Source organism: Thioclava pacifica DSM 10166 (genome assembly GCF_000714535.1).
GTDB lineage: Bacteria > Pseudomonadota > Alphaproteobacteria > Rhodobacterales > Rhodobacteraceae > Thioclava > Thioclava pacifica.
In genome coordinates, this window is the sequence record NZ_AUND01000012.1 from 501,655 (window position 1) to 610,132 (window position 108,478).

The following is a 108,478-nucleotide window of genomic DNA, read 5'->3' on the forward strand; positions in this document are numbered from 1 at the left end:
GACGCGCACACCAGACCGCGTGGCCAAGGCCGAGCGGCTTGTTCTGGCGCACATAGGCGATGGCGCCGGAATCCATGTTGGTTTTCTTCAGCTCTTCGAGAAGGTCTTTCTTGTCCTTCTTGCGCAGCGCGGTCTCAAGCTCGGGCGCGTCGTCGAAGTAATCCTCCAGCGCCGACTTGCCGCGCGAGGTCACGAAGATGAACTCCTTGATCCCGGCCGCGCGCGCCTCGTCGATGGCGTATTGGATGAGCGGGCGGTCCACCAGCGTCAGGATCTCTTTCGGGATCGACTTCGTGGCGGGGAGGAAGCGGGTTCCAAGGCCGGCAACCGGGAAGATCGCCTTCGTCACCTTGCGTTTCATTCGTCACCTTTATCTTTGCTGCGCCGAAGCGCTGTAATTGATGCCATTGTGGCGAGTCTTGCAGCGCGGAACAAGGAACCTGCCGCGCTGCCGCATAATCACGCGCTGTTTGTTGCGCATGTAAGGGGAAAATCGGCCCGAACGCCTCAGGTTCCCGCAAAATGGAAACTCTGCGTGATGCGAATCCGGCTCAGGCGAGACTCATTTCGCGCATCATCGACTCGATGCGGGGCACGTCGGAAGGGTTGTTGAGCTCCCAGAACTGGCGCCCGCGCGCCTCGACCTCGGTGCAAAGCACCGCGCGCCCGTTTTCGAGGAACCGCAGTTGTTCGAGCCCTTCGAGCGTCTCCAGCGGACCGATCGGCCAGGTCGCGTATTCGGCGAGCGTGTTCGGTCGGTAGGCGTAGACGCCGACATGATGGAAGACCGGGGTCGGATCATGCGGCAGGTAGCTCTCGGCGGTATAGGGGATCACTTCCTTGGAGAAATAGAGCCCACGATTGCCCGCGCCGAAGACCGCGGTGGTGCCGCCGACGCGACCGTGATGGCGATCCTCGCGCAGGCTGGCGAGCATCTCGCCCTCGCAGCGCAGAACCGGGGTGGCAAGCTCCGCCCAATCATTGCCGCGCAGCCCTGCCACCAGATCCTCGATGAACCAGGCGGGCGTCAGCGGTGCGTCGCCTTGCAGGTTCACGACGATCTCATAGCCGCCACCAAGCGCCTGCGCCGCCTCGGCACAGCGTTCGGTCCCGTTGCGGCAGCTTTCCGAAGTCATCACCACCTCGGCGCCGAAAGCCTCGCAGGCGGTGCGGATGCGGTCGTCATCGGTGGCCACGACCACACGGTCGACGCCTTGCACGTCCTGCGCGGCCTCCCAGCTACGCTGAATCAGGGTCTTTTTCTCGCCCGTGCAGCCGGTCAGCTCGACGAGCGGTTTGCCGGGATAGCGAGTCGAGGCGTAGCGGGCGGGGATGACGATGAGAACGGACATCATTTCACCAAAAGAACGCCGGGGGCGTAGGCGATGAAGAACGGGTTTTCGAAGCCCGGCTTGCCATAGGTGAAGGGCGTGTGATCGTCGAAGCGGACCATCTCGCCACCCGCGCCGCGCAGCACCGCATCGCCGGCTGCCGTGTCCCATTCCATCGTGCGCCCGAGCCGCGGATAGAGATCGGCCTCCCCGGTCGCCACGAGGCAGAATTTCAGCGACGAACCGGCCGAGCGCATATCCTTCACCGCGTATTTGCCGATGTAATCGTCGGTCGCCTGGTCGCGATGCGATTTCGACGCGACCACCATCAGCCCGCGATTGTCCGGCATCGAGACGGTGATCGGCTTGTGCGGGCCCATCGCCTGTTTCGGGAAGTTCGGGCCTTCCTCCTCGACCGCGCGCCCATCGGCGAGCGTGTAGAAGAGCCGCCCCTTCGCGGGCGCATAGACTACGCCGCGCACCGGCTTGCCGTCCTCGACATAGGCGATGTTCACGGTGAAATCGCCGCGGCGCTGGACGAATTCCTTGGTGCCGTCGAGCGGATCGACGATGAGGAAGGTCGACACGTCCTGATCGTGGCTTGCCGCCTGCTCCTCGGTCACAAGTGCGACATCGGGAAAGGCCTCGCGCAGGCCGGCCGAGATGAGCGCATCGGCGGCCTCGTCGGCCTCGGTCACGGGCGAGTTGTCGGATTTGGATTTCACTTCGAAATCAGGGGAATTGTAGATCTCCATGATCTTGTCGCCCGCTTCGAGAGCAAGCCGGCGCATCACCTGCATCAGATGCTCAAAATCCATGATCACTCCGTTCCGCCAAATTCTGGCCTGATTGCTATGATTTATCTCCCCCCTTATGATGCGGCGACAAGGCTTGGGCAAGGTTTGCCCGATAGGCTGGCGGCGCGCCGCACCCGATTGGCAGGAAAATGTTCAAAGCAGATCGCAGCAATTCCACGCTTGGATCGACCTTCAGCCTGCTGGAGCTCATCTATCACGCCACTGTTCGCAAGCTGCGCCAATCGCATGGCAATGCGCTGGTGGGCCTTTTGCTGAACATGGTGCAGACGATCCTGCTGATCCTGACCTTTTACATCATGTTCGGCGTGCTCGGTCTGCGCGGCAATTCGGTGCGCGGCGATTTCCTGCTCTACGTCATGAGCGGGATCTTCCTGTTCCTGACCCATACCAAGACCATTGGCGCCGTGTTCGGGGCAGAGGGGCCGACCTCGGCGATGATGAAACACGCGCCGATGACCACGGCGATCTCGATCTCGGCGGCGGCGCTGAGCACCCTCTATATCCAGATGCTCTCGATGATCACGGTGCTCTTCATCTACCACGCGGCGTTTCACCCGATCGAGATCTACGATTGGGTCGGCGCCTTGGCGATGATGCTGCTGTCATGGTTCGTGGGGCTTGCGATCGGGCTCGTCTTCCTTGCTGCGAAACCCTGGGCACCGGATGTGGTGGGCGTGATCCAGCAGATCTACAGCCGCGCGAACATGATCGCTTCGGGCAAGATGTTTCTCGCCAACAACCTGCCGCACAAGATGCTCGTGCTGTTCGACTGGAACCCGCTGTTCCACACGATTGACCAGGCGCGCGGCTATACCTTCATCAATTACAACCCGCATTTCTCGAATTGGCACTACCCGCTCTATGTCGGGCTGGCGCTCTTGATGATCGGGTTGATGGGCGAATTCTACACGCGGCAATACGCCTCGCTGAGCTGGGGCGCGCGGCGATAGTAGGGTGAGGCCATGAAACGTCTGGTCCTGATCCTACCGCTTGTCCTCATGGCTCTCGCCGCGCCCGCCTCGGCCGAGAGTTTCCCCTTCTATGCCAATGTGACGGGTGTCGCGGCCAATGATGTGCTCAACATCCGTGCCGAGCCCTCGGCTTCGGCACCGATCGTCGGGGTCATCCCGCCCGGCACCACGCTGATCGAGATCACGGGCGCCTCGCAGGATGGCAAATGGCGGCGTCTGAATGCAGGCGAGCAGTCGGGCTGGGTCTCGGCGCGCTATCTCGATCCCGAGCCGATGCCGCCGTGGTGGACCGAGCGCGTGCCGCTCTTCTGCTACGGCAACGAGCCGTTCTGGAGCGTCATCTACGAACCCGGCCTGCTGACCCTCGAGATCCCCGGTGAGGAACCGCACAGCCTTGGGATCGAATGGAGTGGCGCGCCGCAGAGCGGAGCGTTCGAAACGATCGGCTGGAAGATCCGGGGCGACGGGGCCGAGGGCTTCACGGTTCTGCGCAGCCGCGAATGCTCGGATGGGATGAGCGATCGGCAATATGCGATCGGGATCGATTTCTTCCTGCGCACGCCCGAAGAAGACCTCGTGTTCACCGGATGCTGCGCGTTGAACTGATCAGGGCTTGCGGATCGTCTCGCCGGGTTCGAGCACCGGCTCCAGCTCGATCACCTCGCCGCCGATCATGCCGCTTTGCGACCGCCCCGCGATGATCTGCGCGGCCTTCTTGCCGATCTCGCCGCGACAGGCATCCATCGTGGCGAGCTGCACCGAGAGCCCCTCGAGAAGCTCGAGCCCGTTGAACCCGGCCAGCCCGATCTTGCCCGGAACGTCGATCCCGTTGTCACGGCACCACAGCAGGCCACCCGCGCCGATCATGTCGTTCGAGTAATAGAGGAAATCGAGATCCGGCGTGCGCTTCAGCATCGCCTCGGTCATTTCGCGCCCCTTCGCCAGCGCCGAGCCGCCCGCGTAGAACTCGGTATCCGCGAGTTCGATCCCGGCCTTCGCGAGCCCTTCCTTGAAGCCTTCGAGCCGTTTGCGGGCACGGTGATCCTCCGGCATCTTCGTGCCGAGGAAGCCGATCTTGCGATAGCCCGCGGCGATAATCGCCTCTGCCATGTGCAGGCCGGCACGGCGATGCGAGATGCCGACGACCGAATCCACACCCTCGCCATCGACATCCATGATTTCGACAACCGGAATGCCCGCGTTTTCCAGCATCGCACGGGCAGCCGGCGTGTGCTCGAGCCCAGCGATGATCACGCCCGAGGGCCGCCAGGAGAGCATCTCGTAGAGAACCTGCTCTTCCTTCTCGGGCGAATAGTTGGTCACGCCCACGACCGGCTGGAGCCCGGTATCCTCAAGTTCGTCGGAGATCGACGAGAGCACTTTCGGAAAGACGAGATTCGAGAGCGAGGGAATGATCACCGCCACGAGGTTCACTCGCTGCGAGGCCAATGCGCCCGCGATCTTGTTGGGCACATAGCCCAGCGTCTTGGCTGCGTGGAGCACTTTCTCGCGCGTCGCATCGGAGACATCGCCGCGATTGCGCAGCACGCGGCTGACCGTCATTTCCGAAACGCCCGAGGCTTCGGAAACGTCGCGCAGCGTCAGGGGACGGCGGGAGTCATTGGGACGGGACACGGCGGAGATCCTTCATTTTCATTCTTGTTAGCGCCAAACATTTCCCTTGCGCAAGCGGATGATGCTCCATATGTTAGCGATAACGGCATCCGGGCCAGACTCCAAACAATCCGGCGGCCGGCCAAACTGGACCCGCGTGTAGACTCCGATCGCGGTGACAGGTTTCAAAAAGGGGATGCGGTGGGCCAATACGCATCCCCTTTTCATTTACTGCGCTCCCGACTTGCACAGACGTTGCTTTGACGGCATCAAAGGCGCTGCGTGGTCCCGTGGCTCAACTGGATAGAGCAGCCCCCTCCTAAGGGGCAGGTTGCAGGTTCGAATCCTGCCGGGATCACCAGTGAAAACGAAAAAGGCCCGCGAATTGCGGGCCTTTCGTGTTTCTGGCGGTCCGATCAGATCTCGGTCCAGGCCTTGTCCTCGCCGCCCAGACCGCCGACGAGAACGCGGGTTGGCAGGCCGATCCGGTCGAGCTGGGTGAAGAAGGGTTTCGGGTCGAGCTCTTCGACGTTTTTCATCGTCTTTGCGTCCCAGTCGCCTTGGGCGATCAGGATCGCCGCCGCGACCGGCGGCACGCCCGCAGTGTAGGAGATGCCCTGCGAGCCGACCTCCTCATAAGCCTCTTTGTGATCGGCGACGTTGTAGACGAAATACTCCACGTCCTTGCCGTCCTTGGTGCCCTTCACAAGATCGCCGATGCAGGTCTTGCCCGTGTAGTTCGGCGCGAGCGAGGCAGGGTCGGGCAACACGGCCTTCACCACTTTCAGCGGCACGACTTCCAACCCCTCGGCGGTTTTCACCGGTTGCTCGGACAGAAGGCCGAGGTTTTTCAGAACGGTGAAGACGTTGATGTAGTGATCGCCGAAGCCCATCCAGAAGCGCACATCGGCCTGCGGATAGTTGGTCGCCAGCGAATGCACCTCGTCATGGCCCGACTGATAGGCCTGCGACGGGCCGACGACGGGCAGGTCCCATTTGTGGCCAGAGGCGAACATCGACGTCTCTTTCCACTGCTGGTCTTCCCAGTAATAGACGGTGCCGGTGAATTCGCGGAAGTTGATCTCGGGATCGAAATTGGTCGCGAAATACTTGCCGTGATTGCCCGCATTGATGTCGACGATGTCGATCGACTTCACCTCATCCATCTGGTCGATCGCGAAACGGGCATAGGCGTTCACCACGCCCGGATCGAAGCCCGCGCCGAGGATCGCGGTCACGCCCTTCTCGGTGCACAGTTCACGCTTCTTCCACTCGTAATTGGCGTACCAAGGCGGCGTTTCGCAGATCTTGTCAGGCTCTTCATGGATCGCGGTGTCGATATAGGCAGCACCCGTCTCGATGCAGGCGTCGAGCACATACATGTTCACGAAGGCAGAACCGACATTGATCACGATCTGCGCGCCCGTCTTGCGGATCAAATCCGCAACGGCGGCCGTGTCGCGCGCGTTCACCTGGTGCGCCTCGAACGTGCCCTCGATTTTCATCGCGCCCTTCTCATGCACGCTCTCGATGATCGCGTCGCATTTCGATTTGGTGCGCGAGGCGATGTGCAGATCGCCCAGGATGTCGTTATTCTGCGCGCATTTATGCGCCACGACCTGGGCGACGCCGCCCGCTCCGATGATGAGCACGTTCTTTTTCACTTCGGCTGTCTCCTTTTCGACAGGACAGGGGAAGGGGGCGCGAAAGGCCCTCAGGACAATGAGGCGCGGTAGTCCTCATAGGTGAACTCGCGAATCCGGTCGATGCTACCATCTTCGCGGCGGATGGCGATGGCGGGCATGGCCACGCCGTTGAACCAGTTCTTCTTGACCATCGTGTAACCGGCGGCATCCGCGATCGAGATCCGGTCACCGATCTGAAGCGGCTTGTCGAAGCGCGCCTCGCCGAAGATGTCGCCCGCGAGGCAGGTCTTGCCCGCGATCTGGTATTCGTGTTCGCCGTGTTGCGGCAGTTTCGCGGTCTCGCGATAGATCAGCAAGTCGAGCATATGCGCCTCGATGCTGCTGTCGACGATGGCGATCTTCTTGCCGTTGTCGAGGATGTCGAGCACCGTCACCTCGAGAGAGGCCGTCTGCGTGATCGAGGCTTCTCCGGGCTCCAGATAGACTTGTACGCCGAAATCATCCGAGAACTTCTTCAACCGGTCGGCCAGATCGTCGAGCGGGTAATCGGCGCCGGTGAAATGGATGCCGCCGCCGAGGCTCACCCAGTTCAGTCGTTTCAGGATATCGCCGAACTCCGCCTCGATCCGCGACAGCTGATGATCGAAGAGCGCGAAATCCGAATTTTCGCAATTGTAGTGGATCATCACGCCCGAGATGCGATCCATCGCCGCTTCCAGCCGCTCGGTATCCCATTCGCCCAGCCGCGAGAAGGGCCGCGCCGGGTCCGCCAGATCGAAACCCGAGGTCGAAAACCGCGGGTTCAGACGCAGACCACGCTCGATATGCGCGGCCTTCTCGCCAAAGCGATCGAGCTGGCTCAGCGAGTTGAAGATGATCTTGTCGGCATAGCCGATCGCCTCGTCGATCTCGTCATCCGACCAGGCGACCGAATAGGCATGGGTTTCCTTGCCGAATTTCTCGCGCCCCAGATGCAGCTCGAAGAGCGAGCTCGACGTGGTGCCGTCCATGTAAGGCTTCATGATGTCGAAGGCCGACCAGGTCGCGAAACATTTCAGCGCCAGCAGGGCTTTCGCGCCGGAGCGCTCGCGCAGACGTTCGATCTTGCGCATGTTATCGCGCAGACGTGCTTCGTCGATCAGGTAGAAGGGCGTGTCGGACATGGCTCCCCCGCAGGTCAACAGACCCTGCGATATAGGGCGCATGTAACACTGACGCAACCGGATCAGTCGACGCGGATCGCGTCCTTCGCGACGCTAAGCGCATAGCCCTTGCGGGAAATGTTGCGCACGAGAAGCTCGCTGACGAGCTGATTTCCGAGGCTGTCACGCAGCCGCTTGATCCGGGTCGCGCCCGCCGCCTCGTCGCAATCGGCCTCGTTGCGGCCGGAGATCATCGCCTCGATCTGCGCGCCGGTCAGGATATCGTCATCCATCCGGGCCTCGGCCAGAACCGAGAGCGTTTCGATCGCGGCCGGGGTCAGGCTGAAGGCCATGTCGTTGAGCATCACCGCGTTCTCGCTGCGCAGGATGCGCAAGGACTGCACCTCGATCCCGGCGCGGCGAATCTCGGTCATGCGCTTGTTCAGCCCGATCAACAGCAGCAGGAAGATGATCGCGGCCAGCAGAAGCGCGGCGGCGAAGATCAGCAGGATGAAGATGATCACCCGGTAATTCGCCAGCACGTCCGAGAACGCCGTGCCCGATTGCGCGAGCACCTCCAGCAGCTTGATCTCCGCCTGCGAGGTCAGGTTGTCGTTTTGCACGAAGATCTGTTCGACGCGGGCGTTGAACGCATCCGCGTCGGGGAGTTTGGCAAACAGGAAGCCCGCCGTGATCGCGAGGATCGCGACCACCGCCACGACCCCGGCCAGGACCGCGCGTGAACCCAGCCGCAGGCTGTCAGTAACGGAGGAAGTATTTTCCGGCACTGGCTTTCCTTTTCTCCAAACCTTCGGGCCCGAATGTGGAGAGGACCGTCAGCAAGGTCCAGCCCGCAGCCTCGAGCCTCGGCGCCAATTCGCGCGCCGCGGCCTTTTTCGAACAGGCCGAGTCCGAGACCTGCGCGACGCCATATTGCAGCTGCAACGGGTTGTCGCGCTTGGCCTTGTAATCGGCATAGCACTGGGCCTGAGCGGCCGAGGCAGAGGCGAGAAACGCCAATATGAGGAATGCGTGTTTCATGCCGCTCACGCTGCGCCCAAAGCCGCTGTTATTCAATAGCCGAAGGGGGTTGCGGGTTCTGTTATCGGATATCAACCGCCCGTTATTGCCTGACTCCACCGCCTCGCCGCACGGTCCTCCCATCGACTTATCGCGGCCCTGGGGGGCTGCCCGACCGGAGGACCGAAAGATGAGCTTCAAGTCAAAAGCGACTGCGCTTTTCACCGCCACCACCGTCGCGCTGGGCACGATGGCTGCAAGCACCACGCCTGCCGCCGCGCTTGGCGACAAGGACCGTGACACGCTCGCCATTTTGCTCGGGATCGGCGCTGCGGCACTGATCATCGACTCGATGAACGATGACCAGAAGAAACGGCGCACGCAACCCGCGCCGGCCTACATGCCGCGCGAGACCTGGAAGCAGCGTCAGGCTCGGCTCGAGCGCGAGCGTATCGAGCGTGAACGCCGCGAGGCGGAGGCGCGCCGTGCCCGCGAACGGGAACGCGAGCGTGACCGCTATGGCCGCGACCGCATCCATCTGCCCGCCTCCTGCGTGCAGAAGGTGAAGACGCGCAATGGCTGGGGTGAGGTCGTCTCGGCCGATTGCCTCGACCGCCACACGCGCTCCCGCCTTCCGCGCAATTGCGCTTTCACCATCAAGACCGGACGCCACGACACCGAGACCGTCTATGGGCGCAACTGTCTCGAGGATCAGGGTATCCGGCTGTCGCGGCGCTGAACATAAGGCAGACGTCATCAAGAACGTCGAGCAGCGGGCGGAGACCACGGGTCTCCGCCCTTTTCACATTGTGCCTTGGGGTGATCTCAAGAATGCGGCGCTTGATCGCTGCGCCGATCCGGTGCATCCCCGAACGATGGTACAGATCCCCGATTTTTCTTTCGAAGAAGCCGCCCTTGCCCGTGGTCTGACCCGTATCGCGGGCGTTGACGAGGTCGGTCGCGGCCCGCTCTGCGGTCCGGTCACCGCCGCGGCCGTCGTGCTCGATCCCGCGCGCATCCCCGACGGCCTGAACGACTCAAAGAAGCTCTCCGCGAAGCGCCGCGCCGATCTGGCCGGGCAGATCATGGAAAGCGCGGATTGGTGCGTCGCGCATGCCAGCGTCGAGGAGATCGACGAGATCAACATCTACCACGCGGCGCATCTTGCGATGTGCCGGGCGGTCGCGGGGCTTGCGCAGAAGCCCGATCACGTGCTGGTCGATGGCAACCGAGTGCCGCGTGATCTGGGCCTTTCAGCCGAGCCGATCGTGAAGGGCGATGCGCGTTCTCTGTCGATCGCGGCAGCCTCGATCCTGGCGAAAGAGGCGCGAGATTTGCTCATGGTGGATTTGGCGCAACAGTATCCCGGCTACGGCTGGGAACGGAATGCGGGCTACCCCACGAAGGACCATTTGCAGGCCCTTCTAGATTTAGGGGTTACCCCCGTTCATAGACGAAGCTTCAAGCCTGTCCACAATATCTTGTGCCAAGCAAAAAGTGTAACCCCTTGATTCAAAAAAGAAATTGACGGCGAATCACCTTTGACTCATCTTTGAAGCCATAGATCGGCACAAGCCGGCATCCCCCGAGGCGGGCAGTTAAGAGGCAAAAAAGATGGCAAAGACGAAGTCCCCGGCGGCGCAGCAGGCGCTGCCCCTGAACCAAATTCTTGCAGGCGATTGCATCGAGATGATGAATTCGCTGCCCGAGAACAGCATTGACCTGATCTTTGCCGATCCGCCCTACAATCTTCAGCTGCGCGGCGACCTGCATCGCCCTGACAACTCCAAGGTCGATGCGGTCGATGACGCTTGGGACCAGTTCGGCTCCTTCTCGCATTATGACAGCTTCACCCGCGACTGGCTCGCCGCCGCGCGCCGTATTCTCAAGCCCAACGGGGCGATCTGGGTGATCGGCTCCTATCACAACGTCTTCCGCATGGGGGCCGAGCTTCAGAACCAGGGCTTCTGGATCCTCAACGACGTGGTGTGGCGCAAATCGAACCCGATGCCGAATTTCCGCGGCAAGCGCCTGACCAACGCGCATGAAACGCTGATCTGGGCGTCGAAGTCGGAAGGCGCGAAATACACCTTCAATTACGAGGCGCTGAAATCGCTCAATGAGGGCGTACAGATGCGTTCCGACTGGGTGATCCCGATCTGCAATGGCGGCGAACGCCTGAAGGATTCGAACGGTGACAAGGCCCATCCGACGCAAAAGCCCGAGGCGCTGCTGCATCGCATCCTGATCGGCACCACCAACCCGGGCGACGTAATCCTCGACCCGTTCTTCGGTACCGGCACCACGGGCGCCGTGGCGAAGATGCTCGGCCGTGACTTCATCGGTATCGAGCGCGAGGCTGCCTACCGCGAAGTGGCGCTCAAGCGCCTCGCCAAGATCCGCAAATTCGACAAGGAAGCCCTCGAGGTTTCGACCTCCAAACGTGCCGAACCGCGCGTGCCCTTCGGCCAGCTGGTCGAGCGCGGCATGCTGCGCCCGGGCGAAGAGCTCTTCTCGATGAACGGCCGTCACAAGGCCAAGGTGCGCGCCGATGGCACGTTGATCGGCGACGATGTTAAAGGCTCGATCCATCAGGTTGGCGCTCATCTCGAAGGCGCACCGTCCTGCAACGGCTGGACCTACTGGACCTTCAAGCGCGATGGCAAACAGGTCCCAATCGACCTGCTGCGCCAGCAGATCCGCGCCGAGATGAACTGAGGCCAGCCCTCCGCGATATTCAAAAGTTACCGCCGGTGTCCGAGGGCCGTCCTGGGACACAGCCTTGCCCCGCCGTGCCTAACGGCGGGGTCTTTTCGTTTACCGCGACCGGGGCGAGGATGCGGCCTCCGGCGCTGGATCGCAACAAGCACCGAAGGGAGGCGGTGGGCTCTGCCCCCGTCGCCGGACGGCGACAATTAACAGGAAAAGAGGGGGCTCTGCCCCCGTCGCCGGACGGCGACAATTGACAGGGAAAGAGGGGGCTCTGCCCCCGTCTCCTGCGGAGACTCCCCCGGGATATTTGATGCAATTGGAAAGCAGGCAGTTTGCGCTGCGACTACGTCATTTATCTTGGGGGCATGGCCGCAAGTCAGAGGGGCAGCGCCCGTTTTCGGTCTCAGCTTTCTTCGAGACGGGCGCGCAGCTCGCGCAGGACGGGCAAGGTCGCGCGGACCTTGTCAGGCCCCAGATCGCGCACGATGCCACCGATGATCGGCATCAGAGAGGCGAGTGCGGCATCGCGGGCGCGCCGTCCCGAGGGCGAGAGCGACACCCATTTGCGTCGCGCATCGTCCCAGTCGGGGCGGATATGCACATGGCCGGCCCATTCGAGCTTGGCCAGCGTGTTCGTCATCGCGCCGCGCGTGACGTGGAGTGCCTCGGCCAACTGGGCGGGCGTGCGCTCCTCGTTGATATGTGCCAGCAGGTTCAGCACCGAGAAATGCGAGATTTCCATCCCCTTGGGCAGGGCGCGGCTGACAACGTTGCGCGCGAGCTGATCGGCCATGAAGACCTCGGCGAAGAGCGTCGCCGCGAGCGGATCGGTCTCGGGGCTGCTCACGGTCCGTCGAAGCTCCGGTCATGAAAGAGCGAGCGCAGGCGGGTGCGCACTGCGCCGACCTGGGAGAGGTCGAGATCGACAAGCGTCACTCCGGGCTCGGTGCCGCCATCGGCCAGCACTTCACCCCAGGGCGCGACGGCCATCGAATGACCCCAGGTCCGGCGTGGCTTGTCGCCATGGGTGGCATGGCTGCCGCATTGCGCCGGCGCCAGCACGAAGCAGGTGTTCTCGATCGCGCGGGCGCGCACCAGCACCTCCCAATGCGCTTCGCCGGTCGTGTCGTTGAAGGCGGCGGGGATCGTGAGGATCTGCGCACCGCCCTGCGCCAGCGCGCGATAGAGATGCGGGAAGCGCAGGTCATAGCAGACCGACATGCCGATCTGGGCATATTTCGTGGGGGCGAGGACCGCTTCGCGCCCCGGGCGGTAACCCTCGGATTCGCGGTAGCGCTCGGTCTCGGACACGTCCACGTCGAACATGTGGATCTTGTCGTAGCGTGCCTTCACATCCCCCTTGCGCCCGATCAGGAAGGAGCGATTGGCAAAGCGTCCGTCATCATCCTCGGTCTTCAGGCAGAGCGAGCCGATCAGGACATAGACGCCGAGCTTTTCGGCTTCGGCACGGATCGCGGCGAGGGTCGGGTCGTGGCATTCGTGCTCGAGGACGCTGCGTTGATAGGCGCGATCCGACGAGATCAGGTTCGTGCATTCGGGCGTGGCAATGAATTGCGCGCCCGCGGCGGCGGCCTCGCGGATGAACTCGAGCGTCACCGGCAGGTTCTTTGCCGGATCGTCGGTCACCGAAAGCTGAATGAGTGCCGCCTTCATTGCCTCACCCTGCCAGCATCGGATCGAGCTTGCCCGCATGTTCGAGCGCATGCAGCTCGTCGCAGCCGCCGATACCTTCGCCGCCGATGAAGATCTGCGGCACGGTGCGGCGGCCATTGGCGCGCTGCATCATCTCGGCGCGCAGCTGCGGCTCGCGGCCGACATCGGTTTCCTCATAGGCGATGCCCTTCTTGTCCAGAAGGCGCTTGGCCATGATGCAGAAGGGGCAGGTGCGGGTGACGTAGATTTCGACGCGTTTCATTCTCAATTCCCTATGGTCTGCGAGACTATAGGGATTTAGGGCGGCTTCGCAACGCGCGCCAGTGTCACAATGCAGACCCGGGTTGCACCAGCCTCCAGTGCGGCGTCTGTCGCGGCGCAAAGCGTGGCGCCCGAGGTCATCACATCGTCGACGATCAGGAGCGCGCGGCCTGCGAGTCTCCCGGAATGACGTGGGTTGATCCGGATCGCGCCGTCGAGATTGGCAAGCCTTTCCTCGCGGCTCTTTCCTTTTTGGCTCGCAGTGGGGCGGGCGCGCAGAAAGAGATCGGCGCAATGGTCCAGTCCGCCACGCCTTGCGAGCGCGCGGGAGAGTTCGGCGGCCTGATTGAAGCGTCGCTTGAGCAGCCGCAGCCGGTGCAGCGGGATCGGTGCGATCAGCATATCCGGGCTCAGGAGTGGGCTGGCCGCGCTGGCCAACCAATCGGCAAGCGGCGGGACCAGATCGAGCCGGTCTCCATGTTTGAGAGCGAGCACCAGATCGCGTCCCGTACCTGAATAATGCATGACCGTGCGCCCCTGCGTCCAAGGACGGGGATGGATCAGGCAATCGTCGCAGAGGATGCGTTCGCCCTCTGCCTGGCCGGGAAGCGGCGTGCCGCAGGCGTCGCAGACCGTGCCGCGCGCGAAGTCCGTCTGGGACCAGCAGGAAGCGCATAGGCCGAACTCGGAGCCGACCGCCTCGCCGCAGGCAATGCAGCGCGGCGGGAAGAGCGCGCGCAATCCGACGCGCCCAGCCGCTAGCATCCGGCCCCGAACAGAGTTAAGGATTGCCCCCGACATGGATACGCCGCCCCTTCTTACCGACCGCGAGGCCCTGATCCGCCATCGCCAACGCGCCACTCGCGCGCCCGAGCTGTTCTTGCACGAGGACGCGGCGGCCGAGCTCGATGAAAGGCTGCAAGAGGTTAACAGAACCTTTACAGCGCCTGCCCTGATCGCGGCTTTCCCCGATCCGTGGCGTGAAATCCTGCCCGATGCGAAAGTGGTCTCGGACGATGAGGTGCTCGACCTGGAAGAGGGCGCGCATGATCTGGTCGTCCACGCGATGTGTCTGCACTGGGCGAATGATCCCGTCGGGCAGATGGTGCAGGCGGCGCGTGCGCTCAAGCCAGATGGGCTTTTCCTTGGTGTGATGTTCGGTGGGCAGACCCTGACGGAGCTGCGAGCGGCGCTGGCGCAGGCGGAGGCCGCGATCACCGGCGGGCTGAGCCCGCGCGTGTTGCCGATGGGCGAGATCCGCGATCTCGGCGCGCTGATCCAGCGGGCGGGGTTTGCGCTGCCGGTGGCCGACGCGGTGACGCGCAAGGTGACCTACGAGACACCTTTGCGGCTTCTGTCGGATTTGCGGGCGATGGGCGAGACCAATGCGCTGGCCTCACGCAACCGCCGTTTCCTGCGGCGCGACGTTCTGGCCGAGGCGCTGCGGCTCTATTTCGAGACTTACCAGGAACCCGATGAGCGGGTGCGCGCGACCTTCGAGATGGTTTGGCTCACCGGATGGAAACCACATCCGACCCAGCCAAAACCGTTGCGCCCCGGCTCGGCTGCGCAGCGGCTCGCCGATGCGCTGGGCACGATGGAATTGCCGGCAGGACAGAAACCCGGTCAGCCCTGATCAGCCCAGAGCGGTCAGGAACGCGTTCGACCACCAATGCACATCCTGACGGGTCAGGCCGTCGAGCAACGCGCGATGTCGCTCGCGCCGTTCGCCGCGCGACATCATCAGGGCGGTCAGCATCGAGGTCGCCATCTGTTCGGTGTCATGCGGATTGACCAGCAGAGCGTCGGTCATCTGTTCGGCGGCGCCCGCGAATTGGGACAGGATCAGCACGCCGGGGTCGTCGGAGTTCTGGGCTGCCACGAATTCCTTCGCTACGAGGTTCATCCCGTCCATCAGCGGTGTGACCAGCGCGACCTGAGAGGCGCGATAAAGACCGGCCAGAACCTCGCGCGGCACGGGCCGGTTGATGAAGCGGATCGGAGCCCATTGGATATCCGCGAATTGCCCGTTGATACGACCCGAGAGATGCTCGGTCTCCTCGCGAATGTCGTCATAGGCCTGCACGCCTTCGCGGGTCGGCGGCGAGATTTGCAGCAGCGAGACATGACGATGCCATTCCTCATGCCGGTCCAGAAACTCGCCAAAGGCGCGAAACCGATGCGGCACGCCCTTGGAATAATCGAGCCGGTCGACGCCGATCATCAGGCTGCGGTCGGGCTTGAGAATGCCCGAGGGCAGTTTCTCGATTTCGCGCGCGGCCAGCTCGGTGAATTCGGCGGTGTCGATGCCGATCGGAAAGGCCGCAATTCGACACTGTCTCGGCGCAAGATGGATGAATCCGTTGCCCAGATCGCTCCCTTCACCGATCTCGACCATGGAGGCGAGGCAGGCGCGCACGTCACGCTCGGCCTGCAAGCCGACGAGGTCGTAGTTCGATAGCCACTGGCAGACCTCGCGCCCGTTGGGCAGAGCCTGCATCGAGATCGGGCCGGGGAAGGGCGTGTGCAGGAAGAAGCCGATCGGGTTCTGAATGCCGAGAACGCGCAGCTCGTAGGCGAGGGGCAGCAGGTGGAAATCATGCACCCAGATCCGGTCGTCGGGCTGGATCATCGGCGCGATCAGCTTCGCGATCCGCCGATTCACCTGCTTGTAGGTGTTCAGATAGTCTTGATGGATCTCCATCAGGTCGGTGCGGCCATGAAAGAGCGGCCAGAGGACCGAGTTCGAATAGCCCGCGTAATAGTTCTCCTGCTCTTCCTCGGTCAGGTCGAAGCAGAAACGCTTGAACGGCCCACCTTCGATCTCGCGCAGGCAGGTGTCGGGCTTCTCTGCGATCTCGCCGGAAGTGCCGATCCAGATCCCGCCGGTTTCGCTCAGCACATCGCCGAGTGCGACCACGAGCCCGCCCGAGGGGTTCGCCCCGGTCGGGATCCGGTTCGACAGACAAATCAGACGGCCCATGCTTACACCTCCACGGCAGCGGCGAGCCAATCGCGCAGGTTGCGCGGCTCTGCCAAGTGATAACGCGCGGCGCTTTCCCCGTCACCGATCTTGATGCCGTAGCCATCGTGTGCCTCGGCCCAGGCGAGCGCGGGTTCGTCAGTGGTGTCATCTCCGGCATAGACGGGAGCACGACCGGCAAACTGCGGAAGCTGTGTCAAAAGCGCGAGCGCGCCATCCTTTGAAAATCCGTCAGGGCGCAGTTCCACTGCCATCTTCGCGGGTTGGATCGCGAAGGCCGGGAAGCGTTCGGCGAGGGTCTCGGCAAAGCGCTCCACCTCGTCCTGCCGGGACGGATCGGAGCGGAAATGGAGCGCGCCGCCATGGCTCTTTTCCTCGTATAAAAGACCCTGTTCCTGCGCAAAACCGGCCAGTTCGGCCTGGAGCTCCGCCAGATCGGCCGGGCTTTCCTCGAGCGGGGGCGTCATGCCGCGCGCCTCGGCGCCATGGCTTCCGACCATCAACCCGTCATAGCCTTGGAGGAACCGCTCCAACTCGTGCAGCGAGCGGCCGGAGACGACAGCAAGCGCACCGTTGAGCTGCTCGGAAAGATGGGCGAGCACTTGCGGCAGATTTTCGGGGATCACCACCGCATCCGGCCGTGGTGCGATTTCCACAAGACATCCGTCGAAATCGAGAAACAGCGCGTCCCCGTCGGGATCGAGCGCGGGCGGGGCCGGTTTCTTGCCGGTCAAGTCATCCATTGCCATGTGTAGAACGTAAGTGATCCTGTCCCGGTTGAATAGGCCGCATTGGCACTGATCGGGAAACCCGTTAAGTCGGGTTTAGGTTCCGCTGAAAAAGACGACAGGACAGTGACAAGATGACGAAAGACGCAAATCCGCGCCTCGCCCATGCCCCCGCCGATCATCCCCCCGTTCCGGAGGCGAAGATCGGCCTGCTCGTCGCCAATCTCGGCACGCCCGACGCCACCGATTACTGGTCGATGCGCCGCTATCTCAACGAGTTCCTCTCGGACAAGCGCGTGATCGACTACCCGGCGTGGAAATGGCAGCCGCTGCTGCAACTCATCATCCTGTCGAAGCGCCCGTTCACCTCGGGCGCCAATTACAAGATGATCTGGAACAACGAGGCCGACGAGAGCCCGCTGATGACGATCACCAAGCAGCAGGTCGCGAAGCTGCGCGATGCGGTCTCGGCGCGCTATGGCCAAGAAGTCATCGTCGATTACTGCATGCGCTACGGTAACCCTTCCACGCAGTCGGTCGTGGACAAGATGGTCAAGCAGGGCTGCGAAAAGATCCTGTTCCTGCCGCTTTACCCGCAATATGCAGGCGCGACCTCGGCCACTGCGAATGACCAGTTCTTCCGTGCGCTGATGAAGCAGAAGCGTCAGCCGGCTGCGCGTGTGGCCCCGGAATATTTCGACAAGCCGTCCTATATCGAGGCGCTCGCGCAATCGGTGGAGCGGGTCTATTCCACGCTCGACGAGAAGCCCGACGTGCTCGTGGCCTCTTATCACGGGATGCCGCGCCGCTACCTGATGGAAGGCGACCCCTACCATTGCCAGTGCCAGAAGACCTCGCGCCTGCTGCGTGAACGGCTCGGCTGGGACAAGGACGGGATCGACACCACCTTCCAGTCGGTCTTCGGCACCGAAGTCTGGCTCAAGCCTTACACGGTCGAGCACGTCGCCGAGCTCGCCAAGCAGGGCAAGAAGAACATCGCCGTCATCTCGCCCGCCTTTAGCGCCGATTGCATCGAGACGCTCGAAGAGATCAATGGCGAGATCCGCGAGGCCTTCGAGGAGGCCGGTGGCGAGAAATTCACCTACATTCCCTGCCTCAACGATGACGACCTGCATATCGATGCGCTGATGGAAGTTGTCGGGGAAAACCTCGCCGGCTGGATCGCTTGACGCTTGAAATGACGTAACGTCTCGGGTCTGCTGACGCCTGAAAGGCTTCGCAGGTTCGGGACGTGACGGCAGCTAGGGATTCAGGCGAGAGGGGCGGGATCATACGCCGGATCGTGGCGCAGATCACTGGATTAGCGATCGCGCTTTTCGCGCGCTTCATCACCTCGCCGCGTGTCTATTATGCCGCCCCGCCCCATCCCGACCGGCAAACCGTCTATTTCGCCAATCACCGCTCGAATGCCGATACGGTCCTGATCTGGACGGTCCTCGGGGCCGCGACGCGAGCGCGCACGCGCCCTGTTGCAGCCGCCGATTACTGGCTGAAATCGCCACTGAGGAAATTCATCGGGCTCGATGTGTTCAACGTCATCCCGATCGAGCGCCTGCGCGAGAATCGCAGCGAGAACCCGGTCGAGAAGATGCTCGCCGCGCTCGAAACCGGGGTGTCGCTGATCATCTTCCCCGAAGGTCGACGCAACGAGAGCGAGGCGCCTTTGCTGGACATGCGCCCCGGCATCTATCACCTCGGGCAAGCGCGCCCCGAGCTTGAGTTTGTCCCTGTCTGGATCGAGAACCTCAACGGCGTTCTGCCGCGTGGCTCGATCATTCCGGTGCCGCTCTTGTGCACCCTGGCTTTCGGCGCGGCGCTGAGGGTCGATCCGGACGAGGGCCGCGATGCTTTCATGGCGCGTGCCCGAGCGGCGCTCCTTGCGCTTGCCCCCGAGGAGGTGCGCGATGGATCCTGACCTGCTCCGCATCTTCGGTGGACTTTTCCTCGCACTGCTCGCCGCGACACTGGGCGGGCAGGTGTTGCGCTGGCAATTCTCGCGCGGCGGCAGCACGGCAATGATCGAGAGGCTCAATGCCCGCATCCGCGGCTGGTGGGTGATGATCGTGCTGCTCGGGGTCACCTTCGTACTCGGCAAGGGCGCGGTGGTGCTGCTCTTCGCGTTCGCCTCCTTCAGCGCCCTGCGCGAGTTTCTCACGCTTACCCGCCGCAGCCGTGCCGATCACTCCACGCTTGTTGCGAGTTTCTTCGTCGTGTTGCCGATCCAGTATGTCGCGGTCTGGCGGGACTGGTATGGGTTCTATGCGATCTTCATCCCGGTCTATGCCTTTCTCGGCCTCCCGATCCTTTCGGTGATCCGCGCGCGCACCGATCATTACCTCACCCGCGTCGCGCAGACCCAATGGGCGCTGATGATCGCGGTTTTCTGCATGAGCCACGTGCCCGCGCTTCTGGTGCTGCGGATTCCCGGATACGAGGATCGCTCGCTGATGCTGATCGTGTTCCTGCTGATCGTCGTTCAATCGGGCGATCTGCTGCAATTCGTCTGGGGAAGGCTGCTGGGGCGCCGCAAGATCGCGCCGGAAGTGTCGCGCTCGAAGACATGGGAGGGGTTTGCGGGCGGCGTGCTGAGTGCGAGTCTGATCGGGGCGGCGCTTTACTGGATCACGCCGTTCACGCCCATTCAGGCCTGGGCGATGGCCCTTGTGACCGCTGCGATGGGGAGTTTCGGCAGGCTGGTGATGTCTGCGATCAAGCGTGAGCGTGGCGTGCGCGAATGGGGTCACCTGATCGAGGGGCAGGGCGGCGTGCTTGACCGTCTCGACTCCGTCGTCTTCGCGGCGCCGGTCTTTTTCCACCTCACGCGGTTCTTCTGGCAATCCGCCGGGGGCTGAGACAGCTGGGCGGCGATTGCAAAGCGCATCATGCCGCGCTTCGATCTCGATAAAACTCGACCCTATTCAGGCCCAGAACTTACGTTTCGATGCGCTCTGCACGCGTTTGGATCGGCGAGAACATGCCGAAATGCTTCGCTTTTCTGAAAACTTTTGCAATATGCGACATCCCGCCTCACGGACTCGTGAGGGCGGCGTGCCTATCTTCTGCGCGGGGGCAAGGGGTGCCGCAAGGTATCCCGGCGCCGCGGCAACGTCCGGGGTGCGCACTGAGCAGAAAGGACGAAGATGAAGAAGACACTGGTACTGGCCACCGTGGTGGCCCTCTCTTCCAGCGCGGTCTGGGCGGGTCATGCGAACCCTTGGGCGACCGAGGAAGATGATTTGCTAATGCAGTATCACGAGGAAAATCTCGCACAGTCGATCGACACGCCCGGCGAGGATGAGATGCTCGGCGTCATGGTGCGAGAGGCCCATGGCAAGCTCGACGGGCTTGCTGGCGGGTCGAATGGCGGCGCCGGCGATGGCTCGGGCGATGGCTCGGGTGGCGGCTCGAAAGGCGGCGGCAAGGGCGGCAATCGCTGAACTCTGAAAGCCAGAAAGAAATGACCCCCGGAGCGTGTGGCCCCGGGGGTTTTTCATTGCAAGCTTTCGTGCGGGTCAGATCAGCAGAACCTGCGTGCCGACCTTAGCCAGACCGAACAGCTCCTGGATATGTTCGTTGTAAAGGCCGATACAGCCGTTCGAGCTCTTGCGGCCGATCTTGCGCGTGTCGTGGGTGCCGTGGATGCGATAATATTTCCACGACAGGTAAAGCGCATGCGTGCCCAGCGGGTTGTCGGGGCCCGGCGGCACGTAGTCGGGCCATTCGGGATTGCGCTTCTTCATCGACGGGGTCGGCGCCCAGCTCGGCCCCTCGACCTTGCGGATGACCTCGGTGCGCCCGCGTCGGGTCAGCTCTTCCGAGACCGGAACGGAGGTCGGGTAGAGCCGGTAGATCGATTGATCCTCTGACCAGTAATGCAACGCGCGCGAGCCGGTATCGACGAGGATCGCCCCATTGCGCAGGCTCGAGAAGTAGGGCTGCCATTCGCGGTTCAGGAAGCCCGAGATGTTGCGGCGCTGGTTTGTGTAACCGTCCGTTTCATATTGCACGATGCCGGCATCGGGGGTCTGGGCGCGCGCAGGCAGAGCCAGCCCTGCGCCGAGGCAGGCTGCACCGCCAAGAAAGGTGCGGCGGTCGAAGGTGGTGCGTTTGATGGACATGTCGCGCTCCGAAAACACGGATTTACAATCGTCGTAAATATAGTGTGAGCGAGTGGCCCCTGCAAATCAAAGATCCCGCGGTGTGCTTGCGCCGCTACAGAGGGGTTTGCGCCTGCAGAAGCAAGCGTGTAAAGCAGTCGGATAGGTCAACAAAGGGCTGACAAAAGATGTTGCGCGCCACCGCTTTCGTGTTTTCCGCCGTTCTTGCTCTGGCTGCCTGCCAGCCGACGAACCAGCAAGCACCGCTTGGCGCCGATGGGCTCCCGCTTCCCAAAGTCTACAATATTACCGCGCGCGAAGCTGCCGTGATCCCGCAACGCGTTCTGGAATCCGTCAACTCTCTGCGCTCCGTGCGCGGGCTCGCGCCGCTGACGTTGAACGCCGCGCTGACCACCGCCGCGCTGGCCCATTCTAAGGACATGGCGGCGCAGAACCGTCCCTGGCATTGGGGTTCCGACGGCTCCTCGCCGCGTGACCGCGTGGCGCGCGCCGGCTATCCGGGCACCTATGAGGGCGAGAACCTCTCGGAGACCTACGAGACCGAGATGGAAACCCTCTCGAGCTGGATGTCGAACGAAGTGACGCGCGACGTGATCCTTGATCCGCGCGCGACCCAGATGGGCTTCAGCTGGTATCAGGAACCTTCGGGCAAGATCTGGTGGACGATGGTGACCGGCAGCTGAGCCTGCCCCATCCGATTTCCACGAAAAAGGGCCCCGCTTGGGGCCCTTCGCATGTCAGGGGAAGATGAAGATCGGGGTGCCGTCTTGCACCATCGCGTAGATCTCCCGGATCTCCTTGTCCTTCACGGCGATGCAACCTGCCGTCCAGTCCTTGCCACGACCCTTGTTCTTGCCGTCGCGCCCGTGGATGAAGATGTCGCCGCCCGCTTTCTTGCCCTGCGATTGCGCAAAGGCGACCTGCTGCGGATTCGGATAGCTGATCCCGATCGAGAGGTAATAGGCCGAATTCGGGTTGCGGCGGTTGATGTAATAGAAGCCTTCGGGCGTCTTGCCGTCGCCTTCGAACTGCTTCGGCCCGATCGGATCGCCGCCGAGCCCGATCTTGTATTTCTTCAGAACCTCATCGCCATGCAGCAGATACATCATCCGGTTGGCCTTGAAGACCTGGATCTGCGTAACGACGGGGCCGTCATAGGTGATGAATTTCCCTGAATCGCCGCAGGCGGCGAGGGTAGCTAGGGCGCATCCGCCCAGGAGGAGGGTTCGACGGTTCATGATAAGCCTGTTCACGGGTCACTGCTCTTTTGGCCCTTTTTACCCGATTTCAGGCGTGCCTTCTAGCGGGTGAAGAGCGCCGCAAGCTCGACATGCGCGGAAAAGCGAAACTGATCGACCACGAGCAATTTCTCGAGCGTGAAGCCCGCTTTGATCAGGGTCTCGGCGTCGCGCGCGAAGGTGACCGGGTTGCAGGAGACGTGGATCAGACGCGGCAGCGGTGAGGTGGCGATCTCCGCGATCTGGGCCTGCGCACCCGCGCGGGGCGGGTCGATCACCACGGCGTCGAACGTCGCCAGTTCATCGGGCAGAAGCGGCCTGCGGAAAAGATCGCGCGTCTCGCTCGTGATCCGGTGCAGGCCCTGCGCCTGCCGCCAGCCCTGATCGAGCGCGTCGATCATCGCCGCCGACCCTTCGACAGCATGAACCTCAGCCTGTTCGGCCAGTGGCAGCGCGAAGGTGCCACAGCCCGCGAAGAGATCGGCCACGCGCTGAGCCGAACCCACCGCAGCTTTGGCAAAGGCCACAAGCGCGGCCTCCCCATGATGGGTCGCTTGCAGGAAAGCGCCGGGCGGGGGCACGACCTGCGCCTTGCCGAAGCGCTGAATGGTCGGACGGCGGGCAGCGATGATTTCATCGTTCCAGCTGAGACGGGCGAGATCATGCTCACGTGCAAGACCTGACAAAGTCTCGAATTGTGCTGGATCAGGGTCTTTTCCACCCGACGCGGCGATCTCCAGCCCCGCCTCCGACAGCGTCACGGCGAAGGCAATTTCGCCTTTGCGCGAGCCCGCCAGCGCCGTCGCCTCGTTCAGAAGCGGCACGACCGCGAGCAGTTCCGGACGCAGGATCAGGCAATGCGGGATCTCGACCACCGTATCGGAGGCGCGTGCGTGAAACCCGACAAGCGTGCCCTTTTTCGTGCGTCGCCCCGAAAAGGTCGCCCGACGACGCGAGTGCAGCGGTGATGTCGAGATAGTCATCTCGGGCACGGACAGCCCGCGCGCGCTCAGTGCTTGGCGCACGACGTCCATCTTCCATTCGGCGGTGAAGCCTTCCGAGGCGTGCTGCATCACGCAGCCCCCGCACGACCGATAATGCGGGCAAGGCGCCTTCACGCGTTCGGACGAAGGGGTAACGACCTTCGGCTGGGCAATGCGCCCGTCCTCCACCTCTCCCTCGACCACTTCGCCGGGCAGAGCCATTGCTACATGCACGGTCCCCTCGGGGCCATGCGCCACGCCATCAGCGTGCAGGGACAGACGTTCTATCTCGTAATTCATGCGATCCATCTACTCTCGTCGAACGCGCCCGAAAAGACCCTATTCTGCTGCATCCTCGGCCTCATCGCAGAGGAGAAAACCGCCAGATTGGCGTGCCCAATACCGCGCATAGAGCCCGTTTGCCGTAAGCAGCTCCTCGTGGCTTCCCTGTTCCACGATCCGGCCCTCGTCCAGAACTACGATCCGGTCCATCTCGGCAATCGTGCTGAGCCGGTGCGCGATCGCCAGCACGGTCTTGCCCGCCATAACCCGGTGAAGCGCGCGCTGGATCTGTGCCTCGACCTCCGAGTCGAGCGCCGAGGTCGCCTCGTCCAGCACAAGAATCGGGGCATCCTTCAGGAAGGCCCGGGCCAGCGCGATCCGCTGCCGCTGTCCGCCCGACAGCTTCACGCCACGCTCGCCCAGCTTCGCCTCGTAGCCGCGATTGCCCTCGTGATCGACCAGCTCGCGAATGAACCCATCCGCCTCGGCCTGTTCGGCCGCTGCGATCAGCTCCGCCTCGCTGGCATCGGGGCGTCCATACAGGATGTTCTCGCGCGCCGAACGATTGAACATCGCAGTCTCCTGAGTGACCATCGCGATCTGCCGCCTCAGGCTCTCCTGGGTGACGCGGCGAATGTCTGTCCCGTCGATCAGGATGGCACCTTTTTCGGCGTCGTAGAGCCTTAAAAGAAGCGAAACGAGGGTCGATTTCCCGGCGCCTGACGCGCCAACGATACCGATCCGCTCACCCGCCTGGATCGTCAGGTCGATCCCCTCGACGCCGCCGCTTTGCCGCCCATAGGCGAAATCGACATGGTCGAAGCGGATTTCACCCGCCACGCGCCCCAGCTCGGTTGCGTCAGGTGCATCGGTCAGCCCGTAGCCGCGCGCGAGCGTCCGCATCCCGTCCTCGACCTCGCCGATATGGGTCCAGAGCCCCATCAGCGCGGTCGACACCCAACCCGACATCTGTGCCAGCCGGATCGCGATGGCCCCGGAGGCCGCGATATCGCCCGCGCTTGCCGCGCCTTGCGACCAGAGCAGGATTGCGCCGCCGACCAGCATCACCGGCAGCACGCCGGAATAGGCCATCTGCACCGTGCGATAGGTGGCCGAGATGCGCCCGAAAGACACTGTTGCGGCCCGAAACCGTTCCATCGCGCCCAAGGCGGCGCGATCTTCATGTTCCGCATGGGCGAAGAGTTTGACCGTCTTGATATTGGTGATCGTGTCGACGACCTGCCCCGTCACCATCGCCCGTGCCGAGGCCCGGGCCTTGGAGTGACCGCGCACTTTCGGCAGGAAGGCCCGGATCAGAAAGCCCAGTCCGATCGCCCAGAGCACAAGCCCGAGCGCGCCCCAGCGGTCGATCCCGAGAAGGAGCAGGACAGAACCCAGCACCGAGGCCGCGGCGAAAAGCGCGGTATTGATCGTCTCGGCCACGGTATCGGTCACGGCGCGTGCGGTCTGCATCTGCTTCTGCGCGATGCGGCCTGCGAAATCGTTGTCGAAGAAGGTCACGTCCTGACCCATCGTCCAGCGATGCAGCCTCGAGAGGACCAGCGGCAGGATATTCGGAAGGATCAAGAGATTGGTGGTCGCCGAGGAGGCGGCGAAGGCCAGCGGGCGCAGGATCAGGTAGAAGCCGATGAAGAGCGCAAGCAGCCCCGCATTCTCGGCCAGCACCTGATCCGGGGCCGAGGCCAGCGCCGCGTCGATCACGCGCCCCAGAAGCCAGGCGGAAACGACCTCCATCGAGCCCGCCAGCACCGAGGCGAGGCCCGCCACCGTCATCACCTTGCCCGCGCCCGAGAGGCACCAGCGCAGGAATGCGCCCAGCGTATGCGGTGGGGGGCCAGAGGCTTTGGAGAAGGGGTCGATCATCAGCGGCTCGCTTTCATCCCCAGCATATAGACCAGCGCCTCAGCCGAGCAACGCCTCGCGGCTCAACGTGAAGCCCGAAGCTATCCAGCGGGTTTCGAGCTCGCGCAGGCGATCGCCCAGTGCCTTCCCCTGATAGGCGGGCATCAGATCTGTGGCCGAGACGGGAAATTGCTGTTTTGCGCCGAAACAGACCCTGTTTTGCCAGTTCTCCGGCATCTCCTGACCCATGACGGCATGGCGCAAAAGGAGCGCATCAGCCCCGGTCTCGGCGCCGAAGCGATACCCCAAGACCTCAGGGGCATCGCCACTTGCCAGAGCTTCGCGCAATGTCTCGAGCCGCCGGGAATCCTTGTTCGACAGGCGCAGGCGCTCCGCAACGTTTTCGCCACCCAAGGCGGCGAGGCGGCGGATCGCGTCCGCGGGTCGGTCTTCGAGATGCACAAGCGGAGCGAGCGCCGTCGCATCGGCGCCGGGCAACACCGCTGTGAGAGCCCCGCTCTGCGCCATTGCCGCCACCGCGTGAGAGGGGTCGGGCGCGGCCAGCAGCTTGCGCATCTCAGCCCCCACGCGTTCGCGCGAAAGCGTCTCTATTCCAGCGATATTCGCGGCGCAGGCGGCGAGGCCGTCGCCATCGAGATCGCGGCCATACCAGGCGGTGAAACGGAAGAAGCGCAGGATCCGCAGGTAATCCTCACGGATACGCTCCTCGGCCTCGCCGACAAAGCGGACATGGCGCGCGTCGAGATCGGCCAGCCCGGTGCCGAGCGGGTCGATGACCTCCCCATCGGCGCGGGCATAAAGCGCATTCATCGTGAAATCGCGGCGCGCGGCATCCTCGGCGATGTTATCCGAGAAGGCGACCGTCGCGTGGCGGCCATGCGTCTCTACATCGCGGCGAAAGGTGGTGATCTCATGCGGGTAATGCTCGGAGACGACGGTGATCGTGCCGTGGTCGATCCCGGTGGGCACGGGCTTCAGATCGGCTGCTTTCGCTAGCTCGATCACCCGTTCGGGCAGCGCATCGGTAGCGATGTCGATATCATGGACAGGCTGGTCGATCGCGCCGTTGCGCACGCAGCCACCCACGAGATAGGCCTGATGCCCCCCCGTCTCGAGCATCGCCAGCACGCGTTGGGTATGCGTGGCCTCGATCCAGTCTCCGGTCAGTTTCATTGCGCCATCCGGTCCGCCAATGCCCGCAATATACGCGCGGTGGCGCCCCAGATGTAATAGGGCCCGTAGGGGGCCACGAAATAGCTGCGCCGTGCGCCGCGCCAGCGTCGGGATTCGACGCGGAATTTCGTTGGATTCGAGACATGGGAGAGCGGCACAGTGAAGGCCTCTGCCACTTCGCCTGCCTCGGGGGTGATCTCGAACGGGGTGTGGATCCGGGCAAGGACCGGGGTCACGAGGAAAGAGGTCACCGTTTCATGCGGATCGAGCGTCCCGAGGATTTCGACATTGCCGCTGGGCAAGCCGATTTCTTCGCGCGCCTCGCGTAGCGCCGCGCCCACCGGGCCATCGTCCTGAGGGTCCACCTTGCCGCCGGGAAAGGCGATCTGGCCGGGGTGGTGGCGTAGATGCGAGCTGCGCTTCGTCAGGTGCAGCCGGGGCTCGCCCTCGAAACAGTCGAAGGCGACCAGCACGCCAGCGGGGCGGAGAATGCGATCCGCTGGCAGGACAGTACCGGGGTTCAGGTCGTAGTCGGATGAAGGCCGCCCCGGTCTTGCCAAGGCGGCCAGAACCGGGGCGAGCGGATCACTCATCCGATGCCTCGCGCGGTGTTCCATCCGGGTTTTTCTGGGCTTCGAAGCCGAGCGTCAGCGGATCGAACTCGTAATGCGCGCCGCAGAACTGGCAATCGGCGGTGACCCTGCCGTCATCGGTGGTCATGTGACCGATATCGCGCGCCGAGTAGATCGAGAGCGACTGGCGCACGCGATCGGCCGAGCAGGTGCAGCCGAATTCAACCCGCTGCGGATCGAAGACACGCGGGGCTTCCTCGTGGAACAGACGCACCAACAGCTCTGTCGGCTGTACGGTCGGGCCGATCAGCTCCATGTCCTCGACCGTGTCGAGCAGGATATTGGCACGCGCCCAGTTCTCGCCCTCTTCGCCATCGAGAATATCGTCAGCGGTCAGAAGGCCCATATCGCCCGAGCCGTCTTTCGCCGCGAAAGGAGAGGCGGGCGGCATGTGCTGGAGCATGACGCCACCGGCGCGCCAACTCTCGCCCTGACCGGGCAGGATCGACCGCCCGAAGGAGAGCGAGAAGCGGGTCGGCAACTGCTCGGACTGCGCGAAATAGGCCTCGGCGCATGCGCGTAGTGACCCTTCGCTGAGCGGCGTGATGCCCTGATAGGGCGTGGTGCCCTTCCCTTGGTCGATCAGGATCGCGAAATAGCCCTTCCCGATCTGCTCGAACGGATCCGCCTTGGGATCGAGCCGCTCGGGGTCGAAGCTCGCCCAGGCGCGGATGCGCGCGGGTGCGCCCTCTTTCTCGGGGGCATAGTAATCGGTGGCGATAATGCGGATCGGACCGTTGCCGCGCACCTGAAGCGAGAGCTTCCAGCGCAGCTTGATCGTCTGGCCGATCAGCGCTGTCAGCAACGCGGCCTCGGCGACGAGCATCTCGACGGCGCGGGGGTATTCATGTTGCGACAGGACGTTGTCGAGCACGCCATCGAGGCGCGCGACGCGACCGCGGATATCCGAGCGGTCGAGCTGGAACGGCAGTACGGTGTCGTCCCATGCGATTTGGGATAGCTTGGACATGGTGCTCCTGAGGGGCTCCTAGGGGGTTTTCGGGCAGCGCGGAGCCTGCCATACAGCCCCAATATAGGCGTCGCAACCACAGACCCAAGGGTGAGCCAATGATCGCACGGTTCGGAGAGCGGGTGAAACAAGGCCAGAGCTACACGCTGCGGCCCGGTGCCTATGCGGTGTTGATCCGCGACGGGCGCGTGCTGGTGACGTTCCAGGAAACGCCGGTGCCTGAGTTTCAGCTACCCGGTGGCGGCATCGACCCCGGTGAGGGGCAGATCAACGCCCTGCATCGCGAGGTCTACGAGGAGACCGGCTGGTCGATCGGCAATTTGCGGCGGCTCGGGGCCTATCGACGCTTCACCTACATGCCCGAATACGACCTCTGGGCGGAGAAACTCTGCTCGATCTGGATGGCGCGTCCGGTGCTCTGTCGAGGCGCGCCAAGCGAGCCCGGTCATAGTGCCTATTGGCTGGATCCGGGCGAAGCCATTGAACTTCTTGCCAATGACGGCGACCGGGCCTTCCTGATGCGCGTTTTGCAACAATTCTGAGGCGTGCGGCGCAATCTGCGGTTGCGAAACGCTAAACCTATGCGATTGCACAACAATTTGTCACGCGGCGTAAACAAAACTCTAGCCGTAGTGCCGACTTATGTGTAATAAAACATCAATAATAAGTTAAGTTCACCTTTTGGTGAGCGGGACTGGACGTTCAATAAGTCCAGCCTAAGAGGCGGAGCGAGTATTATGGTAAAGTCGATTGACTTTGCCCTGCGCGATGGCGCGGGCACGGTGATCTATGGGTCTGTTTCCGGTGATAGTGCCGGAGAGTTCATTCAGGTTGGGGCCGACGAGGACATCTCGCTCAATCTGCGCAAGGCAAACATCCTCAAATATGAGAAACTTGACGGCGATCTGGTCGTGACGCTGGCCGATGGCCGCACGATCACGCTGCATGGGTTCTTCATGGCGCCCGAAGGGCAGGAGAACACGTTGCTGATTTCGGCCGATGGTCAAATCCAGCAGGTGACTCTGGAGGATATGGGCAATGGCGTTCTTTTTGCCTCTTATGGCGAGCCGGAGGTGACGGGCGACAAGTGGAGCCCCAATGATCGCCTGGCCTTCCTTGAGGGCGATGAGATCCTCGCGCCCGTTGCCGAAGACGAGACGACCGGCATGGCGGCCTTTGCGCCTGCGCTCATGACGGGGCTCGGTGGCGGTGGCCTGGCGGCGGCGGGGCTGGCCGGTGCGGCGCTTCTGGGCGGCTCGGGTGGTTCGAATGGCGGTGCGTCGATCGCGCCTACCGTTGACGATCCCCAGAGCGAGGCAACGCTGAGCACACAGACCGAAACGCAGGAAGCTGTGGTTTCGGGCACTGGTGAGCCGGGTTCGATCGTGGCCGTGACAATCGGCGATCAGAGCCAGAGCGTCGAGATCGGTCCGGGTGGCACCTGGGAGGTGATCTTTAGCGACGAAACGCTGCCCTCCGACGGCGATCACGAGGCTGTTGTCGAGGTGACTGCGCCGGATGGGAGCGAATATACGCTCGATGGTCCGGGCTTCCTGATCGACATGACGCCGCCGGATGTGGCGATCACCGAAGGTGCGGGCTCGACCGGCGATGTCGAGAACCTGCTCGAATATGCGGATGGGATCACCGTCTCGGGCGGTGGCGAGCCGGGGGCGGCAATCACTGTCGAGGTCATGGGCCAGACCCAATCGACCACCGTCGGTTCGGATGGCAGCTGGTCGGTCACCTTCGCGCAGGATCAGCTTCCGGGCGGCACGTACGAGGCCGCGATGACTGTCACGGCAACCGATGCGCTGGGCAATGTCACGACCCTGAGCGACACCCTCGCGGTCGATACCGAACCGCATCCGATCAGCTTCGACACGGTCGCGGGCGATGACGTGATCAACCTCGTCGAACAACAGGCCGGTGTGACGATCACCGGACAATCCACGCCGGGTGCGCAGATGGTGATCTCGCTGGGCGGAGTGGAGCTGCCGGCGACGGTCGATGCGAGCGGCCAATGGTCGGTGACCTTCTCGCCGGCGCAGATTGGTACCGGTGAGCGCGAACTGACGTTCACCGCGACGACGACTGATGCGGCGGGCAATGTCTCGACGCAGAGCCATGCGGTTCAGCTCGACACCGTCGGTCAGGTCGCCTTCTCGAGCGATCCGATCACCGCTGATGACGTGGTCAATGCGCAAGAGGCAGGCCGCATCACACTGAGCGGCACGTCCGAGCCCGGCACGCAATCGGTGACGGTCAGCTTCGCAGGTCAGACCCTGCCGGCCACGGTCGGCGCGGATGGCAGCTGGAGCGTGGACGTGACCGGCGCGGCTCTGTCCACAGGCACTTACGAGGCGCGGGTCAGCGCTGTCGATGCGGCGGGCAACACGGTCTCGGCGACCCGTTCGGTGAGCGTCGATCTGGAAACCAATGTCGCAGTCGATATCGGGCAGGCGGGCGGTGATGATCTGCTCAACGCGGTCGAGGCGACTTCCGGACTCACGATCACCGGCAGCGCCGAGTCGGGCGCGACCGTTCAGGTGAATTTCGAGGGCACCACGCGGACGGTTCAGGCCGATGCGTCGGGCAACTGGAGCGCCAGCTTCAGTGCTGCCGAAGTGCCCGCGGGCACCTATGACGCGACGGTCAGCGTTCTTGCCACCGACCTCGCGGGGAATACCGCGCAGGCGAGCCATGTGCTCCGTGTCGATACCGAGGTGCAGAACCTGACCCATGCCACCCCGACCCCGAATGCGATCCTCGCGGATGGGATCGTCAATGCGACGGAAGCGGCGGGCGGGCTCGTGGTGAGCGGCACCGTTGAGGCGGGCAGCGCGGTTACCGTGCAGCTTGGCTCGGGCGTCACCATCGCAGCGACCGTAACCGGTACGAGCTGGAGCGCGACAATCCCCGCCTCCGCCTTGCCGAATGAGGAAATGCAAGAGGTGCTCAGCGTTCGCGCCACCGATGCAAGCGGCAACGCGGCACTCCAGCAAAGTGTCATCACCTTCGACCCGCTTGTACGCGATTTCACGATTTCCGCGAGTGTCGCTGGCGACGGGATCGTCAATGCCGAGGAGGCCGAGCGCGGCTTTGCGATTTCGGGCACGGTCGAGCCGGGCGCGACGGTGCAGGTGGTGCTGGCCAATGGCGTGACGCAAACATTGGTGGCAGGTGCCGACGGGCAATGGAGTGCGCAGTTCAGCGGTGCCGACCTGCCGGGCAGCGAAGGCACGATGACTTATCAGGTCTTCGCTACGGACGTGGTGGGCAACGTCTCGCAAACCGATGGCAGCTTCACCTATGACCTCGTTGCGCCGGAGTCTCCCGATATCATCGGCTTCTCGCGGGTCGAAACCGGGCTCGTGGGGTTGCTCATCGAGAATGCCGACGATCCGCTGGACTTTGCGGCGGTCGATGCTGGCGGTGCGGTCTCCGAAGTGTCCCTCGACGGCGCGCCGGTCGTGCGCAGCGCCTACACCTCCTATGATTTCCAGAGCACGGTGCCCAATGGCTCTTATCTGGTGGTCTCGGATACCGATGCGGCGGGCAACGAGGCGGCGACGCTGCTCGTGGTCGACAATAACGCGGCGGTCACGGTGGATCTCAACCGGGCGGGCCTATCTGACTTCGACTTCGCCGAGATTGACCTGAGCTTCGCGCCCGAGGCCGAACTCACGATCACCGAGGCGCAGATCAAGGCGCTTACCGGGCCGGACAATACGATCGCGATCGAGGGCAATGACAACGACCACGTCACCGCTCTGGGGGCGCTCGATACCGGTCTGACCACCACGGTCGATGGGCATGACATGAGCATCTACACGCTCGGCGATACGACCCTGCTGATCGATGACGAAATCACCAATGTGACGATCTGACGGGGGCGGAGAGGATGCGCCGGACACAGCCAGTTCACCATCGCCGTCGCGGTCTTCGCGGGGCAATGGTGCTTGCCGGAACGGTGGCGCTGTCGGGTTGTCTGGCCGACGGTACGCCTTTCCCGACGCGCAATGCGGTCGATCCGGCCTCTGCGCCGCTCGCGGCCGGTATCGCGCGCAAACCCGGGACGGATGCGCAAAGCTCTGAGCTGATCGCCGATCTCGCGGCGCGCCGGTCTATTCTGCCTGCGACCGGACCCTATGCAGAGGTTGCGCAGGCGGTGCTGGATCATTCCGCAGGCGCCGCGCAGGCCGAATTGCGGGTCGCGCGGTTGACCGCGCAGGCGAAGTCGAAGAACTGGCTGCCCCAGATCGGGCCGAGCGTGAGCCTGTCGAGCCTCGGCGATCTCGTGACTCAGCTGGTGATGGAGCAGGTGATCTTCGACAACGGCGCGAAGAAGGCCGAACGCGATTTCGCCGCCGCCGATGTCGAGGTGGCTGCGGTCGAGCTCTCTCAGGAGATGAACGACACCGTCTATGACGGGCTGAAATTCTACATTTCGGGGCTGAAGGCCGAGGCGCAGGCCGAAGTCGCGAGCGCCAACGCCCGGCAGCTTTCCGAGTTCGAACGTATCTTGCGCGAACGTGCGAAGGGCGGGCTGTCGGATCTCTCCGAGGTCGGGTTCGTTGCGCAGAAACGCCATGAGGCCGAGGCCGAAGCGCAGGCCGACCGGCAGGCGGCGCAGGCGGCACGGACGCAGCTCGCGACGATGAGCGATCAACCGATGCAGCACCTGACCGGCCTGTCCAACGTGGCGCTGCCGGTGGCCGCGCCCGAGCCACTCGCGGTCAAGCGCGCCGAAGGCGAAGCGGCGCGGGCCGAAGCGGAAGCACAGCTCGCCAAGGCTGGTCACCTTCCGGGCCTCGCGCTGCGCGCAGGCGCTGGCGAAGGCAAACCGACACTTGGCGTGAATATGGGTATGACTCAGATGCTGGGCTTTGGCCGGGGCGATACGCTCGCAGCGATCGAGGCTGGGGCCGAGGCGGGACAGGCACGCGTTGCGAAGGCGCGGCAGGACAGCGCCCGCAGCCTGTCGGCACTTCAGGTCAGGCTCACGGATTTACGCGCCCGCGAGATGCGAGATGCCGCCCTTGTCGAGGAGGCCGAGTCGGGGCTCGCGCTCTTCAAACGGCAATACAAGATGGGCCGCCGCCGGCTGATGGAGCTGGTCGGCAATTACGAAAGCTACGCCGCGATGAAACGTGCGCAGGTGGGGCTTCGCTACGAGATCGCGCTGACCGAGCTGGAGATCGCGCGGGTGCAGGGGCTTCTGGTCGATGGAAGCCGGATATGAGGAGGTGGCAGGCGGGTGACTGATCGCGTCATCGCGTTCGACATCAATGCCGCCCGCGTGAGCGGGGCGGCCGATGGAGTCATGCCGCGTCCCGCCATCTCGCCCAGCGGCCCCAGCCCCGATCAGCGCCTCGTCCGGGCGAAGGCCCGAGCCGAACTGGCCAGCGCCTATGCCGGGCTTCTGGGCGCGGAACTGCCCGCCTCAGATGTGCTTGAACAGATGCTGCTCGCGATCGGAGAGGCGACCGAAAGTGGCGCCACGATCAAACCCGAGAGTATCGCCGCGGTACTGCGGGTCGCTGGCATGACGGCCTCGGTCGAGTCGATCGACGCGCTTACCCCCGGCCAGTGGCCAGCACTTGCGCAGATGGCGAACGGGCAGATGGTGCTCGTCGCCGCGCAGGAGGGCGAGAGCCTTTTCATCTATGACAAGACCTGCCCCGATCAGCGTGCGGAGGTGCCGCTGCGCGAGTTCTCTCCGCATTTTTCCGGCCGGATCATCCGCGCGCGTACCTCGCTGCGCCAGCTTGAGGAACGCCATATCGGCGAGGACACGAAAGGCCATTGGTTCTGGGGGGCGTTCCGCACGCAACGCCGCGCCTTTGCCGAGGTCGCACTTGGCTCGCTCTTCGCCAACATCCTCGCGGTGGCGGTCGCGCTGTTCTCGCTCCAGGTCTATGACCGGGTGATCCCGCATCAATCCGAAAGCACGCTCTGGGTACTTGCGCTTGGCGCGGGGCTCGCGCTGGTGCTGGAGATGGGGCTGAAACTCGCGCGCTCCGGCCTGATGGATCTCGCCGGGCGGCGGATCGAACTCTCGGTGCAGGGCCTTCTGATGGATCGCCTTCTGGGGATGAAGGCTGCGCCCGAGAAACGCGCGCCCAGCCAGCTTTTCGCCGCGATGCGCGAGTTCTCCTCGGTGCGCGAGTTCTTCACCGCCTCGACCATCGGCACGCTGGCCGATATCCCCTTCCTCTTCGTCTTCCTGATCCTCGTCGCCTCGATCGGTGGCCCGCTGGTCTTCGTGCTGATCGCAGGGGCGGTGCTCATGGTGGTGCCGGGAATGTTCCTGCAAAAGAAGATGGTCGCGTTGAGCCAGTCGACGCAAGGCGCCTCGAGCCGCGCGAGCCGCCTGTTGCACGAAGCGATCTACGAACATGAAACCGTCGCCACCACGCGCGGCGCTGACCGGATCAAGCGGATCTGGGAGGAGCTGACGACGCTCTCGGCAGTGAAAAGCTCTGAGCAGCGCAAGCTCGCCTCGGCGCTGACCTACTGGGCGCAGATGATCCAGCAGGGCACCTATATCACCGCGGTCGTTATCGGCGCCTACATGGTGTTCGCAGGCGAATTCACCGTCGGCTCGATCATCGCCATCGGTATCCTGACCTCGCGCACGCTCGCGCCGCTGACGCAACTGGCGGGCACGCTGGCGCGCTGGTCGAACGTGAAATCGGCTCTGGTTGGGCTCGATGCGATCGCTGGGGCCGAGCAGGTCCAGAGCGCGGGCCGCCGCTACTTGCGCGCCGAGACGCTGCGCGGTGCGTTCGAGCTGCGCCATCTCGAATTCCGTTATGACCCGGAGGCCGCACCCACCGTCGAGATCGCGGGGCTCGCGATCCCGCAAGGGCAGCGCGTGGCGGTGCTGGGCGCAAATGGCTCGGGGAAATCGACCCTGCTCAAGCTTCTTGCAGGGCTTTACGAGCCGCAAAACGGCCGGCTGCTACTCGACGGGATCGATATCGGTCAGATCCACCCGCGCGATCTGCGGCGCAGCGTGGGCTATCTTAGTCAGGACGTGCGGCTTTTCGCGGGGACCCTCCGCGATAATCTCAACCTCACCCAGCTCGAACGAGACGACGAACGGCTCTATGCCGCGCTCGATTTCGCAGGCCTCGGGCCGTTCCTGCGCAACCATCCGCGCGGCCTCGACCTGCCGATCCGCGATGGCGGCGAGGGGCTTTCAGTCGGCCAGCGCCAGTCGATCGGCTGGGCGCGGCTTTGGTTGCAGGATCCGCAGGTGGTGATCCTCGATGAGCCGACCGCCGCCCTCGACACCACGCTGGAGACCACGCTGGTCAGTCGCCTCGATGGCTGGTTGGGTGATCGCACCGCGATCATCGCCACCCATCGCGTACCGATATTGTCGCTCACCGGCCGCACGCTGATCCTGCAAAACGGCCGTCTGGCGGTCGACGGTCCACGCGATGCGGTGCTCGCCCATCTCAATCAAGCGAAGGGGGCGCAGGCATGACGACGATCGACCACGCAGCCCTTCAGGACAGCTCGCGCAGACTGTCGCTCACGATCTGGATCGTCGTTGCGGCGATCGTGATCTTCCTGCTTTGGGCCTCGATGGCTTGGGTCGATCAGATCGTACGTGGCCCCGGCGAAATCACCTCCTCGGCCAAGCCGCAGATCATCCAGAACCTCGAAGGCGGGATCCTTGCGGAGCTTTACGTCGGCGAGGGTGATGTGGTCGAGCCGGGGCAGGTCATCGCGCGGCTGCAATCGACGCAATATCAGACCCAGGTCGACGATCTCGAAGATCAGATCGCGGCGCTGGAGATAAAACGTGCACGGCTCGAGGCGGAGATGTCGGGGCGCGACACGTTTGAGGTAACCGAAGCACAGCGTCGGCTGGTGCCGGAGATCGTGGCCTCGGAAAGCGCGCTTCTCAAGGCGCGTCTGGCCGATGTGTCGGCGCGTGCGAAAGGGGCGAAGAACGTGATGGCCCAGGCACGCGAGGAGCTCGATCTGGTCGAGCGGATGTACAAGAAGGACGTGGCGCCGCTGATAGAGGTGACGCGGGCGCGCAAGACCTTTTCAGATGCCGAGCGCGCCTGGCGTGAGATCGATACGAAGGCTGCATTGGAGCGGGCCGCCGAACATTCCGACGTTCTGGGCAAGCTCGCCACGCTGCGCCAACAGCTCAAGCTGGCCGAGGATCAGCTCGACCGGACCGTGCTTACCGCGCCGATGCGCGGGGTGGTCAACAAGTTGCCGGTGGCGACGATCGGCGGAGTGGTAAGGCCTGGCGAAGAGATCGCTCAGATCATCCCGCTCGACGAGGCGCTGGTGCTCGAAGCGCGCATAGCGCCGCGTGACATCGCCCATGTTCAGCCCGGACAAGAGGCGACGATCAAGCTCTCGGCCTACGATTACACGATTTATGGCAGCCTGCATGGTACGGTCACGCTGGTCTCGGCCGATACGTTCAAGGACGAGCGCAAACCCGATGGCGATCCCCATTACAAGGTGACGATCTCGGTCGATCTTGCGGATCTGCCCGCGCGTCAGAAACAGCTCGAGATCCGGCCCGGGATGCAGGCGGTGGTGGAGCTGCACACGGGTGAGAAGACAGTGCTGCAATATCTGCTCAAACCGCTCTACAAATCGCGTGAGGCTCTGCGCGAGCCCTGAACGCGGCCCGGGCCACGGAACTCGAATATCGCGGCCGATACATCGTCGGTGATGTCGCCGGCGGTGTAAGCCTCGATCTCCCACAAGATCGCGTCGAGAAAGTCGGGGCCCCTCAGTCCTGCGAATTTTCGGATGAGCGTCGCGAGAGCGGTCTCGTCGATCATGATGCCGTCGGGGTCGGTCGCCTCGGTGATCCCGTCCGAGATCAGGAGCAGCCGGTCGCCGGGTGCGAGACGGGTGCTGACCGATACATACTGCGCGCCGGGGATCAGCCCGATCGGCAAACCGCCTTGGCCCAGAAACTCGACCCGTCCGTCCCGGCGTTGCACCACCGGGTAGGGATGGCCCGCCTGCACCAGTTCGATCTGTCCCGTCGCAAGGTCGATATCGGCATAGACCAGCGTCAGGTAGCTCTCGGTCTGCATCTCCTCGAGCACGAGATCGTTCATCATCTGCGCTACCTCCGCGGGCGGACGGCTGGCGAAACTGTCGCGCCCGGTGGGGATCAAGGCGATGTTCTGCGCGGGCCATGTCCCCGACAGGTATCCCGCCACCCGCGCCATCATCAGCGCCGAGGTTATCCCGTGACCCGAGACATCGATTCCATACAGGCCAACACGTGTCTCGTTGATCGGGAAGAAGCCGACGAGATCCCCGCCCACATGGCCGGTCGGGCGCAACATGAGCGAGGCCGCGCCCGCGCCGAAGTCGCGATGGCGGTCGCGCACGAGGCTTTGCTGCAGCTTGCGCGCTTCTTGCAGGTCGCGCTCGATCACGTCCTGCGCGGCGCGCAAGAGGTTGTTCTTCGCGCTGAGCTCTTCCTGCATCGAGAGGATGCGGCTGCCCGCGCTGAGCCTTGCGCGCAGCTCCTCTCCGTTCACAGGTTTGGACAGAAAATCATCCGCGCCGCTTTCGAGTCCGCGCGTGACATCGGTCTTTTCCGCCTTCGAGGTGAGCAGGATGAAATAGCCGTAGCTGCGCCGATCCATGGCGCGAAAGGCCTGACAGAACTCCGGTCCGGTCATGCCCGTCATCATCCAGTCGGAGATCACGATGTCGGGCTCTGTCCGGGCGCAGATCACCATTGCCTCTTCCGCGCTGCCGGCTTCGGTGACGCGATAGCCGGAGCGTGACAGCTGCGCCGAGAGGATGCGGCGTTGCATGCGGCTGTCATCGACCACGAGGACATGGCGCGGCGCCCCCGGCTTGGGGGGCGCGGGATCAAGAGGGGGCGCGTCGTAGCTCGCAGCCATATGTGTCATCCGTTGCCGCACGCTGCTATAAGGCTAGGAATGCGCTAAGAATTCGTGAAAATTTCTTGCCCGATCGCCTTTAAGTCTTTCGCAAGCTTTCGCCGCTACGGTCGATCCCCGGTGAAGGTAACTCGGTGGCCGGAGGGTTGGATGATTGATTGGGAACGCGTGCGCGAATTGCGCGGAGAGATCGGCGCGGATGGGTTCGCGGAAGTGGTCGAGCTTTTCCTCGACGAAGTCGAAGCGGTCGTGATGACGCTTGGGTCGCGCCCTGCCCGGCTGGAGGAGGATCTGCATTTCCTCAAAGGCTCGGCCTGGAACATCGGCTTTCGTGACTTCGGTGGCATGTGCCAACAAGGCGAACGTCTCGCCGCAGCCGGAGACGGCGGCCGGGTCGATGTCGCCGCGATCCTCGATTGCTACGGGGAGTCGAAGGCGGTGTTCATGGGACGGTTGACGGAGTTCACCGCCGCCGCGTGATCGCCCTCAGATCAGGAATTCTGCGAGGGTCTCGTCTTCGGTGATGTCACGCCAGACGAAGCCTTCGGCATCAAGCTTGGCGAAAAGCTTGGTGAAGTTCTCCGCCCGCTTGGTCTCGATCCCGATCAGGACCGAGCCGAAATTGCGCGCAGATTTCTTCAGGTATTCGAACCGCGCGATATCGTCATCGGGGCCGAGCATCTCGAGAAAGTCGCGCAATGCGCCGGGGCGCTGGGGCAGGCGCAGGATGAAGTATTTCTTCAGACCGGAATAGCGCTGCGCGCGCTCGCGCACTTCCGGCAGGCGTTCGAAGTCGAAATTGCCGCCAGAGGTGATGCAGACCACGCGCTTGCCGCGGATCTCTTCGGCCAGCTCGGGCAGGATGTCGATCGACATCGCGCCGGCAGGCTCGAGCACGATCCCCTCGACATTGAGCATCTCCAGCATGGTGATGCAGATCCGGTCCTCGGGGGCGAGATGGATCATTTCGGGTGTCACCCAGCCAAGTTCGGCGAAGGGCCGCGCGCCGATCCGGGCCACGGCGGCCCCGTCGACAAAACTGTTCACCTGATCGAGCGTGACCGGATGGCCCGCGGCCACGGCAGCCGTCAGGCTCGCCCCGCCCAGGGGCTCAACAAAGCGAAACTTCGTCGCAGGGGCGGTCGCACGCAAATATCCCGTCACCCCGGCGGCGAGACCGCCCCCGCCCACAGGCAGGATCACCAGGTCGGGGGCCTCGCTCATCTGATCGAGTATCTCGACTCCGACCGAGGCCTGCCCTTCAATCACCGATGCGTCGTCGAAGGGGGCGAGAAAATGCGCCCCGGCTTTCGTACAGAACGCCTGCGCGGCGGCCAGCGTGTCGTCGAAATAGTCACCCGTCAGCACGATCTCGATCGCATCGCCGCCGAAGGTGTTGGTCTTGTCGATTTTCTGCTGCGGCGTCGTGACCGGCATGAAGATCGTGCCCTTCACCCCGAAATGGCGGCAGGCGAAAGCCACACCCTGCGCGTGATTTCCCGCACTGGCGCAGACGAAGTGGCTGGCCTCCGGGTCGCTCTCGCGCAGCTTGCGCATCGCGGTAAACGCGCCCCGCAGCTTGTAGCTGCGCACTGGCGTCAGGTCCTCGCGCTTGAGCCAGATCTCCGCGCCAAACCGCGCCGAGAGATGGTCGTTGCGCTGAAGTGGCGTGGGCTCGAAGAGCGCACGCAGGGCACGGGTGGCAGCGAGGGCGGACAGGGCAAATTCACTCATGTCAAAGCCATGCCCAAGCCGGGGCCATCTTGCAAGGGATAAGGTGATTCGGCGGTTCTTCGCGCAAGCCCGAGTCTCGTTCGGCAACGACCTGCGCATTCCGCAAATTCGCCTCGTTTTGGCCCCAATTGCGGTTTAACCATGGTGGGAGTTTGACTGAATTCGATGCCACGGGAGGGCGGGATGAGCCTCAAGAAATACTCGATCGTCGCAATGGTCGCCGCGAGCTTCGTGCTTGCGCCGGTTGCGACGAGCCACTTCACCGGCGCCGATATCGCCATGGCCAAGAACGGCAATGGCGGCGGTAACGGTGGTGGAAATGGCGGCGGCAATGGCGGCGGAAACGGTGGCGGTAACGGGAATGCCGGCGGCAATTCCGGTTCGGCAGGCAAGTCGGCTTCGGCTGGTGGTGCATCGAACCGCGGCAATTCCGGTTCGGTGAAGGCGACTGGCGGCCCGGCCAAGTTCCTCGACGACCTCTTCAGCGGCGGCAAGTCGCAGAAGGCGCAACGCACCGCTTCGCGTTCGAGCACCCAGACCAAGGCAACCAAACGCTCCACCACGCCGACCGAATACGCTGTCTCGGATTCGCCGCGCCCGAATGGCAAGCCGGCGCTGAGTGAGGGCGAGCTGCGCAATCACGGCGCGCTGGCCTCCGAGCTCAAGGGGCTGAACGCGGCTCACGCCAGCCCGACGGCGCTTGCCAACGCTTCGCCCAACAGCCAGGTCGGGCGCATCGCGACCTACCAGGCGGCCGTGGTCGCGGCTGATGCGCTCGGTGAAGAGCTGACGGCTGCGCAGGCAACGCTCGCCGGTCTTGAAGCACAGGACGTTGCAACGCCCGAGGAAATTCAGGCACAGATCGATGCGCTCGATCCCGAGGCCGACGATTACCAGGACCAGCTCGACACGCTCAACGGCCAGATGGAGACCGCGCAAACCTATGCGGACGATCTGGCCGCAGCCCAACAGGCGGTGACCGATCTCGAGGGCGAAATCGCGACGGCAGATCAAGCCGAGCAGGACGCGCTCTCGGCAGCGGCGAACGGCCGCACGCTCTCGCCCGAGGCGATGGCTTATCTGCACGAGCTGCTTGACCTTCCGCCGCCGGAACCGGAGGTCACCGACCCGCCGGCCGATGAGCCGGTCGCCGGAACGACTGACACGGGCACGGAAGAGCCGGTGGACACGACCTCGGAGACCTGAGCCGCGCTCGGATGAAATCGGAAAGGGCCGTCCTGAGGGGCGGCCCTTGTTCATTGGAAAAAAAGCTTCTATTCCGTCGCGGAACAAGAAAACCGGGAGATGCCGCATGTCCGCGCCCAAGAAAGTCGTGCTTGCCTATTCGGGCGGCCTCGATACCTCGATCATCCTGAAATGGCTGCAGACCGAATATGGTTGCGAGGTCATCACCTACACCGCCGATCTCGGTCAGGGTGAGGAGCTGGAACCGGCGCGCCGCAAGGCCGAGATGCTGGGTATCAAGCCGGAGAACATCCACATTCTCGACGCGCGCGAGGAGTTCGTCCGCGATTTCGTCTTCCCGATGTTCCGCGCCAATGCGGTCTATGAGGGGCTTTACCTGCTGGGCACCTCGATCGCGCGCCCGCTGATCTCCAAGCATCTCGTCGAGATCGCGCATCAGCACGGCGCGGATGCGGTGGCGCATGGCGCGACCGGTAAGGGCAACGATCAGGTGCGCTTCGAGCTCTCGGCCTATGCGCTCGACCCCTCGATCAAGGTGATCGCGCCCTGGCGGGAATGGGGCCTGTCCTCGCGCACCAAGCTTCTGGAATTCGCCGAGGCGAACCAGATCCCGATCGCCAAGGACAAGCGCGGCGAAGCGCCCTTCTCGGTCGATGCGAACCTGCTGCACACCTCGTCGGAGGGTAAGGTTCTCGAAGACCCGGCCGATATGGCGCCCGACTATGTCTACCAGCGCACCGACGACCCGGTAACGCAGGCCCCGAACGAGCCCGAATATATCGAGATCGGCTTCGAGAAGGGCGACGCGGTGTCGATCAACGGCGAGGCGATGAGCCCGGCGACGATCCTCACCAAGCTGAATGAATACGGGAAGAAGCACGGCATTGGCCGTCTCGATTTCGTCGAAAACCGCTTCGTCGGCATGAAGTCGCGCGGCGTCTACGAGACCCCCGGCGGTACGATCCTGCTGGAGGCCCACCGTGGCATCGAGCAGATCACGCTCGATAGCGGCGCGGGCCACCTGAAGGACTCGATCATGCCGCGCTATGCCGAGCTGATCTATAACGGCTTCTGGTTCTCGCCCGAGCGCGAGGCGCTGCAGGCGCTGATCGACAAGACGCAGGAATATGTGACCGGCACGGTGAAGCTGATGCTCTTCAAGGGCGCGGCCCGGACCGTGGCGCGCTGGTCGGAGTACTCGCTTTATTCCGAGGCCCACGTGACCTTCGAAGAAGACGCGGGCGCCTATGACCAGAAGGATGCGGCGGGCTTCATCCAGCTCAACGCGCTGCGCCTGAAGCTGATCGCGACCCGCAATGCGCGCGTGAAGAAATGAGCTTTTCGCAGCCCAAGGCCGCCATCGTCACCGTCTCCGACCGCGCGTCGCGCGGCGAATACGAGGACAAGGGCGGTCCGGGCTGCGAGGACTACCTGCGCGGCGTGGTCACCTCGCCGCTCGAGATCGAGCGCCACATCATCCCCGATGGGCGCGAGTCGGTGGCTGAAAAGCTGCGCGAACTCGTCGCCGCCGAGGCCGACCTGATCCTGATCACCGGCGGCACTGGCCCTGCGCCACGTGACGAGACACCCGAAGGCTGCATGGATGTGATCGAGAAGGAGCTTGCGGGCTTCGGCGAGGAAATGCGCCGCGCTTCGCTGCTCGAAGTGCCCACCGCCATCCTGTCGCGCCAATCTGCGGGGATCGCGGGCAAGTCGCTGATCATCATGGTGCCCGGCAAACCCTCGGCCATCGCGACCTGCCTCGACGCGGTCTTCGCCGCCGTGCCCTATTGCCTCGACCTGATCGGCGCAGCCTATATCGAGACCGATCCCGCGCGGATCAAGGCGTTTCGTCCGAAGAAGAAGTAAGAGGGGGCTCTGCCCCCGCCTGCCTGACGGCAGTCTCCCCCGGGATATTTCGAGCAGTTGGAAGGAAGTCCGTCTTTGATTTCCAACTGCTTCAAATATCCCGGGGTGAATTCGCGAATGCGAAGAGGGGCAGCGCCCCTTACCGCTTCACCGCCGCAATGGCGTAGTTCACCGAGAGATCGCGCTCCGAGAGCGACCAGCGCCAGCTGAGCGGGTTGAAGACCATGCCGCGCCGGTCGATCGGGTCGAGCTGCGCGTTTTTCGTCAGCTCGTAAAGCTCATCGGGGGTAATGAATTTCGACCATTCATGCGTGCCCTTGGGCAGCCAGCGCATCACATGCTCGGCGCCGATGATCGCGACCATGTAGCTTTTGGGATTGCGGTTCAGGGTCGAGCAGATCATCAGCCCGCCGGGTTTCATCAGGCTTTCAATCGTGTTCACGAAGCCCTGCGGGTCGGACACATGCTCGATGATTTCCATCGCGAGGACGACGTCGAACTGCTCGCCGCTCGCTGCCAGATCCTCGGCGGCGCAATGGCGGTAGTCGATCTCGAGACCCGATTGTTCGGCATGAAGCTTGGCGACCGGGATGTTGCCCCCGGCGGCATCGGCGCCTACGACCGTCGCCCCGAGCCGCGCCATCGGTTCGGCCAGCAACCCGCCGCCGCAGCCGATATCGAGCAGGCGCAGGCCCTCGAACGGGCGGGGCGCTTTCAGGTCGCGGCCGAACTGCGTCGCGATCTGCGTGGTGATGTAGTCGAGCCGGCAGGGGTTGAGCATATGCAGCGGCTTGAACTTGCCATTCGGGTCCCACCATTCCGCCGCCATCGCCTCGAACTTGGCGACTTCGCTGGGGTCGATGCTGTTTGCCGGATCTGCCATCTCTCTCCTCGCGCTCAATTGCGATCCGCCCATGGCGGGCGCTTCGTTTGATCTATATAGTTCAGCCATGGACAGAACTGCAGGGCAAAAGCGCGCATCGGGCGCCCATCTCTATCCGCCGATCGAACCGTTCGATCAGCGCCGGATCGATGTGGGCGATGGCCATGTGCTCTATGTCGAGCAATCGGGCCATCCCGAGGGCCAGCCGGTCGTGGTCTGTCATGGTGGCCCGGGCGGTGGCTGCTCGCCCACGATGCGGCGGTTCTTCGATCCGCGCCATTATCGGATCATCCTTTTCGATCAACGCGGCTGCGGGCTATCGCGCCCCCATGCGAGCGTGACGGCCAACACGACCTGGCACCTGATCGCCGATATGGAGCAGATCCGGCAGGAGCTGGGCATCGAGCAATGGATGGTCTTCGGCGGCAGCTGGGGCGCGACGCTCGCGCTCTTGTATGCCGAGGCCCATCCCGACCGGGTCGAGGCACTGATTCTTAGAGGCGTGTTCCTGGCGACGCGGGCCGAGCTCGATTGGTTCTATGGCGGTGGCGCGGGGCAGTTCTATCCCGATCTCTGGGCAAACTTCCGGCGTCCGATCCCGGAAGACGAGCAGCACGATCTGATCGGGGCCTATCACAAGCGGCTCTTCTCGGGTGATTACATGGCCGAGGCGCGCTATGGCCGCCATTGGGCGATGTGGGAAAATGCGCTGGCCTCGGTGGCCTTCGACGGCCCGCCCGGCGAGGCCTCCTCGGATTACGCGCGGGCCTTCGCGCGGCTAGAGAACCACTATTTCCAGAACGGTGCTTTCCTCGAGGAAGACGACCAGATTCTGCGCGATCGGCACCTGATCGAGCATATTCCGACGAAGATCGTGCAGGGGCGGCTCGACATGATCTGCCCGCCGATTTCGGCCCATCGGCTGGCGCAAGGCTGGGCGCGTGCGCATCTACAGCTCGTGCCGATGTCGGGCCATGCGCTGAGCGAACCGGGAATCACTGCCGGACTTGTCCGCGCGATGGATGAGCTTAGATCCTGATCCGTAAGGATTTCGATCGGAGCCCGAGACATGACGCTGACCTATTTTCTGCTTTTCCTTGCGGCCTCGGCCGCTGCGGCGGCGACGGGCATCATCTTCAAGCCCGGCGAATGGTATGTGGGTTTGAAGAAACCGGGCTTCACTCCGCCGAATTGGGTGTTCCCGGTGGCCTGGACCTATCTCTACGTCTCGGTCGCCTATGCGGCGGCGCGCGTGGCGGGTGTCGAGGGGAGCCAGATCGCGCTGGCGCTGTTCGCTGTGCAGATCGCGCTCAACACACTCTGGACACCAGTGTTCTTCGGGGCGCATCGACTCGGGATGGGAATGACGGTACTCGTCTGTCTTTGGGCTGCGGTCGTGGCGATGATGCTGGCCTTCTTCCGGTTCGATCTGATTGCGGGGCTTCTGGTGATCCCCTATCTCGCGTGGCTGAGCCTCGCCTCTGCGCTCAACTTCCGGGTCTGGCGCGACAACCGGTCCTGAAGTTTAGCTTGCGGAATCCGCTGCGCAGGACTATATCGCCATCAACAGCGGCGCGCCGGGGTCCAAACCTGACGCCCACCGGAAACGTGTGACGGGCCGCAAGGGCCCGTTTTTTGTTTTGTAGGATCGGAAAGAAAGACATGACCGACCTGATCGCCAAGACCGCCATCGACCGGCGTCTGGCCGAGATCGTGACCCCCGTGATCGAGGGGCTGGGCTTCGAGCTCGTGCGGCTGCGGCTGCAGGGCGGCAAGACGGCTACGCTACAGATCATGGCCGACCGTCCCGAAGGCGGGATCGTCGTGGATGATTGCGCCGCGATCTCGACCGCCGTTTCGGCCGCGCTCGACGTGGAAGACCCGATCGAGGACAAATATACGCTCGAAGTTTCCTCGCCTGGCATCGACCGTCCGCTGACGCGGCTCAAGGATTTCGATGCCTGGGAAGGCTATGAGGCGAAGATCGAGACCACCGAGCCGATCGACGGGCGCAAGCGCTTCAAGGGCATCCTGCGCGGCACCGAGGGCGACGAAGCCCTGATCGAGATCGAAGACCAGGGGGAAGAGGTCGTGATTGGCCTCAATTTCGACCTGCTCGCCGATGCGAAGCTCGTGCTGACCGACGACCTGATCACCGAGATGCTGCGCCAGAAGAAAGTGGCCGAGGGCATCGACGAAACCGATTTTGACGAGATTGACGAATCCCCCGAGGAGGAGACCTGAGATGGCCATTACCGCAGCCAACCAGCTTGAGCTTCTGCAGACCGCCGAAGCCGTGGCCCGCGAGAAGATGATCGACCCGGATCTGGTGATCCAGGCGATGGAAGAAAGCCTCGCGCGCGCCGCGAAGTCGCGTTACGGCGCCGAGATGGACATCCGCGTCTCGATCGACCGCAAGACCGGCAAGGCCACGTTCACCCGCGTGCGTACCGTTGTTGATGACAAAGAGCTGGAGAACTACCAGGCCGAGCTGACCGTCGAGCAGGCGAAGCAATACCTCGAAGACCCGCAGATCGGCGACACGATCGTGGACGAGGTTCCCCCGGTCGATCTGGGTCGTATCGCCGCGCAATCGGCCAAGCAGGTCATCCTGCAGAAGGTCCGCGAAGCCGAGCGTGATCGCCAGTACGAAGAGTTCAAGGACCGCGTCGGCACGATCATCAACGGCGTCGTCAAGCGCGAGGAATACGGCAATATCATCGTCGATATCGGCCGTGGCGAAGCGATCCTGCGCCGCAACGAAAAGATCGGCCGCGAGAGCTATCGCCCGAACGACCGCATCCGCGCCTATGTCAAGGACGTGCGCCGCGAGACCCGTGGCCCGCAGGTCTTCCTGTCGCGCACCGCGCCGGAATTCATGGCCGAGCTGTTCAAGATGGAAGTGCCGGAAATCTACGATGGCATCATCGAGATCAAGGCCGTGGCCCGCGACCCGGGCTCGCGCGCGAAGATCGGCGTCATCAGCCATGACAACTCGATCGACCCGGTTGGCGCCTGTGTCGGTATGCGCGGTTCGCGCGTGCAGGCCGTCGTCGGCGAGCTTCAGGGCGAGAAGATCGACATCATTCCGTGGAACGAAGATCAGGCGACCTTCCTCGTGAACGCGCTGCAGCCGGCCGAAGTGTCGAAAGTGGTGATCGACGAGGAAGCACAGAAGATCGAAGTCGTGGTCCCGGACGAGCAACTGTCGCTCGCGATCGGCCGCCGCGGTCAGAACGTGCGTCTGGCCTCGCAGCTGACCGGGCTCGACATCGACATCCTGACCGAGGCCGAGGAATCGGCGCGCCGTCAGGCCGAGTTCGCCGAGCGTACCAAGCTCTTCGTCGATGCGCTCGATATCGACGAGTTCTTCGCGCAGCTTCTGGTCGCGGAAGGCTTCACCTCGCTCGAGGAAGTGGCCTATGTCGACATGGATGAACTGCTTTCGATCGAAGGCGTGGACGAAGGTACGGCTGAAGAGCTGCAAGCCCGTGCCCGTGACGTGATCGAGGAGCAGAACCGCAAGGCGCTTGAAGCCGCGAAGGAGATGGGCGTCGAACAGTCGCTCTTTGATTTCGAGGGGCTGACCCCGCAGATGATCGAGGCGCTGGCCAAGGACGGCATCAAGACGCTGGAAGACTTCGCGACCTGCGCCGACTGGGAACTGGCCGGCGGCTGGACCACGGTCGACGGTCAGCGCGTGAAGGACGATGGCCTGCTCGAGAAATTCGATGTCAGCCTCGAAGAGGCGCAGAACCTGATCATGACCGCGCGCATCATGCTGGGCTGGGTGGACCCGTCCGAGCTTGAGGTCGAGGACGAGGGTGACGCGGAAGACACCGAGGAGGAGGCCGGGGCGTAAGCCTCGGACTCGACCGGAGAGGAAACAAGATGAGTCGCGGCGGCAAGCCGAAAGAGCAGAGCGATCCCGAACGGCGCTGCATCGTCACCGGCGAAGTTCAGCCGAAGGCTGGGCTGATCCGGTTCGTGCTCGGGCCGGACGGGATGATCTATCCGGACGTGGCAGGGAAACTGCCCGGCCGGGGGATCTGGATCACCTCTGACCGGACTGCCATCGAGACGGCAATGAAGAAGGGTCTGTTCGCGCGCGCTGCCAAGGCTCCCGCGAAAACCCCTGAAAATCTGCTGGAAATGGTCGAAAAGGCCCTTGCCAGCCGCGTTGTCGATCTTATTTCTCTGGAGCGAAAAGCCGGCAAGGCAGTTGTCGGCTTCGAAAAGGTCAAGGGCTGGCTGGCCGAAGGACGCGCGAAAGTGCTGCTTCAGGCAAGCGACGGCTCGGACAGGGGCAAAGGCAAGCTGTGGACGCCCGAAGGCGGGCGCTGGTTCGGCTGCCTCACCTCTCAGGAATTGGGTTTGGCATTCGGACGCGATCGTGCGATACACGGCGCGCTTGCAGCTGGTGGCCTCACCCCACGCGTGATTGAAGACGCATCGAGGCTTGCGGGATTGCGCAAGCAGGACGGCGGCAAGACCGCCATGAAGGATACGAAGACGGCATGAGCGATACTGACGGCAAAAAGACTCTCGGACTGGGCGGCGGGCGCCCCGGGCAGGTGAAGCAGAGCTTCTCGCACGGGCGCACGAAGAACGTCGTGGTCGAGACGAAAGGCAAGAAGCGGGTGCTGAACAAGCCGGCGGCCGGCGCCGGCAAGGCTGCGGGCGGCAAGCCGGCTGGCGGCGATCCGTCGAAACGTCCCGCCGGGATCTCGGATGCCGAGATGGAGCGCCGTCTGAAGGCTCTCCAGGCTGCCAAGGCACGCGAAGTCGAAGAGGCCGCGGCCCGCGCCGCCGAGGAGAAGGCGCGCGAGGAAGAGCGTGAGCGCCGCCGCGCCGAGGCCGAAGCCAAGGAACGCGAAGAGCGCGAGCGTGAAGCTGCGCTGAAAGCGAAGGAAGAAGAGGACGAGCGCAAGAAGCGCGAGGCCGAACTTCGCGACAAGAAGAAAGAAGAGATCCGCAAGGCGGGTCCGAAGAAAGACGTGCCGGTCGATCAGGCCGCCGTCGAAGCCGCGGCCGCGCGCGCCGAGACCAAAGGCGTCTCCGCCTCGGGTCCGCGCAAGACCGACCGCGAGCGCGACACCCGTGCGCCCGAGCGTGATACCCGTGGCGGCAAAGGCCGTGACGATGGCAACCGTCGCTCCGGCAAGCTCTCGCTGAGCGATGCGCTTTCGGGTGGCGAAGGCCGCCAGCGCTCGCTCGCCGCGATGAAACGCAAGCAGGAACGCGCCCGCCAGAAGGCGATGGGCGGCTCCAGCCGCGCTGAGAAACAGAGCCGCGAAGTGCAGTTGCCCGAAACCATCATGGTCTCGGAACTGGCAAACCGCATGGCCGAGCGTGGCGCGGACGTGGTTAAGACGTTGATGAAAATGGGTATGATGGTCACGGCCAACCAGACCATCGACGCCGACACCGCCGAACTCGTGATCGAGGAATTCGGCCACAAGGCCGTGCGCGTCTCGGATTCGGATGTGGAACAGGTGATCGACACCGTGAAGGACAAGGCTGAAGACCTCCAGCCGCGCCCGCCGATCGTGACGATCATGGGTCACGTCGACCACGGCAAGACCTCGCTTCTCGACGCGATCCGCAACGCCAACGTCGTCTCGGGCGAAGCTGGTGGCATCACGCAGCATATCGGGGCCTATCAGGTCACCACCGAGAGCGGCGCCGTGCTGACCTTCCTCGACACGCCCGGCCACGCGGCCTTCACTTCGATGCGTGCGCGCGGCGCCAACGTGACGGATATCGTCGTGCTGGTGGTGGCGGCGGACGACTCGGTGATGCCGCAGACGATCGAAGCCATCAACCACGCCAAAGCGGCGAAGGTGCCGATGATCGTGGCGATCAACAAATGCGACAAGCCCGATGCGAACCCGCAGAAGGTTCGCACCGAGCTGCTCCAGTACGAAGTTGTCGTCGAAGAGATGTCGGGCGACGTGCAGGACGTGGAAGTATCGGCCAAGACCGGCAAGGGGCTCGATCAACTGCTCGAAGCGATCGCGCTTCAAGCCGAGATCCTCGAGCTTCAGGCCAACCCCGATCGCGCCGCGCAAGGCGCTGTGATCGAGGCCAAGCTCGATGTGGGCCGTGGTCCGGTCGCGACGGTTCTCGTGCAGCACGGCACGCTCAAGCGCGGCGATATCTTCGTCGTGGGCGAGCAGTGGGGTAAGGTCCGCGCACTGATCAACGACAAGGGTGACCGCGTCGAAGAGGCGGGGCCGTCGGTTCCGGTCGAGGTGCTTGGTCTGAACGGCACGCCCGAAGCGGGTGACGTGCTCAACGTGGTTGAGACCGAGGCTCAGGCCCGCGAGATCGCCGATTACCGTGAGCAGGCCGCCAAGGACAAACGTGCTGCCGCTGGTGCCGCGACGACGCTCGAACAGCTGATGGCGAAGGCCAAGGCAGACGAGAGCGTGTCCGAGCTTCAGGTCATTGTGAAGGCCGATGTGCAGGGCTCGACCGAGGCGATCGTTCAGGCGCTCGAGAAGGTCGGCAACGACGAGGTCCGCGTGCGCGTGATCCATTCGGGCGTCGGTGCTATCACCGAATCCGATATCACGCTGGCCGAGGCCTCTAACGCTCCGGTTATCGGCTTCAACGTGCGTGCCAATGCGCCCGCCCGTAACGCCGCGAACCAGAAGGGCGTCGAGATCCGTTACTACTCGATCATCTACGATCTGGTGGACGACATCAAAGCCGCCGCTTCGGGCCTTCTGTCGGCCGAGATCCGCGAGAACTTCATCGGCTATGCCGAGATCAAGGAAGTCTTCAAGGTCACCGGCGTCGGCAAGGTCGCGGGCTGTCTCGTCACCGAGGGTGTTGCCCGCCGTTCGGCTGGTGTGCGCCTGCTGCGCGACAACGTGGTCATCCACGAAGGCACGCTCAAGACGCTCAAGCGCTTCAAGGACGAGGTCAAGGAAGTGCAGTCGGGCCAGGAATGTGGCATGGCCTTCGAGAATTACGACGATATCCGTCCGGCGGATGTCATCGAAATCTTCGAACGCGAAGAGATCGAGCGCTCGCTCTGATCCGATGCACGAGAGAAATGGAAACGGGGGCCTTCGGGCCCCCGTTTTGCGTTTGGCAGCAGAATTCGGTTCGGTCGCAAGACGCCTTGTGCAGATCAGGCGCTGACGGGACGACCCGCGAAGAGCGTATCGCCCACGCGTACGAGGATACGCCCACATTCCAGCTGGCGTTCGAAAACACCCTGGATAGAGACGCTGCTGCCGATGAGAATGGTTCTGAGCATCGGTTCTCCTCCCTATGAAGGGAGATTAAACGCGAAACTCTTTACGGAACGCAAACAAAATAACCCTATTTGTTTCGATTTTGCGAACATTTCGAGCGGATTTTAAACTGAATCGGGGCCTGGAGCGATCAGAGCCAGTCGCGCAGGATCGGAATCAGCGGGATATCGGCAGGCGGCATCGGGTAATCACGCAGCTCGTGCGCCCGCGCCCAGGCCAGCGTCTGACCCTCGCGCGGGACCAGCGTGCCCTCCCATTTGCGACAGGCAAAGAGCGGCATCAGCAGGTGAAAATCGTCATAGGCATGGCTCGCGAAGGTCAGCGGCGCAAGGCAGCTTTCATGGGTGCGGATGCCCAGCTCTTCTTCCAGTTCGCGGATCAGCGCGGCCTCGGGGGTCTCCCCGGGTTCAACCTTGCCTCCAGGAAACTCCCAGAGCCCCGCCATCGACTTGCCTTCCGGACGCTGTGCGAGAAGCACGCGCCCGTCCACGTCGATCAGCGCGACCGCCGAGACCAGAACCATCTTCACGAACGGTAATCCGCGTTGATGTCGATGTAGCGATGGGTGAGATCGCAGGTCCAGACCGATTTCGACGCACGCCCCAGCCCGAGATCGACGCCGATCACCAACTCCGGATTCTTCATGTAGGCGCTCGCCTTTTCTTCGGAATAATCCGGCACGCGCCAGCCCTTTTCGGCGAGCACCATGTCACCGAAGGAGATCGTCAGCTTGTCGCGATCAGCCTTGGCTCCGGATTTGCCGACAGCGGCCACGACGCGACCCCAGTTGGCGTCCTCGCCGGCGATCGCGGTCTTCACCAGCGGCGAGTTCGCCACCGCCATCGCGACCTTGTGAGCATCCTCGGCCGAGGCGGCGCGGGTCACGCGGATCTCGACGAATTTGGTGGCGCCTTCGCCATCCTTCACGACCTGATGGGCGAGATCCATCATTACTGCCCGCAGGCCGGCCTCGAAATCCTTCGCGACCTGGCTGCGCAAATCGGAAATCTCGGAAGCGTCCGACTGGCCGGTGGCGGCCACGATCAGCGCATCCGAAGTCGAGGTGTCGCTATCGACCGTGATCGCGTTGAACGTGTCCTCTACCTGCCGGGAGAGCATCTTTTGTAGGCGTGCAGGCGTGATCTTCGCATCGGTGAAGATATAGACGAGCATGGTCGCCATGTTCGGCGCGATCATTCCCGAGCCTTTGGCGATCCCGGCAATCTTGATCTCGCCGCCCTCGCCCTGAACCGTCGCGCAGGCGCCCTTGGGATAGGTGTCGGTGGTCATGATCGCGCGGGCGGCGTCTTCGATCCCCGCCGGCGACAGGCGCTCGGCCAGCGTGTCGATCGCGAGGATGATCTTCTCGTAGGGCAGGGGTTCACCGATCACCCCGGTCGAGGAAGAGAACACGCGGCTCGGGGGAAGATCGAGCGCCTTGGCGACGCCTTGCGTCACCAGATCCACGGCCTTCTGGCCAAGCTTGCCGGTGAAGGCATTCGCATTGCCCGAGTTGACGATGATCGCGGCCCCTGAATCCTTCGGCACGCGCATTTTCAGCTTTTCCTGACAATCGAGAACGCAAGCCGCCCGGGTCGAGGAGGTAGTGAACACGCCCGCGACTGAAGATCCCGGCGCGACCTTGGCCAGCATCACATCGGTGCGGCCTGCATATTTCACCCCCGCCGCGGCGGAGGCAAACTCGACACCGGCGATCTGCGGCAGATCGGGGAAGGCCTCAGGTGCGAGCGGCGAGACCATCACCGTCTTTGTCTTGATCGGGGCGGGCGCAGCGGCGGTGAGATCGGACTTCAGCGCCTTGATCTTGGCGCGCAGCTTCTTGACCTTGGTCTTCAGCTCTTTGTCGTCCTTCGATTTCTTCTTCGCCATCGCGCCCGCCTCTCGTCGATCAGTTGCTCCCGAGGATGGACTGATCCTTGAGTACCGCCGGATCAATCCCGTCGGTCATCTTCTCGATTTTCGCGCCGTCCACAACATCCTTCACGCGCTTTTCCACGGCAGCCTGACGGATATCGCCCTCGAGCTCGTCCCGAACATCGGCGAGCTTGGGCGCATCGACCATCTTCGTGCCGATCAGCTTGATCACGTGCCAGCCATATTGGGTCTGGATCGGGCCGACGATCTCGCCGTCCTTCATGCCCGCCACCGCATCCGCGAAGGGCTTCACCATCGCGTCGAGCTTGAACCAGCCCAGATCACCGCCATTGGCCGCCGTGCCGTCGAAGGAATTCTTCTTGGCTTCTTCCGCGAAATCGGCGCCGTTATCGATCTCGGTCTTGATCTTCTCGGCCTCTTCCTTGGTTTTCACGATGATATGGGCGGCGTGATATTCCTTGGTCGGTGCGGCCTTCGCGTATTTCGCGTCATATTCCTTCTGAACGGCCTCATCGGTCACCGCCTTGTCCGCGGTGTAGTTGAGCATCGCACCCGACAGATAGGCGCGTTTCTGTACTTCGAGCGCGATCTTGTCGCGTTGGGTGATGCGCTTTTCCTCGAGCTGGGCCAGCGCGGTCTGCTGGATCAGCTGCTCCAGAATGCCGTTGAACAGCTTTTCGTCACCGAGCGATTTGTATTGCGCGGGCAGGCCGTCGCGCACCGTCTGCATCATCCCGAGCGTGATATCCTGGCCGTTTACGGTGGCTACAACGGTATCGGCGGTCAGGTCCGTGCGCGGCTTGGCAGTGGTCTCGGCCTTGGCCGCATCGGCCGGTGCAGGCGTCTTCGCCTCTTCGGCCATTGCGGTCCCCGAGACCATCGCGAGAACCGCAACACTTGCGAGAAGTTGGGTCAGTTTCGGCATCCTTGCCACTCCCTTTTGGCCGCGTCTTCCGGCGGCGTTGACACTCTGGCAGTCGCCCCTTACATCGCCAAGGGTCTGTAAGAGCCGTTTCGGCCTTGTTTCGCTCGCTCTTCTAGGCAGCCAAACCCTTCGCAGCAAGGCGTCGGGAATAACGATCTGGTCAGCTACCCTCGGAGATTACATGCTCGGCATCGGAACACTCGCGAAGAAGGTCTTCGGTTCATCGAACGACCGCAAGGTGAAATCGGTGCGCCCGCTGGTGGCGAAGATCAACGCACTGGAAGAAGAGTTTGCGCCGCTCACAGATGAGCAGCTGATTGAAAAGACGCGCGAGTTTCAGCGTCGCGTGCAGGAAGAGGGCGAGAGCCTCGACAAGATCCTGCCCGAAGCTTTCGCCAACTGCCGCGAAGCCGCGAAACGCGCGCTTGGCCTGCGCGCCTTCGATGTGCAGCTCATCGGCGGCATCTTCCTTCATCAGGGCAATATCGCCGAGATGAAGACGGGCGAAGGGAAAACCCTCGTCGCGACTTTCCCGGCCTATCTGAACGCGCTTGCGGGTAAGGGCGTGCATGTCGTCACGGTGAACGACTATCTGGCCCGTCGCGACTCGGAATGGATGGGCAAGGTTTACAATGCGCTCGGCATGAGCTGTGGCGTGGTCGTGCCGTACCAGCCGGAGCCCGACAAGAAACTCGCCTATGCGGCCGACGTGACCTACGCGACCAATAACGAGCTGGGCTTCGATTATCTGCGCGACAACATGAAGACTTCGGTCGATCAGATGATGCAGCGCGGCCATTTCTTCGCGATCATCGACGAGGTGGACTCGATCCTGATCGATGAAGCCCGGACGCCGCTGATCATCTCGGGTCCGTCGGATGACCGTTCGGAGCTTTATGTCACGCTCGACAAGTTCATCCCTCAGCTGAGCGAAGAGCATTACACCGTCGACGAAAAGCAGCGCACCGCGACCTTTACCGAAGAGGGCAACGAATTCCTCGAGCAAATCCTGCACGAGGCGGGCGTTCTGCCCGAAGGTCAGTCGCTCTACGATCCCGAGAGCACCACGATCGTTCACCACGTGAACCAGGCGCTTCGGGCTCACAAGCTGTTCTTCAAGGATCAGAACTACGTCGTCATGGGCGGTGATGTCGTGCTGATCGACGAATTCACCGGCCGCATGATGAAGGGCCGCCGCCTGTCGGAAGGCCTGCATCAGGCGATCGAGGCGAAAGAGGGCGTCGAGATCCAGCCCGAGAACGTCACGCTGGCCTCGGTCACCTTCCAGAACTACTTCCGCCTCTACAACAAGCTTGGCGGGATGACCGGCACCGCGGCCACGGAGGCCGAGGAATTCGCCGAGATCTATTCGCTCGGTGTCGTCGAGATCCCGACGAACCGTCCGATCGCCCGTAAGGATGATCACGACCGCGTCTATCGCACCGCGAAGGAGAAATACGACGCGGTGGTGAAGGCGATCCTCAAGGCGCATGAGAAGGGTCAGCCGATCCTCGTGGGTACGACCTCGATCGAGAAATCCGAGATGCTGTCGGACCTGCTGACCCAGGCAGGCATCAAGCACAACGTTCTGAACGCACGCCAGCACGAGCAGGAAGCGCAGATCGTGGCTGAGGCGGGTCGTCTGGGCGCCGTTACGATCGCGACGAACATGGCTGGCCGCGGCACCGATATTCAGCTTGGTGGCAATGTCGAGATGCGCGTGCAGGACGAGCTTGCGGCGAACCCCGAGGCTGATCCCGAAGAAGTTCGCAAGCGGATCGAAGCCGAGACCGCCGAGGAGAAGGCGAAGGTTCTGGAGGCGGGCGGTCTGTTCGTGCTCGCGACTGAGCGCCACGAGAGCCGTCGCATCGACAACCAGCTGCGCGGCCGCTCGGGCCGCCAGGGCGACCCGGGCCGCTCGCTGTTCTTCCTTTCGCTCGAAGACGACCTGATGCGCATCTTCGGATCGGACAAGCTCGACGCGGTTCTGTCGAAGCTCGGGATGAAAGAGGGCGAGGCGATTATCCACCCCTGGGTGAACAAATCGCTCGAGCGCGCGCAGGCGAAGGTCGAGGGTCGCAACTTCGACATCCGCAAGCAGCTCCTGAAGTTCGACGACGTGATGAACGACCAGCGGAAGGCGGTCTTCTCGCAGCGTCGCGAGATCATGGAAAGCGAAGAGGTTGGCGAGATCACCCGCGACATGCGCGTGCAGGTCATCGAAGATCTCGTGGACCGCTACATGCCGCCGAAGAGCTATGCCGATCAGTGGGATGTCGAGGGCATGCACCAAGCGGTGATGGACCAGCTCAGCCTTGACGCGCCGATCGCGCAATGGGCCGAGGAAGAGGGCGTCGATCAGGACGTAGTGATCGAGCGTCTCGAAGAGGCGACCGATACGATGATCGCTGAGAAGACCGAGGCCTTTGGTCCCGAGACGATGCAGCTCATCGAAAAGCAGGTTCTCCTGCAGATCATCGACGCGAAATGGCGCGAGCACCTCGTCACGCTCGACCAGTTGCGCCAGACCATCGGTTTCCGGGGCTATGCGCAGCGCGATCCGCTGTCGGAATTCAAGACCGAGAGCTTCCAGCTCTTCGAGATCATGCTCGACAGCCTGCGTGCCGATGTGACCCAACAGCTTGCGCGCATCCGTCCGCTGACCACCGAGGAACAGGAACAGATGCAGGCGCAGATGCAGCCTCAAGCTGCACCGCAAGCCGATACAGGTGATGCGGCGACGGCCCCGCAAGCTGAGGCCGAAGTGGTGGCGGAGGCTCTGCCCGGTTTCGACGAATCCGATCCCTCGACCTGGGGCGATCCGGCACGCAATGATCCCTGCCCTTGCGGGTCTGGGAAGAAATTCAAGCACTGCCACGGGCAGCTTGTCTGACGAAATACGGCAAAGAAAAGGCGGCCCCGGCCGCCTTTTCCATATCTAGTCGGAATCCTTAGAGAACTCCCCAATATTTGCGAATTGCACAACCTTAGCGTGCCGCAAAGTTTTCTTAATTCGCGCCCAGCTTCGCCGCTTTCCGCCTTTAACAATCCGGTAAGTAAGTTTGCCGGAGGCTGCGATGCGCAATATCCGCAAGATATCCATGATCGGCGCGACCTTCCTCCTCGCAGCCGCGACCGGGCACGTCATGCAGACGGTCGGGCCTTCGCCTGCGCTCGATACGGAATATATCTCGCCGATGATGCCGATCGCTGATTGGCAGGAGCGGATCGCCCCTCGTCTGCCCAAGCCGATGCTCAAGCCGCCGATCGCGCGTGTGCAGCTCATCAGCCAGACCGTCCTGCGCAACCCACCGAGCCGCGATATCGCGCGCGACACGGGCGTGGGCGCGATCCCGGCGATGGCGAGTGCAGCAGGTGACGGTTTTGCCTCGACACGCATGTCTACACAGATCGACCGATCGGAGGGGTCTTCCACGGCGAGCCCCAAGTCTGATGACACCGCGGCGTTGCCCGATTGCGCGCCTGCGCAGCTGAGCGCGGATGCAAGCGGCGCCGGATTGCTGCACGTGTCCCTTGCGGCCCCCTGTTTGCGCAATGCGGAGATTGTCTTTCATGACGGCCAGCTGATGCTCGACGGGCAGACCGATGGGCGCGGAAACTGGTCTGAATTGCTGCCTGCACTCGAAGCGCAGGCGAAACTGACGGTATTCGCTCATGGCGAACGAATCGCGCAGAAAAGCCTGGCTGTTTCCGGGCTCGAGCGAATCAACCGGGTGATCCTGATCAGCGCACAGGGCGACGGGATGCATCTCAACGCCTATGAGAACGGCGCCGGATTTGATGATGCCGGTCATGTCAGCATCGCCACCCCGCGTACCTATGACACGCCGAAAGGCGGGTACATGACGCAGTTCGAGACTGAGGATGGCAAGCGCGTCGAAATCTACACAGCGCCGTCCAATCTGACGGATGTTGAGCTCGAGCTCGAAATTGCGCTCAATGAAGAAAGCTGTGGCAAGACTGTCAGCGGATCGGTCTGGAACGTGGTTGGCGGCAAAGCGCAGCCCACGATGCCGCTTGAGATCGCACTGCCGAACTGCCCGGCGAATGGCGGGGCGATTGTGCTGTCGTTGCCCGGTTTCACCAATCAGATCGCGGCGAACACTGCTGCTCAGTAATAGCCCTCTGCACGCAGGCTGACCTCATGATCCTTGCCGAGGATCAGGTGGTCATGCAGTTCGATCCCGAACAAATTCGCCGCTTGCGCGATCTGGCGGGTGATCAGGATATCGGCCTCTGAAGGGGTTGGATCGCCCGAGGGATGATTATGAACGAGGATCAGCGCCGAGGCATTGGCCTCCAGCGCGCGCTTGATCACCTCGCGCGGGTAGACCGGGACGTGATCGACCGTGCCGCGCCCTTGTTCCTCATCCGCAATCAGCCGGTTCTTGCGATCGAGCAGCAGCAGGCGAAACTGCTCTGTTTCGGCATGGGACAGTGTGGTGTGGCAGTAATCGAGCAATGCCTGCCACGAGCTCAGAACCGGGCGGTGCATTACCTTTGAGCGGGCAAGACGCTGCGAGGCGGCCTCAATGATCTTGAGTTCCTGGATCACCGTCTCGCCGACGCCAGTCACCTGTCGTAGCCGCGTGGGGGACGCAGAGACCACACGCCCGAAATCCCCGAAACTGTCGATCAGGCGCCGCGCGAGAGGTTTCACATCCTGTCGTGGAATGGCGCGGAACAGCACCAACTCCAGCATCTCGTAATCGGGTATAGCCCGCGCGCCGCCCTCCATGAATCGCTCGCGCAACCGCTTGCGGTGGTCGATTAGATAGGAAGGTTGCTTCGCCGGGGCCGCGACTGGGCTGGCGGTGTCGATCTCGAACAGCGGCAGCGGGGGCTCTTGGCAGCTATGTGAAGTCTGGTCCATGCCGGGCAGCATGGCCGATTCGCGATGAATAAAAGCTTAACCAACCCAGACGAGAGGATGTGAAAAAGGCGCCCGAAGGCGCCTTCTCATTGTGTCATGCCATCCCAGAAGTTCTTGACCTTCTTGAAGAAGCTCGCCCCTTCCGGGTTGTTCTCGGCCTCGATCTCCTGAAATTCTTTCAGGATCTCCTTCTGGCGCGCGGTCAGGTTCACCGGCGTCTCCACAGCGAGTTCGATGAACATGTCACCGACCCCGCCGCCGCGCAGCGCGGGCATGCCCTTGCCACGCAGGCGCATCTGACGGCCCGACTGGCTGCCTGCCGGGATTTTCACCCGCGAGCGCCCGCCGTCGATCGTCGGAACCTCGACCTCGCCGCCAAGCGCTGCTGTCGCCATGCTCACCGGCACGCGGCAATGCAGATCGGTGCCCTCGCGCTCGAAGATCTGGTGCGGCTTGACCTCGATGAAGATGTAGAGATCGCCCGACGGACCGCCGCGCAGCCCCGCCTCGCCTTCGCCGGCGTGACGGATGCGGGTGCCGGTCTCCACCCCGGGAGGGATGTTGACCTGAAGCTGGCGATCGGTCTCCACCCGGCCCGCACCATGGCAGACCTTGCAGGGATTCTTGACCACCTGGCCCTGACCGCCGCAGGTCGGACAGGTCCGCTCCACGGTGAAGAAGCCGTTCTGCGCGCGCACCTTGCCCAGACCCGAGCAGGTCGGACAGGTTTGCGGCTCTGCTCCACCTTCGGCGCCGGTGCCGTTACAGGCGGTACAAGCTGCCGAGGACGGTACGTTGATCGTCTTCTGAGTGCCCTTGAACGCCTCTTCAAGCGTGACGCGCAGGTTGTAGCGCAGATCCGAGCCGCGTTGTGCACGCGAGCGCGGACCGCCACCACCACGGCCACCCATGAAGTCGCCGAACAGGTCTTCGAACACATCCGAGAAGGCCGAGGCGAAATCGCCCTGACCCGGGCCGCCGCCGAAGCCGCCACCCGGACGCGGGCCTCCGCCCATGCCACCCTCGAAAGCCGCATGACCGAAGCGGTCATAGGCCGCCTTCTTCTCCGGATCCTTCAGAACCTCGTAAGCCTCGTTCGCTTCCTTGAACTGGGACTCGGCATCGGGATTGTCGGAGTTGCGGTCGGGATGGAGTTCCTTGGCCTTCTTGCGATAGGCCTTCTTGATCTCTTCGGCCGAGGCGCCCTTGGCGATTCCCAGAACGTCGTAAAAGTCACGTTTTGCCATTGGCTACCCCTCTTGGGGGAACATGGGAACGGGCCCGCCTAGATACGGCAGGCCCGCCCAACGTTCCGCGCGCAATTACTTGCGCTTGTCCTCGCCCAGATCTTCGAAGTCGGCATCGACGATGTCGTCATCGACATCGCGCGGCTCGTCTTCGTCCGAGGCCTCGCCCTGACCGGCTTTCTCCTGCTCGGCCTTGTAGATGGCCTCGCCGAGTTTCATCGCCGCATCCGTGAGGTTCTGGATGGCGCCCTTGATCTTACCTGCTTCCTCGGTCTTGAGGGCTTCCTCAAGCGCGTTGGCAGCGAGTTCGATCGCTTCGACCGTCGACGCATCGACCTTGTCGCCATGCTCTTCGAGCGACTTGCGGGTCGAGTGCAGGAGCGATTCGCCCTGATTCTTGGTCTCGACGAGTTCCTTGCGGGACTTGTCGGCCTCGGCATTCGCCTCGGCGTCCTGAACCATTTTCTCGATCTCTTCGTCGGAAAGACCGCCCGAAGCCTGGATCGTGATCTTCTGCTCCTTGCCGGTGCCCTTGTCTTTCGCCGAAACGGACACGATGCCGTTCGCGTCGATGTCGAAGGTCACTTCGATCTGCGGCATGCCGCGCGGGGCCGGCGGGATGTTCTCGAGGTTGAACATGCCCAGCAGCTTGTTGTCCGCGGCCATCTCGCGCTCGCCCTGGAAGACGCGGATCGTCACCGCGTTCTGGTTGTCTTCCGCGGTCGAGAAGATCTGCGACTTCTTGGTCGGGATCGTGGTGTTGCGGTCGATCAGGCGGGTGAAGACACCACCCAGCGTCTCGATGCCGAGCGACAGCGGGGTCACGTCGAGCAGCACGACGTCTTTCACGTCACCCTGCAGAACGCCGGCCTGAATGGCCGCGCCAAGCGCCACGACTTCGTCCGGGTTCACGCCCTTATGCGGCTCCTTGCCGAAGAAGTTGGTCACTTCTTCCACAACCTTGGGCATGCGGGTCATACCGCCGACGAGCACGACTTCGTCGATCTCGTCCTTCGACACGCCGGCATCTTTGAGCGCGGCGGCACAGGGCTTGAGCGAGGCCTTGATCAGGTCGTTCACGAGGCTTTCCAGCTTCGCACGGGTCAGCTTCATGACCATGTGCAGCGGCGTGCCGTCCTTGCCCATCGAGATGAAGGGCTGGTTGATCTCGGTCTGAGACGAGCTCGACAGCTCGATCTTCGCTTTCTCGGCAGCTTCCTTCAGACGCTGAAGCGCCATCTTGTCCTTGGTCAGGTCGACGCCATGCTCTTTTTTGAACTCGTCAGCGAGGTAGTTGACGATGCGCATGTCGAAGTCTTCACCGCCGAGGAACGTGTCGCCGTTGGTCGATTTCACTTCGAACAGGCCATCGTCGATTTCGAGGATGGTGATGTCGAAGGTGCCGCCGCCGAGGTCATAAACCGCGATGGTTTTCGTTTCTTTCTTGTCGAGACCATAGGCCAGCGCCGCCGCGGTGGGCTCGTTGATGATGCGCAGCACTTCGAGGCCGGCGATCTTGCCCGCGTCTTTCGTGGCCTGACGCTGGGCGTCGTTGAAGTACGCCGGCACCGTGATGACCGCCTGCGTGACTTCCTCGCCCAGATAGCTCTCGGCGGTTTCCTTCATCTTCTGAAGGATGACGGCCGACACCTGTGCGGGGGAGTATTTCTCACCCTTCACTTCGACCCAGGCATCCCCGTTGCCACCGTCGACGATGGAGTAGGGAACGAGTTTCTTGTCCTTCTCGACTTCCGCATCCGTGGTGCGGCGGCCGATCAGGCGCTTCACGGCGAACACGGTGTTCGACGGGTTGGTGACCGCCTGGCGTTTCGCCGGCTGGCCGACCAGACGTTCGTCGTCGGTATAGGCGACGATCGAGGGGGTGGTGCGCGCCCCTTCGGAATTTTCGATCACTCGGGGTTGCGAGCCATCCATGATGGCGACGCAGGAGTTCGTGGTCCCGAGGTCGATACCAATGACTTTACCCATGATGTTACCTCTCTTGGCGATATGGCGGGGAACGGGTCCATTCAGGCCCCCGGCCCCTATCCCTTGGGTTTCGGTTTCATGTTCTGCCGGAGGACCCTGTGGTCCGCGACCGGCTTCGAAGCGTATATAAGGAGGGCCAAATCGGCCTGCAAGAAGGCTCCCCCGAGGAAGATTGCGAGAAAATGACAGAAATTCCCGAGGACGCAACCGCACGCCCCGCTCCGCAGGAGATTCGTGGCTTCCTGCATTATCCCGGCTGGCTTGATGTGGCTGAACAACAGGCTCTGCTCGCCGATCTTCGTGAGGTGGTGGCGCGCGCCCCGCTCTTTTCGCCCATGACCCCTTATGGCAAGCCGATGTCGGTGCGTATGACCTCAGCCGGACGCTTCGGTTGGGTGTCCGATCGGCGTGGCTATCGCTACTCGGAAACCCATCCCGATGGTTGTCCTTGGCCCGAAATCCCATCCTCGATCCTTGCGATTTGGAACGCGGTCTCCGGCACAACGCGCGCTCCGGAATGCTGCCTGATCAATTTCTATGGCGAGGGCGCGAAGATGGGGATGCATCAGGATCGCGACGAAGATGACTTCGATCAGCCGGTCGTCTCGATATCCCTGGGCGATGACGGGCTCTTTCGCATCGGCAACGCAACGCGCGGGGGCAAGACGGAAAGCCTCTGGCTGCGTTCGGGCGATGTCATGGTGATGGGAGGCGCCGCGCGGCTCCTTTATCACGGGATCGACCGGATCAAGCCCGGCACCTGTCCGCTCATGCCGAAAGGTGGACGGATCAACCTGACCTTGCGCGTCGTGACCTGAGACCTGCGCTTGTGGAAAACAGGGAAGCCTCCGGCGGGGATATTTCAAAGCAGTTGGAAGAAGGGTTTCGCCCTTAATGGCTCGAACGATGCCGTGGGGCGCCGATCAGGAGCCATTGTCTCGAGTTCCAATCGGCGGGCTGCAAAGCGGCAGGGCCGCTCTTAGAAAGAGCCGCGCGGCAAGGGGGTCGTGCCCTTGTTGTAGGGCGTCCAGTCCTCGATCTCGGGGTAGTATTTGCGCCGCCAGGCCCGCACGCGCGGGTTCATCCGGCGCCGCCAGAGCGGCGGGATCATCGCCAACGCCGTCATGCCGGGATAGCCGAAGGGCAGCTGTGGCGCCTCCTCGGCATCGTAGGTTTGCAGCAGCGGGAAGCGGCGGTCGGGTTTGTAATGGTGATCCGAATGGCGCTGCAGGTTGATCAGCAGCCAGTTCGAGGCCATGTGATCGGCGTTCCAGCTATGGCGCGGCAGGACATGTTCGTAGCGCCCGTCACCCTTGTATTGCCGCGTCAGACCGTAATGCTCGACATAGTTGGTCAGCTCCAACTGCCAGACCGCGAAGAAGGCTTGCAGCACGAAGAGGCCGAGCCCCATCCAGCCACCGATCGCGAAGGCGGCGAGCAGCGCCAGCGCCTGCAACGCGCCGTAGCGCCAGAACGGGTTGGAGCGGTGCCAGACCGGGCGGCCCGCGCGCGCCAGCATCTGCGTTTCGGCTTTCCATGCCGAGTTTGGGCATTCGAAAAGCACCCGCCAGAAGAAGCGGTGGAAGCCTTCGTTGTAGCGCGCCGAGACCGCGTCGCGGGGTGTGCCGACCCAGAGGTGATGGACCAGAAGGTGCTCTGTGCGGAAATGGGAGTAGAGGACGGATGCCAGCAGCAGATCGCCGAGCCAGCGTTCGAGCCTGTTCTTCTGGTGCAGCAGTTCATGGGCATAGACGATGCCGATCGTGCCCGAGATCACGCCCACGCCGAACATCAGCGCGACGATCTCAAGCCCGTTCAGGTGATTGCTATGCGTCACCCACCAGATCGTGCCGAAGATCACCGCCGCTTGTATCGGAAACCAGATCAGCGTGATCGCGCGATACCAGAAAAGATCGGCCTCGGGGGTGTCGGTGTCGGGCTGGTCCTCGTTGCGGCCCAGAAGCTGGTCGAGCAGCGTCGTCAGCCACCATGCATAGGCGGGCAGCAGGATCAGGGTCCAGCCGCCGAACCATGCCTCGATCATCGCCAGCGGCACGGTGCCGAGCGAGAGCCAGAAGGGCAGGGCATGGGAGGGGCGGCGGATCTCGGCGCGGCTCGACATGGGGAGGTTCCGGTTGTTGCGCGCCCATCTTAGCCTAAGGCTAACCCGTTTCAATCGCTCAGGCTTGCGGCCAATCGGCGCTTTGGGCCGCATCCCAGACCTTGCGCATCAGCGTGGGCAGATCGGCGGGGCGGAAGGCTTCGCGGGGGGTGAGGCCGTCCGTGTCCCTGCGGGTGACATGGACGCGCAGGATCAGGTGGAAATGGGTGAAGGTGTGGCGCACCTCGACAGGCGCTTCGACCCAGTCAGCGGCGAGCGGCGGCGTCGGGCTTGGCGCCTCGGACCAGTCCGAACCGGGAAAGCCCAGCGTGCCGCCCAAGAGGCCCTTATCCGGGCGCCGTTCGAGCAGCACATCGCCTGCGTCATTCATCACGACATAGGCAAAGCCGAGCCGGGTCGGTTTCTCCTTCTTCGGTGCCTTGTGGGGCAGCGTCTCGGCAATTCCCTGGTGACGCGCATCGCACTCCCCGAGCAGCGGACATATCCCGCAGGTCGGATTGCGCGGGGTGCAGATAGTGGCGCCGAGATCCATCATCGCCTGCGCGAAATCGCCCGGCCGGGACTGCGGCGTGATCTGGGCGGTCAGCGCGGTCAGTTCGGGCTTGGCGCCCGGCAGGGGCGTCTCGACCGCAAAGAGGCGCGAGACCACGCGCTCCACATTGCCATCGACCACCGCGACCGGCTCGTCATAGGCGATCGCGGCAATGGCAGCGGCGGTATAGGGACCGATGCCGGGGAGCCTTTGCAGCTCTGCCGCCTTTCCCGGGAAGGTGCCACCCAGATCATGCGCCACCACGCGCGCACATTTCAGCAGGTTGCGGGCGCGGGCGTAATAGCCAAGCCCCGCCCATTCGGCCATGACATCCGCATCCTCGGCCGCGGCAAGGGCCCCGACATCGGGCCAGCACTCGGTAAAACGGCGGAAATAATCGCGCACCGCGGCCACGGTCGTCTGTTGCAACATCACTTCTGAGAGCCAGACACGGTAGGGATCGGGCGCCACGCCCTCTGCGCGATCGGCAGGCGAGATGCGCCAAGGGAGGACCCGGGCATGGGCGTCATACCATTTGAGCAGGCTTTCGCCGATTGCCCCTTTACCGTCACGCAATGTTTATGCTCCCCTCTTCCGGATCGGTTGGCCCGACCCGATGTGCTGCTTAGAATGGGACGGATCAAGAGGAACCTCGCCCCGTATGAGTAAGAACGACCCGCAATCCCCGCCCGCGAGGCGTATGCGTGGCTTCGAGGCCGCAGGCCGGCTTCTGAGCAACCGGATTCGTTCGGCGGGCGAGTCGCGGGGGTTCGCAGTGTCGCGGCTCCTGACCCATTGGGCCGAAGTGGTGGGTGAAGATACGGCAGCACAATGCCGCCCCGTGAAGATTGGCTACTCGAAGGGCGGGCTTGGAGCGACGCTGACGCTTCTGACCACGGGGGCTGCGGCGCCGATGCTCCAGATGCAGCTGCCGCAGATCCGTGAGAAGGTGAATGCCTGCTACGGCTATAACGCGATTTCGCGCATCTCGCTGACGCAGACCGCGCCGACCGGCTTTGCCGAGGGGCAGGCGCAATTCACTCCGAAACCGAAGGCTGAACCACGCGCGCCCGATCCGCGTATCGAGGCCAAGGCGCAAGAACAGGTGGCCGATTGTGCGGACGAAGGTCTGAAATCGGCGCTGGAACAACTGGCAAGAAACGTTCTATCGAGGTCCGCAGAGCGGGCCGGACATAAGAAAGGCTGATACATGAGCAAAACTCTCTCGATCCTTGGCGGCGCAGCCGTCGCGGGCGTCCTCGCGGCGGGCGGCTGGTATGCCAGCCAGCACAGCGAGGCAAGCCTGATCACCGCCGCACAGGCACAGGAGGCGAGCGCGGATCAGAACGCCGTGCAGACGCTGCCCGATGTGGTTCTGGGTCAGGAAGACGCGCCGGTGACGGTGATCGAATATGCCTCCTACACCTGCCCGCATTGCGCGGATTGGCATACCGAGGAATTTCCGAAGCTGAAGGCCGATTACATCGACACCGGCAAGGTGAAGTTCATTCAGCGGGAAGTGTATTTCGACAAGTTCGGTCTCTGGGCTGGACTGATCGCGCAATGTGGCGGCGACATGAAATACTACGCCATTGCCAACATGCTCTATGATAAGCAGCGTGAATGGATCGGCGATGGCAAGCAGCAGACCATCGTGGACAATCTGCACAAGATCGGCCTTCAGGCGGGTCTGACGAAGGATCAGGTCACGACCTGCATGAATGACGAAAAGCGTGCGGAGCAGCTTGTCGCGACGTATCAGCAGAACGCTTCGGCCGACAAGATCGACGCAACGCCGAGCTTCATCATCAACGGGACCAAATACTCCAACATGTCCTGGAGCGACTTCAAGAAGATCCTCGACGACGATCTGGCGAAAGCCGCGAACTGATCACGTCGTATCTTGACGCCAAGGCCGGTCCCTCGGGGCCGGCCTTTTCCTGTCAGAGCCCGAGTTTTTCGAGTGCGACGTTGATCGCGGAGGGATCGGATATTTCCAGCCGCACCGGAAGCGCCAGCACTTTCGGCCGGAAGTTCGCGGGCAGGCGCACCGCATCTTTCTCGGTCGTCACCATCTGCGCGCCAAGCATCTGTGCCTCCGTCTCGATCCGATGAAGAAGGCGCGTGGTGAAGGGCTGGTGATCTTCCAGGGCCTCACCACGCAGAAGATCCGCGCCGAGACCGCGTAATGTGGCGAAGAATTTTTCAGGATGGCCGATCCCGGCGAAGGCGAGCACAGGCAACCCGTCCCAGTCCATCCCGGTCTGGAGCGGCGCAAGATGCCCGGTCAGATGCGGTTTCAAAATCCTGGAACCCCAGAAATCAGAGAAATCCTTTTGCGCAAGCTCTCCTCCGATCGATAGCAGAAGATCGGCGCGGGCCATGCCAGCCTCGACCGGCTCGCGCAGTGGGCCGGCAGGAAGGCAGCGCCCATTGCCGAAGCCCTTATGGGCGTCGACGACCACGATCGAGAGATCTTTTTCCAGCGCCGGGTTCTGATGCGCATCATCAAGAATGATTGCCTGCGCTCCGGCCGCAACTGCCGCCTGCGCGCCTGCCGCGCGATCCTTCGCCACCCAGGTCGGTGCGAAAGCCGAAAGCAGAAGCGGCTCGTCGCCGGTCTGATCAGCGCTGTGTTGGCGCTCGTTCACCCGCACCGGCCCGGTCAATGATCCGCCATAGCCGCGCGTGACGACATGGGCCGCAATCCCACGCTGGGCGAGGTGCTGCACAAGCCAGATGACCGTTGGGGTCTTCCCGGTTCCGCCCGCATTGATATTCCCGACCGAAATCACCGGCACGTCCAGTCGTAGCCCCACCTGTCGCACCCGCTTGCGCGTCATGGCGGCATAAACGGCGCCAAGAGGGCTCAGGAGCCGCGCCCGCAGCGCTGGCGCATCGGGGCGCGTGAACCAGAATGCAGGCGCTCCCATCACGCGGCCCTCGAGGGCTGCGTGCCCGACAGGATTTCCGAGAGATCGCGTGCGACAGTCTCGACTGCGCCAGCGCCGCCAGACGTGAGCGCCCAGGCATTATGGGCCAGCTGCGCCGAACGTTCCGGTGAGATCAGATCCGCCAGAAGCTCTGGTAAATCATCGGCACTGCGCACGCCGCGGCAGGCTTTTGCTCCTTCGAGACGCAGATATTCCGCCCGATAAGGCCCGAGATTGGGGCCATGAACGATGGCCGAACCTAGCGTCGCCGCCTCGATCGGCGTGCGCGGGTTTTCACCTGTGCCGCTGAGCGTACCCCCCATGTAGCTCAGCGCAGCGAGCCGGTACCAAAGCCCGTATTCGAGCGAGTCATCTGCAATGAAGATTTCGGTCGTAGGTTCAGGTTCGCCCTCAAGCGAGCGCCGCGCGACAGACCAGCCCTCGGCACCGAGGCGTTCGGCAAGGTGCGCACCGTCTTCCTCACGATCCGGCGCGAGCAGAAGCAGCAGGCGATGGGCGTGGCGCTGGGCGTAGCGATGCGCGGCCAAGACTGCGTCGAGTTCGGCCTCGGGAACTGCGGCGGCCAGCCAGACCGGGCGCGCGCCCATCGACTCGGCCATCGACGCGCGCTCGGCTTCGGAGCTGTAGAGCGGCTCGGGCGGCTCGCTCATCGCCGCATCACTGACCGAGATCATCGGCCCCGAGAGACGTTCACTTGCGAGCGGCAGACTGTTTCCGTCGCGCAGATAGATACGATCGAATTTCTCCAGCAGCGCGAGGGTCGCATCGTCGAGGCGCAGAGGCTCGCCATCTCCGAAATGGGCATCAGCCATGATCAGCGGGACCGAGAGACGTTCGGCCTCCGTGACCAGCGCGGAAGGTAGCGTGTCGCCCATGACCAGAACCAGATCGGGCCGCCACGCGTCCAGAACGAGCCGGATCGAAGCGGGACGGTCTTCGGGATGTGGCAAGCAATGCGCACCTTCAGGCAGTGCGCGCGGCTCGGGAGCATCTTCGGGTAGGGTCAGCGCGATCCGGGCCGTCGGCAGTTTGGCAGCAACGCGACGGGCCAGAACGGCGGCCGCTTTCGGGCTCTCCGGTCCCGACCAGATCCATAGGAGCGGCCCATCTCCACGCGCGATACTGGCCGCCGCCTTCGCCTGTGGCCCGGCCGGACGCAGCGCAGCCAGTCGCAACCGAAGCCAGAGGGGAAGGGACCGCGCCATCTATCAGCTGCCTCGCGCGCCTGCTTAGCCGCCGAGTTCTTCGGTGGTCGAAACTTCGAGCTCCTCGTCGCGCAGGCGATGCAGATGCGCGATGAAATAGCGGGTATGGGCGTCGTCCACCGTGCGCTGCGCCTCGGCCTTCCACGCGGCATAGGCGGAGGCATAGTTCGGGAACATGCCGACGATATGAATGTCGTCGACATTCTTGAACTCGGTACGGCTCGGGGTCACGAGTTCGCCGCCGAAGACGAGGTGGAGACGTTGCGGGGTCGGTTTGGCCATGATCACTCCTGTCGGCTTTTTCTGCGGCGCAGAGACTACGCCTTGCCCCCGGGCTTCACAAGGCAGGGACCGGACCTGCACGAAGCCGTTACCGCGCCAGACCCAGCGATGCCAGATAGTTCGCGCCCTTGCGCAGGCCAACCTCGTCATTCACCTCGAGGATGAGCCTCGGCATCTTCGGCAATTTGTGCAGCGCGGCAAAGACCGAATGCCAAGCGATCGTACCCTCGCCCGGATGCCAATGCCGGTCGCCATAGCCGTCGATATCCTGCAGATGAACGTGCTGCAGCGCCGCCCCTGCCGCATGAACGAACACATCCACCGGCGGCGCGCCGCAGCGCCGATGCATGAACTGCGCGTGGCCCGTATCAAGCGAGACTTTCACCGCCTTGCTCTTCATCTTGGCCGCAAGATCTACGCGCAGGCTCGGAGTGAGATCCTCGACATTCTCGATCACCAGCGTCACGCCCAGCTCTTCGGCGCGTTCGATCACCGGGGTCAGGACATAGCGCACCCGCTCGACCTGAATGAACCCGGTGGCAGGGTTCTGCTCCAGATCGGCCTCTTTCCAGAGCGAATAGGGTGAGTGGATCACCATCTGGTTGCCGCCCAGTTCCGCCGTGATTTCTAGCACGCGCAGCATGCGCGATCGGATCACCTCGATGATCGCGGGGTCGGCGCAGTCGATATTGAAGGAGGTGAAGGGTCCGTGCAGGCCCAGACGCCCCTCATAGCCATCGAGCAGATCCTTGGCGCGCGCCACCATCTTGCGTAGGTCCTCGTCGGAGGAATTGGGCCAGCAGAAGCTCTGCAATTCCAGATCCCGCTGATCGGCAAGGATCCAGTCGCGGTGATGGGCGAACATATCGAGGCTCAGCGCGGCGCCGAGCACGGGTAGATCTTTGGCCATGGGGTCCTCCTCGGCAACGATGCTTGCGCAAGCGGCAGGGCTTTTCAATCCCGTGATCGCGCTATATCGGAACCCCATGAAACGCAGCTTGCCCGAATTCTACGACATGATGGTCGCGCAGGGGGATCTGAACCCCGATGCCGCGCAGCGCGCCGTCTTGCCGAAGCTTGAAGAGATCCGTGTCGCGCTGGAGGCAGCCCCAAAGCCCGAGCCCGCGAAACGCGGCTTCTTCTCACGCAAGGTCAAACCGGTCGAAGGCGTGCGTGGCCTCTATGTCTGGGGTGGCGTGGGGCGCGGCAAGTCGATGCTGATGGACATGTTCTTCGGCCAGACCGACGTGCCCAAGCGCCGCGTCCATTTCCACGCGTTCATGCAGGAAATTCAGGGCAAACTGGAAGACGCCCGCCGTGCCAACACGATCGACGCGATGCGCCCGGTGGCCGAGGAGGTCGCGGGCTCGCTGCGGCTGTTGTGCTTTGACGAGATGCAGATCACCGATATCGCCGACGCGATGATCGTGGGCCGGTTGTTCGAGGCGCTGTTCGAACGTGGCGTGACCGTTGTCACCACCTCGAACCGCCCGCCGGAGGATCTCTACAAGAACGGCCTCAACCGTCAGCTCTTCCTGCCCTTCATCACGCTGATCCGTGACAAGCTCGACGTGCATGAGCTGGCCTCCGAGACCGATTACCGCCAGCACCGTCTTTCGGGCGAAGAGGTCTATTTCGCGCCTGCGGGGCGCGAAGCGCGCGCGAAAATGGATGCGCTTTGGGACGAACTGACCGGCCATGACGCCATCCACACGCTCGAACTGACGGTGAAGGGTCGCAAGGTGGAGCTGCCGCACTTTCACGCAGGCGTCGGCCGCGCGAGCTTCTGGGATCTGTGCGCGCAACCGCTCGGCCCGGCGGACTACCTCGCGGTGGCCGATGCGGTCCGGGTGTTGCTGCTCGACGATATCCCGCTCTTGTCTGCCTCGAATTTCAACGAGGCGAAGCGGTTCGTGACGCTGATCGATGCGCTCTATGAGGCGAAAGTGCGTCTGATCTGCTCGGCTGCGGATGAACCCGAACGCCTCTATGTCGAAGGCGAGGGCACCTTCGAATTCGAACGCACTGCCAGCCGCCTGCGCGAAATGCAGGCAGCCGACTGGGCCGCCGCAGTTTAGTCCAGCATATCCGCTAGCAACGGGCGCACCTTCGTGCCGTAAAGCTCGATCGTCTTGCGCAGATGGGCTGGGTCCTGAGGCCCGCCGCTATATTTCAGCGTGAAACGCGACAGCCCCAGCGCCTTTACGGTCCGCGCGATCTTTCGTGCCACGGTCTCGGGGCTGCCGATATAAAGCGACCCATGCTCGACCTCTGACAAGTAAGCCTCGCGCCGAAGCGGCGGCCAGCCGCGCGAGCGGCCGATCGCGTCATGCATGCGTGCATAGCCTTCGAAATATTCCTCGCGGGCGATCTCGTCCGTCTCAGCGATATGGCCCGGCGAGTGCACGCCGATCCTGCCGGGTTTGGTCCCCATCTGGGCATGAGCGCGATGGAAAAGATCCACATGGGGCCGGAATCGGGTCGAATCCCCGCCGATGATTGCGATCATCAGGTCCATCTGCATCGCGGCCGCCTCGACGACCGATTGCGGTGTGCCGCCGACACCGCGCCAAATGCGCAGCGGGGTTTCGGGGCGCGGATAGACGGTGACGCCTTTCAGGGGGGTACGGGTTTCGCCCTCGAAGCTGACCTTCTCTTGCGTGGCCAGAAGGTGCAGCAATTGCGATTTCTCGGAGAACAGCACTTCGTAATCGTTCAGATCGAACCCGAAAAGCGGAAAGCTCTCGGTGAAAGACCCGCGCCCGATCGTGATTTCGGCGCGTCCCGGCGCGAGCGCGTCGAGCGTCGCGAACCGCTGGAAAACGCGGATCGGATCGTCCGAAGAGAGAACCGTGACCGAGGTGCCTGCCTTGATCCGTTCGGTACGGGCCAGGATCGCTGAAAGGATCGGTTCGGTCGAGGAGATCGCGAAATCGGGACGGTGATGTTCACCAAGCCCGATATAATCGAGCCCGACCTGATCGGCGAGCTCACCCTCGGCCAGCGTATCGCGGATCACCTGCGCATGACTGCGCAGAAGCCCGTCAGCACCACGCGTCACATCTCCGAACGTGTCGATCCCAAGCTCAAGCTGCATGGCTGTCCCCTTCGCTGTTTCCGCAAAGGATAGGGACGGGGCAGCTACAATGCCACCGGAGGCGCTGCACAGGGGGCGTGCGGGGCCGCAGCCTTACCCGTTCTCGCGCAGGATGCGTCCGGCAAGGTAGAGCGAGCCGCAGATCAGAATACGGGCCTGCGGGTCGGCGGCGACGATTTCGGCCAGAGCGACGCCCACGGAGGATGACGGGCGGGCCTGCATCCCGACGGCACGCGCGGCCTCGGCGGTGGCTTCGGCAGGCAGCGTATTGGCTTCGCCGGGAATCGAGACGGCGTGCAGCGTCGCGGCATGGGCGGCGAGCGGGCGCAGGTAGCCGGTCACATCCTTGGTATTGAGCATGCCGCAGATCAGGTGGGTCGGACGCTTGGGCAGCCGGTCGAGCGTCTGGGCGATCATCTCGCCCGCCGCCGGGTTGTGCCCGCCATCGAGCCAGAGCTCGGCTTCGGGGGCGGCCTCGACCAGCGGCCCGCGGCGCAGGCGCTGCATCCGGGCGGGCCATTCGGCTTTGGTAACGGCGGCTTCGCAGGCGGCCTCGTCGAAGCCCAGATGGCGCAGGGCTGCCAGTGCCGCACCGGCGTTGGAGATCTGATGCGGGCCGGGAAGATTCGGCAGGGGCAGGTCGAGTAGACCGGTCTCGTCCTGGAAGATCAGTCGCGCACGCTCTTCCCAGACCTGCCAGTGTTGGCCGTAAGCGAGGACCGGCGCGCCAAGGCGTTCAGCCTTCGCCTCGATCACCTCGAGGCCCGCCTCTTGCTGGGGACCGACGACGCAAGGAACGCCTCGCTTGAGGATTCCGGCCTTCTCGCCTGCAATCTCGGGCAGCGTTTCGCCGAGGAATTGCTGATGGTCGATCGAGACCGGCGTGATGATCGTGAGCGCCGGGCTCTCGATCACATTCGTCGCATCGAGCCGCCCGCCAAGTCCCACTTCGAGCAAGGTGTAATCGGCAGGGGTGCGGGCGAAGGCCAGAAGGGCTGCAGCAGTGGTGACCTCGAAGAAGGTGATTGCTTCGCCGCCATTTGCAGCCTCGACCTCGTCGAGCAGCGCGGCCAGGTCGGGCTCGGAGATCAGTGTGTCTGCCAGCCGGATCCGCTCGTGAAACCGGGCGAGATGCGGCGAGGTATAGGCGTGGACGCGCTTGCCCGCCGCCTCCAGCCCCGCGCGGATCATCGCTTGCGTCGAGCCCTTGCCGTTGGTGCCCGCGATATGGATCACCGGGGGCAGGTCACGCTCGGGGTTTCCCAGCGCGGCGAGCAGTCGTTCCATCCGGTCGAGCGAAAGGTCGATGACCTTCGGATGCAGCGCCATGAGACGATCGAGGATCACGTCGGAAGCATCGGTCATGGGCTGGCCCTGGGGTTGGTTCTGGAGAGGAGGCGCTGCCACCGCGCGCATAGGCGCGCAGGGCTTAAGTGAAAGGGGGCTCTGCCCCCGCAGCTGGCGCCGCCCCCCGAGATATTTTCATCAAGAAGAAGAATCAGGCCTTTGCGTCGCCTTCGGGCGCCACTGCCTCTTCCGCGACTTTCTCGGGCGCGGGCAGATCTCCGGCTACCGCGGGCGGCAGGTTCAGGAGCATCCGCAGAATGGTGATCAGCTCTTCGCGCATCTTGGTGCGATGGGTCACGCGGTCGAGCATGCCGTGATCGAGCAGGTATTCGGCGCGCTGGAACCCCTCGGGGAGTTTCTCGCGGATCGTCTGTTCAATGACGCGCGGGCCGGCGAAGCAGATCAGCGCATTGGGCTCGGCGATATGCACATCGCCCAGCATCGCGTAGGAGGCCGTGACGCCACCCGTGGTCGGGTGTGTCAGCACGACGATATAGGGCAGGCCCGCTTCCTTGAGCATCTGAACAGCCACGGTGGTGCGCGGCATCTGCATCAGCGACAGGATACCTTCCTGCATCCGCGCGCCCCCTGCGGCCGAGAACAGCACCAGCGGACGCTTCAGCTTCACCGCGCGCTCGGCCGCCGCGATGATCGCGTTGCCGACATACATGCCCATCGAGCCGCCCATGAAGGTGAAATCCTGCGCGGCCGCGACGATCGGGGTGCGACCGATTTCGCCTTCGGCGACCAGCATCGCCTCTTTCTCGCCGGTCGATTTCTGCGCTGCCTTCATCCGGTCGGGATAGCGCTTCTGATCCTTGAAATGCAGCGGATCGGCGATCGGCTCGGGGACTTTGACCTCCGCGAAAATGCCCCCATCGAACAGTGCCTCGAAGCGGGTACGCGGCGTGATCGCGAGGTGATGGTCGCAATTCGTGCAGACGTTCAGATTCTCGGCCAACTCGCGGTGGAACAGCATGGTTCCGCATTCGGGACATTTGGTCCACAGGTTCTCGGGCACTTCGCGGCGCGAGAACAGCGAGTTGATCCGCGGGCGGACATAGTTGGTGATCCAGTTCATCGGCAGGCCTCTCGCAAGGGGCGGTATTCGCTTCAGCCCAGATACGCCGGGGCGGCGGGAATTGCAATCAGACCCGCAAGGCGAGCCGTGCAATGAGCCAGCAGATCAGCACATTGAGCATGTCGAGCACGAGCCAGGGTGCCAGGTCGAACCCGCTGCGGGTATTGATCACGATTGTGTAGAGGGCGAGCCCGTCGAGCTGGCCGTAAAATCCCACGAGAAACAGCGAGCCGAAGTTGTTGGCGAAATGCAGGGCCAGGGCCGCCCCGAGATTACCTGTGCGGGCGGTGAGATCCGCGGCGAGGCAGCCGAAGGCAAAGGCCCAGAGCGCCGGCCAGATCGCGTGATTTCCATACTCGCCTGGTGAAAAATGCAGTGCCCCGAACAGCGCGGAGGGAAGCACCATCCAGACCAGCGGATTGCGAGAACGCGCGCCGAGCTGCTGAAGCAGGTAGCCGCGGAAGAGCACCTCTTCAGCGGTGATCTGGATCGCAAGAAAGGGCACGGCCATCGGCGCCCAGCTCAGCACCACCGCGAGCGGGTTCGACCTGCCCGCATCCGCACTCAGCAAGGCCAGTGCGAAGGTGAAGAGGGAAAACAGCAGGAGCCATGGCAGCAGGAGGCGCAATGTGCGTAGCGTGCCGGGTCCGAACAGGGTGGCGGCCGAGCGGGTGTGAAACTTGCGCGTCACGAAAATTGTGCCGAGCAGAAGCGGGGCGAAGGTCAAGAGCAGGATGACCAGGCCACGCGGCGTCGAGCCCGCGGCGATCTCGTTCATCAGCCGCAAGAGCATGAATTCGGGCATGCTGCGCGACAGGACGATCAACAGGCCCCAACCCGCGGCGAGATAGATCATCACGATCGCCGCAGCACCGAGCCCGCTGCGCCAGAGCTCGGACTGCGCTCGCGCTGGGGCCAGGAAGCCTTCGAGCGCGCCATAGCTGCGGATCGGCGGTATCATCAGGACAGCCCTTTCGGAATTTGGGCCGCCCCGGCGGTGTTCTTGGCGAAGATGATACTCATGACGCGGTCCGGCTGCGGTTTCCTTCTGATAGCGGGTGGCGGCGGGCCGAGGCAACGGGCTTTACTTTCGGCAGGCCGCGGATGAGAAGGGGAGGCTTTGAGAGATTGCGCGGCGCTGCGATGTTCGAACTTCCCCTTGATCTGGTTCTGATGCTGGTGGGCGCGGCCTTCGCGGCAGGTTTTGTCGACTCGATTGCGGGAGGCGGCGGGCTGATCACGGTGCCTGCGCTTTTGCTCGCCGGCGCGCCGCCGGTTCAGGCGCTTTCGACGAATAAGGTTCAGGGCACGTTTGGGGCGGCGACGGCGGCGATCTCCTATGCGGCTTCGGGTCGGGTCGATCTACGCGAGCAAATCCCGGCGGCGGCTATCTCCTTTCTGGGAGGTCTCGCCGGGGCGCTTCTGGTCTCGAAGATACCGACAGAGATGATCGAGCGGGTTCTGCCCTTCGTCCTGATCGCGATCGCCGCGTTTTTCGCGTTGCGCCCGGGGCTTGATGATACCGACCGGATGCAACGGATCACGCCGGGCCTGTTCATGGCGGCCTTCGTGCCGGTGATCGGCTTTTATGACGGTCTGGTGGGGCCGGGAACGGGCGCGTTCTTCATGATCGGTTTCGTGACGCTGGCGGGCTATGGGGTGCTCAAGGCGACCGCGCATACGAAATTGCTGAATTTCTCGTCGAATATCGGTGGGCTTGCAGGGTTCATGTTGGTCAGTTCGCCCTGGTGGGGGATCGGCATCGCGATGGGGCTCGCGCAGGTGGCGGGCGCGCGGCTGGGCTCGCGGCTGGCGATGCGGGTGGGCGCGCGGCTGATCAAGCCGCTCTTGGTGACCACCTCGACCTTGCTGGCGCTGAAGCTGATCTGGGAAATGCTCTAGATTTCGACCTGCGAGAGGATCGCGGAGAGCCGGGCGAAGCTGCCAGCCGTGCCGTCGGGCGCAGTATCGGCTATGAACGCATCCAGCTCGGGCCAGACCTTCAGCGCGGCATCCACCATCCGGTCAGAGCCCGAGGCGTAAAGCCCCGCCTGGATCATCATCTCCGCCCGATCATAGGCGCCCAAGAGCGCGCGGGCCTTGGCGATCAGCCGATTTTCGTCGGGACTGGCCGCATCGGGGAGCGAGCGTGAAACCGAGCGCAGCAGATTGATCGCCGGGAACCGCCCGCGCTCGGCGATCTCGCGCTCCATCACCACATGGCCGTCGAGCACGCCGCGCAGGATATCGGCGACGGGTTCGTCCATGTCCGAGCCCGCTACCAGAACCGAGAAGACCGCCGTGATATCGCCCGAGCCCTCGGCGCCCGGACCGGCACGTTCACCCAGAGCCATGATCTGATAAGAGGTCGAAGGCGGGTAGCCACGCAGGCTCGCAGGCTCGCCCCCAGCCAGAGCCACTTCGCGATGCGCCTCGGCAAAGCGCGTCACCGAATCGGCGAGAAACAGCACATGCTGGCCCTGATCGCGGAAATATTCGGCCACGGCCATCGCGGTCCAGGCGCAGCGGCGGCGCACCAAGGGCGATTGGTCCGAAGTCGCGGCGACGATCACCGCACGCGCCATCCCCTCCGGGCCCAGTGTTTTTTCCACGAATTCGCGTAGCTCGCGCCCGCGCTCGCCGATCAGCGCGATCACCACGACATCCGCCGCGACCCCACGCGCGAAACTCGCCAGCAAAGAAGATTTCCCCACGCCCGAGCCCGCGAAAAGGCCGATCCTCTGCCCGCGCACCAAGGGCAGCATCGTGTTGAAGATCGCGAGACCCGTTTCCAGCCGGTCGCCCAGCCGTTTGCGCTGCGCGGCGGGCGGAGGGCTCGCGCGCAGCTCGCGTTCGATCCCGCCATGGATCAACGGCCGCCCGTCAAGCGGCTGTCCGAACGGGTCCACGATCCGTCCGATCCAGCTGTCATGCGGGGCGATCCCGCCCTGGCCGAGCAGCTCGACCTCGTCGCCGATCGCCACCCCGTCGGCGGCGCCATCGGGCAGCACGGTGACCGCGCCACGGGTGAGCGACAGAACCTCCGCCCCGATCTCGTGCCCGCCTTTGCAGCGGATTACTGCCCGGTCGCCGAGGGTCGCGCGCCGGGCGAGCCCCGTGACCTCGATCATGCCGCGCCGCACCTCTGCTACGCGCCCCACAGCATGTACCGAACCGATGCCACGCATTTCGGCGCGCAACAGGTCAAATCCTGCGAATGCCATTCTGGCCCTCCGATGTTCTCGAAACGTTTTCTAAACGATTCGCTCTTAAAGCTTGGTTGATAGCTCGGAGGAGAAGCCCCGATGTTTGAGAACCTTGAGATCATGCGAATGGCTAGTGCGATGGCGACGCACGCCTCGGCCCGGCAGAATGCCGTGGCGCAGAATATCGCCAATGCGGACACGCCCGGCTATGCCGCGCACGACCTTCCCGCCTTTGCAGAGCTTTACCAATCCGAATCCGCCCCCGACCTGCGCGCCACCCGCGCGGGCCATATCGGCGCGGATCACAGCGTCACCACAGGGCCTGAGGCCCGCATCGACCCGGGCGTGACCTCGCCCGATGGCAATGCGGTCTCGCTCGAGGAAGAGATGGTCAAGGCGGTCGAGGTCAAGCGTCAGCATGACCTTGCGCTCGCGATCTATCGCTCCTCGATGACGGTGCTGCGCACCGCGCTTGGCAGGAGCTGACGATGAGTGATTTCACCAATTCCATGGCGCTTTCCGCCTCGGGGATGAAGGCCCAGTCGATGCGGCTACGCCATACCTCCGAGAATATCGCGAATGCGGACACGCCCGGCTATCACCGCAAGACCACCTCGTTTCAGGAGGTGGTCGAAGGCGGTGAGACGACGGGGCGGGTGCAGCTTGGCCCGGTCCAGCTCGACCGGCGCGAACTGACCCGAATCTACGATCCTGGCCACCCGATGGCCGATGAGAGTGGCTACTACGACGGCTCGAATGTCGATCTGGTGGTCGAGATTGCTGACGCGCGCGAAGCGCAGCGCAGCTACGAGGCGAATCTGCGCATGTTCGATCAGGCACGGCAAATGTCGTCGTCACTGCTCGACCTGCTTCGCCGCTAGGACAGAGGAGATCCAGAATGGATGTGAAAACCTCTCTTGCAACGCAAAGCTATGCCCAGGCCCGCTCGGCTGCCGCTCCCAAGCCGCAATCGGCCGGGCCGGGCACCCTGTTCCAGCAGGCGGCCAACTCTTTTGCCGAGACGGTGAAGGCCGGCGAGGAAACCGCCAAATCCGCGATGACCGGCAATGCCGATCCGCATGCGCTCGTGCAGGCGCTGGCGCAGACAGAACTGGCCGTCGAGACGGCGGTGACCGTGCGCAACAAGGTCGTCGAGGCCTATCAGGAAATCCTCAGGATGCCGGTCTGATGCAGGACGCGATCTTCTTTGACACGCTTCGGCAGGGGCTCTGGATCGCGGTCATGATCGCCGCGCCGCTTCTGTCGGTGGCGCTGATCGCGGGCGTCGCGATCGGCCTTTTTCAGGCGCTGACCTCGGTGCAGGAAATGACCCTGACCTTCGTGCCCAAGGTCGGCGCGATGCTGATCGTCTTCTGGGTGTCGATGTCCTTCATGTCGAGCACGCTGGTCGATTTCTTCCGCAGCACGCTTGTGCCGATGATCGCGGGGTTCTGAGATGGATAACGCGATCTATACCACGCTCACCCGCCAATCCGGTTTGATGCAGGAAATGCGCGCCGTGGCGAATAACATCGCCAATGTCTCGACCACCGGGTTCCGGCGCGAGGGCGTCATCTTCTCGGAATATCTCGCAGGGCTCGAGGGGAACGAGCCCTCGCTCTCGATGGCCTACGCCCATGGCCGCCATGTCGACCAGAGCCAGGGCGGGCTGACCCGCACCGGCGGCACCTTCGATTTTGCGATCGAGGGGGAGGGGTTCTTCATGATCGAGACCCCGCAGGGCAATCAGCTCACCCGCGCGGGCAGCTTCATCCCCTCGCCCGAAGGCGAGCTGCTGACGCCCGACGGGTTCCGCCTGCTCGATCCTGGCGGCACGCCGATCGCCATTCCCTCGGGCACGACGGATGTCGCACTCGCCCCCGATGGCACGCTGTCCGCGGGTGGCAATCCGATCGCTCAGGTTGGCATCTTCACTCCCAGCGACCCGAGCGGCCTGCGCCATGTCGGCGGCACGCGCTTTAGCGCCGAGGCTGGCGCTGAACCCGTCGAGGGAGCGGTGCTGATGCAGGGCTATCTCGAGGAGAGCAACGTCGATCCAGTTTCTGAGATCGCCCGCATGATCGAGGTCCAGCGCGCCTACGAGATGGGGCAGACCTTCCTCGATCGCGAGGATGAACGGATTCGCGGCGTCATCTCGACGCTCGGACGCTAACAGGAGGCAACAATGAGAGCCCTTCAGATCGCAGCCACCGGGATGAGCGCGCAGCAGATGCGCGTCGAGGTGATCTCGAACAACCTCGCGAACATGTCCACGACCGGCTACAACGCGCGCCGCGCGGAATTCGCCGATCTGCATTATCAGCAGATGACGCGGCCCGGCACGATCAACGCGACCGACGGGACGACCATTCCCGCGGGCGTCCAGCTTGGTCTTGGCGTGCGGCCCACCGCTGTTACCGTGAACCTCTCTCAAGGGTCGCTCTCGGCCACCGGGGGCGATCTCGACGTGGCGATCGACGGTACCGGATATCTCGAGGTGACCCTGCCCTCGGGAATATCGGCCTACACGCGCGATGGCGGTCTGAAACGCTCGGCGGAGGGGCAGATCGTTACCTCGGACGGCTACCCGGTCGTGCCGGACATCACTATCCCCGACGATGCGCGCGCAGTTGCGATCAATGCCGATGGCGAGGTTTACGCCTATTTCACTGATCAGGTGCAGCCGCAGCTTCTGGGCCAGTTCACCCTCGCGAGTTTCACCAACGAGAAGGGGCTCGAGGCGATGGGCTCGAACCTCTTTCTGGAGACCGGCGCGTCCGGTCCGCCCAATGTGAACACGCCTGGCCAGGACGGGCTCGGCACGCTGCGGCAGGGCTATCTGGAGGAAAGCTCGGTCGATCCGGTGCGCGAGATCACCGAGTTGATCAAGGCGCAGCGCGGTTATGAACTCAACGCCAAGGTCATCACCGCAGCCGATCAGATGCTGGGCGCGACAACGCAGGTGCGCTGATGAAACAGGTGCTTGCCCTTATGCTGATCTTGGTGCCCGGACTCGCCCCGGCCGATATTCTCGTCGCCAAGCGCACCTTGCGCGCGCAAAGCGTGATCACCTCGGAAGATGTGGCGCTGCAGCCTGGCCAGGTGGCCGGCATTCTCGCCGCCCCCGAGGAGGCGGTGGGGCTCGAAACCCGCGCGATTATCTATGCCGGTCGCCCGATCCGTTACAGCGATTTGGGCGAACCCGCGATCGTCGAGCGCAATCAGATCATCCCGCTGATCTATCGCCAGTCAGGTCTCGAGATCCGCACGGAAGGCCGCGCGCTGCAACGCGCCGGCGCGGGTGAAACGATCCGCGTGATGAATGCCGCGTCAAAGGCTGTCGTGAGCGCGTGGATCGCGCCGGACGGTTCCGCCCGTGTTTCACAATGAGGACTTGCCGATGAAAACTCCCGCCCTCCTCCTCCTTTCGATCGTGCTCATCGCCTGCGGGCGGCTCGAACAGGTCGGCAAGGCGCCGACCTTCACCCCGGTCGAGAATGGAAACGAGTTCTTCGCGATGTCCGCCCAACCGATGCCCCAGACCACCGAGGCGCACCCGCCGATGCAGGAAGCCTCGCTCTGGTCGGGCTCGCGCAACTCCCTTCTGGGCGACCGACGTGCGGCGCAACGCGGTGATATCTTGACCGTGGTGATCGAAATCGACGACAAGGCCGAGATTTCGAACTCGACCGGCCGCTCGCGCACCGGGTCGGACAGCATGGGCATCCCGTCGATGCTCGGAATTCCGCAACGCATCGACGAACGTCTGCCCGACGGGGCCTCGATGGCTGATGCCTATGCGACGAATTCGGCGTCGAGCTACAAGGGCGACGGGCAGGTTTCGCGCAATGAGAAGCTCACTCTGCGCATCGCCGCGACGATCATCGAGACTCTGCCGAATGGTGTGCTGCGTATACAGGGCAGCCAGGAAGTGCGCGTCAATTACGAGGTGCGCGAGCTGATCGTGACCGGGTTCGTGCGCCCCGAGGATGTCAGCCGACAGAATGAGATCACCTATGACAAGATTGCCGGCGCACGGATTTCCTACGGCGGCCGCGGGCAGATCACGGATGTTCAGCAGCCGCGTTACGGTCAGCAGGTGGCCGATATCCTGCTGCCATTCTGAGGTACTGCGATGCTGGGCAAGATCATTCCCGTTCTTCTCGCGTTGATCGGTCTCGCCGGGGGTGGCGCTGCAGGCTATTTTCTGCGCCCGCCTCCCGCGCCAGCCGAAGAGACGGGCGAATGCGTGCCCGTCGATCCCCATGCCGCTCCCGCTGAGGATGCGCATGGAGACGGTCACGGCAATGAGGTCACGACTTCCGAATTCGTCAAACTCAACAATCAGTTCATCGTACCGCTCGTGACCGAAGGTCGGGTGTCGGGGCTGGTGATCCTGTCGCTCTCGCTCGAGGTTCGTGTGGGCGAGACCGAAGCCGTCTATCGCGCCGAGCCGAAACTGCGCGATGCCTTCCTTCAGGTGCTCTTCGATCACGCCAATGCCGGGGGGTTTCGCGGGGTTTTCACCGGCAGCGCGAACATGGATTTGCTGCGCAAGGCGCTCACGGAGACTGCCCGCGAAATTCTCGGACCTGGGGTGATCGCCGTTCTCGTCTCTGACATCGTTCGCCAGGACAGCTGAACACTCGCCTAACGCCCCTTCGCGAGCTTTTGCAAAACGTCATGACGCCCGACCGCCTGCGCGGTCGTGGCTTTCTGCGCTGCGATCTTGGGCTGAAGCGATTGGCGCGCTTGCGACACCCGCGCTTCTTCGACCGCGAGAAACCGCAAATAGGCCAACGCACGAAGCCCCGCCTGTGGATCGGTTGCGAGATGGGCATGGGTATCGCGGCCTTGCGCCTTGAGCGCCTCAAGTCGAGCACCCATTTCTCGCTCACGGGTTGTCAGGGCAGCCAGTGCCGCGAGCTCCGCCTCGCACTGGAGGTGCGCCAGTCGCGCGAGGCCTGCCAATCGCTTTGCTTTTGCGCTCATAGCCCCCGCTCCTTCGCGCGCTTGCGCATCCGCTCCGCGAAGCGGATCGCGGCGGCGACGGGTTTGTAATGCTCGGGCCGGATCTCGGCGCCGATATCGACCACCGCGAAAAGGGCGCGCGCCGTTGGCGGATCGGAATGGATCGGCACGCCATTCTCGGCGGCGACTTCGCGAATACGCGCGGCAATTTCGTCAACACCTTTCGAAACACAGATCGGCGCATGGCCGGAAGCCCGATTCCATTTCAGCGCAACCGCATAATGGGTCGGGTTCACGATCACCACATCGGCCTTTGCGGTCTCATGCACTGATTGGCCCATCGCCAACTCCATGCCACGTTGACGGCGTTGTGCCTTGAGGTGGGGATCGCCCTCGGATTGCTTCATTTCGTCGGTCAGCTCTTTGCGCGTCATCCGGTTGCGGCGAAAAAATTCCGCGCGCTGCCAGAGATAATCCGTGGCCCCTATTGTTGCGGCGAGCGCGGTCACGATCAGCAGAAACTCGACCAGCATCCGAAACAGGGCTTCGGTCGTTTGCACAGGGGCCAGACGCTGCGTGAGAAGGATCATGTCCATCCGCTTTGCGAGAAAGATACCCAGCACGATCGCGATGACGGCGAGCTTCGTCACGCTCTTTGCGAATTCAAAAAGACCCGTGCGGCCAAATTTCTGACCCGCATTCGCGATCGGGTTGATGCGGTTGAGTTTCGGGCGGATTTTCTCTGGGGCGACGACGATCGCGCGCTGCGCCCAATAGGCGATGAGCGCCGCGATCATCGGCAACAGCAGGAACGGGGCTGCGGGCAGGAGCAGGCCAAGGATCAGCCGTGCTCCGGATGCGGTCCCTCCGGCAAGAAGTGTCTCGGATAATTCGTCCGAGCGATCGAGCATCACCATCGCGCGGGTGCCGAAACTGGCGAGACCATGCGCGCCGATGCCCAGCACGGCGATCAGGAACGCGCCATAGACCGCTGCCACCGAGATTTCCGAGGACCGAACGAGATCACCCTTGCGCCGCGCTTCCTCGAGTTTGTGCGGTGTTGGTTCATACTCCTTCTCGCCGGCATCCTCGCTCATCTCGGAGCTCCGAACGGATCCGAAAGGAAACTCAGAACCGCTTCGCGCCAGATCACGATCGCACCAGGCGCGGCGATAGCCAGCAAGATGAGACCGCCCGCCGTCAATGCCGGCGCGCCTACGAAGGCAACCATAAGCTGCGGCATGGCACGATTGATCGCCCCGAGCGCCACATTGTAGATCAGCCCGGTCACCACGAAAGGTGCCGCGAGGACAAATGCTAGCGAGAAAGCGTGCGCGATGCCGGTGAGACCCCATTGGCGCAGATCGTCGGCTGCAGGCAGCCCGCCGGCAGGGATGACGCGATAGGAACCGAGCAGGAACTCCACGAGGTGCAGGTGGTAGTCGAAGCTCATCAGTACCGCGATGCCCGCGATCAGCAGCAAGTTTCCAATCGCGGGTTGCGGCTCGCCGCCCATCCCGCCGAGCAGTTGCGAGAGTGACGTAGCCTGAGCCGCGATCGTGCCCGCGATCTGAAGTGCGAAGACGAAGACCCGCAGCCCCAGACCCAGAAACAGGCCTGTTGCGATCTCGGTCGCGATCCAGAATGGCGGGCCTGTGCGACCTGCGAGCGGTTCGAGATCCGGAGCAGCAGCGGGCAGGAGGATGAGGGTGAGACCGAGAGCGACCACCGTCTTGATCCGTGCTGGCAGACTTGTCTCACCAAACCCGGGAGCCAGAGATACGAGCCCGCCGATGCGTAACAACAGCGCGAATCCGGCGAGCAGGAACCCCTCTACGCTGTGCAGCAATTCGGCGAGCAAATCCGTCATGCTGCCACCACGCCCACCATCGCCGGTTGCGCCTCGAGCCCGATTTCTTCGTAGCTCAACACCGGCGCGCTCAGACCTTTCGCGGCCATGACCGTCTTCAGGAACCGACGCCGCCGACCCGAGGTGACAAGTGCGGGAAACACCCCAGTCTTGCCCGCCATCGCCAGCCTGTCGGAGATATTCGCAGCGAGTTTGTTGAAAAGATCAGGCGGAAGAGCGACATCGCCCGCAGGCTCACCGCCGATGGTGTAGGTGCCGAAGCGTTCTTCCCAGTCGGGTGCGAGCTGGATCAAAGGGATCGTGCCGTCGTCGCGGCGCAGCTCGGCCACAAGCTGGAAGCCGAGCCTCTGGCGGACATGCTCGCTGATCAGCTCAGAAGATTGCAAAGAGCGAACCTCGGCCACCGCTTCGATGATCAAAAGGAGGTTGCGGACCGAGACACGCTCCTCAAGCAGAAGGCGCAGCACGGCAAGCAGCAGATCGACGGGAACCTTGTCCGGGACGAGCTCGTCAAGCACGCGACGATTGGCTTCCGCTCGTGCGGGATCGGAGAGATTTGCGACTTCCGACAGCAGGCGTCGAAGTGCGCGCAGCGTCATCAGGCGCGGGAAATTTGCCTTGATCACTTCCAGCAGATGGGTCGCAAGCACCTCGGTCGGTCCGACCACGGTCGAACCTGCAAGCGCCGCATCTTCCTGTCGCCTTGCGGGTACCCAAAGCGCCGGGGCATGGAATACAGGCTCGCGCACCTCCGTTCCCTCGGGCAGAAAATCACGATTGTCCGCAATGAGTGCCAGAACATGATCCGGAAAGAGCCTGTCTCGGGCCTGCTCGACACCTTGGATGCGGATTCGGTAATGACCCGGTTCGAGCCCCGCGTCGTCGGTCAGTCGGATCTCGGGCAGGATCAGGCCAAAATTCGTCGCGACATGGTTGCGCATGTTCGAGATCCGCGCATCGAGGCCGGTTGCAGGATCAAGTGCCATTGCCACGAGATCGGGCGCAAACTCGACATGGATGTCATCGATATCCAGCACATCCCCCATCGATTTGCGCTTCGGCTCGGTCTCGGGGCCGGGCATTTTCATCGCCTCACGCCGAGCTCGGGCCTTCGCTGCGCGGTTCAGCATATAGGCAGCCCCGCCGAGCAACGCCGCGCCCATCATGAAAGGAATGAACGGCAGCCCCGGCACGAGGCCGAAAAGAGCCATCAGAACCGCGACTGTCGTCAGCGCGGGGGGGTATTTTCCGAGCTGCCGGAACAGCTCGAAATCAGCCGAGCCCTTGGCGCCACCACGCGAAAGAAGAATGGCTGCGGCGATTGAGATGATGACGGCGGGGATCTGGCTTACCAGCCCGTCGCCGACCGTCAGAATCGAATAGGTTTCGAGCGCGCGATTGAGTGGCATTCCGTGCACAACCGTGCCGATGATCAACCCGACGACCAGGTTCAGCATCGTGATGAGCAGCCCTGCGACCGCATCGCCCTTCACGAATTTCGAGGCACCATCGAGCGAGCCGAAGAACGTGGTCTCGGCTTGCTCCCGTTCGCGTCGTTCGCGGGCTTCCGCGTGGTCGATCGCGCCCGCATTCATGTCGCTGTCGATGGCCAGCTGCTTGCCCGGCATCGCATCGAGCGCAAAGCGCGCGCCGACCTCTGCCATTCGTCCCGCGCCTTTGGTGATCACGATGAAATTTACGATCAGGATCACGCAGAAGACCACCAACCCGATCAGGACCGAGCCGCCCATGATGAAATTTGCGAACCCCTCTATCACGTTGCCAGCGGCGGCAGTCCCGGTGTGGCCTTGGCCGATGATGAGTTTCGTCGAGGTGACGTTGAGCGACAGTCGCAACATCAATGACGCGAGCAGGATCGTGGGAAAGGCCGAGAAATCAAGCGGGCGTTCGATGAAAAGCGTCACGGTAAAGATGAGGATCGCGAGAGCAAAGGAACTGGCCAGCCCGACATCGAGAACCCATGCGGGCACGGGCAGGATCATCATCGCGATCACGGCCATCAGGGCGAGCGAAAGCAGGATGGTCGGCTGGAAGATGCGGCGGAGCAAAAGTGCTGACATCACATCTCTCCGTGTTTTGCCACCGCGGCAGCGAACAAGGATGCACCGGGCGCGCTGCCTAACGGCGGAGGCGCGCCGCCTTTTTGCAGGAGCGGGTAGGAGTTAACGCGTGGCTGGGATGGTAAAGCGGCACGCTGCCCAGAAACTATGTCCGGTATTTCTGGTATTTCAGAAAAATTGTCTTGGCTGGGACCGGTAGAATATCGCGGTTTGTCCAGACTCCTCGATTGAGACTGGCCCTCTCCGTGCAGCGTTGCTCGGAAACGATCGAAACGCGCTGTATACCGTTCCGCATGGCTTTGCGTGCGCGAATGGTAAGCTCCTGCGGCGCGCGACCAATCCTTCATTTCGTTATGAAGCTCGCGGAGAAATCGGGCGGCGTAACGTGCATTTGAAAGTGGGTCGAACATCTCCTCTATCGAGGAAAAGTTCTCTCCATGCCATTTGTAATTGATCTGAAAGCAACCGATGTCGAAGCTGCGCGCCCCGCGCTTATATTCTTTGAAGACGTAGCGGAGGGCTTCATCTCGGGTCTCGAACCAATGCCCCTCGCCTTCCATGTTCACTGTCCACGGCCAAGGACGGAAGCTGCCCTCGGATTTGCGTCCTGTCTCGCTTAAAGAAATTGCCTTGAGTACGGAGACAGGCACACCGCTTTCGGTGGCGACCGTTTCGGCAACCCGTTCACAAAGCGAGGCGGGTGTCTCAGCTTGGGCCTTGTGGGCAAAAGCAATCGCAGTTCCAATGAGACTAAGGACGAAGACTGCCCGAGCGAGCCTGTGCATGGGTTCTCCCTTTGCGTCGCAATTCTTGCTCGGATCAGGATTAGGGCGGATTCGTTGAGAATTCGTTTGCAGCTGCAGAGTGTTTGCTGCGTTTCAATTTCCGGCGCCGGAAATTTCGAATCGTTCCAGCATGTCATGCAGAGCTTTTCTTTCCTCTTCACTGGCCGCGAGCAGAGATTTTGCGGCATTGATTGGGCCGGTTTCGCCTTCGCTCTCAATGTCCTCAGGGGGGCTGAACCTGTCGATAAAGTTCTTTTCGATCGGATCCCCGTACTGGTGAAGCGTGTTCCAGTCGCCGATATGCCAGGCTTCTGCGCGTGCTTTTTCTTCATCTCCAGCGCGCAAGTAGGCCATGCGTGCGTCATCATGCCGGCCCAAGCGCGAGAGCGCGTCACCGCGCAGACTGTCGGCCGCGCTCCCGTCAACTCCCCTCAGATGCGCCAGGCCTGCCGCCGGGTCGAGTCCGGCAAGGGCCGCACGTGCCAGCAGAAGTTTGTCGGTCTTGGTTAGCTCATCGGCTGATTTCAAAAGTTCGGTCGCCGCGTCGGCCATACCGAGTCCCACCAATCGGTTGGCAAGCGCGGTACGGAGTGATCCGTCGGTGGCAGCAGTTGAGATCGGTTCACGTTGCGCAAAATATAAGCGCAGGAAAAGGGCGTCATCAGGTTGCTCGACGAACATTGTGAGCAATCTCGCTCGCGTCTCCGCTTGAGTTTCAGGATCAATCGCCTGGGGCCACTCTGACGAAGCTGCGAAAGCGGCGTCGAAGTTGCCTTGCGATGCGTAGCCTAGAGTGGCCGCGCGCAAGAGTGCTGGGGCTTCCGTGCCGCCTGAAAGCTCGAAGGCGAGCGCGAGCGCCTGTTCGATCTGAACATCGGGAACGACGCGACGGTCTTCCAATTCTTGGTCGATCAACATCAAAAGTGCTTCGACCGCGTCTGGTGCGTTTCGCTGCGCAAGTTTTTCAAGCGTTGCCCCTGTTTCTTTTGTGCCGACGTCATGCGCGAGATGTACGTCGACAACATTGAGTGCGCTTTTGTCTTCGACGCTCACCCGTGCCAGAGCGGCGCGGATGCTTTGCGCGACGTCTGGAGCGCCGATTGCGATTAGTCGGGAGACGAGTTTCGGTCCGAGCACGTGTCGTAAGTCTGGCGGGAGCGCGGAGTAGCTTCGGGTTACGGCACCGAAATTGACCGAGCGTTTTTGTGGCGGGGGCGATGCTCCCAATAGCGCCCAGAGTGCGACGGGGTTGTTGCATTCCGTCATGCGCGCATAGGGCGACTTCCTCGCAATCGGATCATCATCGAGCATCGCGGCGAGATAGCGCAGTGCCGTAACGTCCGGGCCAGGTTCGGCCAGGTCGTCAAGGACCGCGCGGGCCTCCACACCGAAACCGAAAGCGATATATACTCTTGCGAGTTCGATCACCCGGCTCTGATCCGGAATATCGAACTCCCCCATCAACTTGCGACGCACATCGCCAATCTGGACAAACACGGGTCGATCGTCGACCCATGCCCCAACGTCGAAATAGCTTTCCGGCGGGCAAGTCTCGCCAGCGTCCGTATAGGTGTTGCGCGGTGTCTGAAGTTGATCGCGGTCGATCGCCGTCATTGATCTGAAAGCGATATGACTTTCGAGCGCGATCGGGTCACTGCGCGGCGGCGGCAGAGGTTCCGTCGCGATGTCGACCTCGGGGTGTTGCTGGGCGGTAGAGGGTTCGTTCGGGTCAAGCGAGATAAGCCCTTGCGAGGCAGCACGGCCGATTTGCCGCAAGAGATTCTTTTCGATTTCCGAAATCTGCGCATGAGGGGGCGTCGGATCTGGCGGAGCAGGGCTCCGATCCCGGATCTCGGGAGGAGGGGCCGATGGCGGGGCTTGCGCAGGCTGTTCTGGTTCGCTCTTCCAGTAAAGGTCGAGGTACTCCACCCCTATGGCAGCCGGTTGAACCGTTTTAGGGGCTGTTGGCACTTCGGTTGTGTTAGGGTCTGGACCGAGAGGCTCCGACGAGGCCTCTGCCGTCGCAGGAACCTCGGGTGCAGTTCGAAAATCGATCACGATCGAACCATCGTCGAGCGTGAAGTGGTGCGCTACGACATTTCGTGCAGTTTCAAAGAACAAGCTGCCGTCCGATCCCGCCGTTACTCCAGTCAGGCGGGTTTTCGGAATGAGGCGGAAGACATTCTGCGTTTGGAAACGCGCATTGGGAATGTCTGTCGCCAACCGGAAGCCATCGCTCGTCTTTTGCAAGTTCCAATTTGCGTTTGCTGGCAATGAGACCACCAACCGCGAGAAATCCTCATGTTCTCCCGAGCGGATCATGATCGGTGCGGCGAATGCGGGCGTGCAAAAGAGGCAAAGACATAGGAGGAGATAACGGATCATGCCGCCTCCGACTTCACCGCTTTCAAAGCCTCTTCCAGATCTGCAAAACTGGGACGGATATGATGCGGTGTGTTCTGCCGACCGACTTCAATGCAGATATTCGTTGCGTGATTGTGCAGGTTGGCGACCAGGACCTCTCGGATCAGCTTGTAGAAATGGCTGTCTTCGTCGATCACCGATTTCATACGTGCGGCGAAGGGAGCGATGAAGCCGTAGGCCATGAAAACGCCGAGAAAGGTGCCGACAAGCGCCCCGCCGATCATTTTTCCCAGAATTTCAGGTGGCTGGTCGATGGAGCCCATGGTCTTGATGACGCCGAGCACAGCCGCCACGATCCCCAGCGCAGGCATGGCATCGGCGACCGATTGCATGGCGTGGCTTGAGTGCATCGCGTGATGGTAGTTGGCGTCAAGTTGCTTATCGAGAACCTCCTCCACCTGGATCGGATCATCGTAATTCATCGAGGCCGAACGCATCGTGTCGCAGATGATGTCGATCGCCTCGTGATCGTTCAGGATTTTGGGATATTTTCCGAAGATCGGCGAGCTGTCGGGAGCTTCGATATGTTCTTCGATTGCGACAGGGTTCTGGCGCGCGAGGCGTATCAGTTCGAAAAGCAGACACAGCAGATCGCGGTAATCGGCGGGCTTCCATTTCGGCCCTTTGAAGACTTTGCCGACATCCTTGAGCGTGTGTTTGATCGCAGCCACGTCGTTCGACAGAACGAACGCGCCAACGGCGGCACCGCCGATCATGATCATCTCGAAGGGAAGTGATTTGAGGATGATCCCCAATTTTCCCCCCGCGGCCACATAACCGCCGAAGACCATCGCAAAGATGATCACGATGCCGATGATGCCGATCATGAATGCCTCTCATAACTCTGTCGGGCGAGCGTTGCAGATTCGGCTTAAGAAAAGACCAATATCCTTAATCGGAAGGGGCTCCGGCATTGCGGCCCGCCATCAAGACGCTGATCGCATAGGCTTTCTTCGGATCGAGACTTTCCATGACCGCCGCTGCCGCATCCGGTCGCATGCGGCCCAGGAAGCCGGCGGCAAAATCGGGTGCCATCTCCTCGAAAAGCGGAGCCGCCTGTTTCGGTTTCATGTTCTCGTAAAGCGCGACGAGGCGTGCCACGTCTTCATCCGCAGCGCCATCCGCAATCGCGACAGTTTTCGCAAGCGCCTGCTCTGCGGAGATGAGGTCCTGCAGGCGGTTCTCGAGGCGTGCTTCGGCCAGAGCGACGGCATTGCTGCGATCGCTCAACAGCCCCTCTTTTTCAATGAGCTTTGCTTCGCGCGCCTTCAGATCGGCCAAAAATGCCATCAAGCCGGGCTCGGAGGGGCAGTCCTGCGTCTCATTTGGACCGGATTGAACTGCGGCATGAGTCGTTTCGGTCGCGCGGGCGAGCCCAGCCGTTTCGACGACGCGCAGGCCACCCGATACGACGAAGACACTGGCAATCATCCACAACAATCCGCGACCGATCCAGCGCTTGCGCCCGCGGTGCGACTTCGGGCCAGGAGCATTTCCACTCATTCCGCCGCCTCCATCGTCTCATGGCGGTGCCGTCTGCGCAGGATTCGCCGCCTGGGCTCTTCCTCATCGGGCAGGTCATGAAGTGATGCGAGCATCAACTCGAGCTTTTCGGCCCCTTTTTCGGCGCGCTCCGTTAATGCGCGAAGCTGCGTTTCCGAATGTGCTGCAGTGGCTTGAGCGCGCTCCAACGCGCGGGTCATATCGTCGACCTGCGCCGAAAGCACGGCGATAGCACCGCCCATGCCGTTCTCGAGCTGGTTGAAACGCTTGAGCCGCCGCGCGAGAACGAGGCAATAGCCCGCCGCCGCGAGGGCTGCGAGCGTGGTGAGAAGATCGGCGATGAGTTGCATCGGAGCCTCCGTCAGTTGAGAACGAATTCGATGATCAGCAAGTCACGGATGCGTCCTTCGCCGGTCACGATCTGGATCCGCCGCAGCATCTGCGCGCGCAGGCGCATCATTGCAGACGGATTTTCGAGCAGCTTCACATCGACCGCGCGGAGATAGCCGTTGAGTACATCCATTACGCGCGGTTTCAGAAGTTCCACATCTTTCTGATAGGCCTGCGGAACCTCGAGTTGGGCCACGAAGCGCAGGTGCCGAGCCCCTGTCCCGTTGAGTGAGATCGCAAGCGGATCGAGCGCCACATAGGCAATCTCGGGCAAGGCTTCGGGCGTTGGGACGTTCGCATCCGCGCCATGGATGGCAGCATCAGAATGTGGCGCGAGCACGAGGCCCGAATAGACCGCGTAGAACCCGCCGCCGCCAAGCGCGAGCATAAGAACGAGCCCGATCAGAAGCGGAAGTTTCGATTTCTTCTTGGGAAGCGTCTCCTCCCCGGCCATCGCGTTCGTCATGGTCTCACCAATTTCTTCGACGCAACCGGCATAGCCCGAAACCGACTAACCGATTGTTAAGCGCAATGCAGGAAAGTGACCGAGACGACGGGGCAGAAGCCCGCTCAGAGGAGGTTCGTCTTGCAACAGCTTACCGGTGCCTGGCAGGCCCTCGACATGCGCAAGCGGATAATGGTGATCGTGGCGGGAATAGCCATGATTGTCACCGTATTCACGATTTCCGCCATCGCGTCCAAGCCCACGATGGCGCTGCTCTACGCAGGGCTGGGCGGGGCTGAATCGGGCGAAGTGATCACGGCGCTCGAACAGCGCGGCGTGCCGTACGAGGTGCGTGGTGATTCGATTTTTGTCGAAGCGCCGCGGCGCGACGAGTTGCGCATGGCACTGGCTGCGCAGGGGCTGCCGGCGAACGGGGCCGCAGGTTATGAGCTGCTCGATTCGCTCTCTGGTTTTGGCACCACCTCGCAGATGTTCGATGCCGCCTATTGGCGCGCGAAAGAGGGGGAACTGGCGAGAACCATTGCCGCCTCCCCCGCGATTCGCAGCGCCCGCGTACACATCGCGCACCCGACGAACCAGCCCTTCCGCAAGGAACTGGAGCCGACGGCATCTGTGACAGTCGCCACCACCGCGGGGGCAATCAGTCAAGCTCAGGCCAAGGCGCTGCGATTCCTTGTCGCCTCTGCCGTGACCGGCATGACGCCCGAAGATGTCTCGGTTATCGACACAGCCCAAGGTTTGATCCCGGCCTCGGATGATCCTGCTGGACAGGCGGCCGGGCAGGATCGGGCGGCGGTGCTCAAGCAGAACGTAGAGCGGTTGCTGGAAGCGCGTGTCGGGCCGGGCAATGCGGTGGTCGAGCTCGCGCTGGAGACGGTCAACGAACGTGAGGCGATTACCGAACGGCGTTTTGATCCCGACGGTCGTGTCGCGATTTCGACTGATACGCAGGAAAATACCAAGACCTCTGATGCGACCCGGCCCGGCGCGGTGACCGTGGCCTCGAACCTGCCCGAGAACGGGGCGGGCGACGGTGGCAAGTCGCAAAGTCAGTCGAGCGAGACCCGCGCTCGGACCAATTACGAGGTGTCGGAAACCCGGCGCGAATTGCTGCGCACCCCCGGCGCAATCAAGAGGCTGAGTGTCGCGGTGCTTGTCGACGGTGTGACCACGATCTCCGCGGATGGCACGACCAGTTGGCAGCCACGCTCCGAAGCGGAGTTGGCGGATCTGCACGAACTCGTTGCCTCGGCTGTCGGCTACGATGAAACGCGAGGCGATGTCATTACTCTGCGCTCGATGCAGTTCGAACCGCTGCCCGAGCTGGGGACCGCTGCGGGCGCGAGCGGGTTCGGCGCGATGGCTCTGGATCTCACACAGATCATTCAGATCGCACTGCTGGCAGTCGTGGCGATCGTCCTTGGTCTGTTCGTCGCCCGTCCGCTCCTGTTGCAAAAAGCGCAGCCCACGATGAATGAATTGCCCCCACCCGGGCCAGAGGCCGGATCGCGTCCGGCGCTGACGGGTGAGATCGCCGAGGATGATTTGCCGGAGATGAACATGCAGGTCGTGTCCGATTTCGATATCGGGGATCTGCCGATGGCCAGCAATTCCGATTTCGAGATCGATCGCCCGACCGACCCCGTCGAACGCCTGAAAAAGATGATCGAAGAACGCCAGGCTGAAACGGTGGAGATTCTGCGTAGCTGGATGGATGAGGCCGGGGAGAAGGCGCGATGAGCGGTCGGCTGACACTCGAATCCTTCGAAGCCGGACCGCCGGAAGAGCAGGGTCTTGCCCTCGATCCCGCCGTATTCGAGGAAGCCAAGCTTGCCGCTTTCGAGACCGGATATCAGGCGGGATGGGATGATGCGGTCGCCGCGCAGAATGCAGAGACGGCGCGCCTTCATTCCGATCTCGGGCAGAACCTCCAGGCGCTTTCCTTTACCTATCAAGAGGCACGCGCTCAAATGCTTCAGGCGCTGCGCCCGCTCCTGGTCGAGATCTGCGAAAAACTCCTTCCGCAGATGGCGCGTGACAGCCTCGCGGGGGTGGTGGTCGAGCAACTTATACCGGAAGCCGAGGCGCTTGCCTCGGTGCCGATCGTCATCTCCGCCAATCCTGTCGCGCTACCCCAGATCGAGGAATTGCTCGCGCATAAAACAGACCTTCCGCTCCGCTTCGTGGCCGAGCAGATGCTCGGCGAGGGTCAGGTTTACCTGCGGTTTTCCGAAAGCGAGACCAGGATCGACCTCGATGCCGTGACCGCGGCGATCTCGAACGCTGTAACCACCTATTTCAATGCCGATTTGAAGGACGAAACCGATGTCTGACCCGGCCCGAACCGATACGTCTGCCAGCAACCCCTTCACGCAGGTGCCGATCGAGATCACGATCTCTGTCGGAAAGGCGCGTCCGCTTGTGCGCGATCTGCTGCGTCTCAAGCAAGACGCGGTTCTACCGCTTGATCGTCGGGTGGATGACCCGGTCGAGCTCTATGTCGGCGACAAGTTGATCGCCCGAGGCGAGTTGACCGAGGTCGAGGGGGAGGCCGGTAAGCTGGCTGTACGCCTGACTGAGGTGGCCGATCTGCAAAACGGGCTGTGACATGCGCATCATCGGACCTGCGCGCGTCTCAACTGTCTTTCGGTTAGCCGCGTTAACCCTAACGCTTTCTGCGACGCCGCTGGCCGCGCAGGACATCACCTTGTCTCTGGGCGATGGCGACAGTCTCGCGGGGCGCTCGCTCCTGATCGTTGCGGCGATCACGCTTCTCAGCCTCGCTCCCGGGCTCGCGATAATGGTGACGGCCTTTCCGTTCATCGTCACGGTGTTGTCGATCTTGCGTCAGGCGCTGGGCTTGCAGCAATCGCCGCCGAACATGTTGATCATCAGCCTCGCGCTGTTTCTCACCTGGTTCATCATGGAACCGGTTTTTCTTGAGAGCTGGCGCGTCGCGGGCCAACCGCTCGTCGATGGCACGATCGACTGGCAGGAGGCCTTTTCGCGCGGCATAGAGCCTTTTCGCGCCTTTATGGCCAATCGTACCAACCCCGAAACCTTCACTTCGCTCGCCGCTTTGCGCGAAGGCGTGCCTTTCGAAGGGGAGCTTGCGACGGCGCCCCTCTCGACCCTCGTGCCGTCCTTCATGCTCTCGGAAATCACGCGGGCCTTCCAGATTGGTTTTCTCGTTTATCTGCCCTTTTTGATCATCGACCTCGTCGTCTCCGCTGTGCTGATGTCGATGGGCATGATGATGGTGCCGCCCGCGGTGGTCGCTCTCCCGTTCAAGCTCGCATTCTTCGTGGTGGCCGACGGGTGGGTTCTGCTTTCGGGTGCCCTGGTCAGAAGCTATTTCTGAGCTTGGAAATCGACCGCAAGGTTCAGTCGAGACGCGCGGGCAAGGTCAAGCCGCGCAGGATCTCTGCTGCCTCCATCGGGCGTTTACCCGGACGCTGGGCTTCGAGCACCTCCAGGGCACCACTGCCGCAGGCGATAGTAAAACCGCCAAGCACCGACCCGGGCGCACCGATTCCCTGCGCCAGAGTCGCGCGCAGCAGCTTGATCCGTTCGCCGTCGACTTCGCACCAAGCGCCGGGAAAGGGCGAGAGACCGTTGACGTGGCGCACGAGATCTGCGGCAGGGCGTGCCCAGTCGATCCGCGCCTCGGCCTTGTCAATCTTCGCGGCGTAGGTAACACCCGCCTCGGGCTGAGGCGCGGGTGTGAGCGTGTCGATCCGGGTGAGCGCATCGAGGATCAGCCGGGCCCCCATCGCGCTTAGCCTGTCATGCAGCTCGCCCGTTGTCTCAATCGCGCCGATCGGGGTCGCCTCGCGCAGCAGAACCGGTCCGGTATCGAGCCCCGCCTCCATCTGCATGATGCAAATCCCGGTCTCCGTATCGCCTGCCATGATCGCGCGGTGGATCGGCGCGGCCCCGCGCCAGCGCGGCAGCAGCGAAGCATGGATATTCAGGCAACCCTTCGCGGGCGCGTCGAGAATTGCCTGCGGCAGGATCAGCCCATAGGCCACCACCACCGCAATGTCGGCTTCGAGCGCTGCAAAAGCTGCACGATCCTCGGAGGATTTGAAATTTAGGGGCGTGCGGACCTCAAGACCGAGCTCCACCGCTTTCGCATGTACGGGCGACGGGCGGTCCTTTTTGCCGCGACCTGCGGGACGAGGCGGCTGGGAATAGACCGCAACAATCTCGTGTTCTGAAGCAAGAGCCTCGAGAACGGGAACGGAAAACTCGGGCGTGCCCATGAAGATGACGCGCATCTGTCCTCCTCAGCTCTTGTGGAGCTTCTTAGATTTCTGGACCAACATCTTGCGGCGCAGCGGAGAGAGATGATCGACATACATCTTGCCGTTCAGATGGTCGATCTGGTGTTGGACCGAGGTCGCCCAAAGCCCGACGAAATCGCGGTCTTCCATCTCGCCGGCCTCATTGAGAAATCGGACGGTAACGGCGCGCGGCCGCTCGATCGGGGCGAACACGCCCGGAAGGTTCGGCGAGGCCTCGTCATGTTTGCGCATCTGTATCGAGGCGTGCAGCACCTCGGGATTGGCCATGCGAATGGCCTGCCCGCGCTTGTCGGAGGCATCGACCACCGCGAGCCGCATCATGATCCCGATCTGGGGCGCGGCGAGGCCCACGCCCGGCATCGCGTCCATCGTCTCGATCATGTCGTCCCAGATCATACGAACTGTCTCGGTGATCGCCTCGACCGGCTCGGCGGGGCGATGCAGGCGCCTGTCGTCATAGGGAATGAAAGGGCGCACGGCCATCAGAGGATCGGATCCTTCGCGGCACCGCTACGAGCGCGCTCGCGCTTGAGCTTCTCCATTTTGCGGGTGATCATCTTGCGCTTCATCGGGCCGAGATAGTCGATGAAGAGCTTGCCGTTGAGATGATCAAACTCGTGCTGTGCGCAGGTGGCCCAGAGGCCGTCGAACTGCTCCTCATGGGTCTGACCGTCGAGGCCCAGCCACTTCATGCGCACTTCCGCCGGGCGCGTGACCTCGGCATATTGCTCGGGGATCGACAGGCAGCCTTCCTCGTAGACATTCGTCTCATCGGAATGCCACGTGACCTCCGGATTGATCATGACCATCGGTTCGGGCGCCGCATCCTTTTCCTTGACGCAATCCATCACGAAGACGCGCTTCATCACGCCGACCTGCGGCGCGGCGAGGCCAATGCCAGGCGCATCATACATGGTCGCGAGCATGTCATCGGCGAGTTTGCGGATCTCGTCGGTCAGTTCGGGCACCGGGTCGCACACCTTCTTCAGGCGTGGATCGGGATGGATGAGGATCGATCGTAGCGTCATGGATCGGGATTTAGGCGAAGCGGCCCTTCTGTGCAATGGCGCGGCGATTGTGCCAGTGACAAAACGCCGTTTGTATCCCCCGCGCGCTTTTGCTCAGATGCGCGCGATTTGCAGAAAAGAGGCCGTAATGAGCAAACCCGATTTCGACGAGATGATCGACCGCGTGGGCACCCATTCGATGAAATGGGATGTGATGGAAGAGCGCTACGGCGTCTCGCCCAAGGACGGAATCCCGATGTGGGTGGCCGACATGGATTTCCGACCGCCCGCCTGCGTGCAATCGGCTCTTGCGGAAATGGTTGCTCACGGCATTTACGGCTATTGGGGCGACGAGCGCGATTATCACGCGGCGATTGGTTGGTGGATGCGCGAACGGCACGGCTGGGAGGTCTCGCCGGACTCGATTTTCACCACGCATGGTCTGGTGAACGGCACGGCGATGTGCATTGACGCCTTCACAAGCCCCGGCGATGCGGTGGTGTTGATGTCGCCCGTCTACCATGCCTTCGCGCGTGTCATCAAAGCTTCGGGGCGCGAGGTGCGAGAATGCCCGCTCGTGCTGAAAGATGGTCGCTACGAGATGGATTTCGATGTGTGGGACACGTTGATGACCGGCTCGGAGACGATGCTGATCCTCTGCTCGCCGCATAATCCGGGCGGTCGGGTCTGGAGCAGGGACGAGCTGGAGGCGACTGCGGCATTCGCGAAACGGCATGGCCTTGTGCTGGTCTCCGACGAGATCCACCATGATCTCGTGATGCCGGGGCAGGTGCATATTCCGATGGCGGTGGCCGCGCCCGAGCAACCCGTCGTGATGATGAGCTCGACAACGAAGAGCTTCAACATAGCGGGCACGCATTCGGGCAATGTCATCATCGCCGACCCTGAACTTCGCGCCCGGTTTGCCGCGCGCATGGCAGCGCTCGGGATCGCGCCCAACAGCTTCGGGATCAAGATGGCGACGGCGGCGTATAGCCCCGAAGGCGCCGCTTGGATCGACGCGCTCACCGCTTATCTCGATGAAAATCGGACGCTTTTCGATGCTGGGGTGAATGCAATTCCGGGGCTGCGCTCAATGCCTCTTCAATCCACATATCTTGCCTGGGTCGATTTTTCCGGGACGGGCATGGCGCCAGAAGAGTTCACGCGCCGGGTCGAGAAAGAGGCGAAGATCGCGGCCAATCACGGCGATACCTTCGGGTCCGGCGGCGAGTCCTTCCTGCGTTTCAACCTCGCGACGCCGCGTGCGCGTGTGGCCGAGGCTGTAGAACGTCTGCAATCGGCATTCGCCGATCTGCAATGAAAAAACGCCGGGTGATCCCGGCGTTTTCCGCTTTCTACCTCAATGCTTAGAGCTCGGGCAGATATCCTGCGATCCGCGGACCGTCCTGAGCGAAGTCGAGCGGCGCACGGTCGCTCACCGCGGTCTCGCGCTTGACGGTGCAGATCAACTCGCGCCCCTGAATTTCGGAGGCGACGATCAGGCAGGTCGCGACATGCTCGGGGCCGTCATAAAGGTCGATATGCCCGCGCAGGTTGGTGACCTGATCGGCATCGAGCGCAAAGCCACCCTTGAAGCGACGCAGTACCGGCCAGATCTGGCCACCCGCGAGAACACGCAGCCGCGCATTCTTCGCAGCCTCGCGTTTTTGCGCTGCGCGCAGCCCTTCGAGCACCTCCTTGGGCAGGAATTCCATGACAACCTCCAGCAGCTTCCCCACGCTTCATGCTGATCACGTTAATGTAAAAAGCAAGTTAACCTTTTGGCCGGTCTCATGCCGCATGTGCAAAGAGTGCTGAAATTGCAACGGCTTGGGTGGTTGCCGGTCGTGCGACCCGGCGTTAGCGTGATGCCGTGATCCGTTGGGGAGGTAACCATGCGCCGGCTTTTCTTCATCGTGCTCCTGACGATCGTGCCATCCTTTGTCCAGGCGCAATGCGGCGGCAGTTGGTCTGCCTTTCTTGGCGGAATTCGCACGGAGCTCCGATCTGCGGGTCTCAGTACGCGCGAGATCGACGGGTTTCTTGCGGGGGCGCGGCAGGAACCGAAAGTACTCCGTGCCGACCGGGCACAAGGGGTCTTTCAGAAAAGTTTTCTCGATTTTGCAGCTGCGGTTATCAGCCAGAACCGAATGGTGAATGGCGCGCGCAACACCAAGCTCTATGCTGCCACCTTCGATCAGATCGAGCGCACCTATGGGGTGCCGCGCGGGGTGTTGCTCGCGTTCTGGGCACTCGAGACTGATTACGGAGCGGTGCAAGGAAACTTCAATACCCGAAACGCGCTGCTTACGCTCGCACATGACTGTCGGAGGCCCGAGTTGTTTCGACCGCAAGTGATTGCAGCCGCAGAACTTTATCGGCGCGGTGATTTCGATCCGCAACGCACGACCGGAGCGTGGGCGGGCGAAATCGGGCAGGTACAGATGCTGCCCGACGATATCATGCGAAACGGGGTCGATGGGGATGGCGACGGACATGTCCGGCTGAAAACCTCTGCGCCCGACGCCTTGATGTCCGGCGCCAAGATGTTGCGAGATCTCGGCTGGCGTCCTGGCGAGCCGTGGATGCAGGAAATTAGCGTCCCGGCCTCTCTCGATTGGGCGAAGACTGGCCTTGAGACGGAGCTGTCGACAAAAGACTGGGCGGCGATGGGCGTGAAGGCCCGCCAGGGGACGCTGGCACGTGGCATGCGCGGATCCGTTCTCTTGCCGATGGGACGGAATGGCCCGGCTTTCTTGGTCTATCCCAACTTCCGGGTTCTCTTCGAGTGGAACAAGAGCTTCGTCTATGTCACGACGGCGGCGTATTTCGCGACCCGACTCGAAGGGGCCGCACGGATGAAACCTGGCACGCCAGATCGCGGATTGAGTCCCGCTCAGATCAAGCTTTTGCAGTCAAAGCTGACAAAGCTGGGCTATGATGTTGGCAAAGTTGACGGAATCCTTGGAGCGAAGACCCGTCCGGCGGTGCAAGCTGCGCAAGAACGTCTTGGTCTGCCTGCCGATGGATGGCCGACGAAGACCCTTCTCGATCGGCTGTAAAGGGTCAGACCGGTCCGTGCTCTCCCGAAAAGAAGGAGAGGAACGGACTGAGAAGATAGTGCAGCGGGGATATGTTGGCTGTGCGTAAAAATACCTCCGCAGGCATGCCGGGAAGCAAATGCTGACGGTGTGGCGCTGCCATCTGGCCCATGTCGAAGGCGATCTCGATCTGGTAGTAGGTCTCTCCGGTGGTTGCATCAGAAACAATATCCGGCGAGATCCGCGTCAACTCCCCGGTCAGCTCAGTCGTGCTCCGGGACGTCAGGCCCGGAAACCTCAAAGTCGCGATCTGACCGGGTCTGACATCATCCACATTGATCGGGGCGAGCCGCGCCATGATCACCAGGGGGCGGTCTTGTTCGATGATGGAAAGGACGGGCTCTGCCGGGCGCAGCACCGCGTGATCGCCTGAAACCATGACTTCATGAATGATGCCGCTGGTCGGTGCGCGCAGATCGCGCCTCTCGATCAGTTGTCGCAACCTTTGTTCACGCTCGGCAAGCTCGAGTGCCTTGGCCCGCGTTTCTTCGAGCTCCGCTTCGACGGATTCGCGACGCTGCAAAACAAGCCGCGTCGCGGCGAGGACGACCTCGCCGCGTTGGACTTTGACCAGAGCCCGCTGTGAATTGAGCGCGCCCATGCGACCGTCCAACGAGGCACTTTCGCGTTCGAGAGCGAGGACGCGACTTGTTTGGGCAAGTCCTCGGTCCCGAAGCTTTCGTTGTGCGGTGAGCTCTTGCTCTATGAGGTTAGTCTGTCGCTGCAGCGCCGCGATCTGAGCATCAACCCCGGCGCCTTGCGCTTCGATCTCGCGCGCCTGCATCGAAAGATGCGCGCGCTGTTGAATGAAACTCAGGGTGCGCGCTTCGAACAATGCGGTTTGGCCCGCCATCAGGCGCGCGATTTCGGGACGGAGCTGCGCGGTGTCGGTGAGTCGCGACGGAAAGTTGATAGTCTTTGTATTTTCAAGTTCGGCGGTGAGGCGGGCACGTCGGGCGAGGAGTTCGAGATAGGAGGCTTCGATAATGGCGAGTTCGGATTTCTTGTCGTCCGATTCGAGTTGCAGGACCACTTGGCCTTTCTCGACATGGTCGCCGCTTTTGACCAGCAGGCGTTGAACGACACCGCCATCCGGGTGTTGGATGATCTGTCGGTTCTTATCGACCTCGACGCGCCCGTTCGCTCCGACCGTTCCCGCCAGTCGCGCCGAGAGCAGCCATGTTCCAACACCGGCGACGAGCAGGCTGATGGCGATGAAGCCGATCAAGGTTGGCAGGTGTTTTGACTCTGCGCTTTGAGGCGCATCGAAACCGGTTGGAAGGCGCTGCGTCTTTTCGGTCATGCCGCACCTCGTTTCTTGAGTGCAGGATGTGTGCGGTTCGCGGAGGTGATCAGGCGGCGCAAGACGTCATCGCGCGGACCCAGAATGCGCTGGACGCCGTGGTCGAGAACAAGGACGCGATCGCATTCAGCGAGAGAAGCGGGACTGTTGGCCATCACGACCACCGAGCCATCACGCGATTTCAGATCGCGAATCACGGTGTTTAGGGACGCACCTGAATCGCTGGCAGGGTTCAGGTCGGGTTCGTCCAGCAGCAGGATGACCGGGTCGCAATAGAGCGCTCGAGCGAGTGCGATCTGTTGGCGTTGGCGGTCCGACAGCACGTTGTCATGAAGATTGATATTGGTCTCATAGCCATTGGGCAGATCGAGGATCATTCGATGCGCACCCGCGCGTTTGGCCGCCTCGATGACCTTCCGAGGATCAGGATTTTGTTCAAGACGCGCGATATTTTCCGCGAGTGTTCCTTCGAAGAACGTGACGCGTCGCGGCAGATAGCCGATGAGGCGGGCGAGTCGATCGGGCTCGTATTGATGAAGCTCGACCTCGTCGAGCAGAATGGCCCCCGAGCTGAGCGCCTGATTGCGACACAGCGCGCGCGCGAGCGTCGTTTTGCCCGAACCCGCGGGCCCGATAACGCCCAGAGCTTCGCCGGGCTCAAGGGTGAAGCTGATCATATCAAGCGTTGGACGGCTCGTTCCGGGGATCGTGATTGCGATATCCTCGACAGAGAGGCGGGCGGCGGGACGTGCAAGCTCGGTCCGCCTTTCGGGCTCGGGGGACGCCCCCAGAAGCCGGGCGAGCCGGTGGCGCGCATTGCGCGCGCCGCTCCAGACCGTCCAGCCGCCAATGATCTGCTCAACTGGGGCGAGGGCGCGTCCCATCAGGATTGACCCTGCGACCATCGCGCCCGGCGTTACCTCGGATTTGAGGACGAGATAGGCCCCGAGCGCGAGCATTGTCGATTGCAGCAGCATGCGTAGGGTGCGTATCAGCGAGTGAAAGCTGCCGCTGAGGTCCGTGGCGCGGATCGACGCGGCCATCGCACGGTGCCGCGAATCGCGCCATCGGGCGAATCCCGTTTCACGCATCCCCATGGCGGTGACGGTGTCGATATCTTTGAGCAAGCTATCGGCGAGCCTTCGCGACGCGATTTCAAGCTGGCTCGCATCACCCAGCCGGTCCTGTGTGAAATATTGCGTCAGTGCTGATAGCGTGACGAGCAGCGCCCCACCTGCCGTGGCGAGCCAGCCCAGCCAGGGATGGAAAACGAAGAGCACGCCGAGATAGAGCGGTGTCCAGGGTAGGTCGAACCACGCCTGTGCGACGGGCGCATTATAGTAACGCTGGATCGTCTCGAGATCGCGCAGTGCATTATGTGCGGTCATCTCACGATTGGGGTCGGCTGCGCCGCGGATCGACGCGTCAAAGACCCGTTTCTCCAACCGCGTCTGAAAGTCGGCACCCAGTCGGGCGAGCAGCCGTCCACGCGCCCAATCGAGGGCGCCCATCATCGCGAACAGAAAGACCACGAGCACGAAGAGATTTATCAGCGTCGGAAAGGAGTGCGCCGGCAGCACGCGGTCATAGACCTGCAGCATGAACAGTGGGCCCGTCAGCATGAGGATGTTGACCAAGGCGCCAAAGAGCACGACCAGTGTGATATGCTTTCCCTCACCGCGCAGTAGGCGGGCAATCTCGGCCTGACCTTTTCGGATCAGAGTGCTGCGCAGCGCGGGCTCCTCGCGGGTGACGATCGGCATGTTTCCCTCCTCGCGGCAGTGGTGATTCTTCCTCTGCGGCGATGCGCAAGGCCCAAGCAGAGTGGTGCTCAGAGGTGAATTTGCGGTAAATCGCCTTCAGAGCTTCGATCACGGTGGCTGTGGAACTCCACAGTTTGCCGAGCCAATTCGTTGCGGCGCGGGGGTATCGGTATTATGTCTTCGACACTGACGCGGGACGTTGGGAGCAGAAATTTGAGCCAGGCTAAAGCAAGTCTCGATACGGGCAGCCGTGCCGGAGCGCGCGCGCGCCGTGGCGTGGCGACATTCGTCGGCATGACCTTGCTTGCGCTCGCTGCCTGCGGGCCCGTACCGCGCGAAGCGGGGATCAACGATCCTTACGAGGCTTCGAACCGGCGCACCCATGAATTCAATAAAACCGTCGACTCAGCTTTCTTCCGCGGCGAAGACGATCAGCCCGCCGGCCCGGTCTCGCGCACCCTGTATAATGTCGGCAGCAATCTGGGGCTTCCGGGCAAGGTGGTGAACTCGCTCCTTCAGGGGCGCCCCGAACCCGCGATCAAGAACACGTTCCGCTTCCTGATCAACTCGACTCTTGGCCTCGGCGGGATCTTCGATCCGGCGGGCTCGAGCTTCTCCTTGCCCGAGACGGATACCGATTTCGGCGAGACCTTGCATGTCTGGGGCGTGGGCGAGGGGGCCTATGTCGAGCTGCCCTTCGTCGGCCCGTCGACCGAGCGCGACACGCTCGGCATCTTGGTCGATTTCGTCATCAACCCGCTCAACGCGCTGCCCGAGAGAGAACGCGTGGCGGCTTCGGCGCTACGGCTGGGCGGGCATTTCGCGAAGCGCCGGATCTACAGCTCGACGATTGATTCGGTGCTTTATGACAGCGCCGACAGCTATGTGCAGGGCCGGTTGCTCTATTTGCAGAACCGCCGGTTCGAACTCAACGGTGAGGAGATGAGCGATGCCTATGCCTACGACCCCTATGACGACCCGGCGCTGCAATAGGCGGGCGGTTCTGGGCCTCGGCCTGGCGGGGTTGGCGGCGGCAGCCCTGCCGGGGCAGGCGCTCGCGCTGACCGATGCGCAGGCCAAGGCGCTGATCCAGCGCGCGGTCAATGACGTGAACGCTGCAATCGCCTCGGGCAAGACCGGGCCGGCGCTCTACGCGATGTTCGAGCGGATCTTCGCGAAATATGCCGATGTGAACGTCATTGCGCGCTCCGCGTTGGGCATTGCCGCCCGCAGCGCCAGCGCGGCGCAGATGTCGGCCTTCACCAGAGAGTTTCAGGGTTATCTTTCGCGGAAATACGGCAAGCGCTTCCGCGAGTTCCAGGGGGCGAAGTTTCAGATCCAGGGCGCGCGCCCGGTGAAATCCTTCTACGAGGTGAAGACCATCGCGACTCTGCCGGGACAGGCTCCCTTCGAGGTGCTCTGGCAGGTCTCGGATCGTTCGGGTTCGGACAAGTTCTTCAACCTGATCGTAGAGGGTGTGAACATGCTCGCCTCGGAGCGCGCCGAGATCGGGGCGATGCTCGATCGTCGCCGTGGCAATATCGACCTGCTGATTCAGGATCTCAAGAAAGCGGGCTGAGCCCTGCGCTTGCGCTGATCCCGAGCCACGGGCTCGGGATCGCACGATCAGTTTGCGCCAAAAATCCCCAGCAGCTCCTTCAGGATCGAATCCGAAGGGTTTCGGCGTTCGCGCCGGGTCTCGGCCGGAGCCGTGCCGCCCGCGCTTTGGGTCTGGCCCGGATATTGCTGGCTCTGGCTCTGCCATTCCGCGGGGCTCGCCGCAGGCAGCGGTTTCGCCGGTTGGCCGTCGAGCACGCGCTTCATCGTCTCGTGGAAGATTTCGGCGGGCAGGCCGCCCCCCGTCACACCCTTGAGCGGTGTATTGTCGTCATTGCCCATCCAGACGCCGACCACGTAATCGGAGGTGAACCCGATGAACCAGGCATCGCGCGAGCTTTGGGTGGTGCCGGTCTTGCCCGCAATCTCGTAGCCGTCGATATTCGCGCGCCGCCCCGTCCCGTGGAGCACGACCTGGCGCATCATATAGGTCAGTTCGCGCGCGGCCTTCTGCGAGATCACACGCTCGCCAATCCCGCCCGGTTTGCCAAACAGGGGCTGGTCATCGCCTTTCAGCGTCAGGGAGGTCAGCCCGTAAGGCTGTACCGACGAGCCGCCATTGAGGATGCCGGCATAGGCGCCCGTCATGTCGAGCAGGTCCGATTCGCCGACCCCGAGCGCCACTGACGGCAGGTTCGGCAGATCCTGAGCGAAACCGAAGCCTTCCGCGACCTTGATGACATACTCGCGGCCCACGGCCTCGGAAACGCGCACGGTCGCGACGTTCACCGAATGCTCCAGCGCCGTCGTCAGCGTGATCGGACCCATGTAGCTGCGCTCGTAATTGCGCGGGGACCAGTCAGGCGAGCCGGGCATTTTCACGGTCAGCGGCGAGTCATCGACCATCGAATCGGGCGTGTAGCCCAGATCGAGTGCGGTCGCATAGACGAAGGGCTTGAAGGTCGAACCGGTCTGGCGTTGGGCCATCGTGGCATGGTTGAAGGCACCGGTGACCTTTGTCGCGCGTCCGCCCACCATCCCTCGAACCGCGCCATCGGCCGACATCACGACGATCGCGGCCTCGGCCTCGCTGTCTTTCTTGACCTTGTTGTCGAAGACATTCTGCATCGCCTCTTCGGCGGCAGTCTGAATGCGCTGATCGAGCGTCGTCTTGATCACCACGTCCTCGGTCGTGTCGCGCGACAGAAAGTCGGGAATCGTGTCCATGATCCAGTCGGCGAAATAGCCGCCCGCGCGCTTCTGCGCCGCCTGGCTGAGCGTTGCCGGGTTGTTGCGCGCGTCGAGATATTGCCGGTCGTTCAAATAACCTTGCTCATGCATCAGCATCAGAACGGTTTCGGCCCGATCCTGCGAGCGTTTGAGGTCGTTGGTGGGGGCGTAACGGGTCGGCGCTTTCAGCAGGCCCGCCAGCATCGCCGCCTGTTGCGGATCCACATTGGCCGCCGAAATGCCGAAATAACGCTCGGACGCGGCTTCGAAGCCACGTGCCCCGGCTCCGAGATAGGCCCGGTTGAGGTAAATCGAGAGGATCTGATCCTTGGTGTATTTCAGTTCGAGCGCGAAGGCGTAAGGCACTTCCTTGATCTTGCGGCGCAGTCCGCCCGAGCGGCAATCATCCTCGTAGGCGGCCTCGTTCTTCCATTCCTTGGGGTCGAACTTCACGCCAAGACACAGAAGCTTTGCGGTCTGCTGGGTGATGGTCGAGCCGCCATTGCCGTCGAACGGTCCGCGCCCTTCGCGCAGGTTGATCGCCATCGCCGAGGCAATGCCGCGCGGCGAGATGCCGAAATGGTGGTAGAAGCGACGGTCCTCGGTCGAGATCACGGCATCGCGCAGCCAGGGCGAGACATTCTTCGCGTCGATCTGGCCGCCGAAGGTTTCCCCGCGCCAGGCGAAGACCTTGCCCTCATCATCGAGCATCGTGACCGAGCCGCGCGTGCGCCCGTCGAGAAGCTGCGTGTAATCGGGCAGAGTGGAATAGAAATAGAGCGTCGCCACGCCGACCACGAGCGCCACGATCATCGCCAGGCGCCAGCCGATACCCCAGACGATCCGCCAGATGAGCCGCACCAACCCCACGACGGCGCCCACGATCGGGCCGTGCCGACGCGGTGGGCGCGGTTTCTTCGCGCGGGTTTTGCGCGGCTTGGGGGCCGCTTTCTTGGGGGGCTGCTTCGACGAAGAATAGCGCTTGTCGGCCACCAACGGCCCTTGCCGTCCGCCCTTCTGAGTCATCTGCCTGATCCGCTGCCTCGGTTTTCGTTGTGCGCAATTTACACGTGCGACCGAGGGATGTGGACCCGGATAAAGTCACGATTCGGCTTCTCAAAAAGCGTAAATTTTATGCAAGATGCACAAAATGTATAAAAAATAGGCGCCATCACGGGGGCGCGAGGCCCTGTGAGCCCCGCGATTCCTTGTGCGGGTGCAGCGAACTGGGCTTTCTGACGACCGTGCGGTGCCGCTCAAGATCGGTGCCGAAAGGGCTGAACCAAGGAAGGGATGTCAGGTGAAACTCATCATTGCAGCAATCAAGCCGTTCAAGCTCGAGGAGGTGCGCGAAGCGCTCACCACCATCGGCGTGCGCGGGATGATGGTAACCGAGATCAAAGGTTTCGGCGCCCAGTCGGGCCACACCGAAATCTATCGTGGCGCTGAATATGCCGTGAATTTCGTACCGAAGGTCAAACTCGAGATCGTCGTGGCCGACGGGCTCGCCGACGAGGTCGTCGACACGATCCTCAAGGCCGCCAAGACCGACAAGATCGGCGACGGCAAGATCTTCGTGCTCGACGTCGCGCAGGCTGTGCGCGTGCGGACCGGCGAAACCAATGATGATGCGCTCTGAGACGCGACAGGGGAAAAACAGGACTATGAAAAACCTTTCGAAAATCACTGGCCTTGCGGTTGCGATGACCGCCGTGGCCCTGCCGGCGCTGGCGCAAGATGCCGCTCCGGCCGCGATGGATCCGCCGGCCAACGAGATCGGCTTCATTCTCAACACCTTCATGTTCCTCGTCACCGGTTTCCTGGTGATGTGGATGGGCGCGGGCTTCTCGATGCTCGAA

Annotated in this window: 110 protein-coding genes, 1 tRNA gene and 1 pseudogene (1 of these 112 cut by a window edge); 53 read left to right on the top strand and 59 right to left on the bottom strand. The window is 62.9% G+C overall.

All coding sequences use genetic code 11. The features are described from left to right. The 3 genes from galU to cysQ all read right to left on the bottom strand — a co-directional run. Positions 1-361, bottom strand: partial view of a UTP--glucose-1-phosphate uridylyltransferase GalU gene (gene galU, locus TP2_RS08265; RefSeq protein ID WP_038075779.1) — the 5' portion only. Its footprint begins 533 nt before the window's first position; 361 of the gene's 894 nt are visible here — the first part of the coding sequence; the start codon lies at positions 359-361; the stop codon falls past the left edge of the window. Positions 362-551: 190 nt separating this feature from the next. After that, on the bottom strand, positions 552-1,352 hold the full coding sequence (locus TP2_RS08270; protein WP_038075781.1) for a 3-deoxy-manno-octulosonate cytidylyltransferase: 801 nt from the start codon (positions 1,350-1,352) through the stop codon (positions 552-554). Beyond that, positions 1,352-2,149, bottom strand: coding sequence for a 3'(2'),5'-bisphosphate nucleotidase CysQ (cysQ, locus tag TP2_RS08275; RefSeq protein ID WP_038075784.1), 798 nt, complete (start codon positions 2,147-2,149; stop codon positions 1,352-1,354). The genes TP2_RS08270 and cysQ overlap by 1 nt, the downstream gene beginning before the upstream one ends. A 128-nt stretch (positions 2,150-2,277) precedes the next feature. Here cysQ and TP2_RS08280 point away from each other — a divergent pair, with 128 nt between their 5' ends. Both TP2_RS08280 and TP2_RS08285 read left to right on the top strand, forming a co-directional pair. Continuing rightward, positions 2,278-3,099 (top strand): ABC transporter permease, encoded by an 822-nt coding sequence (locus TP2_RS08280; protein ID WP_038075786.1) that lies wholly within the window; start codon positions 2,278-2,280, stop codon positions 3,097-3,099. Positions 3,100-3,111: 12 nt separating this feature from the next. After that, the gene (locus TP2_RS08285) at positions 3,112-3,726 is read left to right on the top strand and encodes an SH3 domain-containing protein (protein WP_038075788.1); all 615 of its coding nucleotides are present in this window, start codon (positions 3,112-3,114) and stop codon (positions 3,724-3,726) included. Here TP2_RS08285 and TP2_RS08290 read toward each other — a convergent pair whose 3' ends face one another. Further along, positions 3,727-4,755: a LacI family DNA-binding transcriptional regulator gene (locus TP2_RS08290; RefSeq protein WP_051692333.1), complete on the bottom strand. Its 1,029-nt coding sequence runs from the start codon at positions 4,753-4,755 to the stop codon at positions 3,727-3,729. A 263-nt stretch (positions 4,756-5,018) separates the two neighbouring features. On the opposite strand from TP2_RS08290, the gene TP2_RS08295 reads away from it, so the two are divergent. Further along, positions 5,019-5,095: transfer RNA gene (locus TP2_RS08295), tRNA-Arg, on the top strand. A 55-nt stretch (positions 5,096-5,150) separates the two neighbouring features. On the opposite strand, the gene TP2_RS08300 is transcribed toward TP2_RS08295, so the two are convergent. The 4 genes from TP2_RS08300 to TP2_RS08315 form a co-directional block, all read right to left on the bottom strand. Further along, on the bottom strand, positions 5,151-6,398 hold the full coding sequence (locus TP2_RS08300) for a saccharopine dehydrogenase family protein (RefSeq protein WP_038075791.1): 1,248 nt from the start codon (positions 6,396-6,398) through the stop codon (positions 5,151-5,153). Between the two features lie 50 nt (positions 6,399-6,448). After that, a complete protein-coding gene (gene nspC / locus TP2_RS08305; RefSeq protein WP_038075792.1) occupies positions 6,449-7,543 on the bottom strand; it encodes a carboxynorspermidine decarboxylase in 1,095 nt (364 codons plus the stop codon). 62 nt (positions 7,544-7,605) lie between these two features. After that, entirely contained in the window at positions 7,606-8,310 is a 705-nt protein-coding gene (locus TP2_RS08310; RefSeq protein WP_038075794.1) for a histidine kinase, read from the bottom strand. After that, positions 8,282-8,563, bottom strand: a complete 282-nt coding sequence (locus TP2_RS08315) for a hypothetical protein (RefSeq protein WP_038075798.1) — start codon at positions 8,561-8,563, stop codon at positions 8,282-8,284. Before TP2_RS08315 ends, TP2_RS08310 begins: the two co-directional genes overlap by 29 nt. Positions 8,564-8,732: 169 nt before the next feature. Between TP2_RS08315 and TP2_RS08320 the strand changes: the two genes are divergently transcribed. From TP2_RS08320 to TP2_RS08330, 3 genes are all read left to right on the top strand, one after another. After that, a complete protein-coding gene (locus TP2_RS08320) occupies positions 8,733-9,281 on the top strand; it encodes a hypothetical protein (RefSeq protein WP_038075802.1) in 549 nt (182 codons plus the stop codon). A gap of 136 nt (positions 9,282-9,417) precedes the next feature. After that, a complete protein-coding gene (locus TP2_RS08325) occupies positions 9,418-10,053 on the top strand; it encodes a ribonuclease HII (protein ID WP_038076224.1) in 636 nt (211 codons plus the stop codon). Between the two features lie 103 nt (positions 10,054-10,156). Then, positions 10,157-11,260, top strand: coding sequence for a site-specific DNA-methyltransferase (locus TP2_RS08330; RefSeq protein ID WP_038075804.1), 1,104 nt, complete (start codon positions 10,157-10,159; stop codon positions 11,258-11,260). Between the two features lie 397 nt (positions 11,261-11,657). Here the strand turns inward: TP2_RS08330 and TP2_RS08335 are convergent, their stop codons facing one another. The 4 genes from TP2_RS08335 to TP2_RS08350 are packed head-to-tail and all read right to left on the bottom strand — an operon-like array spanning position 11,658 to position 13,954. Beyond that, complete coding sequence (locus tag TP2_RS08335; RefSeq protein ID WP_051692383.1) at positions 11,658-12,047, bottom strand: MarR family winged helix-turn-helix transcriptional regulator; 390 nt, start codon at positions 12,045-12,047, stop codon at positions 11,658-11,660. A 50-nt stretch (positions 12,048-12,097) separates the two neighbouring features. Further along, a complete protein-coding gene (locus tag TP2_RS08340) occupies positions 12,098-12,928 on the bottom strand; it encodes a carbon-nitrogen hydrolase family protein (RefSeq protein WP_038075808.1) in 831 nt (276 codons plus the stop codon). A 4-nt stretch (positions 12,929-12,932) separates the two neighbouring features. After that, positions 12,933-13,190 carry a glutaredoxin 3 gene (gene grxC / locus TP2_RS08345; protein ID WP_038075810.1) on the bottom strand — a complete coding sequence of 86 codons (258 nt, stop codon included), beginning with the start codon at positions 13,188-13,190 and terminating at the stop codon, positions 12,933-12,935. 35 nt (positions 13,191-13,225) lie between these two features. Continuing rightward, on the bottom strand, positions 13,226-13,954 hold the full coding sequence (locus TP2_RS08350) for a ComF family protein (protein ID WP_038075814.1): 729 nt from the start codon (positions 13,952-13,954) through the stop codon (positions 13,226-13,228). 34 nt (positions 13,955-13,988) lie between these two features. Here TP2_RS08350 and TP2_RS08355 point away from each other — a divergent pair, with 34 nt between their 5' ends. Continuing rightward, complete coding sequence (locus TP2_RS08355; RefSeq protein ID WP_038075817.1) at positions 13,989-14,825, top strand: methyltransferase domain-containing protein; 837 nt, start codon at positions 13,989-13,991, stop codon at positions 14,823-14,825. Here TP2_RS08355 and TP2_RS08360 read toward each other — a convergent pair whose 3' ends face one another. Both TP2_RS08360 and otsB read right to left on the bottom strand, forming a co-directional pair. After that, positions 14,826-16,172: an alpha,alpha-trehalose-phosphate synthase (UDP-forming) gene (locus TP2_RS08360; protein WP_038075824.1), complete on the bottom strand. Its 1,347-nt coding sequence runs from the start codon at positions 16,170-16,172 to the stop codon at positions 14,826-14,828. It abuts the gene before it with no gap. Between the two features lie 2 nt (positions 16,173-16,174). Further along, positions 16,175-16,915: a trehalose-phosphatase gene (gene otsB / locus TP2_RS08365; protein ID WP_038075829.1), complete on the bottom strand. Its 741-nt coding sequence runs from the start codon at positions 16,913-16,915 to the stop codon at positions 16,175-16,177. Positions 16,916-17,034: 119 nt separating this feature from the next. Between otsB and hemH the strand changes: the two genes are divergently transcribed. The 4 genes from hemH (at position 17,035) to TP2_RS17950 (ending at position 20,358) form a co-directional block, all read left to right on the top strand. After that, entirely contained in the window at positions 17,035-18,090 is a 1,056-nt protein-coding gene (gene hemH, locus TP2_RS08370; protein ID WP_038075832.1) for a ferrochelatase, read from the top strand. A gap of 113 nt (positions 18,091-18,203) precedes the next feature. Then, positions 18,204-18,836, top strand: coding sequence for a lysophospholipid acyltransferase family protein (locus TP2_RS08375; protein WP_240473729.1), 633 nt, complete (start codon positions 18,204-18,206; stop codon positions 18,834-18,836). Further along, positions 18,826-19,773, top strand: a complete 948-nt coding sequence (locus TP2_RS08380) for a phosphatidate cytidylyltransferase (protein WP_038075834.1) — start codon at positions 18,826-18,828, stop codon at positions 19,771-19,773. Before TP2_RS08375 ends, TP2_RS08380 begins: the two co-directional genes overlap by 11 nt. Positions 19,774-20,061: 288 nt before the next feature. Next, positions 20,062-20,358, top strand: a complete 297-nt coding sequence (locus tag TP2_RS17950; protein WP_051692335.1) for a hypothetical protein — start codon at positions 20,062-20,064, stop codon at positions 20,356-20,358. Positions 20,359-20,433: 75 nt separating this feature from the next. Here TP2_RS17950 and TP2_RS08385 read toward each other — a convergent pair whose 3' ends face one another. Next, on the bottom strand, positions 20,434-21,039 hold the full coding sequence (locus TP2_RS08385; protein ID WP_084714060.1) for a L,D-transpeptidase: 606 nt from the start codon (positions 21,037-21,039) through the stop codon (positions 20,434-20,436). A gap of 167 nt (positions 21,040-21,206) precedes the next feature. Here TP2_RS08385 and dalA point away from each other — a divergent pair, with 167 nt between their 5' ends. Beyond that, positions 21,207-21,722 carry a divisome-associated lipoprotein DalA gene (gene dalA, locus TP2_RS08390; RefSeq protein WP_038075836.1) on the top strand — a complete coding sequence of 172 codons (516 nt, stop codon included), beginning with the start codon at positions 21,207-21,209 and terminating at the stop codon, positions 21,720-21,722. Between the two features lie 54 nt (positions 21,723-21,776). Here the strand turns inward: dalA and TP2_RS08395 are convergent, their stop codons facing one another. From TP2_RS08395 to hslO, 6 genes are all read right to left on the bottom strand, one after another. Then, positions 21,777-22,277 carry a L,D-transpeptidase family protein gene (locus TP2_RS08395; RefSeq protein WP_038075838.1) on the bottom strand — a complete coding sequence of 167 codons (501 nt, stop codon included), beginning with the start codon at positions 22,275-22,277 and terminating at the stop codon, positions 21,777-21,779. A 62-nt stretch (positions 22,278-22,339) separates the two neighbouring features. Next, on the bottom strand, positions 22,340-23,560 hold the full coding sequence (locus TP2_RS08400) for a class I SAM-dependent RNA methyltransferase (RefSeq protein WP_084714100.1): 1,221 nt from the start codon (positions 23,558-23,560) through the stop codon (positions 22,340-22,342). A 39-nt stretch (positions 23,561-23,599) separates the two neighbouring features. Further along, on the bottom strand, positions 23,600-25,426 hold the full coding sequence (locus tag TP2_RS08405; RefSeq protein WP_038075844.1) for an ABC transporter ATP-binding protein: 1,827 nt from the start codon (positions 25,424-25,426) through the stop codon (positions 23,600-23,602). A gap of 39 nt (positions 25,427-25,465) precedes the next feature. Next, a complete protein-coding gene (locus TP2_RS08410) occupies positions 25,466-26,599 on the bottom strand; it encodes a CCA tRNA nucleotidyltransferase (protein ID WP_038075847.1) in 1,134 nt (377 codons plus the stop codon). Next, positions 26,596-27,192 carry a CoA pyrophosphatase gene (locus tag TP2_RS08415; protein ID WP_038075850.1) on the bottom strand — a complete coding sequence of 199 codons (597 nt, stop codon included), beginning with the start codon at positions 27,190-27,192 and terminating at the stop codon, positions 26,596-26,598. Before TP2_RS08415 ends, TP2_RS08410 begins: the two co-directional genes overlap by 4 nt. Continuing rightward, entirely contained in the window at positions 27,185-28,201 is a 1,017-nt protein-coding gene (gene hslO / locus TP2_RS08420) for an Hsp33 family molecular chaperone HslO (RefSeq protein WP_038075855.1), read from the bottom strand. The genes TP2_RS08415 and hslO overlap by 8 nt, the downstream gene beginning before the upstream one ends. Before the next feature lie 98 nt (positions 28,202-28,299). Here hslO and TP2_RS08425 point away from each other — a divergent pair, with 98 nt between their 5' ends. The 5 genes from TP2_RS08425 to TP2_RS08445 all read left to right on the top strand — a co-directional run bounded on the left by TP2_RS08425 (position 28,300) and on the right by TP2_RS08445 (position 36,868). After that, positions 28,300-28,743, top strand: coding sequence for an NUDIX hydrolase (locus tag TP2_RS08425; RefSeq protein ID WP_038075859.1), 444 nt, complete (start codon positions 28,300-28,302; stop codon positions 28,741-28,743). Between the two features lie 195 nt (positions 28,744-28,938). Further along, complete coding sequence (locus TP2_RS17955; protein ID WP_051692336.1) at positions 28,939-32,091, top strand: Ig-like domain-containing protein; 3,153 nt, start codon at positions 28,939-28,941, stop codon at positions 32,089-32,091. A 14-nt stretch (positions 32,092-32,105) separates the two neighbouring features. Next, on the top strand, positions 32,106-33,446 hold the full coding sequence (locus TP2_RS08435) for a TolC family protein (protein ID WP_084714063.1): 1,341 nt from the start codon (positions 32,106-32,108) through the stop codon (positions 33,444-33,446). Between the two features lie 15 nt (positions 33,447-33,461). Beyond that, complete coding sequence (locus TP2_RS08440) at positions 33,462-35,699, top strand: ATP-binding cassette domain-containing protein (protein ID WP_038075863.1); 2,238 nt, start codon at positions 33,462-33,464, stop codon at positions 35,697-35,699. Continuing rightward, the gene (locus tag TP2_RS08445; protein WP_038075866.1) at positions 35,696-36,868 is read left to right on the top strand and encodes an HlyD family type I secretion periplasmic adaptor subunit; all 1,173 of its coding nucleotides are present in this window, start codon (positions 35,696-35,698) and stop codon (positions 36,866-36,868) included. Before TP2_RS08440 ends, TP2_RS08445 begins: the two co-directional genes overlap by 4 nt. On the opposite strand, the gene TP2_RS08450 is transcribed toward TP2_RS08445, so the two are convergent. Next, complete coding sequence (locus tag TP2_RS08450) at positions 36,835-38,121, bottom strand: PP2C family protein-serine/threonine phosphatase (RefSeq protein ID WP_051692338.1); 1,287 nt, start codon at positions 38,119-38,121, stop codon at positions 36,835-36,837. The two genes, TP2_RS08445 and TP2_RS08450, sit on opposite strands and share 34 nt — an antisense overlap. A gap of 150 nt (positions 38,122-38,271) precedes the next feature. Here TP2_RS08450 and TP2_RS08455 point away from each other — a divergent pair, with 150 nt between their 5' ends. Then, positions 38,272-38,601: an Hpt domain-containing protein gene (locus tag TP2_RS08455; RefSeq protein ID WP_038075869.1), complete on the top strand. Its 330-nt coding sequence runs from the start codon at positions 38,272-38,274 to the stop codon at positions 38,599-38,601. A gap of 6 nt (positions 38,602-38,607) precedes the next feature. On the opposite strand, the gene ilvA is transcribed toward TP2_RS08455, so the two are convergent. After that, a complete protein-coding gene (ilvA, locus tag TP2_RS08460) occupies positions 38,608-39,855 on the bottom strand; it encodes a threonine ammonia-lyase IlvA (RefSeq protein WP_038075871.1) in 1,248 nt (415 codons plus the stop codon). 183 nt (positions 39,856-40,038) lie between these two features. Between ilvA and TP2_RS17960 the strand changes: the two genes are divergently transcribed. The 3 genes from TP2_RS17960 to mog all read left to right on the top strand — a co-directional run bounded on the left by TP2_RS17960 (position 40,039) and on the right by mog (position 42,930). Next, complete coding sequence (locus TP2_RS17960) at positions 40,039-41,061, top strand: hypothetical protein (RefSeq protein ID WP_051692340.1); 1,023 nt, start codon at positions 40,039-40,041, stop codon at positions 41,059-41,061. Between the two features lie 106 nt (positions 41,062-41,167). Next, positions 41,168-42,397 carry an argininosuccinate synthase gene (locus tag TP2_RS08470; protein ID WP_038075874.1) on the top strand — a complete coding sequence of 410 codons (1,230 nt, stop codon included), beginning with the start codon at positions 41,168-41,170 and terminating at the stop codon, positions 42,395-42,397. Next, entirely contained in the window at positions 42,394-42,930 is a 537-nt protein-coding gene (gene mog, locus TP2_RS08475; protein ID WP_038075876.1) for a molybdopterin adenylyltransferase, read from the top strand. The genes TP2_RS08470 and mog overlap by 4 nt, the downstream gene beginning before the upstream one ends. 139 nt (positions 42,931-43,069) lie before the next feature. On the opposite strand, the gene ubiG is transcribed toward mog, so the two are convergent. Further along, entirely contained in the window at positions 43,070-43,813 is a 744-nt protein-coding gene (ubiG, locus tag TP2_RS08480; RefSeq protein WP_038075877.1) for a bifunctional 2-polyprenyl-6-hydroxyphenol methylase/3-demethylubiquinol 3-O-methyltransferase UbiG, read from the bottom strand. Between the two features lie 67 nt (positions 43,814-43,880). On the opposite strand from ubiG, the gene pip reads away from it, so the two are divergent. The 6 genes from pip to infB all read left to right on the top strand — a co-directional run bounded on the left by pip (position 43,881) and on the right by infB (position 50,859). After that, on the top strand, positions 43,881-44,852 hold the full coding sequence (gene pip / locus TP2_RS08485) for a prolyl aminopeptidase (protein ID WP_038075880.1): 972 nt from the start codon (positions 43,881-43,883) through the stop codon (positions 44,850-44,852). Positions 44,853-44,882: 30 nt separating this feature from the next. Beyond that, positions 44,883-45,335, top strand: coding sequence for a tryptophan-rich sensory protein TspO (gene tspO / locus TP2_RS08490; protein ID WP_206198330.1), 453 nt, complete (start codon positions 44,883-44,885; stop codon positions 45,333-45,335). A gap of 140 nt (positions 45,336-45,475) precedes the next feature. Beyond that, the gene (rimP, locus tag TP2_RS08495; protein ID WP_038075884.1) at positions 45,476-46,057 is read left to right on the top strand and encodes a ribosome maturation factor RimP; all 582 of its coding nucleotides are present in this window, start codon (positions 45,476-45,478) and stop codon (positions 46,055-46,057) included. A gap of 1 nt (position 46,058) precedes the next feature. Next, positions 46,059-47,675 carry a transcription termination factor NusA gene (gene nusA, locus TP2_RS08500; RefSeq protein WP_038075888.1) on the top strand — a complete coding sequence of 539 codons (1,617 nt, stop codon included), beginning with the start codon at positions 46,059-46,061 and terminating at the stop codon, positions 47,673-47,675. A 29-nt stretch (positions 47,676-47,704) separates the two neighbouring features. Next, positions 47,705-48,334: an RNA-binding protein gene (locus TP2_RS08505; RefSeq protein WP_038075889.1), complete on the top strand. Its 630-nt coding sequence runs from the start codon at positions 47,705-47,707 to the stop codon at positions 48,332-48,334. Beyond that, positions 48,331-50,859 (top strand): translation initiation factor IF-2, encoded by a 2,529-nt coding sequence (gene infB / locus TP2_RS08510; RefSeq protein ID WP_038075890.1) that lies wholly within the window; start codon positions 48,331-48,333, stop codon positions 50,857-50,859. The genes TP2_RS08505 and infB overlap by 4 nt, the downstream gene beginning before the upstream one ends. 95 nt (positions 50,860-50,954) lie before the next feature. On the opposite strand, the gene TP2_RS18980 is transcribed toward infB, so the two are convergent. The 4 genes from TP2_RS18980 to TP2_RS08525 all read right to left on the bottom strand — a co-directional run bounded on the left by TP2_RS18980 (position 50,955) and on the right by TP2_RS08525 (position 53,902). Further along, positions 50,955-51,083: a hypothetical protein gene (locus TP2_RS18980; RefSeq protein ID WP_276202128.1), complete on the bottom strand. Its 129-nt coding sequence runs from the start codon at positions 51,081-51,083 to the stop codon at positions 50,955-50,957. A gap of 128 nt (positions 51,084-51,211) precedes the next feature. Further along, entirely contained in the window at positions 51,212-51,610 is a 399-nt protein-coding gene (gene mutT, locus TP2_RS08515; RefSeq protein WP_038075892.1) for an 8-oxo-dGTP diphosphatase MutT, read from the bottom strand. Beyond that, complete coding sequence (gene argJ, locus TP2_RS08520) at positions 51,607-52,971, bottom strand: bifunctional glutamate N-acetyltransferase/amino-acid acetyltransferase ArgJ (RefSeq protein ID WP_038075894.1); 1,365 nt, start codon at positions 52,969-52,971, stop codon at positions 51,607-51,609. Before argJ ends, mutT begins: the two co-directional genes overlap by 4 nt. Positions 52,972-52,990: 19 nt before the next feature. Beyond that, on the bottom strand, positions 52,991-53,902 hold the full coding sequence (locus TP2_RS08525; RefSeq protein ID WP_157617072.1) for a peptidylprolyl isomerase: 912 nt from the start codon (positions 53,900-53,902) through the stop codon (positions 52,991-52,993). Positions 53,903-54,083: 181 nt separating this feature from the next. On the opposite strand from TP2_RS08525, the gene secA reads away from it, so the two are divergent. Beyond that, the gene (secA, locus tag TP2_RS08530; protein WP_038075896.1) at positions 54,084-56,795 is read left to right on the top strand and encodes a preprotein translocase subunit SecA; all 2,712 of its coding nucleotides are present in this window, start codon (positions 54,084-54,086) and stop codon (positions 56,793-56,795) included. 184 nt (positions 56,796-56,979) lie between these two features. Beyond that, the gene (locus tag TP2_RS08535; protein WP_038075898.1) at positions 56,980-58,041 is read left to right on the top strand and encodes a hypothetical protein; all 1,062 of its coding nucleotides are present in this window, start codon (positions 56,980-56,982) and stop codon (positions 58,039-58,041) included. Here TP2_RS08535 and radC read toward each other — a convergent pair. From radC to dnaK, 3 genes are all read right to left on the bottom strand, one after another. After that, entirely contained in the window at positions 58,035-58,796 is a 762-nt protein-coding gene (gene radC, locus TP2_RS08540) for a RadC family protein (RefSeq protein WP_038076240.1), read from the bottom strand. The genes TP2_RS08535 and radC overlap by 7 nt on opposite strands. Before the next feature lie 86 nt (positions 58,797-58,882). Beyond that, positions 58,883-60,043, bottom strand: coding sequence for a molecular chaperone DnaJ (gene dnaJ / locus TP2_RS08545; protein WP_038075899.1), 1,161 nt, complete (start codon positions 60,041-60,043; stop codon positions 58,883-58,885). A 75-nt stretch (positions 60,044-60,118) separates the two neighbouring features. Then, positions 60,119-62,032 (bottom strand): molecular chaperone DnaK, encoded by a 1,914-nt coding sequence (dnaK, locus tag TP2_RS08550; protein WP_038075901.1) that lies wholly within the window; start codon positions 62,030-62,032, stop codon positions 60,119-60,121. 182 nt (positions 62,033-62,214) lie between these two features. Between dnaK and TP2_RS08555 the strand changes: the two genes are divergently transcribed. Further along, on the top strand, positions 62,215-62,850 hold the full coding sequence (locus tag TP2_RS08555) for an alpha-ketoglutarate-dependent dioxygenase AlkB family protein (RefSeq protein WP_051692385.1): 636 nt from the start codon (positions 62,215-62,217) through the stop codon (positions 62,848-62,850). Positions 62,851-63,011: 161 nt separating this feature from the next. Here TP2_RS08555 and TP2_RS08560 read toward each other — a convergent pair whose 3' ends face one another. Together TP2_RS08560 and mutY are read right to left on the bottom strand one after the other, a co-directional pair. Beyond that, positions 63,012-64,154, bottom strand: coding sequence for an alkane 1-monooxygenase (locus tag TP2_RS08560; protein ID WP_051692342.1), 1,143 nt, complete (start codon positions 64,152-64,154; stop codon positions 63,012-63,014). 58 nt (positions 64,155-64,212) lie between these two features. Then, positions 64,213-65,262 carry an A/G-specific adenine glycosylase gene (gene mutY / locus TP2_RS08565; RefSeq protein ID WP_038075903.1) on the bottom strand — a complete coding sequence of 350 codons (1,050 nt, stop codon included), beginning with the start codon at positions 65,260-65,262 and terminating at the stop codon, positions 64,213-64,215. 85 nt (positions 65,263-65,347) lie between these two features. Between mutY and TP2_RS08570 the strand changes: the two genes are divergently transcribed. Together TP2_RS08570 and TP2_RS08575 are read left to right on the top strand one after the other, a co-directional pair. After that, complete coding sequence (locus tag TP2_RS08570) at positions 65,348-65,893, top strand: DUF721 domain-containing protein (protein WP_038075906.1); 546 nt, start codon at positions 65,348-65,350, stop codon at positions 65,891-65,893. Between the two features lie 3 nt (positions 65,894-65,896). Continuing rightward, the gene (locus tag TP2_RS08575; RefSeq protein ID WP_038075909.1) at positions 65,897-66,577 is read left to right on the top strand and encodes a DsbA family protein; all 681 of its coding nucleotides are present in this window, start codon (positions 65,897-65,899) and stop codon (positions 66,575-66,577) included. Between the two features lie 52 nt (positions 66,578-66,629). On the opposite strand, the gene lpxK is transcribed toward TP2_RS08575, so the two are convergent. From lpxK to TP2_RS08595, 4 genes are all read right to left on the bottom strand, one after another. Next, on the bottom strand, positions 66,630-67,619 hold the full coding sequence (gene lpxK / locus TP2_RS08580; RefSeq protein ID WP_038075912.1) for a tetraacyldisaccharide 4'-kinase: 990 nt from the start codon (positions 67,617-67,619) through the stop codon (positions 66,630-66,632). Then, positions 67,619-68,845, bottom strand: a complete 1,227-nt coding sequence (locus TP2_RS08585) for a 3-deoxy-D-manno-octulosonic acid transferase (RefSeq protein WP_051692343.1) — start codon at positions 68,843-68,845, stop codon at positions 67,619-67,621. The genes lpxK and TP2_RS08585 overlap by 1 nt, the downstream gene beginning before the upstream one ends. A 24-nt stretch (positions 68,846-68,869) precedes the next feature. Continuing rightward, entirely contained in the window at positions 68,870-69,127 is a 258-nt protein-coding gene (locus TP2_RS08590; RefSeq protein ID WP_038075914.1) for a DUF4170 domain-containing protein, read from the bottom strand. Between the two features lie 88 nt (positions 69,128-69,215). After that, entirely contained in the window at positions 69,216-70,037 is an 822-nt protein-coding gene (locus TP2_RS08595) for a sugar phosphate isomerase/epimerase family protein (RefSeq protein WP_038075917.1), read from the bottom strand. 76 nt (positions 70,038-70,113) lie between these two features. On the opposite strand from TP2_RS08595, the gene zapE reads away from it, so the two are divergent. Continuing rightward, positions 70,114-71,205, top strand: coding sequence for a cell division protein ZapE (gene zapE, locus TP2_RS08600; protein WP_038076249.1), 1,092 nt, complete (start codon positions 70,114-70,116; stop codon positions 71,203-71,205). Here zapE and TP2_RS08605 read toward each other — a convergent pair. The 4 genes from TP2_RS08605 to TP2_RS08620 form a co-directional block, all read right to left on the bottom strand. Next, positions 71,202-72,224 (bottom strand): LLM class flavin-dependent oxidoreductase, encoded by a 1,023-nt coding sequence (locus TP2_RS08605; protein WP_038075920.1) that lies wholly within the window; start codon positions 72,222-72,224, stop codon positions 71,202-71,204. The two genes, zapE and TP2_RS08605, sit on opposite strands and share 4 nt — an antisense overlap. 93 nt (positions 72,225-72,317) lie before the next feature. Then, on the bottom strand, positions 72,318-73,589 hold the full coding sequence (locus TP2_RS08610; RefSeq protein WP_038075924.1) for a bifunctional folylpolyglutamate synthase/dihydrofolate synthase: 1,272 nt from the start codon (positions 73,587-73,589) through the stop codon (positions 72,318-72,320). Between the two features lie 133 nt (positions 73,590-73,722). Then, positions 73,723-74,652 (bottom strand): acetyl-CoA carboxylase, carboxyltransferase subunit beta, encoded by a 930-nt coding sequence (gene accD, locus TP2_RS08615; RefSeq protein WP_038075927.1) that lies wholly within the window; start codon positions 74,650-74,652, stop codon positions 73,723-73,725. Between the two features lie 67 nt (positions 74,653-74,719). Next, positions 74,720-75,613, bottom strand: coding sequence for a CPBP family intramembrane glutamic endopeptidase (locus tag TP2_RS08620; protein WP_038075929.1), 894 nt, complete (start codon positions 75,611-75,613; stop codon positions 74,720-74,722). Between the two features lie 182 nt (positions 75,614-75,795). On the opposite strand from TP2_RS08620, the gene TP2_RS08625 reads away from it, so the two are divergent. Beyond that, complete coding sequence (locus TP2_RS08625) at positions 75,796-76,554, top strand: TSUP family transporter (RefSeq protein ID WP_038075934.1); 759 nt, start codon at positions 75,796-75,798, stop codon at positions 76,552-76,554. On the opposite strand, the gene TP2_RS08630 is transcribed toward TP2_RS08625, so the two are convergent. Beyond that, complete coding sequence (locus TP2_RS08630) at positions 76,551-77,876, bottom strand: FliI/YscN family ATPase (RefSeq protein WP_038075937.1); 1,326 nt, start codon at positions 77,874-77,876, stop codon at positions 76,551-76,553. The two genes, TP2_RS08625 and TP2_RS08630, sit on opposite strands and share 4 nt — an antisense overlap. An 81-nt stretch (positions 77,877-77,957) precedes the next feature. Between TP2_RS08630 and TP2_RS08635 the strand changes: the two genes are divergently transcribed. The 9 genes from TP2_RS08635 to TP2_RS08675 are packed head-to-tail and all read left to right on the top strand — an operon-like array spanning position 77,958 to position 82,500. Beyond that, the gene (locus TP2_RS08635; RefSeq protein ID WP_038075939.1) at positions 77,958-78,344 is read left to right on the top strand and encodes a FlgB family protein; all 387 of its coding nucleotides are present in this window, start codon (positions 77,958-77,960) and stop codon (positions 78,342-78,344) included. 2 nt (positions 78,345-78,346) lie between these two features. Next, positions 78,347-78,739 carry a flagellar basal body rod protein FlgC gene (flgC, locus tag TP2_RS08640; protein WP_038075942.1) on the top strand — a complete coding sequence of 131 codons (393 nt, stop codon included), beginning with the start codon at positions 78,347-78,349 and terminating at the stop codon, positions 78,737-78,739. A gap of 17 nt (positions 78,740-78,756) precedes the next feature. Beyond that, a complete protein-coding gene (gene fliE / locus TP2_RS08645; RefSeq protein WP_038075944.1) occupies positions 78,757-79,047 on the top strand; it encodes a flagellar hook-basal body complex protein FliE in 291 nt (96 codons plus the stop codon). Beyond that, positions 79,047-79,313, top strand: a complete 267-nt coding sequence (locus TP2_RS08650; protein ID WP_038075947.1) for a flagellar biosynthetic protein FliQ — start codon at positions 79,047-79,049, stop codon at positions 79,311-79,313. Before fliE ends, TP2_RS08650 begins: the two co-directional genes overlap by 1 nt. Before the next feature lies 1 nt (position 79,314). Further along, positions 79,315-80,031 (top strand): flagellar hook-basal body complex protein, encoded by a 717-nt coding sequence (locus tag TP2_RS08655; protein WP_038075950.1) that lies wholly within the window; start codon positions 79,315-79,317, stop codon positions 80,029-80,031. A gap of 12 nt (positions 80,032-80,043) precedes the next feature. After that, entirely contained in the window at positions 80,044-80,829 is a 786-nt protein-coding gene (gene flgG / locus TP2_RS08660; RefSeq protein ID WP_038075951.1) for a flagellar basal-body rod protein FlgG, read from the top strand. Further along, entirely contained in the window at positions 80,829-81,248 is a 420-nt protein-coding gene (gene flgA, locus TP2_RS08665; RefSeq protein WP_038075954.1) for a flagellar basal body P-ring formation chaperone FlgA, read from the top strand. Before flgG ends, flgA begins: the two co-directional genes overlap by 1 nt. A 10-nt stretch (positions 81,249-81,258) precedes the next feature. Further along, entirely contained in the window at positions 81,259-81,984 is a 726-nt protein-coding gene (flgH, locus tag TP2_RS08670) for a flagellar basal body L-ring protein FlgH (protein ID WP_038075958.1), read from the top strand. Between the two features lie 9 nt (positions 81,985-81,993). Next, positions 81,994-82,500, top strand: coding sequence for a flagellar basal body-associated FliL family protein (locus TP2_RS08675; protein ID WP_038075961.1), 507 nt, complete (start codon positions 81,994-81,996; stop codon positions 82,498-82,500). An 8-nt stretch (positions 82,501-82,508) separates the two neighbouring features. Here the strand turns inward: TP2_RS08675 and TP2_RS08680 are convergent, their stop codons facing one another. The 10 genes from TP2_RS08680 to TP2_RS08720 form a co-directional block, all read right to left on the bottom strand. Then, complete coding sequence (locus tag TP2_RS08680) at positions 82,509-82,745, bottom strand: hypothetical protein (RefSeq protein ID WP_157617073.1); 237 nt, start codon at positions 82,743-82,745, stop codon at positions 82,509-82,511. Positions 82,746-82,846: 101 nt separating this feature from the next. Next, entirely contained in the window at positions 82,847-83,926 is a 1,080-nt protein-coding gene (locus tag TP2_RS08685) for an EscU/YscU/HrcU family type III secretion system export apparatus switch protein (protein ID WP_038075967.1), read from the bottom strand. Beyond that, positions 83,923-84,699 carry a flagellar biosynthetic protein FliR gene (locus TP2_RS08690; RefSeq protein WP_051692345.1) on the bottom strand — a complete coding sequence of 259 codons (777 nt, stop codon included), beginning with the start codon at positions 84,697-84,699 and terminating at the stop codon, positions 83,923-83,925. The genes TP2_RS08685 and TP2_RS08690 overlap by 4 nt, the downstream gene beginning before the upstream one ends. After that, on the bottom strand, positions 84,696-86,780 hold the full coding sequence (flhA, locus tag TP2_RS08695; RefSeq protein ID WP_038075970.1) for a flagellar biosynthesis protein FlhA: 2,085 nt from the start codon (positions 86,778-86,780) through the stop codon (positions 84,696-84,698). The genes TP2_RS08690 and flhA overlap by 4 nt, the downstream gene beginning before the upstream one ends. Further along, entirely contained in the window at positions 86,780-87,565 is a 786-nt protein-coding gene (locus tag TP2_RS18275) for a transglycosylase SLT domain-containing protein (protein WP_084714076.1), read from the bottom strand. The genes flhA and TP2_RS18275 overlap by 1 nt, the downstream gene beginning before the upstream one ends. Positions 87,566-87,658: 93 nt before the next feature. Next, positions 87,659-89,950: a tetratricopeptide repeat protein gene (locus TP2_RS08700; RefSeq protein WP_157617074.1), complete on the bottom strand. Its 2,292-nt coding sequence runs from the start codon at positions 89,948-89,950 to the stop codon at positions 87,659-87,661. After that, complete coding sequence (gene motA / locus TP2_RS08705; protein ID WP_038075980.1) at positions 89,947-90,816, bottom strand: flagellar motor stator protein MotA; 870 nt, start codon at positions 90,814-90,816, stop codon at positions 89,947-89,949. The genes TP2_RS08700 and motA overlap by 4 nt, the downstream gene beginning before the upstream one ends. 64 nt (positions 90,817-90,880) lie before the next feature. Then, positions 90,881-91,492: a MotE family protein gene (locus tag TP2_RS08710; protein WP_084714079.1), complete on the bottom strand. Its 612-nt coding sequence runs from the start codon at positions 91,490-91,492 to the stop codon at positions 90,881-90,883. Further along, the gene (locus tag TP2_RS08715; protein ID WP_038075983.1) at positions 91,489-91,842 is read right to left on the bottom strand and encodes a hypothetical protein; all 354 of its coding nucleotides are present in this window, start codon (positions 91,840-91,842) and stop codon (positions 91,489-91,491) included. Before TP2_RS08715 ends, TP2_RS08710 begins: the two co-directional genes overlap by 4 nt. An 11-nt stretch (positions 91,843-91,853) precedes the next feature. Further along, complete coding sequence (locus TP2_RS08720) at positions 91,854-92,348, bottom strand: flagellar basal body-associated FliL family protein (protein WP_038075986.1); 495 nt, start codon at positions 92,346-92,348, stop codon at positions 91,854-91,856. A gap of 120 nt (positions 92,349-92,468) precedes the next feature. Here TP2_RS08720 and fliF point away from each other — a divergent pair, with 120 nt between their 5' ends. Genes fliF through fliP form a run of 4 tightly spaced genes read left to right on the top strand, consistent with a single transcriptional unit; the run spans position 92,469 to position 95,709 of the window. After that, complete coding sequence (fliF, locus tag TP2_RS08725) at positions 92,469-94,088, top strand: flagellar basal-body MS-ring/collar protein FliF (RefSeq protein WP_038075989.1); 1,620 nt, start codon at positions 92,469-92,471, stop codon at positions 94,086-94,088. Then, positions 94,085-94,681, top strand: a complete 597-nt coding sequence (locus TP2_RS08730; protein ID WP_051692349.1) for a FliH/SctL family protein — start codon at positions 94,085-94,087, stop codon at positions 94,679-94,681. Before fliF ends, TP2_RS08730 begins: the two co-directional genes overlap by 4 nt. After that, positions 94,674-94,955 carry a FliM/FliN family flagellar motor switch protein gene (locus TP2_RS08735; RefSeq protein ID WP_038075992.1) on the top strand — a complete coding sequence of 94 codons (282 nt, stop codon included), beginning with the start codon at positions 94,674-94,676 and terminating at the stop codon, positions 94,953-94,955. Before TP2_RS08730 ends, TP2_RS08735 begins: the two co-directional genes overlap by 8 nt. Position 94,956: 1 nt before the next feature. After that, positions 94,957-95,709, top strand: coding sequence for a flagellar type III secretion system pore protein FliP (fliP, locus tag TP2_RS08740; RefSeq protein WP_051692351.1), 753 nt, complete (start codon positions 94,957-94,959; stop codon positions 95,707-95,709). A 22-nt stretch (positions 95,710-95,731) separates the two neighbouring features. Here fliP and fmt read toward each other — a convergent pair whose 3' ends face one another. From fmt to def (TP2_RS08755), 3 genes are read right to left on the bottom strand one after another with little or no spacing between them, the layout of a single operon-like run. Further along, positions 95,732-96,628, bottom strand: a complete 897-nt coding sequence (gene fmt, locus TP2_RS08745; protein ID WP_038075993.1) for a methionyl-tRNA formyltransferase — start codon at positions 96,626-96,628, stop codon at positions 95,732-95,734. 9 nt (positions 96,629-96,637) lie between these two features. Next, positions 96,638-97,138 carry a peptide deformylase gene (gene def, locus TP2_RS08750; RefSeq protein ID WP_038075995.1) on the bottom strand — a complete coding sequence of 167 codons (501 nt, stop codon included), beginning with the start codon at positions 97,136-97,138 and terminating at the stop codon, positions 96,638-96,640. After that, on the bottom strand, positions 97,138-97,683 hold the full coding sequence (gene def, locus TP2_RS08755; protein WP_038075997.1) for a peptide deformylase: 546 nt from the start codon (positions 97,681-97,683) through the stop codon (positions 97,138-97,140). The genes def (TP2_RS08750) and def (TP2_RS08755) overlap by 1 nt, the downstream gene beginning before the upstream one ends. Positions 97,684-97,810: 127 nt before the next feature. On the opposite strand from def (TP2_RS08755), the gene TP2_RS08760 reads away from it, so the two are divergent. Beyond that, a complete protein-coding gene (locus TP2_RS08760) occupies positions 97,811-98,986 on the top strand; it encodes a MalY/PatB family protein (RefSeq protein ID WP_038075999.1) in 1,176 nt (391 codons plus the stop codon). A 46-nt stretch (positions 98,987-99,032) separates the two neighbouring features. Here TP2_RS08760 and TP2_RS08765 read toward each other — a convergent pair whose 3' ends face one another. Beyond that, complete coding sequence (locus tag TP2_RS08765; protein ID WP_038076001.1) at positions 99,033-99,380, bottom strand: hypothetical protein; 348 nt, start codon at positions 99,378-99,380, stop codon at positions 99,033-99,035. Positions 99,381-99,560: 180 nt separating this feature from the next. Between TP2_RS08765 and TP2_RS08770 the strand changes: the two genes are divergently transcribed. Then, the gene (locus tag TP2_RS08770) at positions 99,561-100,727 is read left to right on the top strand and encodes a lytic murein transglycosylase (RefSeq protein ID WP_038076003.1); all 1,167 of its coding nucleotides are present in this window, start codon (positions 99,561-99,563) and stop codon (positions 100,725-100,727) included. A gap of 4 nt (positions 100,728-100,731) precedes the next feature. Here the strand turns inward: TP2_RS08770 and TP2_RS08775 are convergent, their stop codons facing one another. Beyond that, entirely contained in the window at positions 100,732-102,069 is a 1,338-nt protein-coding gene (locus tag TP2_RS08775) for an HlyD family type I secretion periplasmic adaptor subunit (RefSeq protein WP_051692352.1), read from the bottom strand. Then, on the bottom strand, positions 102,066-103,832 hold the full coding sequence (locus TP2_RS08780) for a type I secretion system permease/ATPase (RefSeq protein WP_051692354.1): 1,767 nt from the start codon (positions 103,830-103,832) through the stop codon (positions 102,066-102,068). Before TP2_RS08780 ends, TP2_RS08775 begins: the two co-directional genes overlap by 4 nt. Positions 103,833-104,045: 213 nt before the next feature. Between TP2_RS08780 and TP2_RS08785 the strand changes: the two genes are divergently transcribed. Both TP2_RS08785 and TP2_RS08790 read left to right on the top strand, forming a co-directional pair. After that, positions 104,046-104,825 carry an MlaA family lipoprotein gene (locus tag TP2_RS08785; RefSeq protein ID WP_240473730.1) on the top strand — a complete coding sequence of 260 codons (780 nt, stop codon included), beginning with the start codon at positions 104,046-104,048 and terminating at the stop codon, positions 104,823-104,825. Then, a complete protein-coding gene (locus TP2_RS08790; RefSeq protein ID WP_420804609.1) occupies positions 104,782-105,411 on the top strand; it encodes an MlaC/ttg2D family ABC transporter substrate-binding protein in 630 nt (209 codons plus the stop codon). Before TP2_RS08785 ends, TP2_RS08790 begins: the two co-directional genes overlap by 44 nt. 47 nt (positions 105,412-105,458) lie before the next feature. Here the strand turns inward: TP2_RS08790 and TP2_RS08795 are convergent, their stop codons facing one another. After that, on the bottom strand, positions 105,459-107,645 hold the full coding sequence (locus tag TP2_RS08795; RefSeq protein WP_038076007.1) for a transglycosylase domain-containing protein: 2,187 nt from the start codon (positions 107,643-107,645) through the stop codon (positions 105,459-105,461). Positions 107,646-107,919: 274 nt separating this feature from the next. On the opposite strand from TP2_RS08795, the gene TP2_RS08800 reads away from it, so the two are divergent. Together TP2_RS08800 and TP2_RS08805 are read left to right on the top strand one after the other, a co-directional pair. Further along, the gene (locus TP2_RS08800; RefSeq protein ID WP_038076009.1) at positions 107,920-108,258 is read left to right on the top strand and encodes a P-II family nitrogen regulator; all 339 of its coding nucleotides are present in this window, start codon (positions 107,920-107,922) and stop codon (positions 108,256-108,258) included. Between the two features lie 25 nt (positions 108,259-108,283). Further along, positions 108,284-108,478: pseudogene (locus TP2_RS08805) on the top strand (ammonium transporter); the annotation flags it as partial.

What these genes read in the sequence shown, in the direction of transcription:
- TP2_RS08270 (WP_038075781.1), bottom strand. Translation starts at nt 1,352, where the DNA reads ATGTCCGTTCTCATCGTCATCCCCGCCCGCTACGCCTCGACTCGCTAT.
- cysQ (WP_038075784.1), bottom strand. Translation starts at nt 2,149, where the DNA reads ATGGATTTTGAGCATCTGATGCAGGTGATGCGCCGGCTTGCTCTCGAA.
- TP2_RS08280 (WP_038075786.1), top strand. Translation starts at nt 2,278, where the DNA reads ATGTTCAAAGCAGATCGCAGCAATTCCACGCTTGGATCGACCTTCAGC.
- TP2_RS08285 (WP_038075788.1), top strand. Translation starts at nt 3,112, where the DNA reads ATGAAACGTCTGGTCCTGATCCTACCGCTTGTCCTCATGGCTCTCGCC.
- nspC (WP_038075792.1), bottom strand. Translation starts at nt 7,543, where the DNA reads ATGTCCGACACGCCCTTCTACCTGATCGACGAAGCACGTCTGCGCGAT.
- TP2_RS08315 (WP_038075798.1), bottom strand. Translation starts at nt 8,563, where the DNA reads ATGAAACACGCATTCCTCATATTGGCGTTTCTCGCCTCTGCCTCGGCC.
- TP2_RS08320 (WP_038075802.1), top strand. Translation starts at nt 8,733, where the DNA reads ATGAGCTTCAAGTCAAAAGCGACTGCGCTTTTCACCGCCACCACCGTC.
- TP2_RS08325 (WP_038076224.1), top strand. Translation starts at nt 9,418, where the DNA reads ATGGTACAGATCCCCGATTTTTCTTTCGAAGAAGCCGCCCTTGCCCGT.
- TP2_RS08330 (WP_038075804.1), top strand. Translation starts at nt 10,157, where the DNA reads ATGGCAAAGACGAAGTCCCCGGCGGCGCAGCAGGCGCTGCCCCTGAAC.
- TP2_RS08335 (WP_051692383.1), bottom strand. Translation starts at nt 12,047, where the DNA reads ATGGCCGATCAGCTCGCGCGCAACGTTGTCAGCCGCGCCCTGCCCAAG.
- TP2_RS08340 (WP_038075808.1), bottom strand. Translation starts at nt 12,928, where the DNA reads ATGAAGGCGGCACTCATTCAGCTTTCGGTGACCGACGATCCGGCAAAG.
- grxC (WP_038075810.1), bottom strand. Translation starts at nt 13,190, where the DNA reads ATGAAACGCGTCGAAATCTACGTCACCCGCACCTGCCCCTTCTGCATC.
- TP2_RS08350 (WP_038075814.1), bottom strand. Translation starts at nt 13,954, where the DNA reads ATGCTAGCGGCTGGGCGCGTCGGATTGCGCGCGCTCTTCCCGCCGCGC.
- TP2_RS08355 (WP_038075817.1), top strand. Translation starts at nt 13,989, where the DNA reads ATGGATACGCCGCCCCTTCTTACCGACCGCGAGGCCCTGATCCGCCAT.
- TP2_RS08360 (WP_038075824.1), bottom strand. Translation starts at nt 16,172, where the DNA reads ATGGGCCGTCTGATTTGTCTGTCGAACCGGATCCCGACCGGGGCGAAC.
- otsB (WP_038075829.1), bottom strand. Translation starts at nt 16,915, where the DNA reads ATGGATGACTTGACCGGCAAGAAACCGGCCCCGCCCGCGCTCGATCCC.
- hemH (WP_038075832.1), top strand. Translation starts at nt 17,035, where the DNA reads ATGACGAAAGACGCAAATCCGCGCCTCGCCCATGCCCCCGCCGATCAT.
- TP2_RS08380 (WP_038075834.1), top strand. Translation starts at nt 18,826, where the DNA reads ATGGATCCTGACCTGCTCCGCATCTTCGGTGGACTTTTCCTCGCACTG.
- TP2_RS17950 (WP_051692335.1), top strand. Translation starts at nt 20,062, where the DNA reads ATGAAGAAGACACTGGTACTGGCCACCGTGGTGGCCCTCTCTTCCAGC.
- TP2_RS08385 (WP_084714060.1), bottom strand. Translation starts at nt 21,039, where the DNA reads ATGTCCATCAAACGCACCACCTTCGACCGCCGCACCTTTCTTGGCGGT.
- dalA (WP_038075836.1), top strand. Translation starts at nt 21,207, where the DNA reads ATGTTGCGCGCCACCGCTTTCGTGTTTTCCGCCGTTCTTGCTCTGGCT.
- TP2_RS08395 (WP_038075838.1), bottom strand. Translation starts at nt 22,277, where the DNA reads ATGAACCGTCGAACCCTCCTCCTGGGCGGATGCGCCCTAGCTACCCTC.
- TP2_RS08400 (WP_084714100.1), bottom strand. Translation starts at nt 23,560, where the DNA reads ATGAATTACGAGATAGAACGTCTGTCCCTGCACGCTGATGGCGTGGCG.
- TP2_RS08405 (WP_038075844.1), bottom strand. Translation starts at nt 25,426, where the DNA reads ATGATCGACCCCTTCTCCAAAGCCTCTGGCCCCCCACCGCATACGCTG.
- TP2_RS08410 (WP_038075847.1), bottom strand. Translation starts at nt 26,599, where the DNA reads ATGAAACTGACCGGAGACTGGATCGAGGCCACGCATACCCAACGCGTG.
- TP2_RS08415 (WP_038075850.1), bottom strand. Translation starts at nt 27,192, where the DNA reads ATGAGTGATCCGCTCGCCCCGGTTCTGGCCGCCTTGGCAAGACCGGGG.
- hslO (WP_038075855.1), bottom strand. Translation starts at nt 28,201, where the DNA reads ATGTCCAAGCTATCCCAAATCGCATGGGACGACACCGTACTGCCGTTC.
- TP2_RS08425 (WP_038075859.1), top strand. Translation starts at nt 28,300, where the DNA reads ATGATCGCACGGTTCGGAGAGCGGGTGAAACAAGGCCAGAGCTACACG.
- TP2_RS17955 (WP_051692336.1), top strand. Translation starts at nt 28,939, where the DNA reads ATGGTAAAGTCGATTGACTTTGCCCTGCGCGATGGCGCGGGCACGGTG.
- TP2_RS08435 (WP_084714063.1), top strand. Translation starts at nt 32,106, where the DNA reads ATGCGCCGGACACAGCCAGTTCACCATCGCCGTCGCGGTCTTCGCGGG.
- TP2_RS08445 (WP_038075866.1), top strand. Translation starts at nt 35,696, where the DNA reads ATGACGACGATCGACCACGCAGCCCTTCAGGACAGCTCGCGCAGACTG.
- TP2_RS08450 (WP_051692338.1), bottom strand. Translation starts at nt 38,121, where the DNA reads ATGGCTGCGAGCTACGACGCGCCCCCTCTTGATCCCGCGCCCCCCAAG.
- TP2_RS08455 (WP_038075869.1), top strand. Translation starts at nt 38,272, where the DNA reads ATGATTGATTGGGAACGCGTGCGCGAATTGCGCGGAGAGATCGGCGCG.
- ilvA (WP_038075871.1), bottom strand. Translation starts at nt 39,855, where the DNA reads ATGAGTGAATTTGCCCTGTCCGCCCTCGCTGCCACCCGTGCCCTGCGT.
- TP2_RS17960 (WP_051692340.1), top strand. Translation starts at nt 40,039, where the DNA reads ATGAGCCTCAAGAAATACTCGATCGTCGCAATGGTCGCCGCGAGCTTC.
- TP2_RS08470 (WP_038075874.1), top strand. Translation starts at nt 41,168, where the DNA reads ATGTCCGCGCCCAAGAAAGTCGTGCTTGCCTATTCGGGCGGCCTCGAT.
- mog (WP_038075876.1), top strand. Translation starts at nt 42,394, where the DNA reads ATGAGCTTTTCGCAGCCCAAGGCCGCCATCGTCACCGTCTCCGACCGC.
- ubiG (WP_038075877.1), bottom strand. Translation starts at nt 43,813, where the DNA reads ATGGCAGATCCGGCAAACAGCATCGACCCCAGCGAAGTCGCCAAGTTC.
- pip (WP_038075880.1), top strand. Translation starts at nt 43,881, where the DNA reads ATGGACAGAACTGCAGGGCAAAAGCGCGCATCGGGCGCCCATCTCTAT.
- tspO (WP_206198330.1), top strand. Translation starts at nt 44,883, where the DNA reads ATGACGCTGACCTATTTTCTGCTTTTCCTTGCGGCCTCGGCCGCTGCG.
- rimP (WP_038075884.1), top strand. Translation starts at nt 45,476, where the DNA reads ATGACCGACCTGATCGCCAAGACCGCCATCGACCGGCGTCTGGCCGAG.
- nusA (WP_038075888.1), top strand. Translation starts at nt 46,059, where the DNA reads ATGGCCATTACCGCAGCCAACCAGCTTGAGCTTCTGCAGACCGCCGAA.
- TP2_RS08505 (WP_038075889.1), top strand. Translation starts at nt 47,705, where the DNA reads ATGAGTCGCGGCGGCAAGCCGAAAGAGCAGAGCGATCCCGAACGGCGC.
- infB (WP_038075890.1), top strand. Translation starts at nt 48,331, where the DNA reads ATGAGCGATACTGACGGCAAAAAGACTCTCGGACTGGGCGGCGGGCGC.
- TP2_RS18980 (WP_276202128.1), bottom strand. Translation starts at nt 51,083, where the DNA reads ATGCTCAGAACCATTCTCATCGGCAGCAGCGTCTCTATCCAGGGTGTT.
- argJ (WP_038075894.1), bottom strand. Translation starts at nt 52,971, where the DNA reads ATGGCGAAGAAGAAATCGAAGGACGACAAAGAGCTGAAGACCAAGGTC.
- TP2_RS08525 (WP_157617072.1), bottom strand. Translation starts at nt 53,902, where the DNA reads ATGCCGAAACTGACCCAACTTCTCGCAAGTGTTGCGGTTCTCGCGATG.
- secA (WP_038075896.1), top strand. Translation starts at nt 54,084, where the DNA reads ATGCTCGGCATCGGAACACTCGCGAAGAAGGTCTTCGGTTCATCGAAC.
- TP2_RS08535 (WP_038075898.1), top strand. Translation starts at nt 56,980, where the DNA reads ATGCGCAATATCCGCAAGATATCCATGATCGGCGCGACCTTCCTCCTC.
- radC (WP_038076240.1), bottom strand. Translation starts at nt 58,796, where the DNA reads ATGGACCAGACTTCACATAGCTGCCAAGAGCCCCCGCTGCCGCTGTTC.
- dnaJ (WP_038075899.1), bottom strand. Translation starts at nt 60,043, where the DNA reads ATGGCAAAACGTGACTTTTACGACGTTCTGGGAATCGCCAAGGGCGCC.
- dnaK (WP_038075901.1), bottom strand. Translation starts at nt 62,032, where the DNA reads ATGGGTAAAGTCATTGGTATCGACCTCGGGACCACGAACTCCTGCGTC.
- TP2_RS08555 (WP_051692385.1), top strand. Translation starts at nt 62,215, where the DNA reads ATGACAGAAATTCCCGAGGACGCAACCGCACGCCCCGCTCCGCAGGAG.
- TP2_RS08560 (WP_051692342.1), bottom strand. Translation starts at nt 64,154, where the DNA reads ATGTCGAGCCGCGCCGAGATCCGCCGCCCCTCCCATGCCCTGCCCTTC.
- TP2_RS08570 (WP_038075906.1), top strand. Translation starts at nt 65,348, where the DNA reads ATGAGTAAGAACGACCCGCAATCCCCGCCCGCGAGGCGTATGCGTGGC.
- TP2_RS08575 (WP_038075909.1), top strand. Translation starts at nt 65,897, where the DNA reads ATGAGCAAAACTCTCTCGATCCTTGGCGGCGCAGCCGTCGCGGGCGTC.
- lpxK (WP_038075912.1), bottom strand. Translation starts at nt 67,619, where the DNA reads ATGGGAGCGCCTGCATTCTGGTTCACGCGCCCCGATGCGCCAGCGCTG.
- TP2_RS08585 (WP_051692343.1), bottom strand. Translation starts at nt 68,845, where the DNA reads ATGGCGCGGTCCCTTCCCCTCTGGCTTCGGTTGCGACTGGCTGCGCTG.
- TP2_RS08590 (WP_038075914.1), bottom strand. Translation starts at nt 69,127, where the DNA reads ATGGCCAAACCGACCCCGCAACGTCTCCACCTCGTCTTCGGCGGCGAA.
- TP2_RS08595 (WP_038075917.1), bottom strand. Translation starts at nt 70,037, where the DNA reads ATGGCCAAAGATCTACCCGTGCTCGGCGCCGCGCTGAGCCTCGATATG.
- zapE (WP_038076249.1), top strand. Translation starts at nt 70,114, where the DNA reads ATGAAACGCAGCTTGCCCGAATTCTACGACATGATGGTCGCGCAGGGG.
- TP2_RS08605 (WP_038075920.1), bottom strand. Translation starts at nt 72,224, where the DNA reads ATGCAGCTTGAGCTTGGGATCGACACGTTCGGAGATGTGACGCGTGGT.
- TP2_RS08610 (WP_038075924.1), bottom strand. Translation starts at nt 73,589, where the DNA reads ATGACCGATGCTTCCGACGTGATCCTCGATCGTCTCATGGCGCTGCAT.
- accD (WP_038075927.1), bottom strand. Translation starts at nt 74,652, where the DNA reads ATGAACTGGATCACCAACTATGTCCGCCCGCGGATCAACTCGCTGTTC.
- TP2_RS08620 (WP_038075929.1), bottom strand. Translation starts at nt 75,613, where the DNA reads ATGATACCGCCGATCCGCAGCTATGGCGCGCTCGAAGGCTTCCTGGCC.
- TP2_RS08625 (WP_038075934.1), top strand. Translation starts at nt 75,796, where the DNA reads ATGTTCGAACTTCCCCTTGATCTGGTTCTGATGCTGGTGGGCGCGGCC.
- TP2_RS08630 (WP_038075937.1), bottom strand. Translation starts at nt 77,876, where the DNA reads ATGGCATTCGCAGGATTTGACCTGTTGCGCGCCGAAATGCGTGGCATC.
- TP2_RS08635 (WP_038075939.1), top strand. Translation starts at nt 77,958, where the DNA reads ATGTTTGAGAACCTTGAGATCATGCGAATGGCTAGTGCGATGGCGACG.
- flgC (WP_038075942.1), top strand. Translation starts at nt 78,347, where the DNA reads ATGAGTGATTTCACCAATTCCATGGCGCTTTCCGCCTCGGGGATGAAG.
- fliE (WP_038075944.1), top strand. Translation starts at nt 78,757, where the DNA reads ATGGATGTGAAAACCTCTCTTGCAACGCAAAGCTATGCCCAGGCCCGC.
- TP2_RS08650 (WP_038075947.1), top strand. Translation starts at nt 79,047, where the DNA reads ATGCAGGACGCGATCTTCTTTGACACGCTTCGGCAGGGGCTCTGGATC.
- TP2_RS08655 (WP_038075950.1), top strand. Translation starts at nt 79,315, where the DNA reads ATGGATAACGCGATCTATACCACGCTCACCCGCCAATCCGGTTTGATG.
- flgG (WP_038075951.1), top strand. Translation starts at nt 80,044, where the DNA reads ATGAGAGCCCTTCAGATCGCAGCCACCGGGATGAGCGCGCAGCAGATG.
- flgA (WP_038075954.1), top strand. Translation starts at nt 80,829, where the DNA reads ATGAAACAGGTGCTTGCCCTTATGCTGATCTTGGTGCCCGGACTCGCC.
- flgH (WP_038075958.1), top strand. Translation starts at nt 81,259, where the DNA reads ATGAAAACTCCCGCCCTCCTCCTCCTTTCGATCGTGCTCATCGCCTGC.
- TP2_RS08675 (WP_038075961.1), top strand. Translation starts at nt 81,994, where the DNA reads ATGCTGGGCAAGATCATTCCCGTTCTTCTCGCGTTGATCGGTCTCGCC.
- TP2_RS08680 (WP_157617073.1), bottom strand. Translation starts at nt 82,745, where the DNA reads ATGGGTGCTCGACTTGAGGCGCTCAAGGCGCAAGGCCGCGATACCCAT.
- TP2_RS08685 (WP_038075967.1), bottom strand. Translation starts at nt 83,926, where the DNA reads ATGAGCGAGGATGCCGGCGAGAAGGAGTATGAACCAACACCGCACAAA.
- TP2_RS08690 (WP_051692345.1), bottom strand. Translation starts at nt 84,699, where the DNA reads ATGACGGATTTGCTCGCCGAATTGCTGCACAGCGTAGAGGGGTTCCTG.
- flhA (WP_038075970.1), bottom strand. Translation starts at nt 86,780, where the DNA reads ATGTCAGCACTTTTGCTCCGCCGCATCTTCCAGCCGACCATCCTGCTT.
- TP2_RS18275 (WP_084714076.1), bottom strand. Translation starts at nt 87,565, where the DNA reads ATGCACAGGCTCGCTCGGGCAGTCTTCGTCCTTAGTCTCATTGGAACT.
- TP2_RS08700 (WP_157617074.1), bottom strand. Translation starts at nt 89,950, where the DNA reads ATGATCCGTTATCTCCTCCTATGTCTTTGCCTCTTTTGCACGCCCGCA.
- motA (WP_038075980.1), bottom strand. Translation starts at nt 90,816, where the DNA reads ATGATCGGCATCATCGGCATCGTGATCATCTTTGCGATGGTCTTCGGC.
- TP2_RS08710 (WP_084714079.1), bottom strand. Translation starts at nt 91,492, where the DNA reads ATGAGTGGAAATGCTCCTGGCCCGAAGTCGCACCGCGGGCGCAAGCGC.
- TP2_RS08715 (WP_038075983.1), bottom strand. Translation starts at nt 91,842, where the DNA reads ATGCAACTCATCGCCGATCTTCTCACCACGCTCGCAGCCCTCGCGGCG.
- TP2_RS08720 (WP_038075986.1), bottom strand. Translation starts at nt 92,348, where the DNA reads ATGACGAACGCGATGGCCGGGGAGGAGACGCTTCCCAAGAAGAAATCG.
- TP2_RS08730 (WP_051692349.1), top strand. Translation starts at nt 94,085, where the DNA reads ATGAGCGGTCGGCTGACACTCGAATCCTTCGAAGCCGGACCGCCGGAA.
- TP2_RS08735 (WP_038075992.1), top strand. Translation starts at nt 94,674, where the DNA reads ATGTCTGACCCGGCCCGAACCGATACGTCTGCCAGCAACCCCTTCACG.
- fliP (WP_051692351.1), top strand. Translation starts at nt 94,957, where the DNA reads ATGCGCATCATCGGACCTGCGCGCGTCTCAACTGTCTTTCGGTTAGCC.
- fmt (WP_038075993.1), bottom strand. Translation starts at nt 96,628, where the DNA reads ATGCGCGTCATCTTCATGGGCACGCCCGAGTTTTCCGTTCCCGTTCTC.
- def (WP_038075995.1), bottom strand. Translation starts at nt 97,138, where the DNA reads ATGGCCGTGCGCCCTTTCATTCCCTATGACGACAGGCGCCTGCATCGC.
- def (WP_038075997.1), bottom strand. Translation starts at nt 97,683, where the DNA reads ATGACGCTACGATCGATCCTCATCCATCCCGATCCACGCCTGAAGAAG.
- TP2_RS08760 (WP_038075999.1), top strand. Translation starts at nt 97,811, where the DNA reads ATGAGCAAACCCGATTTCGACGAGATGATCGACCGCGTGGGCACCCAT.
- TP2_RS08765 (WP_038076001.1), bottom strand. Translation starts at nt 99,380, where the DNA reads ATGGAATTCCTGCCCAAGGAGGTGCTCGAAGGGCTGCGCGCAGCGCAA.
- TP2_RS08770 (WP_038076003.1), top strand. Translation starts at nt 99,561, where the DNA reads ATGCGCCGGCTTTTCTTCATCGTGCTCCTGACGATCGTGCCATCCTTT.
- TP2_RS08775 (WP_051692352.1), bottom strand. Translation starts at nt 102,069, where the DNA reads ATGACCGAAAAGACGCAGCGCCTTCCAACCGGTTTCGATGCGCCTCAA.
- TP2_RS08780 (WP_051692354.1), bottom strand. Translation starts at nt 103,832, where the DNA reads ATGCCGATCGTCACCCGCGAGGAGCCCGCGCTGCGCAGCACTCTGATC.
- TP2_RS08790 (WP_420804609.1), top strand. Translation starts at nt 104,782, where the DNA reads ATGCCTATGCCTACGACCCCTATGACGACCCGGCGCTGCAATAGGCGG.
- TP2_RS08795 (WP_038076007.1), bottom strand. Translation starts at nt 107,645, where the DNA reads ATGACTCAGAAGGGCGGACGGCAAGGGCCGTTGGTGGCCGACAAGCGC.